The 115,343-nt window shown below is 42.3% G+C and carries 110 protein-coding genes and 2 tRNA genes (1 of these 112 only partly in view); 74 read left to right on the top strand and 38 right to left on the bottom strand.

What is annotated here, in order from left to right:
• The first annotated feature begins 580 nt into the window (after positions 1-580).
• Both FHS10_RS14375 and FHS10_RS14370 read left to right on the top strand, forming a co-directional pair.
• Positions 581-859, top strand: a complete 279-nt coding sequence (locus FHS10_RS14375; protein WP_259091663.1) for a DUF3892 domain-containing protein — start codon at positions 581-583, stop codon at positions 857-859.
• 1 nt (position 860) lies between these two features.
• The gene (locus FHS10_RS14370; RefSeq protein WP_259091662.1) at positions 861-1,031 is read left to right on the top strand and encodes a hypothetical protein; all 171 of its coding nucleotides are present in this window, start codon (positions 861-863) and stop codon (positions 1,029-1,031) included.
• Positions 1,032-1,084: 53 nt separating this feature from the next.
• On the opposite strand, the gene FHS10_RS14365 is transcribed toward FHS10_RS14370, so the two are convergent.
• Positions 1,085-1,573, bottom strand: a complete 489-nt coding sequence (locus tag FHS10_RS14365; protein WP_259091661.1) for a hypothetical protein — start codon at positions 1,571-1,573, stop codon at positions 1,085-1,087.
• 904 nt (positions 1,574-2,477) lie between these two features.
• Between FHS10_RS14365 and FHS10_RS14360 the strand changes: the two genes are divergently transcribed.
• The 5 genes from FHS10_RS14360 to FHS10_RS14340 all read left to right on the top strand — a co-directional run bounded on the left by FHS10_RS14360 (position 2,478) and on the right by FHS10_RS14340 (position 10,261).
• Positions 2,478-5,645 carry a SusC/RagA family TonB-linked outer membrane protein gene (locus FHS10_RS14360; RefSeq protein ID WP_259091660.1) on the top strand — a complete coding sequence of 1,056 codons (3,168 nt, stop codon included), beginning with the start codon at positions 2,478-2,480 and terminating at the stop codon, positions 5,643-5,645.
• A gap of 19 nt (positions 5,646-5,664) precedes the next feature.
• On the top strand, positions 5,665-7,167 hold the full coding sequence (locus FHS10_RS14355; protein WP_259091659.1) for a RagB/SusD family nutrient uptake outer membrane protein: 1,503 nt from the start codon (positions 5,665-5,667) through the stop codon (positions 7,165-7,167).
• Positions 7,168-7,187: 20 nt separating this feature from the next.
• Positions 7,188-7,880, top strand: a complete 693-nt coding sequence (locus FHS10_RS14350) for a hypothetical protein (RefSeq protein WP_259091658.1) — start codon at positions 7,188-7,190, stop codon at positions 7,878-7,880.
• Positions 7,881-7,887: 7 nt separating this feature from the next.
• Complete coding sequence (locus tag FHS10_RS14345) at positions 7,888-8,883, top strand: hypothetical protein (protein ID WP_259091657.1); 996 nt, start codon at positions 7,888-7,890, stop codon at positions 8,881-8,883.
• A gap of 256 nt (positions 8,884-9,139) precedes the next feature.
• On the top strand, positions 9,140-10,261 hold the full coding sequence (locus FHS10_RS14340) for a DUF3472 domain-containing protein (RefSeq protein ID WP_259091656.1): 1,122 nt from the start codon (positions 9,140-9,142) through the stop codon (positions 10,259-10,261).
• Positions 10,262-10,403: 142 nt separating this feature from the next.
• On the opposite strand, the gene FHS10_RS14335 is transcribed toward FHS10_RS14340, so the two are convergent.
• Together FHS10_RS14335 and FHS10_RS14330 are read right to left on the bottom strand one after the other, a co-directional pair.
• Positions 10,404-10,477, bottom strand: a tRNA-Pro gene (locus FHS10_RS14335).
• 523 nt (positions 10,478-11,000) lie between these two features.
• On the bottom strand, positions 11,001-12,998 hold the full coding sequence (locus tag FHS10_RS14330) for an ATP-binding protein (protein ID WP_259091655.1): 1,998 nt from the start codon (positions 12,996-12,998) through the stop codon (positions 11,001-11,003).
• A 293-nt stretch (positions 12,999-13,291) separates the two neighbouring features.
• Between FHS10_RS14330 and FHS10_RS14325 the strand changes: the two genes are divergently transcribed.
• From FHS10_RS14325 to FHS10_RS14265, 13 genes are all read left to right on the top strand, one after another.
• Entirely contained in the window at positions 13,292-16,633 is a 3,342-nt protein-coding gene (locus tag FHS10_RS14325; RefSeq protein WP_259091654.1) for a DUF4175 family protein, read from the top strand.
• A gap of 1 nt (position 16,634) precedes the next feature.
• Positions 16,635-17,057, top strand: coding sequence for an ATP-binding protein (locus FHS10_RS14320; RefSeq protein ID WP_259091653.1), 423 nt, complete (start codon positions 16,635-16,637; stop codon positions 17,055-17,057).
• On the top strand, positions 17,057-17,488 hold the full coding sequence (gene ybeY, locus FHS10_RS14315) for an rRNA maturation RNase YbeY (RefSeq protein ID WP_259091652.1): 432 nt from the start codon (positions 17,057-17,059) through the stop codon (positions 17,486-17,488). Before FHS10_RS14320 ends, ybeY begins: the two co-directional genes overlap by 1 nt.
• A gap of 41 nt (positions 17,489-17,529) precedes the next feature.
• Positions 17,530-18,042: a glutathione peroxidase gene (locus FHS10_RS14310; protein WP_259091651.1), complete on the top strand. Its 513-nt coding sequence runs from the start codon at positions 17,530-17,532 to the stop codon at positions 18,040-18,042.
• Between the two features lie 704 nt (positions 18,043-18,746).
• Entirely contained in the window at positions 18,747-19,181 is a 435-nt protein-coding gene (locus tag FHS10_RS14305; RefSeq protein WP_259091650.1) for a very short patch repair endonuclease, read from the top strand.
• Positions 19,182-19,281: 100 nt separating this feature from the next.
• Positions 19,282-20,520, top strand: coding sequence for a DNA cytosine methyltransferase (locus FHS10_RS14300; protein ID WP_259091649.1), 1,239 nt, complete (start codon positions 19,282-19,284; stop codon positions 20,518-20,520).
• Complete coding sequence (locus FHS10_RS14295) at positions 20,520-21,524, top strand: HNH endonuclease (protein WP_259091648.1); 1,005 nt, start codon at positions 20,520-20,522, stop codon at positions 21,522-21,524. Before FHS10_RS14300 ends, FHS10_RS14295 begins: the two co-directional genes overlap by 1 nt.
• A gap of 58 nt (positions 21,525-21,582) precedes the next feature.
• Positions 21,583-23,142: an AAA family ATPase gene (locus tag FHS10_RS14290; RefSeq protein WP_259091647.1), complete on the top strand. Its 1,560-nt coding sequence runs from the start codon at positions 21,583-21,585 to the stop codon at positions 23,140-23,142.
• On the top strand, positions 23,142-24,494 hold the full coding sequence (locus FHS10_RS14285; protein WP_259091646.1) for an LlaJI family restriction endonuclease: 1,353 nt from the start codon (positions 23,142-23,144) through the stop codon (positions 24,492-24,494). Before FHS10_RS14290 ends, FHS10_RS14285 begins: the two co-directional genes overlap by 1 nt.
• A gap of 86 nt (positions 24,495-24,580) precedes the next feature.
• The gene (locus FHS10_RS14280; protein ID WP_259091645.1) at positions 24,581-24,823 is read left to right on the top strand and encodes a hypothetical protein; all 243 of its coding nucleotides are present in this window, start codon (positions 24,581-24,583) and stop codon (positions 24,821-24,823) included.
• 66 nt (positions 24,824-24,889) lie between these two features.
• Positions 24,890-25,198: a hypothetical protein gene (locus FHS10_RS14275; protein WP_259091644.1), complete on the top strand. Its 309-nt coding sequence runs from the start codon at positions 24,890-24,892 to the stop codon at positions 25,196-25,198.
• Between the two features lie 38 nt (positions 25,199-25,236).
• Positions 25,237-26,082 (top strand): DNA damage-inducible protein D, encoded by an 846-nt coding sequence (dinD, locus tag FHS10_RS14270; protein WP_259091643.1) that lies wholly within the window; start codon positions 25,237-25,239, stop codon positions 26,080-26,082.
• 349 nt (positions 26,083-26,431) lie between these two features.
• The gene (locus FHS10_RS14265) at positions 26,432-27,268 is read left to right on the top strand and encodes an N-acetylmuramoyl-L-alanine amidase (RefSeq protein ID WP_259091642.1); all 837 of its coding nucleotides are present in this window, start codon (positions 26,432-26,434) and stop codon (positions 27,266-27,268) included.
• A gap of 88 nt (positions 27,269-27,356) precedes the next feature.
• On the opposite strand, the gene FHS10_RS14260 is transcribed toward FHS10_RS14265, so the two are convergent.
• Positions 27,357-29,024, bottom strand: a complete 1,668-nt coding sequence (locus FHS10_RS14260; RefSeq protein WP_259091641.1) for a glutamine--tRNA ligase/YqeY domain fusion protein — start codon at positions 29,022-29,024, stop codon at positions 27,357-27,359.
• Between the two features lie 200 nt (positions 29,025-29,224).
• Between FHS10_RS14260 and FHS10_RS14255 the strand changes: the two genes are divergently transcribed.
• Complete coding sequence (locus FHS10_RS14255; RefSeq protein WP_259091640.1) at positions 29,225-29,593, top strand: TM2 domain-containing protein; 369 nt, start codon at positions 29,225-29,227, stop codon at positions 29,591-29,593.
• Positions 29,594-29,595: 2 nt separating this feature from the next.
• Here the strand turns inward: FHS10_RS14255 and FHS10_RS14250 are convergent, their stop codons facing one another.
• Both FHS10_RS14250 and FHS10_RS14245 read right to left on the bottom strand, forming a co-directional pair.
• On the bottom strand, positions 29,596-29,859 hold the full coding sequence (locus FHS10_RS14250; protein ID WP_259091639.1) for a Txe/YoeB family addiction module toxin: 264 nt from the start codon (positions 29,857-29,859) through the stop codon (positions 29,596-29,598).
• The gene (locus FHS10_RS14245) at positions 29,850-30,047 is read right to left on the bottom strand and encodes a DUF2683 family protein (RefSeq protein WP_259091638.1); all 198 of its coding nucleotides are present in this window, start codon (positions 30,045-30,047) and stop codon (positions 29,850-29,852) included. Before FHS10_RS14245 ends, FHS10_RS14250 begins: the two co-directional genes overlap by 10 nt.
• Before the next feature lie 60 nt (positions 30,048-30,107).
• On the opposite strand from FHS10_RS14245, the gene FHS10_RS14240 reads away from it, so the two are divergent.
• The 3 genes from FHS10_RS14240 to FHS10_RS14230 all read left to right on the top strand — a co-directional run bounded on the left by FHS10_RS14240 (position 30,108) and on the right by FHS10_RS14230 (position 32,387).
• Complete coding sequence (locus FHS10_RS14240) at positions 30,108-31,205, top strand: Nif3-like dinuclear metal center hexameric protein (protein WP_259091637.1); 1,098 nt, start codon at positions 30,108-30,110, stop codon at positions 31,203-31,205.
• Positions 31,205-31,948, top strand: a complete 744-nt coding sequence (locus FHS10_RS14235; protein ID WP_259091636.1) for a zinc ribbon domain-containing protein — start codon at positions 31,205-31,207, stop codon at positions 31,946-31,948. Before FHS10_RS14240 ends, FHS10_RS14235 begins: the two co-directional genes overlap by 1 nt.
• Before the next feature lie 64 nt (positions 31,949-32,012).
• A complete protein-coding gene (locus tag FHS10_RS14230) occupies positions 32,013-32,387 on the top strand; it encodes a ribosomal maturation YjgA family protein (protein WP_259091635.1) in 375 nt (124 codons plus the stop codon).
• 5 nt (positions 32,388-32,392) lie between these two features.
• Here FHS10_RS14230 and FHS10_RS14225 read toward each other — a convergent pair whose 3' ends face one another.
• The 9 genes from FHS10_RS14225 to rsfS all read right to left on the bottom strand — a co-directional run bounded on the left by FHS10_RS14225 (position 32,393) and on the right by rsfS (position 40,000).
• Positions 32,393-32,572 (bottom strand): hypothetical protein, encoded by a 180-nt coding sequence (locus FHS10_RS14225; RefSeq protein WP_259091634.1) that lies wholly within the window; start codon positions 32,570-32,572, stop codon positions 32,393-32,395.
• A 37-nt stretch (positions 32,573-32,609) separates the two neighbouring features.
• Positions 32,610-33,680, bottom strand: a complete 1,071-nt coding sequence (locus tag FHS10_RS14220) for a PA0069 family radical SAM protein (protein ID WP_259091633.1) — start codon at positions 33,678-33,680, stop codon at positions 32,610-32,612.
• Positions 33,681-33,709: 29 nt separating this feature from the next.
• Entirely contained in the window at positions 33,710-34,354 is a 645-nt protein-coding gene (locus tag FHS10_RS14215; RefSeq protein ID WP_259091632.1) for a response regulator transcription factor, read from the bottom strand.
• Positions 34,320-35,150, bottom strand: a complete 831-nt coding sequence (locus tag FHS10_RS14210) for a sensor histidine kinase (protein WP_259091631.1) — start codon at positions 35,148-35,150, stop codon at positions 34,320-34,322. Before FHS10_RS14210 ends, FHS10_RS14215 begins: the two co-directional genes overlap by 35 nt.
• A 218-nt stretch (positions 35,151-35,368) precedes the next feature.
• Positions 35,369-36,028: a hypothetical protein gene (locus tag FHS10_RS14205; protein ID WP_259091630.1), complete on the bottom strand. Its 660-nt coding sequence runs from the start codon at positions 36,026-36,028 to the stop codon at positions 35,369-35,371.
• 85 nt (positions 36,029-36,113) lie between these two features.
• A complete protein-coding gene (locus FHS10_RS14200) occupies positions 36,114-36,491 on the bottom strand; it encodes a hypothetical protein (protein WP_259091629.1) in 378 nt (125 codons plus the stop codon).
• A 241-nt stretch (positions 36,492-36,732) separates the two neighbouring features.
• Positions 36,733-37,380: a LutC/YkgG family protein gene (locus FHS10_RS14195; protein WP_259091628.1), complete on the bottom strand. Its 648-nt coding sequence runs from the start codon at positions 37,378-37,380 to the stop codon at positions 36,733-36,735.
• A gap of 58 nt (positions 37,381-37,438) precedes the next feature.
• Entirely contained in the window at positions 37,439-39,535 is a 2,097-nt protein-coding gene (ftsH, locus tag FHS10_RS14190) for an ATP-dependent zinc metalloprotease FtsH (protein ID WP_259091627.1), read from the bottom strand.
• A 90-nt stretch (positions 39,536-39,625) separates the two neighbouring features.
• Entirely contained in the window at positions 39,626-40,000 is a 375-nt protein-coding gene (gene rsfS / locus FHS10_RS14185) for a ribosome silencing factor (RefSeq protein ID WP_259091626.1), read from the bottom strand.
• Positions 40,001-40,047: 47 nt separating this feature from the next.
• Between rsfS and FHS10_RS14180 the strand changes: the two genes are divergently transcribed.
• From FHS10_RS14180 to pfkA, 4 genes are all read left to right on the top strand, one after another.
• Positions 40,048-40,818 carry a biotin--[acetyl-CoA-carboxylase] ligase gene (locus tag FHS10_RS14180; RefSeq protein WP_259091625.1) on the top strand — a complete coding sequence of 257 codons (771 nt, stop codon included), beginning with the start codon at positions 40,048-40,050 and terminating at the stop codon, positions 40,816-40,818.
• Between the two features lie 3 nt (positions 40,819-40,821).
• The gene (locus FHS10_RS14175; protein ID WP_259091624.1) at positions 40,822-41,274 is read left to right on the top strand and encodes a protein-disulfide reductase DsbD domain-containing protein; all 453 of its coding nucleotides are present in this window, start codon (positions 40,822-40,824) and stop codon (positions 41,272-41,274) included.
• A gap of 19 nt (positions 41,275-41,293) precedes the next feature.
• A complete protein-coding gene (locus tag FHS10_RS14170; RefSeq protein WP_259091623.1) occupies positions 41,294-43,036 on the top strand; it encodes a protein-disulfide reductase DsbD family protein in 1,743 nt (580 codons plus the stop codon).
• 146 nt (positions 43,037-43,182) lie between these two features.
• Positions 43,183-44,160: a 6-phosphofructokinase gene (pfkA, locus tag FHS10_RS14165; RefSeq protein WP_259091622.1), complete on the top strand. Its 978-nt coding sequence runs from the start codon at positions 43,183-43,185 to the stop codon at positions 44,158-44,160.
• Between the two features lie 99 nt (positions 44,161-44,259).
• On the opposite strand, the gene FHS10_RS14160 is transcribed toward pfkA, so the two are convergent.
• Both FHS10_RS14160 and FHS10_RS14155 read right to left on the bottom strand, forming a co-directional pair.
• The gene (locus FHS10_RS14160) at positions 44,260-46,350 is read right to left on the bottom strand and encodes a PAS domain S-box protein (RefSeq protein WP_259091621.1); all 2,091 of its coding nucleotides are present in this window, start codon (positions 46,348-46,350) and stop codon (positions 44,260-44,262) included.
• Positions 46,351-46,411: 61 nt separating this feature from the next.
• Positions 46,412-46,954: a 5' nucleotidase, NT5C type gene (locus FHS10_RS14155; protein ID WP_259091620.1), complete on the bottom strand. Its 543-nt coding sequence runs from the start codon at positions 46,952-46,954 to the stop codon at positions 46,412-46,414.
• Between the two features lie 247 nt (positions 46,955-47,201).
• On the opposite strand from FHS10_RS14155, the gene FHS10_RS14150 reads away from it, so the two are divergent.
• From FHS10_RS14150 to rplS, 11 genes are all read left to right on the top strand, one after another.
• Positions 47,202-47,726, top strand: coding sequence for a 30S ribosomal protein S16 (locus FHS10_RS14150; RefSeq protein ID WP_259091619.1), 525 nt, complete (start codon positions 47,202-47,204; stop codon positions 47,724-47,726).
• 130 nt (positions 47,727-47,856) lie between these two features.
• Positions 47,857-48,384 (top strand): ribosome maturation factor RimM, encoded by a 528-nt coding sequence (rimM, locus tag FHS10_RS14145; protein WP_259091618.1) that lies wholly within the window; start codon positions 47,857-47,859, stop codon positions 48,382-48,384.
• A 152-nt stretch (positions 48,385-48,536) separates the two neighbouring features.
• A complete protein-coding gene (locus FHS10_RS14140; protein WP_259091617.1) occupies positions 48,537-48,974 on the top strand; it encodes a hypothetical protein in 438 nt (145 codons plus the stop codon).
• Positions 48,975-48,978: 4 nt separating this feature from the next.
• On the top strand, positions 48,979-49,407 hold the full coding sequence (locus FHS10_RS14135) for a hypothetical protein (RefSeq protein ID WP_259091616.1): 429 nt from the start codon (positions 48,979-48,981) through the stop codon (positions 49,405-49,407).
• A 2-nt stretch (positions 49,408-49,409) separates the two neighbouring features.
• On the top strand, positions 49,410-49,610 hold the full coding sequence (locus FHS10_RS14130; RefSeq protein ID WP_259091615.1) for a helix-turn-helix transcriptional regulator: 201 nt from the start codon (positions 49,410-49,412) through the stop codon (positions 49,608-49,610).
• A gap of 15 nt (positions 49,611-49,625) precedes the next feature.
• Positions 49,626-50,012, top strand: coding sequence for a VOC family protein (locus tag FHS10_RS14125; RefSeq protein ID WP_259091614.1), 387 nt, complete (start codon positions 49,626-49,628; stop codon positions 50,010-50,012).
• 77 nt (positions 50,013-50,089) lie between these two features.
• Complete coding sequence (locus tag FHS10_RS14120; protein ID WP_259091613.1) at positions 50,090-50,212, top strand: VOC family protein; 123 nt, start codon at positions 50,090-50,092, stop codon at positions 50,210-50,212.
• Positions 50,175-50,375 (top strand): VOC family protein, encoded by a 201-nt coding sequence (locus FHS10_RS14115; protein ID WP_259091612.1) that lies wholly within the window; start codon positions 50,175-50,177, stop codon positions 50,373-50,375. The genes FHS10_RS14120 and FHS10_RS14115 overlap by 38 nt, the downstream gene beginning before the upstream one ends.
• Before the next feature lie 113 nt (positions 50,376-50,488).
• On the top strand, positions 50,489-51,388 hold the full coding sequence (locus FHS10_RS14110) for a hypothetical protein (RefSeq protein ID WP_259091611.1): 900 nt from the start codon (positions 50,489-50,491) through the stop codon (positions 51,386-51,388).
• A 64-nt stretch (positions 51,389-51,452) separates the two neighbouring features.
• Complete coding sequence (trmD, locus tag FHS10_RS14105) at positions 51,453-52,130, top strand: tRNA (guanosine(37)-N1)-methyltransferase TrmD (protein WP_259091610.1); 678 nt, start codon at positions 51,453-51,455, stop codon at positions 52,128-52,130.
• A gap of 287 nt (positions 52,131-52,417) precedes the next feature.
• On the top strand, positions 52,418-52,765 hold the full coding sequence (rplS, locus tag FHS10_RS14100; RefSeq protein WP_259091609.1) for a 50S ribosomal protein L19: 348 nt from the start codon (positions 52,418-52,420) through the stop codon (positions 52,763-52,765).
• A gap of 134 nt (positions 52,766-52,899) precedes the next feature.
• Here the strand turns inward: rplS and ypfJ are convergent, their stop codons facing one another.
• Together ypfJ and FHS10_RS14090 are read right to left on the bottom strand one after the other, a co-directional pair.
• A complete protein-coding gene (gene ypfJ, locus FHS10_RS14095) occupies positions 52,900-53,760 on the bottom strand; it encodes a KPN_02809 family neutral zinc metallopeptidase (RefSeq protein ID WP_259091608.1) in 861 nt (286 codons plus the stop codon).
• 181 nt (positions 53,761-53,941) lie between these two features.
• Positions 53,942-54,634, bottom strand: coding sequence for an SIMPL domain-containing protein (locus FHS10_RS14090; protein WP_259091607.1), 693 nt, complete (start codon positions 54,632-54,634; stop codon positions 53,942-53,944).
• A 206-nt stretch (positions 54,635-54,840) separates the two neighbouring features.
• Here FHS10_RS14090 and ku point away from each other — a divergent pair, with 206 nt between their 5' ends.
• From ku to FHS10_RS14075, 3 genes are all read left to right on the top strand, one after another.
• Entirely contained in the window at positions 54,841-55,605 is a 765-nt protein-coding gene (gene ku, locus FHS10_RS14085; RefSeq protein WP_259091606.1) for a non-homologous end joining protein Ku, read from the top strand.
• Positions 55,606-55,834: 229 nt separating this feature from the next.
• Positions 55,835-56,380 (top strand): YciE/YciF ferroxidase family protein, encoded by a 546-nt coding sequence (locus tag FHS10_RS14080; RefSeq protein ID WP_259091605.1) that lies wholly within the window; start codon positions 55,835-55,837, stop codon positions 56,378-56,380.
• A gap of 154 nt (positions 56,381-56,534) precedes the next feature.
• Positions 56,535-56,690, top strand: coding sequence for a lmo0937 family membrane protein (locus tag FHS10_RS14075; protein ID WP_259091604.1), 156 nt, complete (start codon positions 56,535-56,537; stop codon positions 56,688-56,690).
• A 106-nt stretch (positions 56,691-56,796) separates the two neighbouring features.
• On the opposite strand, the gene FHS10_RS14070 is transcribed toward FHS10_RS14075, so the two are convergent.
• A complete protein-coding gene (locus FHS10_RS14070; RefSeq protein WP_259091603.1) occupies positions 56,797-57,843 on the bottom strand; it encodes a hypothetical protein in 1,047 nt (348 codons plus the stop codon).
• Positions 57,844-58,147: 304 nt separating this feature from the next.
• On the opposite strand from FHS10_RS14070, the gene FHS10_RS14065 reads away from it, so the two are divergent.
• The 8 genes from FHS10_RS14065 to FHS10_RS14030 all read left to right on the top strand — a co-directional run bounded on the left by FHS10_RS14065 (position 58,148) and on the right by FHS10_RS14030 (position 66,560).
• Complete coding sequence (locus FHS10_RS14065) at positions 58,148-59,203, top strand: AAA family ATPase (protein ID WP_259091602.1); 1,056 nt, start codon at positions 58,148-58,150, stop codon at positions 59,201-59,203.
• A gap of 111 nt (positions 59,204-59,314) precedes the next feature.
• Positions 59,315-60,196 (top strand): DUF58 domain-containing protein, encoded by an 882-nt coding sequence (locus FHS10_RS14060; RefSeq protein WP_259091601.1) that lies wholly within the window; start codon positions 59,315-59,317, stop codon positions 60,194-60,196.
• Positions 60,193-61,149, top strand: coding sequence for a hypothetical protein (locus tag FHS10_RS14055; protein WP_259091600.1), 957 nt, complete (start codon positions 60,193-60,195; stop codon positions 61,147-61,149). The genes FHS10_RS14060 and FHS10_RS14055 overlap by 4 nt, the downstream gene beginning before the upstream one ends.
• Positions 61,146-62,150, top strand: a complete 1,005-nt coding sequence (locus FHS10_RS14050) for a vWA domain-containing protein (RefSeq protein ID WP_259091599.1) — start codon at positions 61,146-61,148, stop codon at positions 62,148-62,150. Before FHS10_RS14055 ends, FHS10_RS14050 begins: the two co-directional genes overlap by 4 nt.
• Positions 62,151-62,153: 3 nt before the next feature.
• The gene (locus tag FHS10_RS14045) at positions 62,154-63,194 is read left to right on the top strand and encodes a vWA domain-containing protein (protein ID WP_259091598.1); all 1,041 of its coding nucleotides are present in this window, start codon (positions 62,154-62,156) and stop codon (positions 63,192-63,194) included.
• Positions 63,191-63,940 (top strand): tetratricopeptide repeat protein, encoded by a 750-nt coding sequence (locus FHS10_RS14040; RefSeq protein WP_259091597.1) that lies wholly within the window; start codon positions 63,191-63,193, stop codon positions 63,938-63,940. Before FHS10_RS14045 ends, FHS10_RS14040 begins: the two co-directional genes overlap by 4 nt.
• Positions 63,941-63,958: 18 nt before the next feature.
• Entirely contained in the window at positions 63,959-65,797 is a 1,839-nt protein-coding gene (locus tag FHS10_RS14035; RefSeq protein ID WP_259091596.1) for a BatD family protein, read from the top strand.
• Positions 65,775-66,560 carry a tetratricopeptide repeat protein gene (locus FHS10_RS14030; RefSeq protein WP_259091595.1) on the top strand — a complete coding sequence of 262 codons (786 nt, stop codon included), beginning with the start codon at positions 65,775-65,777 and terminating at the stop codon, positions 66,558-66,560. Before FHS10_RS14035 ends, FHS10_RS14030 begins: the two co-directional genes overlap by 23 nt.
• Positions 66,561-66,690: 130 nt before the next feature.
• Here FHS10_RS14030 and FHS10_RS14025 read toward each other — a convergent pair whose 3' ends face one another.
• From FHS10_RS14025 to FHS10_RS14005, 5 genes are all read right to left on the bottom strand, one after another.
• Entirely contained in the window at positions 66,691-67,578 is an 888-nt protein-coding gene (locus FHS10_RS14025) for a PfkB family carbohydrate kinase (RefSeq protein ID WP_259091594.1), read from the bottom strand.
• Positions 67,579-67,719: 141 nt separating this feature from the next.
• Complete coding sequence (locus tag FHS10_RS14020) at positions 67,720-68,808, bottom strand: PAS domain-containing sensor histidine kinase (RefSeq protein WP_259091593.1); 1,089 nt, start codon at positions 68,806-68,808, stop codon at positions 67,720-67,722.
• A 447-nt stretch (positions 68,809-69,255) separates the two neighbouring features.
• Positions 69,256-69,759, bottom strand: coding sequence for an anti-sigma factor (locus FHS10_RS14015; RefSeq protein WP_259091592.1), 504 nt, complete (start codon positions 69,757-69,759; stop codon positions 69,256-69,258).
• On the bottom strand, positions 69,756-70,337 hold the full coding sequence (locus tag FHS10_RS14010) for an RNA polymerase sigma factor (protein ID WP_259091591.1): 582 nt from the start codon (positions 70,335-70,337) through the stop codon (positions 69,756-69,758). Before FHS10_RS14010 ends, FHS10_RS14015 begins: the two co-directional genes overlap by 4 nt.
• Positions 70,338-70,505: 168 nt before the next feature.
• Positions 70,506-71,225, bottom strand: a complete 720-nt coding sequence (locus FHS10_RS14005; RefSeq protein WP_259091590.1) for a zinc metallopeptidase — start codon at positions 71,223-71,225, stop codon at positions 70,506-70,508.
• A 360-nt stretch (positions 71,226-71,585) separates the two neighbouring features.
• Between FHS10_RS14005 and FHS10_RS14000 the strand changes: the two genes are divergently transcribed.
• Positions 71,586-72,728: an NAD(P)/FAD-dependent oxidoreductase gene (locus tag FHS10_RS14000; RefSeq protein WP_259091589.1), complete on the top strand. Its 1,143-nt coding sequence runs from the start codon at positions 71,586-71,588 to the stop codon at positions 72,726-72,728.
• 231 nt (positions 72,729-72,959) lie between these two features.
• On the opposite strand, the gene FHS10_RS13995 is transcribed toward FHS10_RS14000, so the two are convergent.
• Both FHS10_RS13995 and recQ read right to left on the bottom strand, forming a co-directional pair.
• Positions 72,960-74,324: a UDP-N-acetylmuramoyl-tripeptide--D-alanyl-D-alanine ligase gene (locus tag FHS10_RS13995; RefSeq protein WP_259091588.1), complete on the bottom strand. Its 1,365-nt coding sequence runs from the start codon at positions 74,322-74,324 to the stop codon at positions 72,960-72,962.
• Positions 74,325-74,644: 320 nt separating this feature from the next.
• Positions 74,645-76,822, bottom strand: coding sequence for a DNA helicase RecQ (gene recQ / locus FHS10_RS13990; RefSeq protein ID WP_259091587.1), 2,178 nt, complete (start codon positions 76,820-76,822; stop codon positions 74,645-74,647).
• 526 nt (positions 76,823-77,348) lie between these two features.
• On the opposite strand from recQ, the gene FHS10_RS13985 reads away from it, so the two are divergent.
• The gene (locus FHS10_RS13985; RefSeq protein WP_259091586.1) at positions 77,349-79,844 is read left to right on the top strand and encodes a M14 family metallopeptidase; all 2,496 of its coding nucleotides are present in this window, start codon (positions 77,349-77,351) and stop codon (positions 79,842-79,844) included.
• Between the two features lie 151 nt (positions 79,845-79,995).
• On the opposite strand, the gene FHS10_RS13980 is transcribed toward FHS10_RS13985, so the two are convergent.
• The 3 genes from FHS10_RS13980 to FHS10_RS13970 form a co-directional block, all read right to left on the bottom strand.
• A complete protein-coding gene (locus FHS10_RS13980; RefSeq protein ID WP_259091585.1) occupies positions 79,996-82,446 on the bottom strand; it encodes a TonB-dependent receptor domain-containing protein in 2,451 nt (816 codons plus the stop codon).
• An 834-nt stretch (positions 82,447-83,280) separates the two neighbouring features.
• The gene (locus tag FHS10_RS13975) at positions 83,281-84,948 is read right to left on the bottom strand and encodes a PspC domain-containing protein (protein WP_259091584.1); all 1,668 of its coding nucleotides are present in this window, start codon (positions 84,946-84,948) and stop codon (positions 83,281-83,283) included.
• A 24-nt stretch (positions 84,949-84,972) separates the two neighbouring features.
• Positions 84,973-85,305 (bottom strand): PadR family transcriptional regulator, encoded by a 333-nt coding sequence (locus FHS10_RS13970; protein ID WP_184544065.1) that lies wholly within the window; start codon positions 85,303-85,305, stop codon positions 84,973-84,975.
• Positions 85,306-85,488: 183 nt separating this feature from the next.
• Here FHS10_RS13970 and FHS10_RS13965 point away from each other — a divergent pair, with 183 nt between their 5' ends.
• The 6 genes from FHS10_RS13965 (at position 85,489) to FHS10_RS13940 (ending at position 93,363) form a co-directional block, all read left to right on the top strand.
• Positions 85,489-88,722, top strand: a complete 3,234-nt coding sequence (locus tag FHS10_RS13965; protein ID WP_259091583.1) for a SusC/RagA family TonB-linked outer membrane protein — start codon at positions 85,489-85,491, stop codon at positions 88,720-88,722.
• A gap of 20 nt (positions 88,723-88,742) precedes the next feature.
• Complete coding sequence (locus tag FHS10_RS13960) at positions 88,743-90,353, top strand: SusD/RagB family nutrient-binding outer membrane lipoprotein (RefSeq protein ID WP_259091582.1); 1,611 nt, start codon at positions 88,743-88,745, stop codon at positions 90,351-90,353.
• Positions 90,354-90,393: 40 nt separating this feature from the next.
• Positions 90,394-91,311: a DUF1735 domain-containing protein gene (locus tag FHS10_RS13955; protein WP_259091581.1), complete on the top strand. Its 918-nt coding sequence runs from the start codon at positions 90,394-90,396 to the stop codon at positions 91,309-91,311.
• Between the two features lie 273 nt (positions 91,312-91,584).
• Complete coding sequence (locus FHS10_RS13950) at positions 91,585-92,574, top strand: hypothetical protein (RefSeq protein WP_259091580.1); 990 nt, start codon at positions 91,585-91,587, stop codon at positions 92,572-92,574.
• 94 nt (positions 92,575-92,668) lie between these two features.
• On the top strand, positions 92,669-93,235 hold the full coding sequence (locus FHS10_RS13945; protein WP_259091579.1) for a hypothetical protein: 567 nt from the start codon (positions 92,669-92,671) through the stop codon (positions 93,233-93,235).
• Positions 93,226-93,363, top strand: a complete 138-nt coding sequence (locus FHS10_RS13940) for a hypothetical protein (protein WP_259091578.1) — start codon at positions 93,226-93,228, stop codon at positions 93,361-93,363. The genes FHS10_RS13945 and FHS10_RS13940 overlap by 10 nt, the downstream gene beginning before the upstream one ends.
• A gap of 47 nt (positions 93,364-93,410) precedes the next feature.
• Here the strand turns inward: FHS10_RS13940 and FHS10_RS13935 are convergent, their stop codons facing one another.
• The 3 genes from FHS10_RS13935 to FHS10_RS13925 form a co-directional block, all read right to left on the bottom strand.
• Positions 93,411-94,304: a hypothetical protein gene (locus FHS10_RS13935; protein ID WP_259091577.1), complete on the bottom strand. Its 894-nt coding sequence runs from the start codon at positions 94,302-94,304 to the stop codon at positions 93,411-93,413.
• An 80-nt stretch (positions 94,305-94,384) separates the two neighbouring features.
• Positions 94,385-94,792: a DoxX family protein gene (locus FHS10_RS13930; RefSeq protein WP_259091576.1), complete on the bottom strand. Its 408-nt coding sequence runs from the start codon at positions 94,790-94,792 to the stop codon at positions 94,385-94,387.
• 55 nt (positions 94,793-94,847) lie between these two features.
• Positions 94,848-95,762: a S66 peptidase family protein gene (locus FHS10_RS13925; protein ID WP_259091766.1), complete on the bottom strand. Its 915-nt coding sequence runs from the start codon at positions 95,760-95,762 to the stop codon at positions 94,848-94,850.
• Positions 95,763-95,936: 174 nt separating this feature from the next.
• Here FHS10_RS13925 and metG point away from each other — a divergent pair, with 174 nt between their 5' ends.
• The 4 genes from metG to FHS10_RS13905 all read left to right on the top strand — a co-directional run bounded on the left by metG (position 95,937) and on the right by FHS10_RS13905 (position 99,461).
• The gene (gene metG / locus FHS10_RS13920) at positions 95,937-98,003 is read left to right on the top strand and encodes a methionine--tRNA ligase (RefSeq protein WP_259091575.1); all 2,067 of its coding nucleotides are present in this window, start codon (positions 95,937-95,939) and stop codon (positions 98,001-98,003) included.
• A gap of 149 nt (positions 98,004-98,152) precedes the next feature.
• Positions 98,153-98,224: transfer RNA gene (locus FHS10_RS13915), tRNA-Arg, on the top strand.
• Between the two features lie 356 nt (positions 98,225-98,580).
• Positions 98,581-98,829, top strand: a complete 249-nt coding sequence (locus FHS10_RS13910) for a hypothetical protein (RefSeq protein WP_259091574.1) — start codon at positions 98,581-98,583, stop codon at positions 98,827-98,829.
• Positions 98,829-99,461 carry an ATPase gene (locus FHS10_RS13905; RefSeq protein ID WP_259091573.1) on the top strand — a complete coding sequence of 211 codons (633 nt, stop codon included), beginning with the start codon at positions 98,829-98,831 and terminating at the stop codon, positions 99,459-99,461. The genes FHS10_RS13910 and FHS10_RS13905 overlap by 1 nt, the downstream gene beginning before the upstream one ends.
• 309 nt (positions 99,462-99,770) lie before the next feature.
• On the opposite strand, the gene FHS10_RS13900 is transcribed toward FHS10_RS13905, so the two are convergent.
• On the bottom strand, positions 99,771-100,124 hold the full coding sequence (locus FHS10_RS13900) for a winged helix-turn-helix transcriptional regulator (protein WP_259091572.1): 354 nt from the start codon (positions 100,122-100,124) through the stop codon (positions 99,771-99,773).
• A gap of 107 nt (positions 100,125-100,231) precedes the next feature.
• On the opposite strand from FHS10_RS13900, the gene FHS10_RS13895 reads away from it, so the two are divergent.
• From FHS10_RS13895 to FHS10_RS13880, 4 genes are all read left to right on the top strand, one after another.
• Positions 100,232-100,984 carry an SDR family NAD(P)-dependent oxidoreductase gene (locus FHS10_RS13895; RefSeq protein WP_259091571.1) on the top strand — a complete coding sequence of 251 codons (753 nt, stop codon included), beginning with the start codon at positions 100,232-100,234 and terminating at the stop codon, positions 100,982-100,984.
• 60 nt (positions 100,985-101,044) lie between these two features.
• A complete protein-coding gene (locus FHS10_RS13890) occupies positions 101,045-101,668 on the top strand; it encodes an NADPH-dependent F420 reductase (protein WP_259091570.1) in 624 nt (207 codons plus the stop codon).
• Positions 101,669-101,910: 242 nt separating this feature from the next.
• Positions 101,911-102,498, top strand: coding sequence for a Crp/Fnr family transcriptional regulator (locus FHS10_RS13885; protein WP_259091569.1), 588 nt, complete (start codon positions 101,911-101,913; stop codon positions 102,496-102,498).
• Positions 102,499-102,835: 337 nt separating this feature from the next.
• Complete coding sequence (locus FHS10_RS13880; protein ID WP_259091568.1) at positions 102,836-103,594, top strand: SDR family NAD(P)-dependent oxidoreductase; 759 nt, start codon at positions 102,836-102,838, stop codon at positions 103,592-103,594.
• A 171-nt stretch (positions 103,595-103,765) separates the two neighbouring features.
• Here the strand turns inward: FHS10_RS13880 and FHS10_RS13875 are convergent, their stop codons facing one another.
• Positions 103,766-104,641 (bottom strand): alpha/beta fold hydrolase, encoded by an 876-nt coding sequence (locus FHS10_RS13875; RefSeq protein ID WP_259091567.1) that lies wholly within the window; start codon positions 104,639-104,641, stop codon positions 103,766-103,768.
• A gap of 342 nt (positions 104,642-104,983) precedes the next feature.
• Here FHS10_RS13875 and FHS10_RS13870 point away from each other — a divergent pair, with 342 nt between their 5' ends.
• The 4 genes from FHS10_RS13870 to FHS10_RS13855 all read left to right on the top strand — a co-directional run bounded on the left by FHS10_RS13870 (position 104,984) and on the right by FHS10_RS13855 (position 109,609).
• The gene (locus FHS10_RS13870) at positions 104,984-105,910 is read left to right on the top strand and encodes a Dyp-type peroxidase (RefSeq protein WP_259091566.1); all 927 of its coding nucleotides are present in this window, start codon (positions 104,984-104,986) and stop codon (positions 105,908-105,910) included.
• A 115-nt stretch (positions 105,911-106,025) separates the two neighbouring features.
• The gene (locus tag FHS10_RS13865) at positions 106,026-106,403 is read left to right on the top strand and encodes a hypothetical protein (protein WP_259091565.1); all 378 of its coding nucleotides are present in this window, start codon (positions 106,026-106,028) and stop codon (positions 106,401-106,403) included.
• An 86-nt stretch (positions 106,404-106,489) separates the two neighbouring features.
• Positions 106,490-107,620, top strand: a complete 1,131-nt coding sequence (locus FHS10_RS13860; protein ID WP_259091564.1) for an acyltransferase family protein — start codon at positions 106,490-106,492, stop codon at positions 107,618-107,620.
• 264 nt (positions 107,621-107,884) lie between these two features.
• The gene (locus FHS10_RS13855; RefSeq protein ID WP_259091563.1) at positions 107,885-109,609 is read left to right on the top strand and encodes a M28 family peptidase; all 1,725 of its coding nucleotides are present in this window, start codon (positions 107,885-107,887) and stop codon (positions 109,607-109,609) included.
• 122 nt (positions 109,610-109,731) lie between these two features.
• On the opposite strand, the gene FHS10_RS13850 is transcribed toward FHS10_RS13855, so the two are convergent.
• Positions 109,732-109,875 (bottom strand): hypothetical protein, encoded by a 144-nt coding sequence (locus FHS10_RS13850; protein ID WP_259091562.1) that lies wholly within the window; start codon positions 109,873-109,875, stop codon positions 109,732-109,734.
• Between the two features lie 165 nt (positions 109,876-110,040).
• On the opposite strand from FHS10_RS13850, the gene FHS10_RS13845 reads away from it, so the two are divergent.
• Positions 110,041-110,682, top strand: coding sequence for a response regulator (locus FHS10_RS13845; RefSeq protein ID WP_259091561.1), 642 nt, complete (start codon positions 110,041-110,043; stop codon positions 110,680-110,682).
• Positions 110,683-110,915: 233 nt separating this feature from the next.
• On the opposite strand, the gene FHS10_RS13840 is transcribed toward FHS10_RS13845, so the two are convergent.
• Both FHS10_RS13840 and FHS10_RS13835 read right to left on the bottom strand, forming a co-directional pair.
• Positions 110,916-112,607 carry a tetratricopeptide repeat-containing sensor histidine kinase gene (locus FHS10_RS13840; RefSeq protein ID WP_259091560.1) on the bottom strand — a complete coding sequence of 564 codons (1,692 nt, stop codon included), beginning with the start codon at positions 112,605-112,607 and terminating at the stop codon, positions 110,916-110,918.
• Positions 112,608-112,744: 137 nt separating this feature from the next.
• Positions 112,745-112,948: a hypothetical protein gene (locus FHS10_RS13835; RefSeq protein WP_259091559.1), complete on the bottom strand. Its 204-nt coding sequence runs from the start codon at positions 112,946-112,948 to the stop codon at positions 112,745-112,747.
• 375 nt (positions 112,949-113,323) lie between these two features.
• On the opposite strand from FHS10_RS13835, the gene FHS10_RS13830 reads away from it, so the two are divergent.
• From FHS10_RS13830 to FHS10_RS13820, 3 genes are all read left to right on the top strand, one after another.
• Entirely contained in the window at positions 113,324-114,061 is a 738-nt protein-coding gene (locus tag FHS10_RS13830) for a hypothetical protein (protein WP_259091558.1), read from the top strand.
• A gap of 13 nt (positions 114,062-114,074) precedes the next feature.
• Positions 114,075-114,938 (top strand): hypothetical protein, encoded by an 864-nt coding sequence (locus FHS10_RS13825; RefSeq protein ID WP_259091557.1) that lies wholly within the window; start codon positions 114,075-114,077, stop codon positions 114,936-114,938.
• A 96-nt stretch (positions 114,939-115,034) separates the two neighbouring features.
• Positions 115,035-115,343 carry the 5' portion of a leucine-rich repeat-containing protein kinase family protein gene (locus FHS10_RS13820; RefSeq protein ID WP_259091556.1) on the top strand. 999 nt of this gene lie beyond the right edge of the window, so 309 of the gene's 1,308 nt are visible here — the first part of the coding sequence; its start codon is at positions 115,035-115,037; its stop codon lies beyond the right edge, outside the window.

The raw sequence follows: 115,343 nt of genomic DNA, 5'->3' as shown, positions 1-115,343 counted from the left end.
AACTATCAGCATGATTAATATGCTGTGTTTCCATATAACACAATAACGGTTACATACGTTTTTAATCAACAGGGGTTATACTTCAGGAAAGCGATCTGAAAAATTAGGCCATGCCCTTCTATTAATCTTCGTTATCCTTGTTGCGGGGTAGTAAACGTACAGCCGCCAGGCACAGCAGGCAGCTTACAAAGAAAACAATGGCGGCTATAATAAAAATCATCGGCTTAAAATATTGTTAAGGGGGTCAATAAAAAAGTCAAACAAAAATCATAGCGCTTCCCGGCGCATTACATTAATTATTATAAATAAAATTTAGCAATCGGTTTGTTTTATTTACGAAGCTAACTTACAATTGGTTGCGCTAAAATAACAGAATTATCGATAAAGAGCCATTTTTTATCGACGGAACAAAAAGCGGAGCTGGTTTTGAGAAAATATTTGGCAGCCAGCACCAAAACAATGCAACGGGAGCTTGGAGGTACAATGTTAAACACGTATTTCAAATACCGTTAAAACACCTATTGCCGTCGTACAGATAGCATGATAACTTTATCACTATTTAACACCAATTAAAAATCTGATGAGTTTCGAGGTAATTTGTATTGCAAAGCCCGATGTGGATAGTTCACACGAGCAGATCACGCATATAGGCTATTACGAATCAATAAACCAGCCAAAAGTGATCATTGCGGTTGAGGATGCGATAAAACGCATTGAATCATATGATAGGGCATTTCACGTATACGCCGGCCCCAAAATAGCACTGCTTAAGGTTGAGCGCCAAAATGGGAAAGCTTATATTAAAACGGTACCGGACGAAGCTCAAAAAGATAATTTGCTAAACCTGCCGAGATGCTAAAATGAAGTTAAAGCAAATTGTGCTGCTTGCGGTAGCTATGTTATACGTAATGCAATTGCTTGCCCAACCCCTTAGGCACCCGGTAAAACGCCGGCCCCAAAAGAAACATGCACCGCGGCATTACACCCGTGCAGGTAAAGTTTGTAACCCGTATGGGAAACATACCCTGTAACAATATCGGGAAATGGTGCCGAAATCAAAATCCGGATTGGGTTTGGCCTTTGTTTATTTTTCAATGCCTTTATAAAGACACCAGCTATAGCTTAAACCTTCGGCATAATCCTGTCGCGAGCCTTCGTGGGGCAGCACATCAACAATATGATGTACCGAGAGATCTTCGGGCGATGGTACAAAATCAACAGCATTGCCCGTGAGCACATCAAGGGTATCGCCGGTATCATACAACAACCTGAAAACACAATACCCCATGCCCGATTCGCCGGCATTGTAAAGCTTGTTAGCCAGCTTGGCCGGGAGCCGGTTGGGGCTGTCATGTATTACCATAACATCTTCTATAAATACCAGCTGATCATCGGCCGGCGCTATGCCGTAGCCGCTTATATAGCTGTCGTAATCAACAATGTAAACATTATCAAGCACGGTGCCGTCTTTTAATTCTACCTGGCATGGGTAGTATTTTAAAACGCTATCCTTTGATGGCGTAATATCTGCAAGCTGCTGCTGCTGCGACTTTGAAATAGGCCTGGTTTCCATGGTGCTATGCTAATATAGCATATACACAGTAAGTTGTATAGAAAAGTTTGAATTTTTTGTTTGGACAGGGTAGGTGGGTTTGAGAAAACATCAGGATCAATATTTAAATAAATATTTTAGATGAACGTTTGCAACGTATATCTGTAAATATTGTGGGCGAGTCGAAACGCATTCAATTCAAAACAGGTTAAGGTTCAATATGGAATTTTTATGAAGTTGATGTCAGACGGTGGGGTTGGTTTTACCTTTTGTACTTTAATTTCTATTAAATTGTCGTTTTTTATTACAGAAGCAGGTTTTGATAGTACAATAGGGTGGTAATTTAAGGTTCCTTCTGGGGTCTATAATTGTTCATCCGATAAAAAGCCACACAAACGTTTGATTTTAGCAAACAAGGCAATTTTTTGCCGATTAACTATTCGTTAAAAATGTTATATAGCGAAATTTTTCATGTAATGAGACTGAAATCTCCCCAAAGAAAACCGTAATTGCAAGCCTTTTTGCAAACCGCTCATAATAAGATGCTTTATCAACCCATCATCGCATAAAATGTTGTTTGGTGTTTTACAAATGCACGTTATCTCGTTGCAATTGTACTATTAAAAGTAGCAATCCCTTATTGCTTATCGGGATTTTGGTAACCGATCACCTTATATGCCACCTTCAAAAGATTCACTATAAAATTGGGCAAACAAACGTTTGTGTGGTATTTAATTCGGTTGCCGGAAAAAATATTCGATACGTTTGTTTTGGAGCCGATAGGTTACTTGCTTGAAAATCAGGCATTGATCGCCATCCAAAATGTACGTTCTGTTTTTGTAGGGCCGTAGTACTATAACGCATTCCTAAACCGGCAATACAATACAAAGTAGCACTCGAATTTTTTATTTAAACCCAATACACTATGATGAACAAGTACAAAAAAATCTTTATTGTTTGCTTGCTTTTACTCTTCTATGGAGCGGCCGGTGCGCAGGTTATGGTAACGGGCGTGGTTAAAGGTGCCGATGATGGCAAGGTGTTGCCCGGCGTTTCGGTGCTTGTAAAAAGCGGCAAAGGCGGGGTAAGTACCGATCCAGATGGAAGGTATAAAATCTCGGTGCCAGCCGATGCCGTACTGCGCTTTTCATTTATTGGGTACCAAACCAGGGAGGTAAATGTGGCTGGTAAAAACGAACTCAACGTTGCGCTTCAGCCTTCACAAAACTCGTTGAATGATGTGGTAGTGGTAGGTTACCATGATGTAAAACAAAAGCTAACTACGGCGGCCATTACTGTGGTATCGGGCAAAGAGATAGAGAATTTGCCGGCACCAAGCTTTGCTACTGCACTGCAGGGGCGCGTTAGTGGTGTTAACATCCAGAACTTTAGCGGAGCCCCCGGTGTGCGCAATACATTTGCTGTACGCGGTAATTCGGCGCTGTCTACAAGCCTGTCAGAGGCTAATGCGATAAGCACGCCTTTGTTTATCATTGACGGTGTGCCTACAAGTATTACCGACCTGGGTAGCTACGATAATACACAAACCGACGTGCTGGCAGGGATCAACATTAACGATATTGAAAGCATACAGGTAGCTAAGGATGCTGCCGCAACTGCTATATGGGGATCGCGCGGTGCAAACGGTGTTGTAACCATAAGAACCAAAAGAGCCAAAGTAGGTAAGCCCCAGGTAACGCTGAATATATACGGCGGGGTATCGGCACAGCCAAGCTTACAGGAAACGGCTACCGGTTCTTTTGAGCGGAATCAGAAGCTTAATTTTTTAACCCAGCAGGGTGGCTCATCGGCCTTATACTCATTGCCGCAAATGTTAACCGATAGTTTAAATCCATCGTTTAACAATGCCACCAACTGGCAAAACTTGTTTTACCGCAAAGCATATTTGCGCAACGTTGATCTGTCTATCGCCGGCGCTACCGAAGCTATCAATTACCGCTTCAGTCTTAACAATTATAAAGAAGACGGGGTTATTTACGGCACAGGTTTTCAACGATATGCATTTCGCTCCAACATCAGCTACCAGATAAGCCCTAAATTGAGTACCGAAGTAAATATCAGTATCGCGAGGGTGGATAGGGATCCTGGTTTAGGGAACGACCCGCATACCACCAATCCCTTATCGGGCTTTAACCAGCCCAGTTCATTTTATTACGTTAATGCCGATGATATTGCCCGTTATCGCGGCCAGTATACCCAATTACGTAACCTGGATAGGAACGATCTTTTTACCGGGTTTATCGGCCTTCATTACCAGATATTGCCGGGCTTGTTGTTTAAAACAGAAGGATCGGGCAGTACCAACAAAAACGAAAATCAATTCAGCTCGCCATCTACCTTATCGGCCCAGGGCGTGTCCACATCATATGATTATACCAGCGATTATGTATCACTTAACGTAAATAACGTATTATCCTACGGTAAAAAAATAGGGAATGATCACAACATCAACGTGTTGGTATTACAAAACTTTCAGCGCGATGTGGTAAACAGCACCAACATATATGGCGATAACATCCCCAACGATTATATCAAGGTGGTACAGGGGGCGCCGCAATCAAGCTTAACCGCATCAACAGATTACCAGGCATCATCGTTGTTATCATATGCCACACAGGTACATTACGATTTTAAGGAGAAATACCTGCTTGATGCCACCATGCGTGCCGATGCTTCATCGCGTTTTGGCGCTAATCATAAATGGGGTTATTTTCCTTCGGTGAGCGTGGGGTATATTTTATCTGAAGAGGCTTTTATGAAAAAGGTAAACTGGGTAAGCCTGTTGAAAATACGCGGCAGTTATGGTGTTAACGGCGATCAGCCTTCATCTTTTTACGCGCCTTACAACAGCTATAATTTAACACAAGGCTTTTATAACGGTGTTGCTATGGGCACGCCAAATTATAATACCGGTAGTGGTGTTACCGATAAAAACCTCACCTGGGAGCCAACCAAACAACTGGATATTGGTGTTGATGCTGGCCTGTTCAATGGTCGGCTTAATGTAACGGTCGATTATTATAACAAGGTTCAGGATAATAAATATTATACCTTCCCGCTGGCTTTTTACACAGGTTATACCCAGCAAACTTCTAACTCAGGCTTATCGGTAGGCAACAGGGGTTTTGAGGTAAATATAGATACGCATAACCTGCCATCGTCCAGTAAATTTCAATGGAACACCAATTTAAACTTTTCCTATAACCGCAATAAGATCCTGAGCCTGCCAAACGGCAACCGTACCATTTACGCTACCTATGTTGATCCTAACAGCGGCGCGGGTATTAATTACATTTTCCAGGTGGGGAAACCGCTGTATATCCTTAACCAGATGATTTACCAGGGAATTTATAACTCTGCATCGCAGGTGCCGGTAAATCCTTATACAGGGCAACCCTTAACCTATTTTAAAGGTTATTACCCGGTTAAGCCGGGCTATCCTAAATGGAAGGATGTAAATGGCGATTACGACGTATGGACCGATGAGGATAAGGGCAATGCCCAGGGCGATTTGCTGCCTACGGCCGATCCTAACCCGGCTATCACCGGCGGCTTTAATAACAACTTTGTATATGGCAATTGGTCCTTAGGTATTGGTACAACGTTTACCTTAAAACGGGATATTATTAACAGCCTGCAGGCCAACCAGTTTTCAAACTGGGCAAGTGGCGTTTATAATTTTACCAATTCGGGTATTCCAAACTTATCTAATGTAGGTTTCTGGGACCCGGCTGCGGCAGCTAAAGATCCGGCAGGCTACCGGGCTAAATTCCCGGCTTTAAACCCTAACGGCTCGTACTTCTACCAGTTTTCGCCATTCTCTACCGAGTACAATGAAAACGGCGCTTATTTTAAAATAACCAATATATCCCTTGGGTACAGGCTGCCCAAGCGCTACCTGGATGCTCTTAAAATAACCGGGTGTCGCTTTTTTGCAGTGTTGGAGAATGTGCACACCTTTCAAAAGGCTACAGTGCCCGATGCCGAGCAGGTTAATCCTTTTGGTATTTATGATGGGGCCACTTATCCCACCCCAAAAAAATTCACCCTTGGCGTAAATGTTCAGTTTTAATACCCAAACAAAAAATACGATGAAAAAATTATTAAACCGGTATATCACGTTTATATTTCTTTGCAGCGGCATTTTATTTGGCTCATGTAAAAAATACATCAATGAGGGGCCAATTGATACCCCTACAACAGACAATTTCTGGACATCGCAAAAGGCGGCCGAATCTGGCCTGGCAGGCGCTTACGGCCTGCTGCGTAGCGCGCTTGTTAACGGGCACTCTTATTACGTTTTTGGCGATGCAACGGCAAACGAGTTTTCAAACCTGAATGATAACACAGCATATGGCAGCTTAAAGCCTTCTAATCAGTGGAACTTTAATTATGTGCCTTACCAGGCGGGCTCATTACAAAACTGGACCATGTTTTACCAGGTAATAAGTCAGTGTAATTTGATCATTAGTAAAGTGCCCAACATTCCGGCCTCGACTTTTACCGGCGATGTTACCGCAATTAAAAATCAGATGCTGGGAGAGGCTTACTTTATAAGAGCCTACTGCTACTATTATATTACCCAGGTATGGGGCGAGCCGGTTATTGTTACCGAAGCTTATGCCGATCCGATTAACGCGAAACCCATCGCCCGCAGCACAGATGCCCAGGGTTTTGCACAGGCGGTTATCGACGCTAAAAAGGCGATAAGCCTGATGCAATATGGTTATGCCGATCTTTCAAAGGTGGCAGTGCAGGCAAACCGGGGTACCGCGTTTGCACTGTTGGCTAAAATTTACATGTGGCAAAAGCAATATCAGCCAGCGGCCGCCGCCGCTGATAGCGTGATACAACGCGGGGGCTATAACCTTGAATCGGGTGCTGCTTTTAGCAATATATTTAAAGGGCATAGCCAGGAAAGCATTTTTGAAATGAACATGCTTTACTCGCCCAATCAAAACGAGGCCCAAAGCGGTACCGATGGTATATTCGCTATCTTTTTGGCTAATCCCTTTGTTTTTGGTAAAACCACCAGCTGGAATGTAAATACCGAACTGGTGAACAATTTGTACGATACAACATCCACCTCAACCGATGTTAGGGTGAAAGCCACGTTTTATGGCCTGTTATCAAATGCGCTAATGGTTAAATATGCCAATGTGGTTTATCAGAACCCATCGCAACAAACCCTGCCTTTTGTAAGCAATAATATGGTGCTGATGCGCCTGGCAGATATTTACCTGTTAAAAGCCGAAGCCAATTATAACTTATCAAATTATGGTGCCGCGGTTCAAAACTTAAATATTGTACGTGCACGTGCCGGTATTGATCCTTATACCCTGGGCGACCCAACCGACCTGTTGTACACCATTATGGATGAACGGGGGCGGGAACTGTTTGGCGAAGGGCAGTGGTATTTTGACCTGGTGCGGTCGCGCCTGATAGACGACCCCAATTATCCAAACTTTGTAGAAGGATATTTAACCAACCGCATCAACAACCGGGGGTATTTATGGCCGCTTGATTTAAGAACGCTGCTGCCACAGGACCCATTGCTTACACAAAATGCCTGGTGGTCGCAAAATGGTTTGTAAACTATAAAATCTTAAAAAACATGAAAAACACAATCATAAAGCTATGGATAGTTTTGACGATGATAACCATTGTTATAGCATCGTGCAAAAAGGACAACTATATTGTTGGCGGCCAGCTGGAGAACACAACCACAACGTTAACCACCTACGATTATTTAAAAAGCAACAGGTACCAGTTATTTGATACGCTTTTAATGGTGATTGATAAAGCCGGCTTAAAGGATGCTATTAACAAGCAGGGGATCACTTTTTACGCCCCTACCGATTTTTCGATCAAAAATTACCTGCAGAAAAAAACACTCGAAGCACAAAAGGTTAACCCATTTGCCCAGTACAGCATAGATACGCTGATGAAATACGACCTTGGTAAATTTAAAGATTCGCTCAACGCCTATATAATACCCGCCGCTGTTAAGTACAGTTTGCTTACACAAAACGGGGTGATTTTTAATACTGCGAAAACAGGCTCAAAGGCGGTAATATCATACGAAGAAACGTTTGACCCTAACCTGGGGTATACATCGGCGGTAAGCACAGCACCGCGTATAGAGTATTACAACTTTATTAAAGGCCAGCTGCCTGCGGTGGTAGTGGCATCGGCTATACCAGATACCGTGGGCGTGCGGGTTTTGTGCCAAACAACCGGGCTTACTACCGCCACAGGGCAATTAAATGTGCTTAACAATACTCATGTTTTATACTTTAAACAATAACCGCGTCATGAAACATAAACCACTACTTTGTATCATTTTATTAGTTTGTTTAGGCGCAACCTATGCCTGTAAAAAATCGGCGGTCGGCTTTTTAAGCCCTTATATCCACTATGAGGTAAACCCGGTAATTATTCCAAAAGGGCGGGCCTTTTTAAGCGCAGGGCTTAACGGCGATGGAACTTCGCAACCTTTTTCGGTTAAAGTGCTGCATTATTACGATAAGGCAACCGGGAAGATAGTTGATTCACTTTTTAGCAAAACATACCCGGTACAAGTTTTTACAGGTGTTATAAACCCGCTTGTAGATACAAATTTTGCCCTTATAACCGCAAAACTTACCACCCAGAAAATAACACCGATATCTGTGATCCCGGCAAGTGGCCAGATAACCGCCAACTTTGGTGCCCTGAATGTGCCTGGCGGCGAGTATCAGTTTGATGTGCAGATCACCAACGAAACCGGCACCCGGGTTTATCCTAAACTGGGCGATTTTATACTGCGCGATACCACCACTTTTGACGCCGTGCCCGCCATTGGCGCAACCAGCGAAACCCGGATAATGGTGGGTAACGAGAGTAAATCGGTAGTTGGTAAACCGCCGCTTTTAACCATTACAAGGGTGGCCGATACTCCTAATATTATAACGGTTAAGTACATGGATAAAAACGGTGTGTTTTTTAATCCAAAAAACGGCGAGATCATTAGCCGTCCCGCCGCGGGTTTAAATCCTAACCCAGCATTTTTGCAATCGTTGCAGCAATACAGCCGGTCTTATTATTATACCGATAATGCATGTGTGTTCAGGTATCCGCTTACGCCTTTTCCTTTAACTTCACTGGGCAATGGCTTTAATATTTATCAGCGGATACCCTCAAAGTTTGTACATAACGATGGATTACCCGATGGGGCTTATAGCCTGAACCTTAGGTTTCCTATCCGCATTTACGTGCCCGGCTCATACCTGGTAATTGAGCAAACTGTAGATGCCACACGTGTAAACTGATGAACTATGACAATTAATTAACGCGGGTTCTCGTAAATAAGAAAAGTATGTCATTTCGATTGAGCAAGGGCGGGATTGAGCGGTTGAGCGAAAGAGAAACCTTATACGAGCGACGAGCAAACGTAGCCTGTCGCATAAGATTTCTCCTCACCCCCCACTATGCCCTCCGTCGTTCGTCGAAATGACATTTGGGAGTTCTTATATCGAACGCACTTTAATTTAATAAAAAACTTAAGCCGCAATTATAATAAAACATATGAAATTTAATTTGAAATACCTGGCATTGGCTTTGCCAATGCTCGCCTTCACCATAAACGGCAACGCACAACAAAGCTGCCCCAAATGGGGGCCTTATGTAAAAACGGTAGGCATGGGCAAAATAAAAGCCGAATTGATGATGGCCGATGTGATGTTTCCGTCAAAAGGCATAGCGCCCTTTACCTATGCCTGCAGCGTACAATTTGGCATAGGTAAAAGCGGTGGGTATTGCGGTATCCAACAAGCTGAGCTCAACCAACCGAGGCCCGGAAATAATATTTTCTCCGTTTGGGATTTCCCCAATAAAGTACAGATCCGGGCTCAGTATAAAGATCCAATCACTTTTGTAGGTGGCTTTGGCGGCGAGGGCACAGGGCTGCACTCTCACGCCGACTTTGGCTGGAAACCCGACCATTGGTATACCAATATTGTAAAACGGTGGACAAGTAATGATTCGACCACGTTTGTTGGCTATTGGATTTATGATAACACCGAAAAAACTTACCGGCACTATGTAACATTCGCCATTCCTGAAAAAGAAGCGATGTTGCATGGCGATATTGGGAGTTTCCTTGAAAACTTTGCCGATGAGCAAAAACGCTCCAGGACGGCGGTATATAAATCGTACTGGATGTTAACAGCTCAAAATAAATGGGCACATCCCGATTCGCTGGTAGCCGAGGCTGGTGATGGCTCATGGAAAGCAGAAAAGTTTGGCGATGACGGCGTGCGGGTTACTTCATGCGGTACATCGCCCTGGCAAAAGAAAACATTTTATCCAACCAGGCAAAAAGATAGGCCCGATCTGATACCTGCCAGCGTTTATGATATGGCATCGTACTATGATCATTCGCAAAAGAAAATATTTGTTAACTGGAGTGTATTGCCAACGGCAACACCACAATTAAGCTATACGGTTAATATTTATGACAACAGCGCTTATACAGGCAAGCCGCTGGCCACCATTACCGGCACCGACCCCGAACAGTACAGTGTTGGTACAACAGTAGCAGGAATGAACCTAAAAAAACAAAACTACTACATCGGCCTGCAGATAACGGACATTTTTGGCCAGCAATCGGAGGTTAAAAAGACGGTGTTGGAAGAGAAGACGCCATGAGGGCGGTAAATGAAGAAAAGCCTCGTTTCTGTTAAGGAAATGAGGCTTTTTGCTAAGAGTCGCAGTCCCCAATAAATGCCCAAGAGCATATCCAACCAGTTATAAAACCAGTCAAATATGCTCTCATTGTTTGTTTTCTTAGTCGGGATGAGAAGATTCGAACTTCCGACCTCCAGCACCCCATGCTGGCGCGATACCGGGCTACGCTACATCCCGAATGATGTATGGTTTGCAAATATATAATTTGTACTAATAATTCAAAAAGAACAATAGCATTGTGCTGGTTAATTGATCCAGGTATTGAAGCTACTGTGTGTACACATCTTTTGAAATCCTATCACCCAAAAAAACGTTGTCATTTCGAACCCTTGGAGGGTGGGATTTTGCAAGGCAAGGGTGAGAAATCTTATACTACAAGCTACGTTTGCTCGTAGCTTGTAGTATAAGATTTCTCTTTCGCACCCCGCTCATATCCCACCTCCGCTCTATCGAAAAGACATTTCTTTTAGTATGAAAGATGTGTACACACAGTAGGGTATCGAATGGGCTTGTATTGGCCGGCAACAGGCGCAATATTGGGGGCGCTATGCATCAATTTTATGTTAACCATGCAAAAATATAAAACATTGATTATTAGTTAATTAGGTTCATTTTCATCTGAAATATGTTAAGTTATGTTAACCCAATCAGATGCGTTTGCCCTGTAGTATTTCAGGCTTCAAACTTTATGGCAAGGGGGCTAATCATTTCCTGCCTGTTTCTCCTCTCCATCCAACTCCATATAAAAAACAGTACCCTTATCCGGTTCGCTCACAAACCATATTTTACCGCCATGTTTTTCCATGATCCTTTTGGTGATGGAGAGGCCCAGGCCAAAGGGTTGTTCGCCGGCAGTACCTTGCCTTTTGTTGGGGGTAAACATTTCAAAAATACCGTTGCCGTTTTTTTGGGGGATGCCAATACCGTTATCGGTTACATGAATTAAAATACTTTTACCTTGTTGCGTCATTCCAACCTTGATCACTCCCCCCTCAAAGCTAAACTTAATAGCGTTTACGATCACATTATTAAAAACCCGCCACATCTTTTCGCTGTTCACCTGGGCAATAACCGGGGTATCATCGGCTTCAAAAATGATCTCCTGGTTTTTGGCTTTAGCTTTAAAGCGCAACAGCTCTACAGAATCAAACAATAGTTTTTTAAGGTTTACTTTCTCGGTAGCCATGGGTTCGTTTTCATCATCGAGGCCCGATTTAAGCAGCTCGTTGATCATATCCATGGTGTTATTACCTGTTGATTCGATGAGTTTTAGAGCGTGCTTGCTATCGTCAGAAATGGTTTCAGCCTCCTCGTCCAGCATCATACTGGCCAGCCCTGTAATACCCCACAGCGGGTTTCTTAAATCGTGTGCCATTACGCGCATCATGCGGATGTAGTTTTGGTTAGCTACCTCCAGCTCAACAAGGGTGTTTTTTAACTGATCGTTTATTAAAACGGTATCGCTATGGCCTTTGCGCGCTCTTTTAAGGTTGCGGGCAATCAATACCATAATCACAATAAGCAATATCGCAACTATGGTAATGGCGGCCAGGTAAATCAGTTTGAGCTTATCCTGCTGTTTTAAACCGGTGATATCCTCCTGTTGATGCAGGGCGGTGAACTCCCGGTCAATATCCAGCCGGTATATTTTAGCCGCGCTTTTTTCAAAAGAATCGGTTACCCGTACATAATCGCCGAGGGCGTAGTAAGCCTTTTGGGGCTGTTTTATTTTAAACAGGTAGTCGGCGTATAGTTTATGCCACTTAATTATTGCTTCGGGATTATCCTGCCAGTACAGATCGAGCAACTTGCGTGCTTTTGCAAAAGCATCTGCCGCTTTGGCGAAATCGCCGGTGCGTGTATATACATTGGCCAGCTTGGTGTAGGGGGGGATACGCATGCCATCCATATCAACGGTTGGAATAGATATGCATTTTTCAAGATATTGTTTGGCCAGGGCGTAGTTACCCTTTTTTATGCTGATGCCACCCAGGTTATCATATATAACAATGCTTGATATATTGATATAATGTTTATCAAGAATATTAGCTTTGTCTGCCTGCTGTATTAAATCCAGGTCCCGCATATAATAAGTAGCCGCGCTATCAATTAACTCAGCCCGCTCATAGGCTACTCCTGTATTATTTAATGCCGACTGTTGCAAATAGAAAAGTTTTTGACGGGTAAGCGTGGTACAGGTGCCCAGCCGCTGGTAATCCATTTTCCAGTATTGTGCAGCAAGCAAATAGTTTTTTTGAGAGTAGTAAATCCCTGCTATTTTGGTATTCAGGATACCATCGTCGCAGCTGCCGCCTGTTATAAGCAGCTTCCCTTTATCATAATAGCGCAAAGCCAGGTTATATCTTTGGGAAAGCACCTCCGCGTCGCCTTTAATTAACAGGGCTTGCATATAAGTTTCCGGATATTTTTCGGCTTCACTATTATTATCAAAAAAAGCAATGGCGCTATCGGCGTAGCGGTTCATCAGGAGAAGGTTGTGATGGTAACCTTCGGCTTTCATCCTGTAGTAATCAACAATCAGCGGGTCGTCGTTTTTGAGTTTTGCCCTTAAGGTTGTGAGCATTTTTTTTGCGGTATCAGGCTTACCTGCAATCACCAGGCTATCTACAATTTGAAAGGTCTTTTTTAATTTTATGTTGATGTTCTGGTTGTTGTTTCTTTCGCAGGAAGAGAACATTAAAATAATATTAAAAAATAACAGGAGTATAAGGGCTAAATAAAACCTGGGGGAGTTTAAATACATTACGGAGCTATCCTGTTTTGGTTAAATACGGAATTTATTTTTTTAAATATAACTAAAACCTAAATACGCAGAAGCTTTTTTATGCAACTACCCTCATGAGGTATTTTGCCCCGGTATTGTTAAATATTATAGATTTGACTTTTAATGCTGCGGCAAATTTTTAACTTACACCTTATCTATATAATTTACTGTCATTTATCGTTTATTTGATAGTTTAGCATTTGAGTATGACATCGGCCGAAAATTATGAACTACTTATTGGGAAGATTAATATCTTCATTAAGAAGTATTACTTCAATAATTTTTTGCGTGGACTCATTTTTTTGGGTGCCGGCCTGTTTACCGCCTACGTAGTAATTACCCTTAGCGAGTACTTTGGCAACTTCAATACCGTATTTCGTACCATATTATTTTACTTTTTTATACTGCTTAATGTTGGATTGATTTGCTGGCTCATATTGCCGCCGCTGTTATCCTGGTTAAAATTGGGTAAAACGTTAACGCACGATGAAGCCGCCCAGATCATTGGTAAGCACTTTCAAGATGTAAACGATAAGCTGCTTAACACCCTGCAACTTAAAAAGCTGGCCTCCCAGGATGAAAACCACCGCGCCCTTATTGAAGCCAGCATCGACCAAAAGATAGAAACCCTTAAACCGGTAAGCTTTCCATCGGCCATTAACATTAAGGAGAATACCAAATATTTAAAATACATACTGGCACCGGCGGCGGTGATCATCGTGATCGCTTTCGCGGCACCCTCTATCCTTACCGAGAGCACCAAAAGGCTCATCAGGCATAACGAGTACTTTGTGCCTGCCGCGCCGTTTAAATTTATGGTGCTTAACAAAACCCTTTCGGTAGTGCAGGGCGAAGATCTGAAGCTTAACCTGAAACTTGATGGCGATAAACTCCCCGCCGATGTATACATCGAGACAGCCAACAACACTTTTAAGCTGGATAAGGAAAACATCAGCCGCTTTCATTACCAGTTTACCAATTTGCAGCAGGATACCCGTTTTAAACTCATTGGCAATGGTTTTGCATCGGCAGAGTACCTGGTGAAGGTTAACCAGAAACCGGCTTTACTCCATTTTGATGTGGAGCTGAACTACCCCGCCTATCTGCATAAAAAGAACGAGACGTTGGTTAACGCCGGCGATCTGGTGTTGCCTGCCGGTACCAATGTTAAATGGCAGCTGCATACCCAGCACGCTACCGGCCTGCAGTTTTTTATGAACGATGTGCAGCATGCGGCTACAGCAACCGCTGCCGATGTGTTTGAACACAGCGAAAAGGTATACAAAAACGCCATCTATAAGCTTAGCCCGGTAAATACCCAGGTAAGCCGAAGCGACTCGGCAACGTATCATATCAACGTAATATTAGATGAAGCGCCAACCATCAACGTAGAAGAAAAACCCGACTCGGTGAGTATGAAGTCGCTGTATTTCAATGGCAAGATCCAGGACGATCATGGTTTTTCGGCCCTTGATTTCCATTATACCGTACAATCCGCGGGTAATAAGGCCGCTTCAAAAACGTTTGTTAAGCGGGTTGAAGCAGATATGAAACAAACGCAGGCCGATTTCTTTTACTATTGGAATTTGAAGGAATTGGGCATAAACCCCGGTGACCAGGTAAGCTATTATTTTGAAGTTGCCGATAACGATGGCGTGAATGGTCCTAAAAAAGCACGTAGCCCCGAGCGTACCCTCAACGTGCCCGATACCAAAGAGGTTAACGAACAATTAAACGCAGGCACCCAGGCCATTAAACAAAAAATGGAGTCGGCTATTAAGCTGGCGGGGCAGGTGGAGCGCGAATCGCAGAAATTAAACCAACTATTGCTTGATAAAAATAGCCTCAGCTTTGACGAAAAGAAACAGGTAGAAGACCTGCTGCAAAAACGCAAGGACCTGGAAGATTTGGTGAAGGAGATTAAAGACGATAATAAAAAGAACCTCTACAATCGCCAGGAAAACCAGCAGCAAAACCAGGAGATCCTGGATAAGCAAAAGCAGATAGAGGATTTGTTTAATAACGTGCTCGATCAAAAAACTAAAGACCTGCTGCAAAACCTGCAACAGTTGCTAAACGAGCAGCAAAAGGATGCCACCCGCGATGAGCTATCTAAAATGCAGATGGATAATAAATCGCTTAAAAAGGAACTGGATAGGATGCTGGAGCTGTACAAAAAGCTGGAGTTTGATCAGAAGCTTAATCAACAGGTAGATCAGCTGAATAAACTGGCAGATCAGCAGCAAAAGCTTGCCGAAAAGACAGCACAAAAAGGCAGCGACCAGCAAAAATTACAGCAGGAGCAGCAGGGCTTGAAAAAGGATTTTGAGGATGTGAAGAAGGGGCTGGAAGATCTGCAAAAAACAAACGAGCAGGCCGAGCATAAAAGCGATTTCCAAAACCCCGAAAAAGAAACTCAAAGTATTGAGCAAAAGATGGATCAAAGTGCCGGCGATTTGCAAAAGAACGATAAAAGCAAAGCCAGCAAAAGCCAGCAGCAGGCCGCAAAGGAAATGAAGGACCTGGCCAACAAAACGCAGCAGCAGGATGCCGAGGGCGAAAGCAAGGATAACGCCGTAGATGCCCAGCAACTGCGCGAGCTGCTCAAAAACCTGGTGAACAGTTCCTTTAGCCAGGAAAAGCTGATGCAAACACTAAAAACAACCAGCCCTACAGATCCGCAGTATATCACCCTGTCCCAAAATCAAAAGGATATAAAGGATAACCTGAAAACGGCCGAGGATAGTTTGTATGCCCTAAGCAGGCGCATTCCGCAAATTCAATCGACGGTTAACCAGGAGATCACGAGCATTAACAACCATATCGACCAGGCCTTGGATAACCTTGGCGACAGGCGCACGGGCGAAGCCAACCGCAACCAGCAATACGCCATGACCAGCATGAACAACCTGGCCCTCATGCTGAGCGAAGCGCTTGATCAGCTGCAAAAGCAAATGAACAAGGGTAAAGGCGGCAAGGGCAAGCCGCAAAGCATGTCGCAACTGTCAAAAATGCAGGATCAGCTTAATAAAAACATGCAAAAGGCGCGCGAGCAGATGAAGCAGCAGGGTAATAATCCGGGTCAAGGGCAGCCAAAGCCGGGGCAGGGGCAACCCGGTATGAGCGAGCAACTTGCACGCATGGCGCGCCAGCAGCAATTGATAAGGCAACAATTACAACAAATAAACCGCGAACAAAATAAGGATGGAAAGCCGGGAATTGGTAATTTAGACAAAATTTCGCAAGAAATGGAACAAACCGAGCGCGATCTCGTAAACAGGAAGATTACAGACGAAGCGCTTAAACGACAACAACAAATACAGAGCCGGTTATTGGAAGCAGAGAAGGCACAACAGGAGCGGGAGCAAGACCAGCAGCGGGAAAGCAATGCAGGTAAAAACATTCCGCCGGGCTATATAAAGGCCCTGCAGGGATACCAGCAGCAACGTGCAAAACAAACAGAAGAGGTAAAAACCGTATCTCCGGCACTTAATTTGTATTACAAGCAAAAAATTAAATCATACTTTGATCAACTTAATGCCAAATAATATGGAACAGGCAAATGTTCAAACCGGCGAATTATTCACGCTGCAGCTCCCGTCGACGCCGGAGAGCATCACTCAGCTTGAGGCGCTGATAGAAGAGATTGCTGACAAATACCATGTGGCCGAGGATACCTTTGCCAACATGATGACCTGCCTAAACGAAGCCACTATCAACGCCATTATACATGGCAATAAATCCGATATATCTAAAAAGGTGATCATCAATGCCGATGTTGACCTTAAACGCATTATATGGACAGTGACCGACGAAGGCGATGGTTTTGACTATAACCACCTGGCCGATCCAACCGCACCAGAAAACCTGGAAAGCTTAACCGGCCGTGGCGTATTCATTATTAGACACCTTGCCGATCAGTGCATATTTAACACCAAAGGCAACGAATTGGAACTACATTTTAAAATCTGATGCCTGCTATACAGTTTTTTGAAGAAGGCATCAGCTATAAGCTAAAAAATAAAACCCTTGTGCGCCAGTGGATCAAAGATACCATCATCGCCGAGGGTTTTAAGTTGAAAGAACTTACCTACGTTTTTTGTTCAGACGCGTATCTGCTGCCCATGAACCAGCAATACCTTAACCACGATACCCTTACCGATATCATCACCTTTGATAACAGCGAAGTAGAAGGCCAAATTGTGGGCGATATATTTATATCTATAGACCGCATCCGCGAAAACGCTTCCAAATTTGGCGTAACCGAAACCCAGGAACTGCACCGCGTAATCATCCACGGTGCGCTGCACCTGTTGGGCTACACAGATAAAACTGTTGTTACAAAACAAAAAATGACACAAAAAGAAGACGAGTACTTAGCCCGTCGAAATTTTATTAGTTAATTTTACGTAATTATTATCAAAACCATCAATTATTACCAACCATGAAATTACTTACGTTAATATTAGCCTTCTTCCTGGTATCGGCACCAGCATCGGTTTATGAATTTAAACTAAAAACAATCGACGGCGAAAACTTTTCCCTGGCCAAATACAAAGGCAAAAAAGTGCTTATTGTAAACACAGCATCAAAATGCGGCTTTACCAAACAGTATAAAGATTTAGAAGCCCTTGCCGAAAAATACAAAGGCAAGCTGGTAGTAGTAGGTTTCCCGGCCAATAACTTTGGTGGCCAGGAGCCAGGCACCAACCAGGATATCAAAACCTTTTGTCACGATAACTTTAACGTAACTTTCCCTATGAGCGGTAAAGTAAGCGTGTTAGGTTTAGATATTGATCCATTGTTTCAATACCTCACCACCGCCCCAAACCCAGAGTTTACCGGCGACATCAAATGGAACTTCGAAAAATTCCTGATCGACGAAAACGGCAAACTAATCCACCGTTTCCGCTCACAAACCACCCCACTATCAGAAGATATTACCAAATACCTGTAAACGATAACGGTTACATAGCATACCAAAAGCCCCGGTTTACCGGGGCTTTTTTTGTGAACTTTTATGGCTATAGGACAGTGAGACATTGGGACTATAGGATTAGGCAAAAAAAGCAGGGGCCTCGTGCGATTCCTTCCCCGGGGAAGGCGGAGCAAGGGGTAAAAAGGATGTTCAAATTTGTAAAAAACACCCTCGCCAACCTCACACATACAACCTCCCGTTTAAAATCCGGCGGACTCTGAAGGTGAAAATGACGTAACAAACTATCCTCACCACCCTGTCATGCTGAGGAACGAAGCATCTATTCGCGAACAGGCAGAGCGAACAGGCAGAGCGTAGAATAGATGCTTCGTTCCTCAGCATGACAGACGGTTTTAAAAGACGTCATGGGTAGGAGGTACAACGAAGCAGTCCCCAACTATACAGAGCCACCCAAAAAGTTCCCCCGCGTTAACTCCCCAATTCATGCCGAACCTGTTTCAGTACCCCACAAGCAAAGCACCCACCCCGCAAGCAAATTTTTGACTTTTGACTTTTACCTTTTGAATTTAAAACGGGCGTTGCCTTTGGCCCGGGCTATCCGCTCATACTGCACAGGCCTTAAGCGCCGGGCCGGTATCCGCTGCTATCCCTAACGCGCCCACGCGCATTGCCACATGCAAAACGAAACCATTGTATAACCCCAATTGTAGTAATTTTACACTATGGCCGATGTACACTCCAAAGAAACCCGAAGCTACAACATGTCCCGGATTAAGGGAAAGAATACCAAGCCCGAACTTTTGGTGCGTAAGTTTCTGCACAAAAACGGTTTCCGCTACCGCCTGCACGTTAAGGATATGCACGGCAAGCCGGATATTGTACTACCCAAATACAAAACCGTAATTTTTATACATGGATGCTTTTGGCATGGGCATGAGGGGTGCCGGTATTATGTGGTGCCGAAAACAAGAACTGAATGGTGGTTGAATAAGATTAATACAAATATTAATAACGATTTACAATATGGAAAGGCATTGGAATTGAGGGGATGGAAAGTTCTCGTTGTTTGGGAGTGTGATTTAAAGGGCGTGGATAAGGCTGGTTTTCTAACTTCGATTATTGCGGCGCTGAAAAACAATGAAGAGAAACCAATTTAAATGTTGCACAGGGAGCTAAAAACCAGAATATTTAGCAAAAAAATACTAAATATTCTGGTTTTGAAGGAAAGTTTTTATATTTGAAAATATAGTTAGCCGCATGAGCATATCACAATTTTTAGTAGAGGAGCCATTGGTGTCATATCAAACATCTTTAGATGCAGAGTTGTATCATGGGAATTGGCAACAAAAGATATTTTCCAATCCAAAATCAACAATTCGGCTCGGCACGCTATTTAGCGGTATCGGAGCCGTGGAGCATGCTTTGCAACGGCTTAATCTCAATTCTTCAATCACGTTTGCAAGTGACATTGATCAGCATGTAAAAAAAAGCTATTTGGCTAATTACGAATTAGACGTAGCAGACTGGCATAATGACGTAACCCAATTTAATGCAAAAAAATATAAAAATAAAGTTGACTTACTTGTCGGCGGTAGCCCATGTCAGGCTTTTTCGATGGTTGGAAAAAGGCTTGGTTTAGATGATATTAGAGGTACATTGTTTTATGATTTTGCCCGAATTGTTAGTGAAACCCAGCCGAAAGTTTTTATCTACGAAAATGTTAAAGGCCTAACTAATCATGATGGTGGGAATACATGGAAAGTTGTTCAGGATGTTTTTAAAGATCTTGGGTATAAAATATATTCGAAGTTGCTTAATGGGAAAGATTTTGGTATACCACAACACAGAGAACGAATCGTTGTCGTTGGCTTTCTTGATCATGACATTGATTTCAGTTTTCCTGTAAAAGTCCCATTAGAACACACAATGCAGGACTTCTTAGAGGATTTTACCGAGACGAAATATTACCTGAAGGAAAAGGGAATAAAGTTTGTAACAAGTACTAAAAACAGAATGAAGCGATATACCCAAATTAATGGAGATATCGCTCTTTGCCAAAAGGCAAATCAACAATTTAATTGGCATGGTGATTTTGTTTTTGAACCCGAATATGATCAAACTGCATTCGATGAGTTTATTTTTGATGTAAGAGATGTAGAAGAAAAGTATTACTTGTCAGATAAGGTTAGGGATTACGTACTTGCAGGAGGAACAAAAAACTGGAAAACAAGTACCAAAACCGATCTTGAGATTGCTCGTCCACTTCTTCAGTCAATGCACAAAATGCATCGAGCTGGAGTAGACAATTATGTTACACATAAAGGACGTATTAGAAAACTTACACCGAGAGAGTGTTTGCGCTTAATGGGATTTCGTGATGATTTTAAGATTGAAGTAAGCGATACACAAGCTTACCGCCAGGCAGGTAACAGTATAATTGTAGATATGCTTATAGCCGTTCTAAAACAGATGGATATCACAAAATTTGCTTTATAATGAGTTATTTAATCAACGGCAAGCGATTTGAGATAATTGACACAATTGAAAAAATACCATCAAGGGATTCATTTACTGACGAAGAAAATAAGATTGGTAAATCTACTGGTGCTTGGGAATGGCATATAGGTAGCAAACGCGACGCTGCCAAATATGCTTTTTTTGGTGGATTAGGTTTTGATGCTTTGTGTTTTATAAAAAAAGATGACTTGATTTGGTTAATGGAGGAATTGCAACCGGAATATCAGGATCCTTCGCAGAATTATCGAGGAAAGCTTGATTTTCTTCGCGTTTATAAAAACAGAATGGATCAAATAAACTCTCTTGCATCATTTTCTTTTTTTCATTTCAGAGAGCATGATCAACGAGATTCTCTTGATAATAGATTATATGCAAAACGGCCAGGATCAAAAGCTGATGGAGATGACATTTATTCAATTTTAAGAGATGTAGCGCTACCCAACTTAACCTTTACTTCTATTTTAAAATTGCAATCGTCAGATGGGCAAATAATGTATTATTTTAAGGTTTTTCCCAATTTTAGCTCTTATGATTGGGGTAACAACTTTTCAATTGCACAGGAATCAGCAATATTGTCTTCTATAACAATTTCAACAACAGAAAAGGACCAATTAATTAAAGCGAGAGTTGGACAAGGTAAATTTAGAATGGGTATTTCTAAAGAATGTAAGATCTGCCCCATAACTCGTGTAGATGATACAAGATTGCTTGTGGCAAGTCATATTAAACCGTGGAGCCTTTCTTCAAACTTTGAGCGCCTTGATCCTAAAAATGGAGTCTTGTTTACTCCAACAATTGATAAATTATTTGATTCGGGTTTTATCTCCTTTACAGATCACAAAGAGCTTATCGTTTCTCCCTGGATATCCCAAAATACAACCAAAAAGTTAAATCTTCTAAATGGAACTAGATATACACATTTTCCTATTAAGGGTAGAGAAAAATATATAGAATATCATAGACATAATATTTTTAAATCATAGTATTTCTTTTTTTCGATTATATTAAGATAATTTTAAGATCTGAATTAATATCGAAACTATGTCTGATCCTATTTGCCGTTGGCGCAATCCCTATGTAGAAACAGTAAGGCAATTAATAGACGTTTTACCAAAGACGGTATTGCCTTCTTCAGAGGCAAGGGAAATTGTAATTGAAAATTTTGATAACACTTTTTTTACAACACCCTATCAGCTAGCGTGTCAACTTGGTCTTTATTATGAAAGCGAGGGAAACCTTTATCCCCGGTTTAGTTACACACCGAGTCTTGAAGAAGTTATAGATTATTTGCGGAAATGGATTGTCAAATATTATGTCCCTAATCCATATACAAGAGGCTTCTCTGAGCTAAGGCCCATTAGTATACATGCCAAGTTTTGCGAACAGCTTATGAAAAATGATGGTAATGTTGAATGGGATTTAGTTAAAACCGAAGTTTTTAAAGAATCTATTGGTAATGATGATATATTAAGAAATACGTTCAATTTGTATTCAGACGTTTTTTCTATAGAAAAAGGGCAACTAAAATTGAAAAACGGTGTACATACTGACGACCTTGGTAATTATTTAATTAATCCGGAAATTACGGATCGAAATGACAAAGCTGTTTTTTTTAATTATTTTGGACATACAAAGGGCGATTCATCATCCTTTGGTAAGGATTATCCATACAATCTGATAATTTATGGTGCTCCTGGAACAGGAAAGAGCAAGGAAGTCGAGAAGCGCTCGTCTATTTTCGGTAGCCGCAAAAAAAGGATTACTTTTTATCCTGATTATTCCTATGCGAAATTCGCTGGTAGTTACAAACCAGTAACATATTATAAAAAACCAAGTGGCGATGTTGAATTTTACAATTCTCGGGGTTCCGAATTTAAAAATCAATATATACTGAATGAACCAATAATAGATTATTCATTTACTCCGGGCCCCTTTTTACAAGCCCTGTCAGAAGCGTTTTTATCTGAGCTGCCTTACCTTCTAATCATAGAAGAAATCAATAGAGCAAATTCCGCTGCGGTTTTTGGTGAGATTTTTCAATTACTTGATCGTACTGAGGGTTCAAGTGACTACAGAGTAATGCTTTCGGAAGAGGCCATGTTACATTTAAAAGAGAAACTCGGTGAGAAATATAAACTTATTGAAAATGGAATTTACCTGCCATCAAACTTTTATATATGGGCTACCATGAATAGTGCTGACCAAGGTGTTTTCCATATGGATTCAGCCTTCAAACGTAGATGGAATTTCGAATATCTCCCTTTAAACAAAAACGAAGACGTTCGTCAAGGAAAGTCGATTTTCTTTGGTTCTAAGCAATATAACTGGAATAGTTTTAGACAAATAATTAATACATTTTTGAGCGCCGAGTGCAAGATTCCGGAAGATCGATTAATTGGGCCATTCTTTTTAAGTGAAGCCGAATTGATGGATCCTGAATCAATTAAGAATAAACTTCTTTTGTATTTAAGGGACGACGTATTGAGGCATAGTCATCGTAAACTATTTGAAGCAGATACTTTCAGTACTATCATAGATCTTTATGATAGTAATAAAAATGTATTTGTTCAGGTTATAATGGACAGGCTCGATACTGAATAATGCACCAAACAGACAACGGAATAACTTTTCTTTTTGAACAAGCTGAGCAATACAGCTTGGCCGCTATAAAGACTAGCCTGGGGATTCTTTATGATTTTTTTTTGGAAAACAATTATCTATCGGTTTCTTTTGAAACCGTCAGTTTTTCATATTGTGGGATAGCGGCAAATGCTACAACTTTGTTTTGCATTCTTCCTAAGTATTTAAAAAATCAACTTAATTTGGATAGGGAGTATATCGCTCAGGCAAAAAAGTTAATCAAAGTTCTGAAGATATATCAAAATAACATTAATTTAGATATTCCAGATTCAGATCTAATAAATTGTTCGTCACATGCATTTAGTAGCGAAATTTCACTTGCTGATCTTATTTTAAATGATTATCTCCAAAATGGTATATGGAGTTTGATCCAACAGAATATTGTACCTAATTCTGACAATGAAACATTATGGGATTATACAATTGAAAACACATATCCTGTTGTAACTAAATATCCATATTATTTTGAGTTATTTAGCTTTGAAAATCAATATGTGTCCAATAACATCATCGGTAAAATTCATAGATGGGCGATTAATTATTGTGCAGATAAGTATTCAGAACTGTTGGATATAAATGTGGATAATAGTGATGAACAATCGCTGTCGCTGGAAGATATTGGTGAAAAAAACTTTTTGCTGTATACAATTGAAAAAGAGCTCAGAATAACATTTAATGACAGAAATATACGTTTACTCAAAATGCTCGCTGAACTTATTAATTCAAATGGCGCTTATGGGGATAATGTGTATACGTTATATGGAAAAAATAAATTTGAACACGTATGGGAATCGGGTGTAAGCTTCTGTTTCCAAAATCAATATCAGGCTTACAAATCCTATTTATCTACCCCTAAGTGGATCAATAAAGATAAAACAATTATTTCCGAAAAGCACACCGTAAGGCCGGATGTTATAAGATGGGTAAAAGATGCGCAAAATTCCATCATGCTAATTATTGATGCGAAATACTATATGTTCAAGTTTGATGATATTAGCCAAAGGGCGGATAATAATCCTGGCGTCGGAGATATCATCAAACAATATTTTTATCAATTTATTTTAGGTAGAACCACTTCTGGTGCCGAATGGCTAAATTATCCAACCTCTTATTTAAACATATTAATTTTTCCTGGTTTAATAGGATCGTTTAAACTGATGGAATTTATCGGCTCTGTATCAATAGAAAACCAAGCAATAGATAAGCCTATTTACAATGTTTACTTGAATCCAGATATTCTTTTCAAACATTATATTGCTCAAATACCTTTTTCAGGAAATCAGATTACAGAATTTATCGGAGCATCAAAATAAATGTGTAACGAAAAATAAACCTTGTTTTAACGATATAATTTCCAGGAAAAGTTTGCTTTTTATATTCAATTAGAGTATTTTTAATTATGAGCTATTTAACAAACTTCGGTATTAATTATCAATCCTTAACAGATTTACCAAACGCAGAGTTAATCGCTTTGGTAAACAAAATGACTTGTGAAGATTTGATAGAATGGCTATCGTGGAATGATCCCAACGGCATTTACAACGACGAGCAATCTTTAAAAGAATTAGGCAACATAATGTCGCTTGAGGAAGGCAAAGAAATATTGCTTCGTCAGGTTGAGGAAAATAGGGTTGTAGCATAAGTCCATCAAGGTAAAAGGTCACTTATCTCCGATTGCTCACCCCAAACCATCCTGCTAAATTGCCGAATGGCAAACATTCAGTTCAACTACCTCTACCGCGATGGCGGTAATTACAAAAAATATGGTTCGGTGGTATTGGCAAACCCAACAGGTTTGGGTCTGGCAGAACTAACCGCGCTCATCCGATCCAACCTCATAGACCAAACCTGGTTTTACGTCGCCCATGCCGGCATCCCCGATTTAACCCCCAACACCTTTAACCCCGAAACCGACCCCACCTGGCACGAATTTGAAAGCATTGGACTCACTGCCGCCCCGGTGAGCATGAAAATGGATGTGCTGGGTTTTGTAGAGTTGTTGGAAATTGAGATATGACGGGGCAATACTAATTGACTATATTGCTTTTTTAATAGATGATGAAGAAGGAAGTTATATTAGAGCTATTTAGCAAGTTTGAACATGCCTGTTACGATTTTAATGGAATAGAATGTTGGAGCGCGAGAGATTTGCAGGAAATACTGGGTTACACGAAGTGGAATAACTTCCTGAATGTAATTGATAAAGCAAAGAAAGCATGTGAAAATGCCGATTCCAGTGTCTCTGATCATTTTGCCGACGTCGGCAAAATGATCGAGATTGCGAAAGGCGCAAAACGGGAGGTAGAGGACATCGCATTAACCCGCTATGCCTGTTACCTCATCGCGCAAAACGGCGATCCGGCAAAACAAGCAATCGCCTTCGCACAAACTTACTTTGCTGTGCAAACCCGCAAGCAGGAAATTATTGAACAACGGTTAATAGATGTTGAACGCGTTACAGCCCGCGAAAAACTTACAAAATCTGAAAAGAAATTATCGGGGATATTATATGAACGTGGTGTTGATAGCGCGGGGTTTGCGATCATCCGGTCGAAAGGCGATCAGGCCTTGTTTGGAGGATTCAGCACAAACGACATGAAAAAGAAGTTGGGAGTTCCCCCTGCCAAGCCTTTGGCAGATTTTCTGCCCACATTAACCATTAAAGCCAAAGATTTTGCCAACGAATTGACCAGTCACAATGTTATCGAAAAGGATTTGAACAATAACACGCAAATCTCAAAGGAACATATCGACAATAACAAGGCCGTAAGGGATATTTTACTGCAAAGAGGTGTAAGACCAGAATCGCTACCTGCCGCCGAAGATGTTAAAAAGCTGGAGCGCAGATTAGAGAGTGATGAAAAGAAAGTTTCTAAAACCGGCGGAAAACCGAAGAAGTAAATAATGATACCGCGGTTTTCTAATTTAGGCATACTGCCGGGAAATGAAGGGGCGGGGCTTTTGGACTGGCGGACGTTTGCATAGACTTCGGATTTCCACCCTCTAAAACACCGGTTTAAGTACCAGGCAGCAGGTAGTATTACCACTTGATTTCTTAAACTGTTTCGGTTTTGCAAAACATCAAAATTGCGAACACCTTGATTATTAATAGGATGTAATTTAATAACTCACATACCTGTTGCGCAACGCAACACTTTTGACTACGCCAATCCCCACCCTCAATATTTTGGTCGTCACATTTTGGGCTTCGGTGCGTTATTTGCTTACTTTAGCTTTAAGTACCGTGCTCATGAAAAATACCATCTATATTATATTACTGTTTGCTGTTGTTGCTGGTTTGGGGGCGTGTTCGCCAAAGGTACTGCCTTACGCGGCTACCAACAAAGTGTACAGCCATCAAACAGATTCGGTATTGGAGGTGCTTGGCCGTGAGCAGCCTGCTGTGCTGGTTGATAGCCTGGGTGCGCCCATCCCAAGCGAGTTTATAGGTACGGTTAATTTTAATGCCCGCAAGCCCAACTATGTAATTATCCACTACACAGCCCAGGATTCGCTGGCGCAAACCATAAAAACCTTTACGCTGGTTAAACCACAGGTGAGCGCCCATTACGTGGTGGGCAAGGATGGCAAAGTGGTGCACATGCTTAACGATTACCTGCGCGCCTGGCAGGCCGGCATTAGCAAATGGGGCAGCATTACCGATATGAACAGCTGCTCGATAGGTATTGAGATTGATAACAACGGCCACGAGCCTTTTACCGATGTACAGATAAAGAGTGTGCTGGCGCTGCTTACCCAGCTTAAAAAGGCTTATAATATACCTACGGCCAATTTTATTGGTCACCAGGATATTGCCCCCGCCCGCAAGCCCGATCCGGGACCGCTGTTCCCCTGGAAACTGCTTGCCGCCAAAGGCTTCGGCTACTGGCCCGACGAACTGCTGGAACTACCACCCGACAACTTCGACTATGCCACCGCCCTGCGCCTGATAGGCTACGATACCAGCAACCTACCCGCCGCCATAACCGCCTTTAAACGCCACTTTGTACAAATTGAAGACAGCCCCGTAATGGGTCAGCTGGATTTGAATGTGCTGTATAATGTGTATAGGAAGTATGCCCCCTAACCCCCTAAAGGGGGAACTTTTTGATTTGCGTGGCGCACAAAAAAGCCCGGCACTTTGTGCCAGGCAAATATGTTTTTTTGCTCCCCCTTTAGGGGGCTGGGGGGCTCTTCCACCCATCCTTCAAAGTCACCGTTCTGTTAAAGATCAGCTTTTCATTGGTTGAGTATTTATCTAAAGTAAAGTATCCTTTGCGCATGAACTGTACGGCGGTGCCGGGTGTGGCGTTGGCCAGGTCGGGTTCGATGTACGCGGTTGGGATAATATGCAGACTGTTTGGGTTGATGTAATCTTTAAAGTCGCCCTCCTCGCTTTGTGGGTTCTCTACCTGGAAAAGGCGGTCGTACAGACGCACTTCGGCGGTTTTGGCGTGTGGTACGCTCACCCAGTGGATGGTGCCCTTTACGTTGATACCGCTGGTATCATTGCCCGATTTTGATTCGGGCAGGTAGGTACAATGAATTTCGGTTACGTTGCCATCGGCATCTTTCACAAAGCTATCGCACTTAATGATATAAGCGCTCTTTAGCCTCACCATCAGCCCAACACCCAGTCGGAAGAATTTCTTGGGCGGTACTTCCATAAAGTCTTCCCGCTCAATCCATAGTTCGCGGCTAAACGGAAACTCGCGGCTGCCGTCGCCATCCTCGGCTTCGGGATTGTTCTCGCCGTGGAAGATCTCAGTTTCACCTTCGGGATAGTTGGTGAGGATACATTTAATAGGGTCTAACACAGCCATCCGTCGCCACGCGGTTTTGTTCAAATCCTCGCGTATGCAAAACTCCAGCAAGCCAACATCTATCATGTTTTCGCGTTTGGCCACGCCAATACGTTCGCAAAACTCGCGGATACTGGCAGGCGTATAACCACGACGACGTAAGCCGCTAATGGTAGGCATGCGCGGATCATCCCAGCCATCAACATGACCTTCAACCACTAATTGCAGCAACTTGCGCTTGCTCATTACCGTATAGTTGAGGTTAAGGCGGGCAAACTCGTATTGTTTAGACGGGAAGATGCTGAGGCGCTCAATAAACCAATCATACAGCGCACGGTGGGGGATAAACTCCAGCGTACAAACCGAGTGGGTTATTTGCTCGATAGCATCAGATTGCCCGTGGGCAAAATCATACATGGGGTATATGCACCAGGCATCGCCGGTACGGTGGTGATGGGCGTGCTTAATGCGGTACATCAAAGGATCGCGCAGGTGCATATTGGGTGCGGTAAGGTCGACCTTGGCACGCAGTACTTTAGCGCCATCGGGGTATTTGCCGGCTTTCATATCGGCAAACAGCTGCAGGTTTTCTTCTACCGAACGGCTGCGGTACTGGTTGGGTACGCCGGGTTCGGTAGGGGTGCCTTTTTGATGGGCAATTTCTTCGGCGGTGCTGTCATCCACATAAGCCAGGTCGGCTTTAATAAGCGCTACTGCGAAATCATAAAGCTGGTCGAAATAATCAGAGGCGTAAAGTTCTTCGGCCCAGGTAAAGCCCAGCCATTTAACGTCTTCTTTAATGCTATCTACGTATTCAACATCCTCTTTAACAGGATTTGTATCATCAAAACGGAGGTTGGTTTTGCCATTGTATTTTTGTGCCAGTCCAAAGTTTAAGCAGATGGATTTAGCGTGCCCAATGTGCAGGTAACCATTAGGCTCGGGCGGGAAACGGGTTAATACCCGGCCGTTATGCTTGCCGGCAGCTATATCTTCTTCAACAATTTCTTCTATAAAGTTCAGTGATCTTTCTTCGCTCATAGGGCAAAAATAATAAAAAAAAGCCCCCTAACCCCCTGAAGGGGGAACTTTTGATTAGTATACGGCTTTACGGGTGTTAATAACAATGTGCGAATCAAAAGTCTCCCCTTCAGGGGAGATTTAGAGGGGCCTCTTCTATTGTTTTTATAGGAAAAGTATTAAATTTGGAAAAACGCATAAATCTTAACCCGCACACCTATATGAACATGTACCCAGATCCATATATGAATTTTCAGGATATGACCGCCGAGGAGATGGCCTTTTTACAGCAAGCCACCGCCGCTTTGGATGACAGCCAGAAAAAGTATTTTTATATGGTTTACAGCAGCAAACGTAAAAACTCGCAGGAGATTTTGATTTTTACGCTGCTCGGTTTTGTGGGCTTTGCCGGCATACACCGTTTTGTTTTAGGGCAGATAGGAATGGGGCTGGTTTACTTTTTCACCATCGGCTTTTGCTGGATAGGTACTATTATTGACCTGGTGAACAATAAATCCCTTACCCTGGAGTATAATAAAAATATGGCTTACGAAAGCCATAGGATGGCAGCTATGAGTAAGCAGGGATAGCGTTAATAATGACCTCTTAAAGCATGGATCTTGATGGTTTGGGTATCCTCCAATATCTCATAAACAAGTCTGTGTTCCTGATTTATTCGCCTTGACCAAAGTCCGGTTAAGTTATGCCTGAGCATTTCTGGCTTACCTATGCCTTCAAACGGGCTTTGTTCTATGGCACTTAGTAGTTGTTGGATTTTCTTTTGGATAACCTTATTGCCTGATTTTTTCCAATATGCAATATCCTCCTGCGCCTCGTCAGAATAGATTATTTCCATAAATCATCGGTTTTAATAGCCTTAAACTTTCCGGCTTTAAAATCTTCTTTACTACGTTTTATCTTTTCTACAAATTCTGGGTCATAAGGAGATTCGCCTTCTTCAAAGCGGATTTTTAAAGCTTTCATAAAGGCTTTAAGAGCGGCTAATTTTTCTTTGTTCTCTGGATGTGCTATTAATATTCCCATAATCAAATTTACTATTTTATTTTAAGAATGAATATTTGATATATTAGCATATCAATATATATGAAATTATCCGCCCTAACCGCCTACCTTGAAAGCCTTGCGCCACTGGTTTACCAGGAAGATTATGATAACGCCGGCCTCATAGTTGGTAATCCCGACCAGGAAATCAGCCAGGCTCTGCTATCTTTAGATTGTACCGAGGCCGTTGTAGACGAGGCTATTGCCACCGGCTGCCAGGTGATCATCTCCCATCATCCCATTGTTTTCCGTGGATTAAAGAAGTTTAACGGTAAAACTTACGTGGAGCGCGTGGTGGAAAAGGCGATCCGTAAGGGAATTGCGTTGTACGCCATCCACACTAATCTGGATAATGTAATGCAGGGCGTAAACACCCGCATTGCCGATACCCTGGGTTTAAAAAACTGCCGCATATTAGCTCCCAAACATAACCTGCTTAAAAAGCTCATCACCTTTGTACCCCAGAGCCATGCCGATGAAGTGCGCAACGCCTTATTTGCGGCAGGTGCCGGTAATATTGGCAACTATAGCGAAGTAAGCTTTAATGCCGAAGGTGTAGGCACTTTTAAGGGGAATGAGTTTACCGACCCACATGTGGGTGAGCAAGGCAAGAGGCACAGGGAAAATGAGATTTGTATCCAAACCATTTACCCGGCTAACCTGGAGAGTAAGATCATCATGGCCTTGATATTAGCCCACCCTTACGAGGAGGTGGCCTATGACTTGGTACCCCTAACCAATCAGCACCAGCAGGTAGGCGCGGGCATGATTGGCGAATTGGAAGTACCCACTAACCAGGAATCATTCCTGTTTCATGTAAAGGATAAGATGCGTACGCACGTGATAAGGCATACCGCTTTTACCCATAAGCCCATAAAAAAAGTGGCTGTTTGTGGCGGAGCCGGAGGCTTTTTGCTGAAGCATGCCATAGCCGCCGGAGCTGACATTTTTATCACTGCCGACTACAAGTATCACGAGTTTTTTGATGCCGAAGGAAAGATAGTGATAGCAGATATCGGACACTTTGAGAGTGAACAATTTACGGTGCAATTATTGTATGAAATAATACGGAAAAAATTTCCTATCTTTGCCGTCCGTTTAACAGAAGTAAATACAAACCCCGTCAAATATTTTATTTAATGGAACAAACCGTAGAACAAAAGCTTAAAGCTTTATACGAACTACAAACCATCCACACCAAAATTGACAGAATCCGCCAGGTACGCGGCGAGCTGCCAATGGAAGTTGCTGATTTGGAAGATGATGTTGCAGGTCTTGAAACCCGCATTCAGAAAATCAAATATGAGCTTGACGATGTAGAGGATGAGATTGTAACCCGCAAAAACCTGATCAAAGATGCTCAGGCTAATATCAAAAAATACGAAACTCAGCTTAACGAAGTTAAGAACAACCGTGAGTACGATGCTATATCAAAAGAAATTGAGATACAAGGCTTAGATATTCAGGTGAGCGAGAAAAAGATAAGGGAATATGGTTTTGAGATCACTTCAAAAACCCAGGTTTACGAAAAAGCCCTTGCCGATCTGGAATCCCGTAAAAGCGACCTTAACGCTAAAAAAGATGAGTTAGGCACCATTACCGCCGAAACTGAAAAAGAAGAGAACGAATTGAATGCCCAGGCAGAAAAAGCGATCCCTAACATCGAAGAGCGTTTATTAACTGCTTACAACCGTTTGCGTCAAAATGCAAAAAATGGTTTAGCGGTAGTAACCATTCAGCGCGATTCATGCTCTGGTTGTTTTAACCAGATCCCGCCTCAGCGCCAGTCTGATATCCGTCAGCGCAAAAAGATCATCGTTTGCGAGCATTGCGGTCGTATCCTGGTTGATGAGCAAATGGCTTTAGAAGCAGAAACAGTATAAGTATTCACTTACCAAATTATATAAAAGGCATCTTCATGATGCCTTTTTTTATGAGCTGAGTTTTATGCAAAGATCAAGGTTAACCTATTTTATCCTCGCCACAGCCACCATTATCATCGGCCTGCTTTCCCGCCATTTTAAAAACATTCCGCTGTTTATTGGCGATATCCTTTGGGCTACAATGGTCTACTTTATCATGTGCTTCCTGTTTATCAATAAACCTGTAAAATTCGCAATCACAGCCGGTTTGTTGTTTTGCTTCGCGATAGAGTTTAGCCAGCTTTACAAAGCGCCCTGGATAAATGAGTTAAGGCATACGCTTTTTGGCAGGTTGGTTTTAGGTGAGGGCTTTTTGTGGAGCGATCTGTTGTGTTATGTGGTTGGGATAGGAGTTGGTGTAATGATCGAGCGGTTGATTAATAAGCGAAGTTTGTTTTGAGTCTGTCAGTCTCTTTCCCATTCAGTTCGTAACTTGCCTTGGGTAATTATTGGATCTTCTTTCATGCGAATCCTACCATTGTACTTTTTTGCATCAAAGCCAATGTTAACGGTTTCTGGGAATAGTTTTTTTTCAATAGCTTCAATTTCCTTAGTTGTAGCCCCGTCTTTCAATATTAATATCATAGTTATTTCTTCATAACAAATTTAAAGATATCTGGCTTCAAAACAAACTCGTTTGTTTCCCTTTCTTCGGCACAAATAAACTGTAATCATATTCGGGCATCTCGCGACCGGCCATAAAGCGCTTACAAGCCATTTTAAACATCTGGTGGATAGATTCTGCCACTTTACCTTCGCCGCTCATACGGCGGCCAAAATCGCTGTCGTTAAGGTTGCCGTCGTGGCAGGATTTAATCAGGTTTAAAACCTTCTCGGCTCGATCTGGAAATGCTTTATAGATCCAGTCAGAAAAGATCTCTGCAATGCTGCCATTCAGGCGTACCATGGTAAAGCCGGCAGCCAATGCGCCACGGTCGGCAGCGGCCTTGATAATGTTGGGCACTTCGTTGCTGTTTAAACCGGGAATAATGGGTGCCGCCATCACCCGCACCGGGATGCCCTTTTCTGATAACTTTTGCACTACCGATAACCTGCCCGTCGCGGTTACCGTGCGAGGTTCCAGCTTTTGTCTTAACTGTTCATTAAGTGAAGTTATGGAAACATTAACGTGCACCAGGTTCATGGCGGCAAGTTCGGTAAGGATATCCATATCGCGTAGGATCACATTATTTTTGGTGATGATGCTTACCGGGTTTTTATACTGCAAAAAAACCTCCAGCAGGCGGCGGGTAATCTGTAAACGGCGCTCTACCGGCTGGTAGCAATCTGTATTGCCCGATAGCATAATGCAAACCGGCTTGTAATTCTTTTTATTAAAATATTGTTCCAGCAGTTCGGGGGCGTTTGGCTTGATGATGATTTTTCGCTCAAAGTCGAGCCCGGCGCTAAAGCCATAATATTCGTGGCTGTTGCGGGCATAGCAATAAATGCACCCATGTTCGCAACCCTGGTATGGGTTAATGGAGTACATATGACTCAGGTCGGGGCTGTGTGATTCGCTTACTATCTTTTTTGGTGTTTCTTCAAAAAGCTGGGTGGCGCTATTTTCAAGTAAGGGCTCATCAAGGCCTTCAATATGCTCGGCTACATATTTGTTTTTCAGAAACTTGTTGTGGGTATTAAGCTGCGCACCTCGTCCCTTAAAAAAGTCGGGAGTATCCTCATTTGCCATAAAGCAAATTTGCTAATATATTTAGCAAATTACAACTCTATCAGCTTGTTTTTTATGCTGTATAAAACAAGGCCAACACGACTTTTTATCTGGAGCTTTTCAAATAGCTGGTCGCGGTAGCTATCAACCGTGCGCACGCTTATGCACATGGTATCGGCAATTTCTTTGTAAGTAAGTTCGGTACTGGTGAGGCGTAAAAACTCAATTTCGCGCGGGTTTAGTTTTACCTGCGCGGCTTTGTCGGCGTTAAAATTATTCAGCAGATGGCGGGTAACAAAATCTGGATAATACAAATCGCCCTCCACTACTTTAATTAATGCTTTTTCAAATTCATGAGGTTCGGCATCTTTTAACAGATAGCCTTTTACCCCGGCCTTAACCATAGATAATACTTTTTCGGCATCCTCAAACATCGATAAAATGATAACCTTTATTGATGGATGAAATTTACGAAGCCATTGAGCTGTTGATATGCCATCCATTACCGGCATATTGATATCGAGTAAAATAATATCGGGGATATGGCCGGTAGTAATATTATCAATCAGTTCTTTGCCGTGGGCGGCTTCAAACAGTATGTTATAGTTGCCAAAGCTTTCTATCAGCGCGGACATACCGCTTCTGAAAAGGCGATGATCATCAACCAGGGCTATTTGAATGGGTTCCGTTAGCATAAATTTCTTGTACCAGGGGGTTAAGGGATAGCTTTATAGTACAGCCTTGTTTGGGTGAGCTGCTTATAACGGCCTCTGCACCAATCAATCCTGCCCTGTTTGTCATGTTACGCAACCCAGATCCGCTCTTGTCATTAAGCAATTCGGGCTGAAAACCAACGCCATCGTCTTGAATGGTTAAATTAAACATTTGTGTATTATAATACAAACCAATTTTTAGGTTTGCGGCGTCGGCATGTTTTAAGGCGTTGTTTAATGCTTCCTGGAATATCCTGAACAGCACCAGCTCGCGTTGCTCGCCCAGGCTATAGGCTTCACCATCAACCGAAAGCTCCATATTGATGAGGCCGCTTTTGTTGATCCTGATGGCTTCTAACTCTAACGTTTTCACCAAACCTAAAGCGCTGATATGCTCAAAACTTAAACTTTTTGATAGATTGCGTAAGTCGGTAATGGTTTGTGCAACCAGTTCGCGGTTGTCATTTAGTTTTGTTTTTTCGGGGTCTGGCAGTTTATTGCCCAGTAAGCCCAGGTTGAGTTTTATAAATGATAATACCTGGGTAATATTGTCATGCAACTCCCGGCTTACATAGTTAAGCGTTTCTTCCTGTATCTCAATGCGGGTTTTCAGCAGCTCCTGTTTAAAAGACGCCTGTAGTTCTACTTTTTCTATCCGGTTTTTATTTTGCTTTTTTTGAAATAGCAACAGAAAACCCACCATAAAAAAACCAAGCAACAGCAGTAAGGCTGTGCCGGTAACTATGATAAGAATAATTTGATCGTCTTTATAAGGCATAAACGGATGCGTGAAATCAAAAGTAAATTAAGTAATAGATTTTAAATTACTGAAATGGTAATTGTAACAATTAAAAATCGCTTATTGCCGTAAAGCTAAAATAAGGATGGCAAAAATGTTTTATAATGAGAAACACTCTTCGGATACGATCTAACTCCATAGAGGCATTTATGTATGGTGCTTATTTGTTTTAGAGCTTAGCATTGTACCAATCCGCATTATAATCCGTTAATTGACTGCTTTTTTTTTCTAAAAAAACATAAAAGAGCAAGCGTTATTAATAAAACGAAAATGAGGTTTGCCAGGTTTGGAATAGTGCGTGCCACAATAAGAAATGTGGGGTTATTTTTATAGGCCATATAACTAAAGCAGGCATAAAAGAAGGTGGTTCCCAGCAAATATAACGATAAGCCGGATGCCATTAAAAAATCCGGGGTGTAAAGTAGTTTTTGATCCTCGGTGGCTTCTGTGAGTAGTAAATAATAATAAGCAAATACCAATATCAGCAGGAATATACCCATTACAACTGTGGCAATCGTATCAAATTTAAAAAAGCCTTGGATAAAAGCGATGTCGACAAAAGTGAAAATCAATACCAGTCCCTCAACTAAATATATCGCTTTTTTATAAGGCTTCAGTTCATTAAAGGATGCAAGCAGATAGGTAAACAACAGCAGTTCAATTACTCCCTCCAGGTTATTACACCATGAATTGGTATGATGCCATATAAGCAGTTTATTAGCAATAGCCAGTTCATAGCAAAATGCAAACAGCTGATAGATGGTAAGCCATTTGTATGCTTTGGGCAGCCGGTTGTAATTTAGTAGCCCGCATGCAAAGGAAAATAGAAGCGAGACAAGGTATATGCTATTTAACATCCAATATTCTTAATGATGGTTTATAATGCAAAAGTAACCATCATATGCATTTATAAACCATCATTAAGAACATGGATATCATTATTTATTCACAGGGCGGACAGGTAGGGCAGTCTGGAGGGCAGTTAGTTGCTCTGTTTACCGGGCCCAATCCTACTTCATTTTCCAGTGGTTCATAACCATTTATAACGTCGTTATCACAACCATCGTCGCTTACAGTTCCAGCCAGTATAATGGTTGTCTGGCTTGGATAGGTGGTTTCGGTTTCATCATATGCTGCAAGGTAAACGCGTACCCCCGTTGCTGTTTCGGGCAGGTTATTAACGTAATCTTTCAAATCATCAATTGGGATCCACGATGATAAGGTGTCATTAATGGTATACGTTGAATCGATAAGACTTTTACGCGTAGAAGCGTAACGCGCTGTCATTTGTTTTGCAATTGCTAAATCAATTATTTCCATACTTAATCGGGGTTAGTTTGCCACCAATTTAGTATTCTTATACGGAATGTTGCAACCCGTATTTTAACTGATTTTCCACACCGTTAATTCACCGAAAACGAGTGTTTTATAGCGTGTTTTGACACAAAGCAGGTGAAAGTGCAATAAAAACAAATGTGAAGTTAAACCCGAAATCGGCTTAAATATGCGCAAACGGCCGGGTAATTTGAATGGATTGATTGGAAAGTGACAAGAGGATACCTCAATTTAATGAGTCGTCCAGCAAAAACACGAACAGTTCTTTTGGTCCATGAGCCCCAAGTACCAGCGTTTTTTCAATATCCGCAGTGCGGCTTGGCCCGGTTACATTGCTGATCATGGATGGCAGCTTGTTGCCGTATTTTCCTTTCAGAAGTTTAAAGCCGTCTTTTAGGTCCATTACCATTTGCGAGGTATAGGCCAGCACAATATGCACCGGTGGATAAATGCTTAAACGCCTGCCGGCCATGTTACCGTTTGATAGCAGAATGCTGCCATTACGGGCTATTAAAGCTTCGCAAAAAGTAAAGCCAACCTCGGCCTGTTCAAAATCTTTATCGGTTTCGTAAAAGGGGTATTCAAAGCGGCTGAGTATTTCCTGCAAGCCAGGCTCCCAGCAATATATTTTATGCCAGTTGCGCTCTTCGGCAAGGGAAAGCAAGGTTTCTATGAATTGAATTTCATCTTCGCAAAAAATAAACTGGCCGTTAACGGCTGTAAATTGCTCAGCGAAAACAACTTCGGGTATTTCTTCATCACTTGCATAAAGCGGCAGGTCTTCCAGCTGCGGATAGGGGTTATCCCTTTTCTCCAGCAAGGCCTTGCGGATCTTTTTTAACAGCTTTTCTTTTGATGTGGTGATATCCCTCATAGTTTAAAAAGGAAAGCCACCAGCTTTGGCTGATGGCTTTGTATAATGTTATTAATTATTAAAGCTTTGGTGCTTCCCCATCAATCGACGATAATTCGGGATTGATAATGCTATCAGGGATAGCGTTATTATCGGGGATCAAAGCTGGCTCGCCGTTAACAAACTTATCATAAGCGGTGCGGTGCTCAAATGGCCTTTTTCCTAAAATATCTTCCAGGTCGGCCTGGAACAATACTTCTTTCTCCAATAACTTTTTAGCTACCTTTTCTAATCCATCGCGATGTTTAATTAAAAGTGTTTTGGTATTGGCATAAACTTCCTCAACCAGGTTACGCACTTCGGAGTCAATTAGTTCGGCAGTCGCGTCTGAGTAAGGCTTGCTGAATTGATTTTCGCCCTGCGGATCATAAAAAGACAGGTTACCAACTTTGGCATTCATACCATAAATTTTAACCATGCCATAAGCCAAACGGGTAATGCGTTCCAGATCGCTTAACGCACCGGTGGTAATTTTGCCAAAGGTGATATCTTCTGCAACGCGGCCACCCATTGATAATATCATATCATCCATTAACTCTTCCTTAGATACCAGGAAGCGCTCATTTGGCAAGTATTGTGCATAACCTAAGGCCGCAACACCACGCGGTACAATAGATACTTTAACCAACGGGTCGGTATGCTCCAGGAACCAGCCAGCAATAGCGTGCCCGGCTTCGTGATAAGCGACAACGTTTTTTTCTTCTGGCGATATCAGGGTGTTCTTTTTCTCCAAACCACCAATTACGCGGTCAATCGCATCCTGAAAATCAGACATGTCAACAGCTTCTTTGTTTTTACGTGCAGCAATCAAAGCGGCCTCGTTACAAACGTTGGCAATTTCTGCACCGGCAAAGCCTGGTGTTTGTGCCGATAATTTTTTGGCGTCAACATCATCAGATAACTTGATAGGCTTTAAGTGAACTTTAAAGATCTGCTCACGGCCATTCAAATCCGGTTTATCGATAGATACCTGCCTGTCAAAACGTCCCGGACGCAATAAGGCAGAATCCAGCACATCCGGGCGGTTGGTAGCTGCCAGTATGATGATACCAGAATCGGTACCAAAACCATCCATCTCAACCAATAACTGGTTCAGTGTGTTTTCGCGCTCATCATTACCGCCAACAATATTGTTTTTACCACGGGCGCGGCCAATGGCGTCAATCTCGTCAATAAATATGATACAAGGGGCTTTGTCTTTCGCCTGGCGGAACAAATCACGTACACGTGATGCACCCACACCCACAAACATCTCCACAAAATCAGAACCGGATAGTGAGAAGAATGGTACATGTGCTTCGCCGGCAACAGCTTTAGCTAATAAGGTTTTACCTGTACCCGGCGAGCCTACAAGCAGCGCTCCTTTAGGAATTTTACCGCCCAGGTTGGTGTATTTTTTAGGATTTTTAAGGAAATCTACAATTTCCATAACCTCTTGTTTGGCTTCTTCCAAACCGGCAACGTCATTAAAGGTAACAGTTACCTGTGCTTCTTTATCAAATAAAGTAGCTTTTGATTTGCCGATGTTAAAGATCTGGCCACCGGGGCCGCCGCCCGAGCCGCCACTCATGCGGCGCATAATGAAGATCCATACGGCAGCAAACAAGATCACCATAATTACACCTTGTACCAGCCAGTTTGATAAAAAGCTTTCGCGGCCTTGTTGTAATTCAAGTGATATATCGCCTATTGTAGGGTCAGATGCTTCTGCTGCCGCTATTGATTTCTTTAAACTTTCGTAAGAGTCATCAGTAAATGTGTACTGCGGGCCGTTGCCGGTTGCAAACATATGCTGGTCTTTACTAAGCTCGCTGTATTGTGGCTTGTTTAAACTCTCTTTTTTAATGTATACCTCGGCAATAATCAAATCGCCGCTTTTATAAGCAATAAGCTTATCTACATCATGCTGTTTCAGCATTTTTGTTTCAAAGTCCTGGTAGGTTATGCGTTTACCGGCATCGCCGCTCAGTAAGGTTGACGCAAGCAGGAATGCCAAAACGATGATACCATAAATCCACATAATGTTAAACTTAGGTGGTTTTGGCGGTGTTTTTTTATTGAGGATTTTCCTTATCGGTTTCGGACTTTCTGATTTATTATCTTTATTATCTTTCATTTCTGTTGTTACGTGCTCAAACTTACAATCTATAATTTAAAATACAAGGTATTAACATGACGCTGTCATGAGTCATTACGTGACTACCAATTAAGCGCTTTTGTAACTTTTAATTTCGGCATCGCCCCATAATTCTTCCACGCCGTAAAACTCGCGCTTGTCTGTCCGGAAAACGTGAATCACAACGTCCACATAATCAAGCAGTATCCATTCGCCATACTCCAAACCCTCTTTGCGCCATGGTTCTGTTTGGGTTGCTTTAAAAATTTCATCTTCAATGCTGTTGGCTATGGCTTTTACTTGTGTAGATGAATCGGCGTGGCAAATCACAAAGTAATCTGTTACCGAACTATTTAAGTTACGAAGGTCTAACCTTACTATATCGTTTCCCTTTTTTTCCTGGATACCATGTATTGCCAGTTCAGAAATATAGGTTGACTGACCTACCTTTTTACTTTTTACCATCAAAAAGAATTAGTTTTGAACGTTTTTTGGTTAAAAATTATTACACTTTGCAAAATAACATATTTTCGGGATTATTTGTTGGTCAAAATTTAGTAACAATTAAAGAAGTTGACTCAACCAATACTTTCCTTAAAACATTACTGTCAAATTCCAAGCCAGTGCCAGAGGGTACGGTCATTATGGCAGAAAGCCAATATGCCGGCCGGGGCCAGCAACAAAACAAATGGCATAGTGAACCGGGCAAAAACCTTACTTTTAGCATATTGCTAACACCTTCGTTTTTGCCTGTTTTACAGCAGTTTGACTTAACAAGGGTGGTTAGTTTAGGTGTTTACGAAGCGCTTAAACCCTTGCTTGGCGACCATTTAAAAATTAAATGGCCAAACGATATTTATTATGACAACCACAAGCTTGGCGGTATTTTAATAGAAACGCACTTGCAGGGTGATAAGATCAAAAATGGCGTAATTGGCATAGGGCTTAACATAAACCAGGAGCGCTTTGAACCGGGGGCTGGCAACGCCATTTCTGTAAAGCAGATATTACATAAGGATTATGATTTACGAGCATTATTATTAGAAATTTGCGGGTATATAGAAGGATACTATCTTAATTTAAAGGCGGGTAATTTTTCTTTTGTAAGGAATGTTTATTTAAGCCGACTATATTGGCTAAACGAGGCAAAGCAATTCCAGTCGAATGGAGAGGTTTTTACCGGAACCATTATCAATGTAAAAGACGAGGGTTTGCTGGTAGTTGAAAATAAAAACGAATTGCAGGAGTTTAGCTTGAAACAAATTGAATTTTTAAACAAATAACTAATGAAAAAACTATTGTTGATGATGGTGGCGCTACTAATTTGCGCGGGGGCTTACGCGCAAATTGAAACACCGGTAAGGTGGTCATACGCGGCTAAAAAGGTAAATGCCAAAGAAGCTATTGTGTTTTTAAAAGCAACCATACAGCCGGGCTGGCATATTTACTCGCTTAATGTTGGCGATGGAGGCCCTATAAAAACATCATTTGAGTTTAACAAATCAAAAGACTATGCGCCGGTAGGTAAAACTACCGAGCCATCTCCGATGTCGAAATTTGAAAAATCATTCAATATGAATGTTACTTATTTTGAAAAGGAAGTTATTTTTCAGCAAAAGATAAGCCTTAAGTCAGCATCGGCAGCCAGCGTAACTGGTAAACTTACTTACATGACCTGTAACGATAAAAAATGCCTGCCACCAGAAGATGTTGACTTTACCATTCCTTTAGGCAAATAATCAACAGCTGAAAAAATCAATGAAACTATTTAGCAAGATTAACTGGTTGCCAACGTCAATTGCTGTGGTAACCTTACTTATTGTGTTTGGCCTTAACGCCCCAAAGCCTGTTTACGCCGCACAAAAGCAAAGTAAGGATACAACAGTATCTGCCAATGACGTGCAGTTTACCGATATCCCGACCGCCGCCGATAGTATCGCTATAAGGAAAAAGGCATTGGAAGCAAAGCAGGCTGCAGCTTCGGCCGCCGCGGCAACCGAGCAGGCTGCAAAAATTGCCAATCATGCTTCAAAATCAACTTTAAAGGGAAATCCAGAATCAATCTGGGCTATTTTTATAGCGGGTTTTCTGCAAGGCTTACTGGCAGTACTTATGCCTTGTATTTATCCGCTACTTCCTTTAACGGTAAGCTTTTTTACCAAAAAAAGTGGCAGCCGCAGAAAAGGGATAACCCAATCGTTTATTTACGGACTATCTATTATTGTTATTTACGTTACCCTTGGTGTGCTTATCTCTATCATATTTGGGCCCGAAGCACTTAATAATTTAGCTACCAATGGGATATTCAACCTGTTTTTCTTCTTGTTATTGGTAGTGTTCGGCGCTTCATTCCTTGGTGCTTTTGAAATAACCCTGCCAAGTTCGCTGGCTAATAAATTAGATGCCAATTCAGACAAAGGAGGCTTATCCGGCATATTTTTTATGGCCGCAACTTTAGTGGTTGTGTCATTTTCCTGCACCGGGCCGCTTATTGGTAATTTGCTGGTAATATCTGCCACAAGTGGCGATAGGGTAGCTCCGGCTATGGGCATGTTTGGTTTTTCTTTAGCGCTTGCTTTGCCGTTTACCATATTCGCGTTGTTTCCGTCGGCACTCAAGAGCTTGCCAAAATCGGGCGGCTGGCTTAACAGTATAAAAGTTGTGCTTGGGCTTTTAGAATTGGGCTTCGCGCTCAAGTTTTTATCTAATGTAGATTTGGCTTACCACTGGAACTGGTTTGATAGGGAGGTGTTTTTATCAATCTGGATAACTTTGGGAATAATCGGCTTTTTGTACCTGATCGGAAAAATTAAGTTTTCTCATGACAGCGATTTGCCTTACCTATCTGTGCCGCGTACTTTTATCGCCATTATAGTTTTTGCATTTACGGTTTATATGATTCCTGGCCTTTGGGGGGCACCACTTAAAGTAATAAGTGGATTTTTACCGCCGCCTGCTACACAGGATTTTGACCTTACCCGGTCTATGGGCAGCGGCCCATCGGCACCCGAACAAAAAACATCGATCAAAGAAAAAAAATATGAAAGCATTTTTGCACGCGGGAAACACCAGGGTTTAAATGAATGGTATGATTATGACCAGGCTTTACAGGTATCAAAAGAGCTTAAAAAGCCTATATTAATAGATTTTACTGGCTGGAATTGCGCCAACTGCCGTAAAATGGAAAACGAAGTGTGGCCCGATCCCGAGGTTCGTAAACGGATGCAGAACGATTTTGTGCTGTTGGAACTGTATGTTGATGAGAAAACAGATCTTCCTGCATCTGAAGTTTATACTTCATCTTTTAGCTTTAAAAAGATAACGGGTATTGGGGCTAAAAACTCCGATTACGAAACCACAAAGTTTAACACCAATTCACAGCCATATTACGTTATTTTAGATAGTAATGGTAATGTGCTGGTACCGCCTAAGGGAGCCGATTTTAACATTCAGGCTTATATCAAATTTTTAGATAGCGGCATAGCGGCTTATAAAAAGTAGTACGCGTTTAAAAATTAAACGTAAATTCGCGGCAACTTTTAAAAGTTTGCCGCGTTTTTTGGTTACGGGGTGTTTTTTTAAGCCACTAATAATTAAATTATTCAATTTTTTAAGGTAGGGTTAAGCCAGCCATATCAGCATAAAAAATGACGCAGATTAAAAAAATAGGACTTTATACTTCAGGTGGCGACTCGCCGGGCATGAATGCTGCCATTAGGGCGGTTGTACGTACAGCTATATATTATGGTATTGAGGTAGTAGGTATTCGCCGCGGTTATGAAGGCATGACCAAGGGCGATTTTATACCCATGAACCGCAAATCTGTATCAAACATCATACAGCGTGGAGGTACTATTTTAAAAACGGCCCGCTGCGATAATTTTCGCACGCCGGAAGGGCGCCAACAAGCATACGATCAGCTTAAAAAACATAACATTGATGCGCTTGTGGGTATTGGCGGCGATGGTACATTTACCGGAGCAAAAATATTTGGTGCCGAATTTGATATGCCAATTATTGGCTTACCGGGTACCATTGATAACGATTTAATGGGTACCGATTTCACCATTGGTTACGATACTGCCATTAATACCGTTGTTGAAGCTGTTGATAAAATACGTGACACCGCAGAATCGCATGACCGGCTTTTTATTGTAGAAGTAATGGGCCGCGACTCTGGGCTGATCGCCCTGCGTACCGGTATAGCGGCAGGTGCAGAAGCGATCCTGATACCGGAAAGTAAAGGCGGGATGGATGGCTTGTTTAACCGCCTTGAAAATGGCCGTAAAGATAAAACCTCAAGAATAGTGATTGTTGCCGAAGGTGAAGAAGCCGGCGGCGCGTTTGAAGTTGGTCGCCTGGTTCAGGAGCGCTTTCCGCATTATGATACCCGTATTTCGATATTAGGTCACATTCAGCGCGGTGGCGCGCCAAGCTGTATGGATAGGGTGCTGGCAAGCCGTGTAGGCGCTGCCGCGGTAGAAGCCCTGCGCGATGGTCACCGCAACGAAATGATAGGCATTATTCATAACGAAATTGCTTATACCCCGTTTGAACATGCCATTAAACATCATGTAGAAATCAACCCTAACTTGTTAAAGCTGGTTGAGATCTTATCGATGTAAAAAATATGAAAGTTCAGACTTACGAAGTTTTTAAAACTTCGTAAGTCTTTCGGAGATGCATCTTCCAAAACCTGTAGTCTTTTCTCCTTTGTCCAAATCCTACACCTGCCCGGTAAAGGTATTATCAACAATAAGCCTTATTACATCATCAATTTCGGTGCTTACCGTAAGTATGTGCTCAATGATCTGTTCGTTGTCGGGATTGTAAAAGTTATTGCGGTCCATAATGCTTATTAGCCCCATCATGCTGGCCACCGGTCGTCTTATTTCATGTGAGCTAAGTGAGGCAATATTACGCAGGCGTTCATTTTGATCTATCAGTTCCTGTTCAATTTTAAGTCGCTGGGTAATATCGCGGGCAAAACAGCCAACGCCAATAATTTCGCCTTGTTGGGTATATATCGGGTTAAAACTTACTTCAAAATACAGGGGTGTGTTCTTTTCCCTGTCAATACTTTCATTAATAATGGTGTATTGCTCGCCATCAAGCGCTTGTTGATAATAAATTTTCCACTCCTGGTGTATTTGGGGTGTGTAGCCTTTATGCATGTAGGAGTATGCCCCTTCTTTGGGTTCAACGCCTGTTAAATGTGTTGTTTCGGTAATGTAGGCGTTGTTCATATAAACGTAACGCATCTCTTTATCAACAGACCAAATATGATCATGTGTATTATTAATGAGCGCCTCAAGACTGTTTTTTGCCCAGTTTGCCTCTTCCTGGGCGCGACGCTCGTGAGTGATATCTTTAACATACATGGTAATACCCTCGGCCGATGGGTATACCGATGTGCTAAACCATTTATCTATCAATTCAAAATATTCGGTAAACTTTACGCTTTGCCGTTTTTCAATTATTTCATAATAGGCCCGGCCAAAGCCCGAATCCATAATCTCGGGGAAAACCTCCCATAATACATTGCCCAGCATTTCTTCCCTCGGCGTGTTGGTCATTTGTTCAAAAGCCGAGTTTACGGTTACAAATTTCCAGTCGTTATCAACAATGAAAAATGAATCGGTTATACTTTCAATAAATACATTCAGCTTTTCTGATGCAGCTTTAACCTCTTTTTCAATCTTTAGCTTATTGGTAATGTCCTGGCCGATGCCTTGTATTTCGCATACCGTACCGCAATCGTCAATAATGGAGATAAACTCCCAGTCGGTATCATGAATTCCGCCATTAATGTCGGGCTTTTTATGCACCAGTCTAACAATTTTGCCGGGGTTGCTAAGGCATTGTTCAAAAGCCTCGTTGCAAAGATGCAGCTCTTGTGGTATAGTGCATATTGAAAAATGCTGCCCAATAAGTTCGGTTGCCGTATAACCAAAGATTCTTAAAAACTGCTTGTTGGCAAAACTAAAATGGCCATTTATATCAATCCTTATTAAAAAATTAGTTTGTGAATCAATTAATGAGCTTAAAAACTGTTCTCTTAGTTTAACCTCTTCCTGGTAACCAAGCTGGGTGGTTACATCAACCGCTTCTACAAGTACGCAGGCACGATTGTTATATTTTACCGGGTACCAGTTGATCTCGGCAAAAATAGTATGGCCGTTTTTACTGAGATGTTTCCACGTGCCGGCTTTACTGAAATCGCCTTTGGGTAATAAAAACCTACCCCGCTCCTGTAAAAAGCTGCCCAGTTTTTCCGCTTCCAGCGGCGATCTGATATCGTTAAGTGTCATCAGCAAAAACTCCTGCTCTGTATAGCCGTAGTTGGTAATAGCCGTATGGTTAACCTTTACAAAGCGCAGTGTTTCTATATCTGTGATCCAAACCGGGTTTGCATTTTTATAAAACAGATCGCTAAAAACACTGCTTTCTTCAATGTTTTCCTGGGTTTCCTGCCTATCTTCGGTAATGGTGCTCTGTAATATCTTATTGCCCGAGAGGCCATCAATAACCAGGCTTTTTTTATCAATGATATTTTTGGCTGTTTGCCCGGGGATATGAATTTTATAGCTTAACTCAACCGACTCATTTACCTGCAGGTTTTTAATAGTTGCACCTATTTCTTCGCGCCATTCGCTACCAATAAGCGCAAGCCAAAGGGAATGATCCTGTCTTAGCTGGCTGGCGGTAATACCCAGTATATTGACAATAGCGGGGCTGATGAACAGGAACTTTTGTTCATCGGTATCAAAAATAGTTATGCAATCATTTACAGCGGCGTACGTATGGTTAGGCATACTTTAAATAGGATCTCGGCTTATAGTATAAAGTTAACGTATTTATATTAAAGTATTTAAACTATGTGGTTAATAATTTGGCGGCTACATCATGCCAGTTATTTACCCTTTCAAAATCATTAATGAGCAGATTATGCGGCGATGTATATAACAGCTTACGCCCGCCAAAGGTTACAAAGTTTTTGATACGATCATCAATCATAATGTCGACATCTAATATTTTATGGCCACAAAATATAATGTTAGTCCACGAGATAAAAGGGAAGTGTTCTTCAAGCCAGGCCTGTTTATCCTCCAAAGAGTATTTAAACTCCATGGCAGCGGATGCAATGTACACATCATAATTTTCCATAAGCGCTTTTACCACCTCCTGGCTTCCGGGCATTACTTTAAGATCCCTGAAAAAGCCACGCTCATTAATATAGGGTCTTACCGAGCCTGACAAATGGAGTGGCAGGGTTTCGCGAAACTCCTTGCCGTGCATATCGGTTAATAGTACTTCGTGCTGATGGCGTTCTTTATATAACTCAATGAGTTTATCAATTGTATCGGCCAATACCTCATCCATATCAATAGCGATACGCGGTTTTCTGTAAATGCTCATGGTGGCTTAAGTTGCAACTTTTTAAGGAGATAGACAATTGGCTTATAGAAATAATTGTATTGATAATAATGAATTGATTTTTTGAGTTAATTCACATGTCAATTCGTGTAATGCGATGAAATTTGCGGCCATTTGTGTTGGCTTCAAATAATTAATTACAAGGCTTTTAAATTGTTAATAATAATTTATACCTTTGCATCCCCGCAGAAAGGACTCCGGGGACATGTTGAATACATAAAATAAACAAATGGCAACTAAAATTAGACTGCAAAGACACGGTAAAAAAGGTAAGCCTTTTTACTATATCGTAGTAGCTGACGCCCGCGCTCCACGCGACGGTCGTTTTATTGAGCGTTTAGGTTCATACAACCCAAACACCAATCCTGCAACTATCGACATTAATTTCGACAAAACTTTAGAGTGGGTTAACACAGGTGCCCAGCCTACCGATACTTGTCGCGCTATCCTTTCATACAAAGGTGTGCTTTACAAAAAACACTTAGAAGGTGGCGTAAAAAAAGGTGCTTTAACTGAAGAACAAGCTGCAGAGAAATTTGCTGCATGGACTGATTTAAAAGACGGAAAAATCACCGGCAAAAAAACCAGCTTATTATCTGCAAAAGACGAAGCGCGTAAAGCTGCTTTGGCTGCTGAAGCTAAAAAGAAGGAAGAAAAAGCTGCTGCAATTGCTGCTAAAAATGCTCCCGTTGCCGAAGAAGTTGAAGTTGAAGAAGCTCCGGCTGCTGAAGCTGACGCTGATAGCGCAGAATAATTCTTTAAAAGAATCAAGAATTAAGAGTCAGGAATCAAGAAAGCTGCAATACAGGGTAATTGATTTTCACTCGATGATCTTCAATGGCGAAGCTACCGGCTTCGCCATTGTTGTTTAATAACTATTTTTTATGAAAACCGAAGATTGCTTTAGGGTTGGCAGTATTTTGAAAACCAAGGGACTTAAAGGCGAAATGCAGATCTATGTAGATTTTGATAACCTGGATGCCATTAAGTTTGACGCGCTGTTTGTTGATATGGCCGGCAAAATGATCCCTTATTTTGTGCAATCCATTAAATACCTGCAAAAAAGCAATGCTTATTTGTTTTTGGAGGATGTTGATACCATTGAAAAGGCTGCTTTATTGGTGCGCAAGGATATATACCTGCCCAATAAACTAAAGCCCAAAAAGAAAAAAGAAGAATTTACCCTGGCAGATGTTGAAGGTTTTATCGCCATCGACGAAACTCATGGCGAGCTTGGCGAAATACTGGAAGTGCAGGAATACCCACAACAGCTGATCGCTACTGTAAAATATCAGAATAAGGATGTGCTGTTCCCGTTAAACATCGAGATCATCAAAGGAATTGATATTGAGGCGGGAGAAATTTATGTTGATTTACCCGAGGGGTTGCTGGATGTTTATTTGTCTGAATAGATCTTGATGAGTAAGGATTATTAGAATAAGGAATAAATACTTTTAAAACTAAGCCGGCTGAAATGCTGGCTTTTTTTGTTGTGAATAAAATGTCAAATATATTTGACATTTGTAAAGTTTGTTTTACATTTGGTAAATTAAACTTTACAATTATGAAATCACGATTCTTATTCCCAACTAAATTTAGGTCGATAGGTTACATGCTTTTTGGTATAGATATCCTTTATGCCATCATCATGAAAATTGTACACCCACATGGCTTTGCCAAAGAATTGCAGGAAGTACAACCCTTAGGTATGGCCATAGGTAACGATATTAATATCCTTACAATAGTAGTAGGCCTGTTTTTGATAGCATTCTCTAAGGAAAAAGATGAAGACGAGCTGATAACGCAACTCCGTTTAGATTCATTACATTGGGCCATCTACTTCAATTTCGGCATTTTTATTGTATCGGTGCTTTTTCTTCATGGTCTTCAATTTTTAGAGGTTGTTGCCTATAATGTTATTACGCCATTCATCTTTTTTATAACACGATTTAGGTGGAGGATATGGCGATTAAACCGTTCGTTGAACTCCGAAACCGTATAAACTCATGAAATCACGATTCTTATTTCCTTACTGGTTCAGGTATTTGGGTTTAGTGCTCATTTTATTTCACGTGCCCGTGGTGTTGTTTAAAAAAGAGCTGGGTTTTGATCATCCAGGGGCAGATAGTTCTGATCTTTTTAACAGTCATCATGTTTTTTTTATGACCACAACCTTGCTTATGGCCGTGGGGCTGTTTTTTGCAGCTTTTGCAAAAGAGAAAATTGAGGATGAGCAGATCTCTCAGCTTCGCCTCGATTCATTGCAGTGGGCCATCTATGTTAATTATGTACTTTTGGTGGTTAGCTTAATTTTAAGCAGCGATACAGAGCATATTTTGTTTTTAAATTTATTGGTGCCATTGGTGTTTTTTATAGTTCGTTTCAGGTGGAAGATCTTCCAGAATAACCGTTTACTCAGGAAGGAAGAAGCATAGCTATGAAAAATAACATCCGCGTGGAGCGCGCCATCAAAAACATAACCCAGGCCGATTTGGCCGAAGCTATAGGTGTATCGCGCCAAACAATAAATACTATCGAGAGCAACCGATACGTACCATCAACCGTGCTGGCCTTAAAAATAGCCCGCGTTTTTGGTAAGCCGGTTGAAGAGATCTTTACATTAGATGATGAAGATTAATTAAAAGCTATACTTATGAAAGATAAACCTGTTTTTGCCCCCGAGCTGGCTATCCCCAACGGAATAACAGATATCAGTTTTTATATTGACGCTTTTGGAGCCGAAGAGCTGCGCCGTTTTAGTAACGATGACGGAACGGTGCATGTTTCTGAATTGGCTATTAATGGCGCCGTGTTCCATTTGCACGAGGAAACACCGCACACTGGCCTCCGCAGTCCGCAACGAAATGGCCCATCAGTAATTATCGGCTTATTTGTAGCCGATGTGCATGCCGTTTTTGAGCAGGCCGTTGCCGCAGGCGCAAAAATTACCTCGCCCGTGCAGGATTACGATTATGGCTACAGGCAAGGCACTATTGAGGACACATTCGGCCATCGATGGCAGATACAGTGTGCGATTTAGGGAGCAAGGATTGATGGACAAAGGAATAAGGACTTTGAATAGTATTCAAAACGTTTAACAATTAAATCAACGCAATCATGGCAAACGAACCAATTTTTGGTAACGGTAAAATCTGTTACATCGAAATTCCGGCGGATGATATCCAGGTATCGGCAGCATTTTTTGAAAAAAACATTTGGCTGGCATATCCGGCAGGATAACCATGGTAATGCATCGTTTGATGATGGCGAAGCTACAGTGAAAGCTATAGCAGCCAATGGCGGCACTATTGTACAACCTATCGGTAAAGATTTTCCGGAAATAACCGCGACCTTTACCGACCCGGCCGGGAATTTATGGAGCATTTACCAACATAGGGAATAATTGAGAGCAAAGATGGAAGGAGTAAGGGCAATGGGCCCAACCTGCACATCTGAAATTTACTTATCCACGATTTCTGCACATCTTTGTTTACTTTTAACTTCAACCCAATCACAATGAAACCCACGTTGCTGTTACCGCGCTATTTTAAAATAATTGGATGTTTGCTGGTCATTCCCGGCGTTATCATGGGGTTAATTTTTCAGCACAAAAACAACCATTTTCCATATTACGATGATAGTTTGGTAAAGAGCATCAATATTTTTCCAAGTGCCGGCTTAAATACTTTTAATGACGAAATAATAATTACATTATTAGTAGTGGGGCTTTTTTTTATTGGTTTTTCTAAAGTGAAAAATGAAAGTGATTCAACCATTCAGCTTCGATTAAGTGCATTGAATTGGTCTATTTTAGCTTATTCAGTGGCTCTTTCGGTTTTTCTCATCGTTTATTATGCCGCCATTTTATTTAAAATCCAAATACCCATCTGGAACGATCCTATGTTGGATATCAATTCCTATAATTTGTTTATGCCGCTATTGGTTTTTACCATGAGATTTTATTACATGGTAGCCATTCGCAAAAACAAGGACTTAGTACAAGGCGATCTCTTGCTTCCATTTAGGCCCTTCAAGTTAATTGGCAAAATAACAACAACGCTATTATTGATCCTTATATCATTTGCGTTTGTAAATAAATGGGTAGAAAACTTTGCGTTTTCGGGCGTATTATGTTTATTACCAACTGCATTGTTCCTTTGGGTCGCATCTAAACAAAAGGATAGTAATAAAACAACTCAGGTTGTTCGATTAAAAGCTATGCAAATAGCTTGTTATGTTAATTATATGTTATTAATTGCCTTAACCTGGCTTGTGTATAGTTTCGGTTTTTTAGCGGTTTTATATGTAGACTTGGTTTCATTGTCTTTCATTTTTCTCGCGGTGTTTTATTGGATGTTGGCCAGGGAGAAAAGAAAAATCTTGCCTATAAATTTAAACGCCAATCCGATATCATAATTTACTTCCTCTGTTGCCCAACTGAAATTGGCCCAACTGAAATCTAAAATCTGCATATTTGCACATGCGTTTTGATATCATATCTGTTTTGCCGGGGTTGTTGGAAAGCCCTTTTGCACATTCTATTTTACAGCGCGCCCAAAAAAAGGGCATAGCCGAAATTCATGTGCATAACCTGCGCGATTACTCAACCCAAAAGCAAAAAAGTGTTGATGATTATCCGTACGGCGGCGGCAGCGGTATGGTAATGACTATCCCTCCATTCGCGGCCTGTATCGAAAAGCTAAAAGCCGAAAGAGAATACGATGAGATAATCTTTATGTCGCCCGATGGTGAGCGCCTTAACCAGGCCATTGCCAATCAATTATCCATAAAGGACAACATTATTATTTTGTGCGGGCATTATAAAGGCATCGATCAACGAATCCGGGATATTTATGTTACCCGCGAGATTTCGATAGGCGATTATGTACTATCCGGCGGTGAGCTGCCTGCAGCCGTTTTGGTTGACGCGGTGGTGCGCTTAATCCCGGGCGTGCTGAGTGATGAAACATCGGCCCTGAGCGACTCTTTCCAGGACGATATGCTGGACGCCCCTGTATACACCCGCCCGGCCGATTGGAATGGCTACAAGGTGCCCGATATCCTGTTAAGCGGCAATACCCCCGAAATTGAAAAATGGCGCTTTGAGCAGGCCTTAGAGCGCACGAGGCAAAGAAGGCCGGATTTGTTGGGGGAATAGGTTGATTAAGTTAGGACAAGTTGATTGAGTTGGATTAGGTTAGAATAAGTTGATTGGGTTGGATTAGGTTGGCTTAGTTAATCAGGGCAGATCAATTCTTGTTCTTCTGTTTTTTGGCATTTTGAACCACTCTCTTAATCAACTTAATAAACTCAATCAACCAACCACATTGTTAACAAAATACAAAATGTGGAAATTTTTAAAATAGACTTTTTATTATCAAAAAAAAGCCCTATAATTGCAATCCGATTTTTACGGGCTAAAAATCGCTTTAAGAGCTAAAAATCATGGATTTAGTAAAATTTGTTGAAGAGCAATCAATAGAAAAAAGACAGTTTCCTTCCTTCAAGGCCGGTGATACTGTAAGTGTGCATTATAAAATCAGAGAGGGAAACAAAGAACGTGTTCAGCTTTACCAAGGTGTTGTTATTCAACGCAACAGTACTGGTAACTCTGAAACTTTTACCGTTCGTAAAGTTTCTAATGGTATAGGTGTTGAGCGTATCTTCCCTATAAACTCTCCAAACATTGATAAAATTGAAGTGAACAGCATTGGTAAAGTGCGTCGCTCTAAATTGTACTATCTGCGTGCCCTTACCGGTAAAGCAGCTCGTATCAAATCAAAAAGAGTTTAATTACCTGCCCTCTTACTTTTTAAAGAGACATACAAAGAATTTAAAAAGGCCTTTTCTGGTTTTCACCGGGAAAGGCCTTTTTTATCTTGAAAATTCAATTTGAGGTTTTAACCTGTGTTGGGTTGCTTTGTAAGTTAATTTAAGTCGGCGTTGCCAAAAGTATCTCCCTGGTTAATATCGCCGGTTTCATAGCCTTTTTTAAACCAGTACACGCGTTGCGCGCTTGTGCCGTGGGTAAAGCTATCGGGTTCCACACGTCCCTGCGTTTCCTGCTGCAGGCGGTCGTCGCCAATGGCATTGGCTGCATTTAACGCGTCTTTGATGTCTTTTTCGTCAATCACCTTTTTTAAACTTTGCTCATAATGGGCCCATACACCGGCGTAAAAATCGGCCTGTAATTCCAGCTTTACAGATAATTTGTTGTAGGCCTTCCGGCTCATGCGGCTGCGGGCCTGGTCCATTTTGGCGCTTATGCCCAATAGGTTTTGCACGTGGTGGCCAACCTCATGCGCTATTACATAGGCATTGGCAAAATCGCCGGCGGCACCAAAGCGGTTTTTAAGCTCATCATAAAAAGAAAGATCGATATAAACTTTTCTGTCGCCCGGGCAATAAAATGGTCCCGTTGCCGAACTCGCGCTGCCACAAGCCGATTCCACACCATCGGTAAACAAAACCAGGTGCGGGTCCTGGTAGGTTTTGCCCATATCCCTGAAAAGCTTGCCCCAGATATCTTCGGTATCTTTAAGTACCACGCGTACAAATTTTTTGCCGTTATCTTCGGGCGCATTAGGGTCCTGTGCCTGTTGCTGGGTTTGCGGGTTGCCGCTGCTTACCTGGTTAAGTAATTGCGAAGGGTTGATACCCGTAAAAATATAAATGGCGGCTCCTATAAGCCCCAATATGCCGCCACCTAAAAAAAGTCCCCTGCCGCCGCCTCCGCTGCCGCGTTCGTCTTCTACATTATCGCTTTCGCCTCTGCCAAACCATTGCATAGTGTGTATGATTAAGATTTAAAACGTAACAGGAAATGGAAGAGAAATGTTTGGCTCCCCGCCCCCCTAAAGGGGGAGTAAAAAAATAAAAGGCGTTCACCACCAGGTAAACGCCTTTGTATAATAATATGCAAATCAAAAGCTCGCCCTTTAGGGGGGCTGGGCGGCTTGGCTTGGGACTCTACTTTATCTCAAACACCGCTTGAATATTAAAGCTCAGTTTTATCTTTTTAAAGTCGATGTCAGAATCGGCTGCCGGGGCTGCTGCAACATTTGATTTAAACATCATGGTGTTGTACACGCGGGGCTGCGGGAAACTGCTGTTATCACTTTCCGTAATGTTAAGCACATCGCCTAATTTGTTGCCCAGGCCGGCTAATAAAAACGATGCTTTATCGCGGGCGCTGATCAGGGCTTTTAATTTCAGCTCATTTTTCAGGGCGTCCATCTTTGAATAGTCGTAGCTGTCAATATTGGTGCTCTGGATGCCTTTGGGATCAATTTTAGACATGATCTGGTTAAACTTGTTTAAATCTTTAACCCGCAGGCCATATTGTTTGCTGGCTAAAAAATCTGGTGCTTTTTTCTTTTGATAAGTATTGTTCCAGGCCGATACATTGTTCACGGTAAAATCGGTCATTGGGATGCCGGCGTCTTTAACCGCTTTTTCCAGTTGGTTTTCCAGGTCATCTATCTGGATGTGTTTTTTGCCATCCATATATTCCTGCAGGGAAATGGATACATTGATAATATCAGGAGTAACCTCCTGCTCGGCAATGCCGGTAACTTCTATTTTACGACGTAGGTCGACAGCCTGTGCAAAGGCCGAATAAGTAAATGTAATAAGTGCAGACAGGATAAGTAGCTTTTTCATAATAGTAATTTGTACGTGTATTTATGTGTATGACTATGGTAACGTGTGTATGGTTTAATATGTAACAGGCAAAGCCGACTTTGTTTTGTGTTTGTACAATCATCCCTGTAAATCAACAATATAAAAACCGTTTACTTTTTTGATAGTTGTAGCATTGGGCTGGGTTTTGTTTACATAAAGCAATATCGGCATTAAAAAGATTAATTATGAGATCTATCTGGAAAGGCTCCATTGGCTTTGGGTTGGTAAGCATCCCGGTAAAATTGTATTCGGCTGTGCAAACGTCGTCGTTAGATTTGGATATGCTGGATAGTCGCGATCATTCGCGTATCCGCTACCAGCGGGTGAACGAGAAAACGCATAAAGAGGTTCCGTATGATAAGATCGTAAAAGGCTACAAGCTCAACGAGGACTACGTAATTGTAGAAGACCAGGATTTTGAAGATGCCGCGCCGGAAAAAAGCAAGGTAATTGAAATTGAAAGCTTTGTGGATATTGGCGATGTAAACCCCATGTTTTATGAAACATCCTATTATACCGAGCCGGATACTAAAAATAACAAGGCCTATGCTTTGCTGCTGAAAGCGCTGGTACAATCCAAAAAAGCCGGCCTGGCCCGTTTTGTTTTACGCAGTACCGAAAGCCTGTGCATTGTGCACCCAGTTGAGCACGTACTGGTAATAACCCGCATCCGCTTTGGACAGGAAATTCGGGGTACCGAAGATTTGAACGTGGCCGATGATGTAGCAGTAAGCAAAAAGGAACTTAATGTGGGTCTTGCTCTCATTAATCAATACGCAGAAGATTTTGATGTATCTAAGTTTAAGGATGAGTACAACGATGAGTTACTCAGGATCATCAAAGCCAAAGCAAAAGGAAAACGCGCTACTGTTAAAAAACTAAAGCCCCATAAAACAGGCAGCGATGATTTGTATGACCAACTAATGAATAGTTTGAAAAAGAAAGCGTAGAGGGATAAATTCTAAATAACAGGCTCTAAACCCTAAAGGAAGAAGTGTTAATGGAAATGAACTTCCTCCTTTTTTTAATACAACCTATAGTTTTATTGATACACATTGTTTTTTACAAAGGGAATAATTATATGCATAAACTATCGTAGTAATTAATATTATTTAAAAATAGGATATTTTGGCACTGCCTTTGCCATGAAGTAATCACAAAACTTAAAAAACATTTACCATGGCAACTACCAAAACAAAAGCTCCCGAACTAACAGAAGATGTTCAGGAATCGGCATTGAATGAACTATTTTTAGATGAATTGAAAGACATTTATTGGGCCGAAAAACACCTTGCTAAGGCTTTGCCTAAAATGGCTAAAGCGGCAACATCAGATAAGCTGCGGTCGGCTATTGAAAACCACCTGGGTGAAACAGAAAACCAGATTACCCGGCTTGAAGATGCATTTGCATCCATCGGCGAAAAAGCGGTTGCTGTAAAATGCGAAGCGATGGCGGGCTTATTAAAAGAAGGTGACGAAATTGTTGCCGAAACTGAAAAGGGTAGCCTTACCCGCGATGCAGGTATTATTTCGGCTGCGCAAAAAATTGAGCATTATGAAATTGCTTCCTATGGTACGCTTAAAACATTGGCAATGGTTTTAGGCTATAGTGAAGCCGCCGAGTTATTGGACTCAACCTTACAGGAAGAAAAAACCTGCGATGGCCTGCTTACCCAAATAGCAGAAGCCGGAATTAACCAACAGTCAAAATCTGAAAAGGCTTAATACGTTATCTGTTGATATTCACCAAACGCCATTGTACATGAAGTGCAATGGCGTTTGGTGTTTAGATATGAACAGCATTAACTTTTTAAAACATTTTACAGGTATCGGCGATTATACAGTTATCTATGAAATTATTAACTAAAATCACACTGTCATGAACTCATTATTGTATATTATTGCCGTTATTCTTGTAATCGGCTGGGCTATAGGTGTATTTTTTACCACTGTAGGTAGCTTAATTCACGTATTGTTAGTGATTGCCATTATAGCCGTATTGTTGGGTGTTATCAGAAGACCGACCGCTATATAAAAGGAGAGCCTCACCCAACCCTCTCCTTTGGAGAGGGCTTTTTATTAGCAGCTTTTTGGCCCTGTTTTTAAAGTCCTCTTCTTTGGAGAGGATTTAGGTGAGGCTCTTAAAATTCCACATAAGCCAGTACGGTGTTCTGCTTCTTGCTTCCGTTGGCATCAGTAACAACCAGCGCGCCCTTACGGAACAGGGTTAAACCTTCCCAGTTGTTTCTATTACCGGGGAAGGTTGTTACTTCCTGCCAATCAGCACCCTTGTGGTTTTTGAGCTTTACAATACGGGCATAGGTAGTTTTAGTCGATTTTAAGTAAGCCGAATCTTTATTGAGGCTATCCCGCAGATCGGGAATAATGGTTTTGATGTTGTTCTCCTGGTTGTGAAGTTTATCGTTGCCCAGGTAATATTTATAATCGCCGTTCCAGAAATAATTAATGCCGTATACCTCGTCTTTGTTAGTGGCGGTAATATCTGTAATTCTGAAATATAATTGAGGTGTTTTAATGGCCTCCGGCGCTTTACTAAATGAAGTGTCTATCAAATAGCCTTGTCCGCCATTTGGCTCGCCGTTATATTCGTAATAAGCCAATAGTTTTTTCTCCTTAGGTAACCATGTAACGGACTCAAAGCCTGCATTATAAATAAGTTCCGGGCGTTTAAGCTTCAGAATATGATCTGCATCTACCACTATATGGTTGTTTGGCAAATCCAGTTTGGCTTTAAGCAGGTAGCAGTTTTCCAGCTTATCATCAGTTTCTATAGATAGATATACTGTATTATTTACAATGCTGATCGCTTCAAAACCCTCATATCCCTCAGCAACATCATCGGGCAGTTTGTCAAGGTTGATCACTTTAAGCGCCTTGTAGGTAGATAGTGCTGTGTCTTTGCCATCTACAACCTGACCAATGCTATCGGTAAGCAGGCTGTAAATTAAAAACTCGCCCTTTAGGTTGTCTTTTTTTACCGGTGTTTTATGATCGCCGTACTGGGGCACCAGGTATATACGGTTACCGTAGGTACACATGCCCGAATATTCTTCGGCCACACCTGCAATTGCCCCGGGGAGGGGAATGGTTTTGTATTTACTTTGACTATGCGCCAGTGTTGAAAAGCATAGTACAGTCACCGACAATAAAAAAGATCTTTTAAACATACAAACAGTGTTATCAACGTAAAACTAAACATACGTTTTATTTTGAAGATGAAGGAAACGTTAAGACTTCAACCCCATCGCTCCCCGCACCTCTTTTGATTGCCAGGAAATTACCTACCCGCACCTCTTCTGATTGTTAGGGAATTACGCACCCGAGCCCCGCAACCCGCTCCCCGCGCCTAAATAATCCTATATTTACAGCTAACACGTAAACATTTAACAAATTTTAACAATTAAACGTGGAATTTTTTTAGCAGAAAAAAGTTTGTGTGTTTAAGTTTGCTACTCGAAATAAAAAAGCTTCATGGACGAATTTAAAAGTAATAACGAAAACGTTTCTGCAGGTGCTGTTACCGGCAGTACATCGTATTCAACCGATATCAGGGCGCTTAATGAAATGATACAACGCGAAAGCGCTTTTATCGATCTGCTTAAAATGGAGATGGATAAAGTGATCATCGGTCAAAAATATATGGTTGAACGTTTGCTGATCGGTTTACTGGCCGATGGGCACATCCTTTTGGAAGGCGTACCGGGTTTGGCAAAAACGCTGGCCATCAACACGCTTTCAAAAGCTATCCAGGTTGATTACAGCCGTATCCAGTTCACCCCCGATCTGTTGCCGGCCGATTTGCTGGGTACCATGATCTATAATCAAAAAAAGGAAGAGTTTATTGTTCGTAAAGGTCCGTTGTTCTCTAACTTCATCCTTGCCGATGAGATTAACCGTGCTCCTGCCAAAGTGCAGAGCGCGCTGTTAGAGGCCATGCAGGAGCGCCAGGTAACCATTGGCGATAATACCTTCCCGCTGCCAAATCCGTTCCTGGTACTGGCAACCCAAAACCCTATTGAGCAGGAGGGTACTTATCCGCTGCCTGAAGCACAGATGGACCGTTTTATGCTTAAAGTGGTAATTACTTATCCCGAAAAGGAAGAAGAGAAAAGGATCATCCGCTCCAACATATTACCGGGCGGCATGCCAAAACCATCGCCTATTGTTAAGCCCGAGGAGATCATCCGTGCCCGTAAAGTTGTACGCGAGGTTTATATGGATGAAAAGATTGAGCAATACATTATCGATATTGTTTTTGCAACCCGTTTCCCCGATCAGTATAAACTCGCGCACTATAAAAATCTGATGACCTACGGCGCATCGCCCAGGGCAAGCATTAACCTGGCCCTGGCTGCCAAGGCTTATGCCTTCATCAAACGCCGTGGTTATGTGATCCCCGAAGATGTTCGCGCTATTTGCCACGACGTGTTACGCCACCGTATTGGCTTAAGCTACGAAGCTGAAGCAGAAAACATAACCACAGAACACATTATTACGGGCATATTAAACGCGGTAGAGGTACCGTAAGCCTCACCCCGGCCCTCTCCAAAGGAGAGGGAGGCAAAAGGAAAGCGCATAAAATTCTAAAAAAGATTATCAAAAGTCCTCTCCTTTGGAGAGGATTTAGGTGAGGCTCATATGGCAAAGGATACCAAGGATCTGTTAAAAAAGGTTAGGAAGATTGAGATAAAAACCCGTGGCTTAAGTAACCACTTATTCTCGGGCGAATATCATTCGGCTTTCAAGGGGCGGGGTATGGCCTTTAGCGAGGTACGCGAGTACCAGATTGGCGACGAGATCCGCACCATTGACTGGAACGTTACCGCACGTTTTAACCACCCCTACGTAAAAGTGTTTGAAGAGGAGCGCGAGCTTACCGTAATGCTGCTGATGGATGTGAGCGGGTCTGAAAACTTTGGTACCCAAAGCCAGCAAAAGCAGGATGTAGCTGCCGAACTTTGCGCGGTGCTGGCCTTTTCGGCCATCCAAAACAATGATAAGGTAGGGGTGATATTTTTTAGCGATAAGATAGAGAAGTTTATCCCGCCAAAAAAAGGCCGCAGCCATATCCTGATGATCATTCGCGAGCTGATAGATTTTAAGCCCGATAACAAAGGCACTAACGTGGGCATAGCGCTTAAGTATTTTACCAGCGTTATCAAAAAGCGTTGCACGGCCTTCATCCTGTCAGATTTTATCAGTCCGGCTTTTGATGATGAGTTGAAGATAGCCAACAAAAAGCACGATATTATAGCCTTGAGGCTGTATGATAAGCACGAGGAAGTTTTCCCTAACCTGGGCCTCATCCCGGTAAGGGACGAGGAAACCGGCGAACTGATGTGGGTAAACACGGCCGACGAAAAAGTACGCCAGGCTTTTGGCGTGGTAGCCCGTGAGCGGAACGCTAAACTTGCCGATACTTTTAAAAGATCGGGTGTTGATTTTACCAGCATTGGTACGCATGAATCATACGTAAAACCATTAATGACATTATTTAAAAAACGGGAAGGCCGGAGATGATCAAGCATTTAAAATATTTCCTGGTATTGCTGCTTACAGGTACTTTTTATACCGCTTTTGCCCAGGCCCCGCAGGCTGGCGCAAAGCTGGATAGAACATCCATCCGCCTGGGCGAACAAACCTTGCTGCACCTGAGTATCAAACTCAATAAAAAAGATAAAGCAGAGTTTCCGGTGGTGCCCGATTCCATTGCCGGAAAGATTGTGGTTGTTGGTGTAAAAACCGATACCATAGCCGATAAAAGCGATGCCACCCTCGAAACCATACATAAAGCCTACACAGTAACCGGCTTTGATAGCGGGCAGTATGTAATACCATCATACGCCTTTAAAACCGGCAGCGGTGTGGTTAATTCGCCATCGGTAACCTTGCAGGTTACTACGCTTAAGGTTGATACAACCAAGGCTTTTTATGATATTAAACAGCCGCTTGCCATTGAATATACTTTTTGGGATTGGCTGCGCGATAACTGGCAATGGGTTGTAGGTATTTTGCTGGTGCTGTTAATTATTGCAGGCCTTATTTACTACCTAAAAACACGCCCTAAAAAGGTGGTTATTGTTGAGCCACCGGTACCAATACTGCCGCCGCACATCATAGCGCTGCAAAAACTGGCCGAACTGCGCGACAAGAAATTATACCAACAGGAAGTTAAAACCTACCATATTGAACTGAGCGAGGTAATGCGCGAGTACCTGGAGAAACGCTATGCCATCAAAGCACATGAGCAAACCACCGATGAGATCTTTGATAGTTTACGCTCGCTGCAAATTACTGAAGATAACAAGAATACTTTAAGGCAGGTATTGGTATTAGCCGATTTGGTGAAGTTTGCCAAAGAGAAACCGCTGCCTTTTGAAAACGAGCAAAGTATGGATAAGGCTATCGGCTTTGTAAATAATACCAAACCGGCCTTTATACCGCAGGCAGATAAAGAAGAGGGGATAAAATGAGCTGGTTTAAAGGAATAGAATTTGCACATCCCGCGTTTTTCTGGCTGTTCCTCAGCATCCCGTTGATGGTTGGCTGGTACATCTGGAAACAACAACAATTACAGGGTAATTTAAATGTACCTACTATAAGAGGGTTCGCGGTAGCAAAAAAAAGCATGCTGCCCAAATTCAGGCATTTCGCTATTGTAATGCGTTCGTTGGCTGTTGCTGCTTTGGTGGTAGCCTTGGCCAGGCCGCAATCGTCATTAAGCTGGCAGGATAGCACCACCGAGGGCATCGATATTATTATCGCATCAGATATTTCGGGCAGTATGCTGGCCGAAGATTTTAAGCCTAACCGCCTGGAAGCGGGTAAAAACATCGCTATTGATTTTATTAAAGGCCGCCCGGATGACCGTATTGGCCTGGTGATCTTCAGCGGCGAAAGCTTTACCCAATGCCCGCTTACCATTGACCACAGCGTGCTCATCAACCTGTTTGCCGATATCCGCAATGGTATGATCACCGATGGCACCGCTATAGGCATGGGCCTTGCTACGGCGGTTAATCGCCTAAAGGGTAGCCCGGTAAAAAGTAAGGTGGTGATATTATTAACGGATGGTTCAAACAATGCAGGTTCTATACCGCCGCTAACCGCTGCAGAAATTGCCAAACAGTTTGGTGTAAGGGTTTATACCGTAGGCTTGGGTACAAAAGGCTTTGCACCATACCCGGTACAAACACCTATGGGCGTACAATACCAGCGTATGCCGGTAGATATTGATGAAGGCACGCTATCAAAAATTGCCAGCATTACCGGCGGCCAATATTTTAGGGCAACCAATAACGAAACCCTTAAAAATATTTATACGCAAATTGATAAGTTAGAAAAAGCCAAAATTGATGTTACCCAATATCGCCGTAAAACAGAAATGTTTATGCCCTGGGCCATTTTAGCGCTGGCTTTATTATCACTTGAATTTTTATTAAGAAACACCCTGTTTAAAGGGGCTTTAACATAACAGATGCTACGTTTTGCACATACACAGTTTTTATGGGCGCTGTTGATCATCCCGGTATTCTTCATCGCTTTTTGGGCAGTGAGCTATTGGAAACGCAAAGCCATCGCGTCGCTGGGCGATAAGGAGGTGGTTAAACTGATGATGCCGCAGGTTTCAACAACCCGGCCATGGTGGAAATTTTCTTTTTTCGCCCTGGCTTGCGCTATGCTCATCATCGGCATTGCCGATCCGCAGATTGGTTCAAAAACCGAAGATATAAAGCGCCAGGGTGCCGATCTGATGATCCTGCTGGATGTATCAAACAGTATGCTGGCACAGGATCTGGCACCAAGCAGGCTGGAAAACGCCAAGCGCGCCATTGCCCAGTTGATTGATAGACTGCATAGCGACCGTATTGGTATTGTTGTATTTGCCGGCGAAGCCTATGTGCAGCTGCCTATCACTACCGATTATTCGGCCGCTAAATTATTTTTAAATACCATTAGTACCGATATGGTACCTACACAAGGTACCGCTATTGGTGCCGCTATAGACCTGGGCATGCAATCGTTCGATTTTAAGAACGGTACAGGCAAAGCCATGATTATCATCACCGATGGCGAAAACCACGAGGATAACGCCGTTGATGCCGCCAAAAATGCCAGGAGCAGGGATGTATCGGTACACGTGGTGGGTGTAGGCTCAGAAGCCGGCGCGCCGATCCCGGTTATTGAAAATGGCAGGCAGGTTGGTTTCCATACCGATAGTACCGGCCAGCAGGTGATCAGTAAATTAAGCGAGGATATGTGTAAGGATATATCATCGGCAGGTGGCGGCGTTTATGTAAGGGCCAACAATGCCAACAGCGGGTTGGGGATAGTGATGGATCAGATCAATAAAATGCAGCGCAAAACTTTAGACACCAAATCATTCAAAGATTTTGAAGATCGTTTCCAGTTTTTCCTGGGTATCGCTTTCGTGCTGCTGCTTGTTGAGTTTTTTATATCGGGCCGCAAAAATATGCGCTTGAGTGCTATAAAGTTATTTGAGGTAAAAAAGTCATGAAGCAATTAATCATCATCGCATTATTAGTACTGCAGGCTTCATTCCTTTTTGCCCAGCAGGAAAAAAAGTATATCAAAAAGGGTAATGAGGCTTACCAGGCAAAAAACTATAAAGAGGCCGAAGCCAATTACCGTGCATCGGTAGGCAAGGCTGCTAAAACCGTTCAGGGTAACTTTAACCTTGGCGATGCGTTGTACAAACAAAAAAAATATGATGAGGCCAACGCGCAGTTTGCTAAAATAGCGGCCACATCAAAAGATAAACAAATTCAGGCCAATGCCTTCCATAATATAGGGAACTCATTTTTAACAAACAGGAAGCTGGAAGAAAGTATTGCCGCCTACAAAAAATCGTTATTGAAAAATCCTAAAGACGAGCAAACCCGTTATAACTTAGCCTACGCCCAAAAGCTGCTTCAAAAACAAAAGGACGACAAGAAGAAGAATAAGGACAAAAATAAAGACAAGGATAAAAACAAAGACGACAAAAATAAGGGCGATAAGAATAAAGACAACAAGGATAAGAAAGACGACAAGGACAAAAAAGACCAGGATAAAAAGAACCCGGATAACAAAAACGGGGATAATAAAGATCAGCAACAACAGCAGCCGCAACCCAACAGCGTATCAAAAGATGATGCCCAGCGGATGCTCGACGCGCTGAACAATGATGAAAAAGCGACACAGGACAAGCTAAAAAACAAAAAGGTAAAAGGCGAGAGAAGAAAGATCGCCAAAGACTGGTAAGCCTTATATTGATAACACATGAAGTTGAAGTTTTATATATTGCTATTTCTGTTTTTAGGTACCGCTCTGTTGGCTGTTGCCCAGGTAAAATTCACGGCATCGGTTGATAAAAGCGAGGTGGGTACTACCGAGCGCTTTGAGATCACTTTTACGGTAAACAGCAGTGCCGAGAAGTTTGTACCACCCAATTTTGATGGCTTTTTGGTTGAGGCTGGTCCCAACGTATCGCAAAGTATGACGGTTATCAACGGCGTATCGTCGGGAGCCATTGCTTACAGTTATGATTTGGTTGCCATTAAAGCGGGCATATTTACCATCGGCCCGGCATCTATCGCGGTAGCCGGTAAAACCTTAAAAACCCAGCCGATAAAAATCAAGGTGGTAAAAGGAACCTCGACTGCACAAGCCAATGCAGCCGCCCAGCAGCAGGCTTTACAAGCGCAGGCCCGTGGTGGCGATGTTATATCGGGCACATCAAGAAATATCAATAAAGACCTTTATATCCGCGCCGAGGTTAATAAAACCAACGTTTACATTGGCGAGCAGTTAACATTAAGCTACCGCATTTATACCCGCGTTGGCCTGGCGGGTAGTCAATTAGAAAAAATGTCTGATCTGAATGGTTTTTATAGCCAGGAAATTAAAAGCATGAGCCAAACGGCTACCTGGCGCGTACAGGTAATTAACGGCGTGCGGTTTAATGTAACCGAGATCAAGCAAAACGTATTGTTCCCCGAGCACGCCGGTAACATCACCATCGACCCCATGATCATGGACTTTATTGTGCGCGAAACCGTAGCATCAAAAGATCCCTTTGATAGCTTTTTTGGCGGGGTGAGCTATAACGATGTAAAGTATAAAATTAAAAGTCCGCCGGTGGTTATCCACGTAAAACCATTGCCAGAGGCGGGTAAGCCTGCCAGTTTTGGTGGTGCGGTTGGTAAATTCCAGATCAGCTCGACGCTTGATAAAACACATGTAAAATCAAACGAGCCTATCAATTATAAGATAGTAGTATCGGGCAAAGGAAACCTGAAACTGCTGAAGCCTGTAGCCCCTGAGTTCCCGGCCGATTTTGAAAAATACGATCCAAAAGTAACCGACACCATTGCCGATGCCGAAAGCGGCGAAACCGGTACCCGTACTTATACCTACCTGCTGATCCCAAGGCACGGTGGCAACTTTACCATCGATCCGGTTAAGTTTGCTTATTACGATCTGTCGGCAGGCAGATATGTAAGCACCCAAACCAAGGGCTTTGACATTAAGGTTGATAAAAGCGCTACCGAAAATAACGTAGTATCGTTAGGTGCCGCCGATAAACAGGACGTAAAACTGCTTAATAAAGACATCCGCTACATTAAAACCGGCGATGAGGCAGATAGCCTCACCAAAAACGGCGACGGCTTTTACGGCTCGCCTACTTATTATTTACTGTTGGCTTTAGGTCCGCTGTTGTTTGCCGGAGCCTGGGTTTACGGTAAATGGTATGAAGCCAGTAACAGCGATGTTGTGAAGGTGAAAAGCCGAAAGGCGGGTAAAATTGCCGCCAAACACCTGGCCAGCGCTAAAAAACAGTTACAGGCCAACAACAGGACCGCGTTTTACGAGGATGTGTTTAAAGGCTTGTATGGCTATTTAAGCGATAAGCTGAACATTGCAGCGGCAGATTTGAACCGTGAAAAAATAGCGTCGGAACTAAAAGTCCGTACTCTTGACGAACCACTGATCAACGAACTGCTGGAAACCCTGGACCTGTGCGATATGGCCCGCTACGCGCCGGTATCGGGTGTATCAGAACAGCAAATGTTTGATAAGGCAAAAAACATGATCAATGACATTGAAGATAAAATATAACATGCTAAAGCGTTGGATCTATATATTGCTGCTCATTGCATCGCCATTACTTGCTTTTAGTAATGATGGCACCAACGCGTTGTTTAAAAAAGGCAACGATCAGTACCAGAAAGGGAAATACAAAGATGCCCAGGTAACCTATCAGAAACTGGTTGACGATGGTAACTTATCCATCGCCCTGTATTATAACTTAGGGAATGCCTACTACAAAACCGGCGACATTGCCCCCGCGCTGTTATATTACGAAAAGGCCCACAAGTTATCGCCCGGCGATGAAGATATCAATGCCAACATCAGGTTGGCCAACACTAAAACCGCCGATAAGATAGAAGCGCCGCAGGAGTTTTTTATTACCAAATGGTGGCATGGCTTTATCCTGGCTTTGCCTGCAGATACCTGGGCAATTGGTGGAGTATTGCTGATACTGGCAGGTTTTGGATTGTTGATCCTGTATCGATTTAGCAATTCTGTCGGCATAAAAAAGACAGCTTTCTTCTCGGCCATAGCGGCTTTGATCATAGGGGTTTGTGCTACATTTTTAGCAGGGCGGCAAACCCATTATTTCGACTCGCATCATGACGCAATCATATTCAGCAGTACGGTAACCGCTAAAAACGCGCCTTCGGCCACAGGCAAAAATGCTTTTGTATTACATGAAGGTACCAAAGTAGAGATCCTTGACAACACCGGCACCTGGATCAGGATTCGCTTAGTGAATGGGAGTGAAGGATGGGTTACGGTTGGGGATGCGAAGGAGATATAGAAGGTAATCTATACCATGTCATTGCGAGGAACGAAGCAATCTCATGCTATACAGGGCGGGCATGCATAGTTCGCGATTGCTTCGTTCCTCGCAATGACATGGTTGAAAGAGGTTTGCGCCTTACTGAAAACTAATAACTATACACTTTCTCCCCGCTATTCAACAACGCTAACACATCTTCTTCAGTCCCGGTAAACGGGCCGTATGAGGCGATGTTGTAGCTGGCCATAGCGGCTGCAAATTCGCCGGCTTGCTGAAAAGACGCGCCTTTTATGCGTTGGTATAAATAACCGGCCATATAGGTATCGCCGCAACCGGTGGCATCAACCACGGCGGTAGGGGTATAAGCCGGGATGTTGTAAAAAACACCATCAGTATAAATTACAGAACCCATGCTGCCCAGGGTAATCACTACTTCTTTAACGCCCCAGCCGGCCAGGATGCGGGCACCTTCAAAAATATCGGTGCTGCCGGTAAGTACTTCTGTTTCGTGTTCGTTGGCTTTCAGGATATCAATATGTTGTAAAGCTTCGCATTTATCGGCCCAGTCAATAGCTACCACGTTTTCGTTAACTACCTCACGTAAATAACCCTGCACATCTAAAGAAACCCGACCACGACCGTGCAGTTCCCTAATCAACGATACATCAATATCATCGGCCAGGAGTGGTCCTAAATGAAAGATCTTTGCTTCGGTTTGCTGTAATTGCTCAATGGTAAAAGGATTGGCTTTTTGCAATACGCGCTGCGTACGGTGGTTTTGATTTTCGGAGTAAATGTTCTCGAAATAAACCGATTGCCCGCAGGCTAAAGCATCTACATGGATGCCTTTGGCGCACAGTTTTTCGACTACTACCATTTCGCTTTGTGCAAGGGTGGTTACCAGGGTATAGCTCACATCCATATTGCGAATGGCATTTGAAAAATAAAAGGACGTACCCCCCGCCATGTGTTTTACCGCTTGCGGAGTTACCACTTTATCTAATGTTATATGCCCAACGCAACAAATATCGTACATGCTTTTTTATCTATTTTAAACCAGCGCCTTACCAATAAGCAGCAAACTGCAAATGTATATAATATCAATGTTTAATTAATGTAAGGTTTTTAATACATACTGGTTGTAAATAAGAATGATGGGCAAATGCCGTTGCAGGCCTTAATCTTTAAACGAGATGGTAAACCTGGCGCCTTCGTTGGGCTTGCTTTTAAGCACTATTTGCCCACCCAGGCTGGTAATATGGTTATACACCAGGTAAAGTCCAATACCCTTGCTGTCATGGTGATGATGGAATTTTTGATGGAAGCCAAATACTTTGCCCCTGGCGGTTTCCATATCAAACCCCAGTCCGTTATCAGCAAAAATGAGCTGCTTAATTCCATTGTGGGTCTTTGAACTGATGTTGATAACCGGGCTAACATCCGGTCGCGCGTATTTGATAGCATTGGTGATCAGGTTTAGGAAAATACTTTCAAGGTAAGCTCTATTGAACCTGATGCGGCTGTTATCGGTAAAGTTAATATTGATAACGGTATTTGAATCCTGGATCAGTGAGCTTAAAGAATGTAATACCGCAGTTAGCGATTCGTTAAGGTCTACCTCTTCAATCTGCACATGCAGGCTATCCTTCTGGCTTAAAACATCAACATAATTATTCAATGTTTCTTTAAGGCTTTCGGTGGCCGATTTAAGCATATTGATAAACTCCAGTGTTTCTTCATCCTGGATGCGGGTAGTATCCATCAAACCAAAAACCGACAGTAAATTACTCACCGGCGACCGCAGATCATGCGATGTAGTATAGGTTAGCTGCTTAAGATCGTCATTTATTTTGGTAAGGCTGGTGATTAGCGCGTTACGCTCCTGCTCCTGTTTCTTTTTATGGGTGATGTTTTTGGCGATGGCGAAAACCAGCTGTTCGTTTTCTATCGGCATCGATGTCCAGGCCAGCCAAACAATGTCGCCGCTTTTGGTTACATAGCGGTTCTCGAAGTTTAAAAGAGGGATATCATGGGTAAGATTAGTACGGCCTTGTGAAGTGATATCGCGGTCATCGGGGTGTACAAAATCGTTGATAGGGCGGGAAAAAAGCTCTTCGTTGCTATAACCTAAAACTTTAGAAACCGTAGGATTTATTTTCCTGAAATAGCCATCGAACCCGGCGATGCAAAAAAGATCGGCAGATAACTCAAAAAAGAGTTCGAAATTGAAACCGGTATAGGTGCTTGCACCAAAAGTTTTTAGCATGGGGGGATAACTTAAAATAGCTACCAGGGGATATAGCTATTCATTGTTATGGTTATACGACAGTTAAATAAATTTGTTGCATGGGTTATAGATGTGCAGATTTCAAATGTGCAGATTTCAAATAGAAAACATATAGGTAAATCTGCACATTTGAAATCTGCATATCTGCACATCAAAACAAATCCCTTTAAAAAAATAAAAGCCCCCTGGACTTGCTCCGGGGGACTTTCAACCTAAACCTTATCACAATTAAACCGGTAGGATTACCAGTTCATGTATACCTACGCAATTACTGTACCAAACGGATTGACTTCGTAAATTTTTTTATAAAGGCCCTTGATTTTACTGTTTTAGCTATAAAAAATTACAGATTGTGTTTGCCCAATTAGATTAATGGTTACAAAGTTTAAGCATTTGTTAATTTTTGCGTACAGGATTTGGAACACTTTACAACTGTTTTGCAGTTTTTTTTCTACGCAGATAGCTGTCGGCCAAAAACAAAGCCAGTATTACGTCAAACACCAGGAACCATTTAAATACCTGGCTACTAAATATATTGCTCATTTTGGGCAGCTTAAAACCAGCCGGCATATTGATCTTTACATCAACCGCCGAAAGCCCGATGTGAATGTTTGCAATAGTGAACACTAACAAAGTCACAATAGTAATAGCAAAGAAAACAGAAACCCCCCAGATAACGCGTGGATTAATCGCCGCCTTTAAGGGCTGGCGCGCATTTTCGGTACGGATGGTTTCCATCACTTTATAGGTAAAGCCCATGGGCGGCTCGTCCAGCTCCATGCCTGCAATCTCTTGGTTTAACTGCAAAAACTCCTGGTATTTGGTACGGTAAACCTCATCCTGCTCAATAAGCAGGGCAATGGCTTCCTGCTCGGCCGGGGTACAGGTGCCATCAATATAGTTCCAGATTTTTTCTTCTATCGGGTTCATATCAATTCTTTAACCTCGTGTTTTAAATTACGCTCCAGCTTGTCTTTCAAACGCTGGCGCGCCCTAAATAGTTTAACCTTAACCGTGTTTGTTTCCATCCCTAAAGTTTGCGCAATCTCCTCTAAAGATTGTTCGCCCTTGTAAAACAAGGTTATAATGGTAGCATCATCGGGTAACAGTTGCTCAATTGCCTGGTTAAGGTAAAATGACCGGGACTTGTTTTCCACATTATCGGCATCATAAGCCGACTCGCGATTTTCTATCTGTATAAAAGTACCTTCCTCGTCAATTGAATCGGTGGCAATACGCTTTTTTCGTAAAAACGTCATGGCGGTATTATACACAATAGTGTACAGCCAGGTACTGAATTTTGCCTGCGCGTTGTACGACGCCAACGACCGGTAGGCTTTGATAAAGCAATCCTGGGCAATCTCCTCGGCGTCCTCGCGGCTTTTTGAAAATCGCATAGCCAGCGTAAACACAAAACGCTGGTGCCGTTTAACCAAATCGGCATAAGCCGACTGGTTACCAGCCAACGTTTGTTCAATGAGTTCGATATCTGAAAGCTTGCTCTGCATCTGTTACAACCTCTCTGACAACACTGCTTTTACTTTGGTTACACTAAAGGTAAGAAAAAGTCGAGCCCCCTGGCCCCCTAAAGGGGGAATTTGAAAAAGAAAAGTAGTCGTCTTAGCTGTTTCAACATGCTATTCAAAAAACTCCCCCTTCAGGGGGCTGGGGGGCTTTTAATTCCGCCTATTAAACAAAAACGAAGCATAATATAGCAAGGTAGCCAATGCGCTGATGGCTGCAACCACATAGGTCATGGCAGCCCACCACAGGGCGTCTTTGGCTTGCTCGTGCTCTTCGTTGGTTTGCACAATACTGTAATTATTATTTAACCAGGCCAATGCGCGCCTGCTGGCATCAAACTCAACCGGGAGGGTAATAAAGCTGAAAAAGGTAACCAGCGCAAGCGCGGCAACACCAACAGCCAACACCAATGGGTTATGGGTAAAAACCAACAGTAAAATGCCGATCATTAAAGTCCACTGGGTTAGGGTTGAGGCGATGTTTACCGCCGGCACAATTGCCGAGCGGAACGTTAACCATGCGTAAGATTTTGCATGTTGTACAGCATGGCCGCACTCATGGGCAGCTACAGCCGCGGCTGCAATACTGCGGCTGTAAAAAACATCCTGACTCAAATTAACGGTTCTTGTTTCGGGGTTGTAATGGTCCGTAAGCTGACCTTCAACGCTTACCACCTGTACGTTATAAATACCATGATCGCGCAGCATCCGCATGGCTACCTCCTGGCCCGAAAGCCCGGATAGCAAACCAACTTCCGAGTAATGTTTAAACTTGCTTTTAAACCGCCATTGTATAGCAAAGCTGATGAGCGCGATAATGATCATCAGGAACCACGCGGAGTTGTAGCCTATAATTATTGATAATGTATTCATTCTATTAAAGTCAAAATTAAAAAGTCAAAATTCAAAAAAGGAAAGCTTATGGTTGCTGCCCATGACAAACCTTCCATGTCATTGCGAGGTACGAAGCAATCTCATGCTCTACAGGGCGGATCTGCACAGTTCGCGATTGCTTCGTACCTCGCAATGACATAGCTTTATATTGTCATTTATACCTTCACAGTCCCCGAATTTTACCACTTGCAATGACGATATATATGCATTACGAAGCTTTAACCGTATTTATAACTAAGCTTTCAAAAATTGTTCCGCTTCAGTAAACGCTGTCAAAGTAATTGTCAAATCCGATCTTCAAAAGCGATGTTTTGAATTTTGAATTTTTACTTTTGACTTATGTGGTCTTACTGGGAGCGGACTTCTTTTATCGATAATGCCGATGTGATCATCATCGGTAGCGGCCTTGTTGGCTTAAGTGCCGCGCTGCATTTAAAAAAGCAACAGCCCGCTTTAAAGGTGCTGGTGCTTGAGCGGGGCTTTTTACCAAGTGGTGCCAGTACTAAAAACGCTGGTTTTGCCTGTTTTGGTACAGTTAGCGAGCAAATTGAAGTAATAAACCGCTCGTCAGAAGCTGAAGCCATGCACCTGGTAAATTATAAATGGCGTGGCCTGCAACGCCTGCGGCAAAACCTGGGCGATGAAAATATCGGCTATCACCAATATGGCGGCCATGAATTGTTTATGGCTGATGAAAGGGAGCCGGCTAAAAACGCTTTCGATCAAATAGATCATCTCAATAAATTATTACAGCAAGCTATTGGCGAGCCTGACATTTATGCAGTAGCCGATGAAAGAATTGCAGGTTTTGGCTTAAATAAAGTGAGCCATATCATCTACAACCCCTTTGAGGGGCAGATAGATACCGGCAAAATGATGCGGGCTTTATTGTATAAGGTATATGAATTGGGCGTGCTGGTGCTAAATAATATCCACATCGATGCAATTGAGCAGGGCGATAACTTCATCAACCTGCTAACAACTCAAGGCCGTTTTAAAGCCGGCAAAGTTATCCTTGCCACCAACGCTTTTGCAAGTCAGCTTTTTCCGGATTTGGATGTGGTGCCTGGCAGGGGGCAGGTGTTGATAACCAAACCGGTGCCGGGCTTAAAACTTAAAGGCACTTACCATTTTAACGAAGGCTATTATTACTTCCGCAATATTGATAACCGCGTGTTATTTGGCGGCGGCCGCAACCTGGATTATCAGGCCGAAGAAACTTTCGACTTTGGCCATACCGATACCGTAAAAGAAAAGCTGGTAAGCTACCTGCATGAGGTGATTCTACCGGGCCAAAATGTAGATATAGACCACTGGTGGAGCGGCATCATGGGCTTTGGCCAGGATTTAAGCCCTATAGTAAAACAGGTACAGCCCAATGTCTTTTGCGCCGTGAGATGCAATGGTATGGGTGTAGCTATGGGAAGTTTGGTAGGGGAGGAAGTGGCGAATTTGGTGTTGACCGACGGTTCGCATATTTAGTCGGTTTTAGGAGGCTCCGCTGGAGCCAATTATTAAGACATAACTTTGAAAGCTATAAACACGGGGCTGCGCTGCAGCCTGAGCTCCAAATACAAAGCCGTCGATATGATTGTTTTTACACTCCGTTAGGAGTATCGTGTTTATAGCAAATAAAAAAACGTTTTGGCTCCGTAGGAGCCTCCTTGTAATACAGTAAGCCTACTGCTTTGTTCTTCTGATTCTCTATGCCGCCTAAAACAACTCTACCAACCGCTCCAAAGCCATTCCCCTCGATCCTTTGATCAGGATAGTTGATCCGGTTATCGGGAGTGCCTTCAGTCCCGCAATAGCATCCTCTGCGGTAATATAAAAATGGTTTTTGTCCTTCGTCTTTTGTCCTTGATCTATAATCCCGGCTACTGCCGAAAAGTCTTTCCCAATAAAAATCCTTTCATCCACCTCTGTATCCAAAGCTTTTTGAATAACGGAGGCGTGCTCAACGGCCGATTCTGGTCCCATTTCAAACATATCGCCCAAAATCAACACTTTGCGTTTGGCTTCCAGCTTTCCAATGTTTTCAATGGCCACAAACATGCTGCTCGGGTTGGCATTGTAATAATCGCAAATAAGAGTATTGGTAGCCGTTTGTACAATTTGCGACCGGTTGTTTTTAGGCTGATAGCCTTCGATGCCCGCATTGATCTCGGCCGCGGGTATATTAAAATAAGTACCGATGGCGATAGCCGCTAATATATTATGCAGGTTGTAAGCCCCGGTAAGCTGGGTTTTTACTTTATATTCTTCCCCTGTTTTATTGTTGGTCCATTCCAATCCCAGCAATGGCGAATTTTCAACCAGCGCGCCGCTCACCAAATCATCAATAGTATTGGTGCCGTAATAAACAACATGGCTTAACTTTCGCGCCCCTGCCATTTCAAGCAGGGTATTATCGTCACTGTTAATAAAAACGGATGAAGGACTTTCGGACTTTCGGACTTTCGGACTTTCAGACTTTAAAAAATAATCATACAATTCACCCTTACCTTTCTTCACACCTTCAACTCCACCAAAGCCCTCCAAATGCGCTTTACCCACATTGGTAATTAAGCCGTGCGATGGCTGGGCAATGCTGCAAAGTAGTTCAATTTCTTTTTGGTGATTGGCCCCCATTTCAATAACAGCCATTTGGTGCGATGCATCGATAGTTAAAATGGTAAGCGGCACGCCGATATGATTGTTGAGGTTACCTTGTGTAGCCTGCGTTTTAAAATGCTGAGAAAGCACCGAGTTGATCAGTTCCTTGGTAGTTGTTTTGCCGTTGGTACCAGTCAGCCCGATAACAGGGATACTCAGCTGGCGGCGATGGTGCCGGGCCAGATCTTGCAAAGAAGTTAAAACATCATCAACCAACAGGTATTTTTCATTCAGTTGATACACCGGGTTGTCAATAACCGCGTAGGCGGCACCGGCTTCTATGGCCTTTTCTGCAAAGGTATTGGCATCAAATTTATCGCCTTTAAGCGCAAAAAACAGGCTGCCTGCACCTATTTTACGGGTATCGGTGCTGATAACAGGATGTTGAAGAAACAGTTGATATAGTTGTTGGGTAGTTGTCATGTTTAATATAACCGCGTTATATGGCAATTGTATAACAAAGTAACCTTTTCAAAATTACTTACGCAAGTGGTGAGGGAATATTGAGGGGCTGTATATCGCAGACGACTCACCCCGACGAGGCTCCGCCCGTCTTCCCCTCTCTCCAACTTCGTTGCATAGAGGGGTGGCAAGGTTATTCATTGATTTTTTTAGCCCTCTATGCGGCTTTAGCCGGAGAGAGGGCAGGTCCAGCGAAGCGTAGACCGGGTGAGTCGTCCCTTGGTTAGTTGACGCCTTATTTATACGTTAATAAAAGCAAACCCATCGCTACGTTGTAGATGTTAAGAAAACCGCCCGCCCTTATTCATCCAGCTAATCACCGCTTTAATTTCGCCATAACTATAATCATCGCCCAAAATTTGCTTTAGGGGTGATAGCATTTCGCTGCCATAACTTTCCACAGCATCTTTAATAACAGGTACTTTCGCCGCCGGTACTATCTCCAATACATCAATTTCGCCAGATTCAATGAAATGACTTAAATGACTTTCAATAGTCATCGGCGATAGGCCTCGTTCGGCTGCTATTTCGGCAACGCCTTTGCCATGGCGGTACATGGTAAAGGTTTCCATTTTGGTATCGTTGGTTTTGCGTGTTTTAGGTGCCCGCTCCGCACGCTCAGTTTTTGCTTTACGCTCCCGTTTGGGCGATTTATAAGCAATCTTGGATTCCAGTCCTTTTTCCTTGCAATAATCTTTAACTGGTTGCAACAACTCACGGCCATATCGTGCCAGTTTTACATCGCCAAAACCCGAAATTAGTCGAAGCTCATCCAAATTTTGCGGTAAAAAGGTAGCCATCTCTAACAGGGTAGCATCTGATACAATGACATAAGCCGGTACATTTTCATTGTGGGCAATATCATTGCGTACCCGTTTCAGACGACTCAGCAATTCGGCCTCATGTGGTGGTGCCTCGTGGTGGGTGTGGGTTTCTTCGGTTGTTTCGCTTTCAATAAACTCTACCTTTTGAAGGCCTTTTAATACAGCCTGGCTTTGCGGGGTTAAATTTAAAATGGGATATTCCTGCCCGCCCATTTGTAAATAGCCGGTGGTGATGAGCTCACGGATGTAGCGTTGCCAGTCGGGCTTGCTGATATCGGCACCAATGCCATAGGTTTTTAGTTGTTTATGTTCCTCGCGGATCTTTTCTGATTTTGATCCGCGTAAAAAATCGATCACATAATTAACGCCGAAACGCTCATTTAAACGGGCCACTGCCGAGAGTGCTTTTTGAGCGATAAGCGTACCGTCAAAACGTTTAAACTCGGTGAGGCAAACATCGCATGAACCACAATTGGGTGGAAAAGCCTCGTCGAAATATTTCATGAGGTATTGCCTGCGGCAGCTTTGGAGCTGGCAGTACATCACCATATCATTAAGCTTGTTAAGCATAATGCGGCTTTGTTCCTCGTTCCCTTCAATCCGCGCAAAATGCTGCAATTTACCTGCATCGCCCGGCGAATACAATAGCATCACTTCGGAAGGCAAGCCATCACGACCAGCCCTGCCGGTTTCCTGGTAATAGCCCTCAATATTTTTAGGCAGGTCCATATGCACTACGTAGCGCACATTTGATTTATTGATACCCATACCAAAGGCGATAGTTGCCACAATGATCTTTACATCATCGCGCAAAAAAGCCTCCTGGTTTTTGGCTTTTACATCGTTGCTAAGGCCGGCGTTGTAAGGTTCGGCACTAAAACCGGCGCTTTTCAAATCGTCGGCCAGCTCTTCTGTCGATTTACGTGAAAGGCAATAAATAATCCCCGATTCATCTTTTCGCTCGTTCAAAAAATCGGTAAGCTGCTTAAAACTGTTCCTTTTAGGTGTAACGCGGTAGGTAATGTTTTCCCGGTTAAAAGAGGATACAAATACAGCCGGATTGTGCAGGTTTAATTTTTCAAGGATATCTTTTTGGGTAAGCTTATCGGCAGTGGCGGTAAGCGCGATAACCGGAACTTTTGGGAATTCGGTTTTTAACTGTGCCAACATCAGGTATTCGGGCCTGAAATCGTGCCCCCATGATGATATACAGTGTGCTTCATCAATGGCTATCTGTACCACGTTAAGCGTTTTCAAAAAGGGGACAAGCTTGTTTTCGGCACCAAACAAGCGCTCGGGTGCAAGGTAAAGCAGCCTGATCTGGTTGTTTTTTAACTTTTCGGCCAGCTGGCGCTGCTCATCGGGGTTTTGCGACGAGTTTAAAAATGCCGCCGGGATGCCGCTTACATTCAGGCTGTCAACCTGGTCTTTCATGAGCGCTATCAACGGCGATATCACAATGGTTAAACCATTTAATAATACCGCGGGCAACTGGTAACATAATGATTTGCCGCCGCCGGTGGGCATCAGCGCCATTACATCCTGTTTATTTAAAACATGCTGAATGATGGCTTCCTGCTGATGCCTGAACGCGCTATAACCAAAATACTTTTGCAGTGCCGATAATGGGGTCATGATAGATGTGCAAATGTGCAGATTTCAGATGTGCCGATTAATTTGTACACACCCAACCTTTCGATGTGCAAATTACGAATTATCAATATGGATTGCTAAAATTTTTAGATTTTTTGATGGTTTATAATTATGGTTTTTGTAAATTTGTGTATAACGGATAATTTCTTTTAATCTGAAAGGGATTATGCCCATCGTTTAAAAACAAACAAAGCCCCCAATTATAAATATATAACATAAGTATTTGTTTATTAATGTGTTGTGGTTTCATTCTGAGTTGCTAAAGGTATTCAAAAGGAACGAGAAAGGTGCGCGGGAGGATATCAAGAGGTGAGCGAAAGGTGTGAGAAAGGTGCTTGAACGGATGCGGTAAGATTGATGGCAATTTATTGTAGATATAGTAGTTCTAAAATCAGCCGGGCAGATGATCTGCATCTCTCCGTAACATTTCCACATCTAAAATGTGCACATTTGAAATCTGCACATTTTTTCACCATATTTAGCTTTTACTACACCCTATATCAATTTTATGATAAAAAGACTACTCCTTGTTTTAGTAGCTGTTGTTTCCGTATCAGCTTCCTTCGCACAAAAAATACAATCGCCCGAGGAATTCCTGGGCTATAAACTGGGGGAACATTTTACCCCGCATTATCGCATTGTAGACTACTTTAAATACGTTGCCCAGGCATCAAAAAATGTAAAGCTGCAGCAATTTGGCACTACTAACGAGGGCAGGCCTTTGCTGGCTATGTTTATCGCATCTGACGAAAATATTGGCCGGTTAGAAGAAATTCGGCACAACAACTTACGCGTTGCCGGTATAGAGAGCGGTCCGCTGATTGCTAATGTGCCGGTAATTACCTGGTTAAGCTATAATGTGCATGGCAATGAGCCTGCCTCAAGCGAAGCCGCCATGTGGACTTTGTACGATTTGGTCGATCCATCAAATACCCAAACCCAAGCATGGTTGAAAAATACTTTAGTGGTTATTGACCCTTGCTTAAACCCGGATGGCCGCGACCGTTATGTACATTTCTATAATTCGGTAGTTGGTGCTACACCAGATGCCAGTCCAACATCGCGCGAACATGCCGAGCCATGGCCGGGAGGCAGGGTGAATCATTATTATTTCGATTTAAACCGCGATTGGGCCTGGCAACAGCAAAAAGAAACCCAGGCCCGTGTAGGCCTGTTTAACCAATGGTTGCCGCAAGTGCATGTAGATTATCATGAACAAGGTTACAATGCCCCATACTATTTTGCGCCGGCTGCCGAGCCATACCATAAAGATATTACCCCATGGCAGCGCGAGGCCCAGGTATTGATTGGTAAAAACAATGCTAAGTATTTCGACCAGAATGGCTGGATGTATTTTACCAAGTACGAATTTGATTTGCTGTATCCATCTTATGGCGATACCTATCCTTTATATAATGGCTCTATCGGTATGACGTATGAGCAGGGTGGCATTAGCGCCGGCCTGGCTGTTGTTACCCGCAGTGGCGATACCTTAACACTGGTTCAGCGTGTGGCGCACCATCACTCAACCAGCTTAAGCACTATCGAAACCGCATCGGCCAATGCTCAAAAGCTAAAAGACGAGTTTAAAAAGTTTTATGATAACAGCCGTGCTAATCCGCCGGGCGAGTATAAAACCTATGTAATCAAAAACGATAATAACAATAAAATAAATGCCCTGGCCAAATTGCTGAGCCGTAATGGTATTCAATACGGGTTTGGGTTGAGTAATAAATCGGCTACCGGTTATAATTATATCAATGGCAAAACTGAACAATTTAATGTGGGTGCTAATGACCTGGTGGTAAATGCTTATCAGCCAAAAGCCGTATTGCTGCATGTATTGCTGGAGCCAAAAACATTTATTCCCGATTCTAATACATATGATATCACCGCATGGTCATTACCTTATGCCTTTGGTTTAAAAGCTTACGGTGTTAAAGAATCATTTAAACCGGCCAATGCCGATTGGGGTATTATAGCGCCAAAAGCTTTGATAAATACCCATGCTTACGCTTACGTATCAGCCTGGCAATCTGTGGGCGATGTTAAGTTTTTATCGGCCCTGCTAAAAAAGAAAATAAAAGTACGGTACTCCGAAAAAGCATTTGAATCGGCGGGTAAACAGTTTGCTCCCGGATCATTATTAATAACTCGTGCCGGGAACGACCGTGCTGATTTTGACCAGGTAGTTACCCAGACTGCTGCCGAACTTAATCAGGAACTCACACCCCTTGCATCCGGTTTTGTTGATAAGGGGTCTGATATTGGTTCTGATGCCGTGAGGTACATTCGCCAGCCCAAAGTAATGGTTGTTGCCGGCGATGGCGTAAATTCTGAGGCTATGGGCGAGGTATGGCATCTGTTTGAAGCGCAATTAGGTTATCCTATTTCGTTGATCAGGTACCAGGATCTGGGTCGCACCCGTTTGGCCGATTATGATGTGGCCATTTTTCCCGATGGCAGGTATGATGATCTTCCATCAGATAAACTGGTTAGCTGGGTACGCGACGGTGGTAAGCTGATAGCCATTGATAATGCTGTTGCTTCCCTTGCCGATAAGAAAGGTTTCCTGATTAAAAAGAAAGAGGATAAAAAAGACGATAAGGACAAAGATAAAACCGTTAAAGTTTACGGAGATCGTGATCGCGACGCCATCCGTGAGCAAATCCCGGGCGCTATCTTTAAATTAAACCTTGATAACACACATCCCCTTGGTTTTGGCTTGCCAGAATACTATTACTCGCTTAAACTGAACGATGATATCTATGAGCTTTTTGCCGATAACGACGGCTGGAATGTAGGCACTATTAAAAAGGATAGTTATGTATCGGGTTTTGCCGGGGCCAAAGCCAAACAAAAAATTAATAACGGCCTGTTGCTTGGTGTGCAATCACTTGGCCGTGGTTCGGTAGTTTACATGGTAGATGATCCGCTGTTCCGTAGTTTCTGGGAAAATGGTAAACTGTTGTTTAGCAACGCGGTATTTATGGTAGGGCAGTAAGGAGCCCCCCAGCCCCCTAAAGGGGGAGCTTGAAAATCAAACGGCCTTGCTTTATTAAAAGCAAGGCCGTTTGATTTTGTAAATATCTACTTTGCTAACATGCAAATCAAAAAGCTCCCCCTTTAGGGGGCTGGGGGGCTTCGCTTTGCCTCTAATTATTCCCTTTCACCCTTCCTTTTTCGTCATCGGCACCGCTGCGGTGTTCGCGTACTTGGATGGAGTTGTTGCCAAAGTTGTAGGTTAGTGTTAAACGGCCAACCCTGGTATCGTTATGCTGCCTTATGGTAAAGCTGTTGTTAAGGGCGTTACTGCTCAGGTTATTGCGGCGAATGTTGAAAATGTCGTCGCAGGCAAGTTTCACGTTGAACTTTTTATCCATAAATGATTTGCTGATGCCCATATCAACTGAGTAGCGCGGCCTTATTTTATAGATACCATATGTTAATGCCGATTGATAATCGCCCATGACCTCTAAACGGGCACCGGCAAATTTAAAGGTTTGGGTGGTGCGGGCCTGGTAAGCCCATTGACCATCGCGAAAGTTATAACCCGCTAATGAATCGGATTTAAAGCCAAGGTAAAATGCGGTTACGTTAACATTACCTTCCCACCATTTGGTAATGGTGAATGGGGTATTGATATTGGCATTGTAACCGGTTTGCGTTTGTAAGTTGGCATTGGTTTGAAACGTTTTTTTGCCTTCGGTTAATATCAGTTCGGTAATAGCGTTTGTAGTGCGGTTATACCCCAGGCTTACGTTAACCGTTTTATTATAGGTATAGTTAAATTCAAAGTTTTGGGTGTATTGCGGATTAAGGAACGCGTTACCTTTATTAAAGGTATATGGATCAAGGTAATAAATGAACGGATTCAGGTCATCGTATCCCGGCCTGTCTATGCGGCGACTGTATGATAAGCTTACCTCGTTTTTATCATTAATAGTATGGTTAATAAACGCGCTTGGGAAAAAATTAAGATAGCTGCGCTTTACCGGCGTACTGCCCACCAGGTTTCCATTTGATTGTGTATTTTCTGCACGAACGCCAACTTGTATTGATGTTTTTTTGAATTGCTTGTTCAGGTTAATGTAACCGGCCTGAATGTTTTCCTGGTAAATGAACCGGTTTGATCGGCCTACATCATTAACAACGCTGCCGTTGGTATCAATCTGCGCCCGTAAATCGTTGTCGGTTTTAACACTGCTAAATTTAGCGCCTACTTCAAGCTTTATGGTTTTGGTAAGTGGCTTGGCATAGTCAAACTTGCCGGTATATATGGTAATGTTTGATGGCGTTTGGTTAAACAAGGTTTGTGGATTACGCACCAGGCTGCCATTGGGGTAAAAGTAATCGGTTTTGTAATAGGCGTTAGTATAGTTCCTGAATTTTGAATAATCAAGATCGATGCTTAGCTCCTGGCCGCTGGTGTCAATTTTGTAGCGGTCGTTAAGGTTCAAAGCAAAGTTTTTATAGGTTTGGTGAATAGTTGATGCCGTGTGCAATAAAGTATCGGCTACGTTAGGCTGCCTGCCGATGAGCGTATGGGTATCATTATCGCTTGTGCCGCTGTTTGAGTACCCGCTTACCACGAAGCCAATGGTGTGTTTTGGCGTAAGGTCATAATCGGCACCCAGGCGGTAATTGTTGTAGTGGTTGCTTTCGGGCATCATTGATTGCTGGTTAAAATATGTTTTATGCCCGGCGCTATCAGTGATCCTGTCTAACAGAAGATCATGCCCGCGCCTGTTATCACCGCGACTAAGCGTACCAAAAACATTCAAATTACCATCTTTATGGTTTAGGTTTAAGCTGGTGTTATCCCTCCAGTACTGGCCTTTCGCGGTACCTGCTGTTAAGCTGCCGTTGGTGCCCGATTGGGTATTCTTTTTTAGTTTAATGTTGATGATGCCCGAGTTGCCTGCCGCGTCGTATTTAGCAGATGGGTTGGTAATGATCTCGATTGATTTAATGGTATTGCCATCGGTTGAACGTAATAAGGTAGCTAACTGCGCTGCTGATAAATAGGTAAGCTTATCATTGATCATTACTGTTACGCCCTGTTTACCTTTAAGGCTGATGTTGTCATCCTTATCAACCGTAACGCCCGGTGCTTTGGCTAATATTTCCATAGCTGTATTGCCGGCTGCAAGCACGCTGTTCTCTACATTCATTACTGTGCGATCTATCTTGCGTTCAATTAGGGGTTTGGTAGCGGTAATAGTTACTGTTTTTAAAGCAGTGTTGGTGCCTGGCTGCAGGTTTAATACAGGTACTTCAATAGTAGCCGAATTTTCGGTAACGGTAAATGGTTGGCTTATGGCTTTGGCGTAGCCAACAACAGAGGCTTTGATGAGGTATTTGCCAGCCGGGATCTTTTCAAAAGAGTAAACGCCGTTATCGTTACTTAAAGCCCCTTTAACAACGGTCGAGTCGGTGGCTTTGATGATGCTTACGCTGGCATAGTCAAGCGGCTTGCCCTGGTCATTTACCAACGAGCCGGATACTTTGGTGCTGCCCGCTTTGACGGCCTGGCCAAAGGATACACCCCAGCTGATAACTACAAGCAGGAGTGTATATATTATATAGTTGATTTTAGTTTTCATTATCATGGTTTTTAAAAAATTGGGCAATAAAAAGCCGTTAAGGAAAATGCTCCCTTTTAAATTTTAGTAAATAAGTTTTTTTGTTTTTGGCCCCTGGCCTTAGGTGTGTTTAGTAGTTATTTAATATAAGCGGTTGTTTTCATAGTGTATCAGTTTTAGGGGGCGGTGGATACGCGTATCCTGTTAAAAGCCCCGGCCGGTAATTGTGTGCATTTTGATATAAGATGCACAAAGGGGGTGTTTGGTTACAGCTATTTTAAACTTTTTAATGTCGGGAAGATGGTTTTGGCAGTAACCCTTCCCCAAATCAAACGCCAAAAGGATAGTTGATGTTGGTATACTCATGATAGTGTTCCACCGGAACGGGTGGAACGCATGGAACACCATGGACACCTACTGGGTTGATTACCAATCAATTAAGTATTGTTGAAAAAACAACAATGTGGAACAGTTTAACGCCTGTATACCAGTTAATTACAATAAAAAACGTTATTTCTTAGTTCCAAATATGTCATTTACTGACAAAATGGTGTCACCACCCGAATAGGTTTGTCGTCCTATAAAAAGTTTACAGTTGGTTGGCTTAAGGTATAGCAGCACGAAACATTTCTTAATTACAGCAAAAAACATGCGTTATTGTATAAATATAGGGCTGATGATGAGGCTTTATATAAGCTTTTACGCTAACAATATTGTATAAAGGCTTGCTTGCTTTAATTAACCGGTTAACATCAACCTTAATTGTAAAAGCATAAAAAGGAATAATAAGCCCGCTAAATAATAGCAGGCTTATATATTTTACAAAAGATCTCATTATATATAATGATGATAAGGTTATTGTGCCGCGTTTTTGATCGAGTCGGCAACTTCCTGCCTGCGCAGGCTATCTATAGTAGCTTGTGGTACCGGCGGTATTTTACACTCCAGGCCGTTAGCGGCCATCACAAACACAGATCCGTTTGGATTGGTAGGCTGGTTGCTTTGGCCACAATCGTATAGGTTAAAGCCCATGTTGCGGTCGAGTTTTTGATCAATAACCAGTGTTGAGTTCAACGGAACCTTTATGGTGATGTATAGCTTTTGGCCCCTCCATTTGGCCCCTGCAAGGCGCTCAATCCTGCGGTCGAATTTTAAAACAGAATCTTTTTGCGTAAAACGGTAGCTGATATTGCGGGTGTTCATCAACGCGTCTTCATAGTCACGGCCGCGGGCGGTAAATGACTCAATCAATACCGGTTGTGGCACATCGCTTTTTTCTACGTTGATGCTAACGGGATCTGATGCGCCAAAATTGTCATCGCCGTTAAAGTCGTCATCTAAAATAACCATGCCGTTAAAGCGCTCCTTGATGCGCAGGCGGGTGCTATCCTCATTGCTCAGGTATTTGGCATCGTTAAGCTGCAGGTAGTAGGTGCTGTTGGCTGTTGGTTTAATATTAACTGTATTGCTAAGCCGGGCACCTTCCCTAAAATCGGCAGTTGCTTTTACGCCGTAGTAAACAACAGCACCAAGTGCGGCCAGCCATACACATAATAAGGTGGTACCAATGGTGCGGTTAAATGTGGCATTTTTAAACAAGAAACCTATAATTAACAGGATGATAGTTAATAAAGGGATAGCCAGCAATAAAAAGCCACCGGCCAAAAATACCATACTGGTTTCCTGGTTAACAAAGTTAAAAGGAGGTATGTGGTAAATATCCTGTTTGCCAAAAGCTAAAAAGGCAACCAGGGTAACAATAAGCGCGATAGCTAAACCAAAACAACCTAATAATATAGCGCCGCCTATGAGCTTACCCAGCAAGCCGCCTGCTCCGCGTAAGAACACACCCAGGTGGTCAAAAAAATCGCCAATGAAATCGCGTGTTTTATATACAAAGGGTTTTGCTTCATGCTGAAAGTTATGAAGATGGTCTTTTACGGTGCTCAGCTCTTCTTCAAAATTCTTTTTAAAGCCTTTAAGGTCTTGTTTTTCACCTTTCATGGCCATCCTATCGGCACGGGAAACGGCTTTAGGGACTACTATCCATAGTATTACATATAAAAAGAAGCCGCTTCCTGCTGCGCAAAAAGATACGGCGAAAGCTAAGCGTACCCAAACAGCCTGAATATCGAAGTAATTGGCAATGCCCGCTGCAACCCCGCTCACCAAATGATCGTCCGGATCGCGGAAAAGCCGGCGGCGTTCTGTATTATAAGCATAGTTACCGGCGCCTGGTGCTTTTGCATCGTCCTCGGCAAACTCAAAATCCTCAACAGTGCCCATTTGCTCAACAACCAGTTTAACATCCTGCTCAACAATTACCTGCTTGCTTTGGCTTGCTAAAATTTCATTAAACATTTCGGCAATGCGGTTTTCAATGTCGGTAGTGATCTCCAGGCTGTCGGCCGAGGTCGAAAAATGACGTTTTACATCAGTCATGTAAAGTTTAAGTACGTCGTAAGCATCCTCTTCGATGTGAAAAACGGTGCCGTTTATATTTATGATGATAGTTTTATTCATGATGGGTAATAATTTCAGGTTCTTTTATTTTCTTTCTCCAATGGCTGTTGTAACAGCATAAACTAATTCCTGCCAGGTTTTATCCAGCTGTTCAAGCACATTCCGGCCTTCGTCGGATAGTACATAGTACTTTCGTGGCGGGCCTGAAATTGACTCAACCCAGTTGTAAGTGAGGAGGCCATTGTTTTTTAAACGGGTTAACAGGGGGTACAGAGTACCCTCAACTACAAGCAGTTGGGCTTTCTTAAGCTCAGCAATTATGTCTGATGCATATGTTTCGCCCTTAGCTATGATGGATAGGATGCAGTACTCCAGTATGCCCTTCCTCATTTGGGTTTGTGTGTTTTCAACGATCATAATACAAAGATATATGTTTAAGATTGTATTATGCAATACATAGTACTAAAATTATTAACTTTTATTATTAAAGATGCTTTTTTTAAAAAAAAGTCATCTTTTTTAAGATTTAACTTGACTTTTTGATAATGTAACATTACTTTTATGATTAATTAACTATTAACTGATCTTATTATTAACGAAATGAAAAAACTTCTACTAGCAAGTTTGTGCATTCTGTTGTTATGCCTAACACAGGTGCACGCACAAAACCGTACAGTTACTGGTACGGTTACGGCCAAAGACGACGGCCTACCCATTCCGGGGGTCTCAGTAAAGATCAAGGGAACTTCAAGCGGTACGCAAACCAACGCTGCCGGTAAATTCTCTTTAAGCGTGCCGTCCGGCGCGGTGCTTACTTTCTCTTTCATCGGTTATAATACCTATGAAGTTACAGTTGGTACAAAAAGTAATATTGATGTTGTATTGCAAAGCGCCAACAGCCAGTTAAATGAGGTTGTTGTTACCGCGTTGGGTATCCAAAGACAAGCGATATCTTTAGGCTACTCAACCGCCAAGGTATCTGGTAAAGATGTTACCCAGGCAAAACCAATCAGCGTAGTAAACGGCTTAACCGGTAAAGTATCGGGTTTGCAGGTGACCACTGTTAACAACGGTTTATTTGCCCCAACCCGTGTTACTTTACGTGGTAACAGGTCATTAACCGGTAACAACCAGCCATTATACGTTGTTGATGGTGCTATCTTCTATAGCGATATCAGCACGCTTAACCCCGAGGATATTGCCGAAACCAACGTGTTGAAAGGTTCAAGCGCATCTGCCGTTTACGGTTCTGATGCATCAAACGGGGTAATTATCATTACTACCAAACACGGTATCAAAGGTTCATCTTCTTTAACGGTATCATCAACTATACAGGTTGAAAACGTATCTTACATACCAAAATATTCTGATCGTTTTGGTTCTAATGGTGGTGAAAAAGAAGTTTTTGACTTCACTGATATCGGTTATTATATCCCTTACGAAAACCAAAGCTACGGCCCTGAATTTAATGGCCAATTGGTACCGCTTGGTCGTCCGTTGCCAGATGGTTCTGTTGAAATGGTACCATACCGTGCAGTTAAAAACCAAAAGAAAGACTTTTTTGACACTGGTATTACCACACAGCACAATTTCTCTTTTAACTCTGGCGATGAAAACGGAAGTTTTTATATGTCAGGTCAGGACATTCACAGCAAGGCTATCATGCCTAAAGACGAAGGTCGCAGGGATGTTTTCCGTGTAGGTGGCGATAAAAAATATGGTATTTTTTCAACTACTTATTCAGTAGCTTATACCTATAAAACTACAAACACTACAAATACAGGGACTGTTTATAACGATTTATTAGAGTCGCCGCTATTTGTACCGATTAAAGATTTGAAGGATCCTACCAGCAAGTACGGCACTCCTGATACGTATTATAATGATTATTACATTAGCCCGGGAGAAATAATCCAGGATCAAAGAAACCTGCTTACAGAAAATCATATCCAGGCCAATTTGCAGTTAAATTTAAAAGTTGCTAAATGGCTTAACTTATCATACCGTACCGCTGTTGATAATACCAGCACAAGGGGCGAGTATCATGATACAGGTATAACTTTCAGCGATTATACCCGTAACGTAGGAGAGAATATTTACTACCCTAACAAAAACGGTGGAATTGATACTGTTGCGGATGCCGGGCATAAAGCAAGTGCTACCAATACCCTTCCTCAATTTGGAACATATAATCTGAACAACATATTATATAGTTCAGATTTCCTGGTAGCGTTTAATACCAAGCTTCCGAAAGATTTTAAATTGAATGGAACTGTAGGTGTAGCTTACCTGGATAACAGGATCACTTATACCCCTATCAATAATGGCCCGTTAAACTTTTTACCTTATAATACTTCAAACTTTGCTTCAGTGCCAAGTGTTACAGGCCAGGCTACTGCCGAGGCTCGTAAATTAGGTTACTTTGGTGAGGCCACTTTAGGTTATAAAAGCTACGCGTTTATCCACGGCTCATACAGAACGGATTTGGATACACGTTTATCAAAAGCAAACAAATATATTCCTTACTATGATATCGATGGATCGGTTGTATTGAGTGAAGTATTTAAAAGCCTTGCCGAAAATGATTACTTCAATTTCGCGAAAGTACGTTTTGCGCATTCATTAACAGGTAACGCGTCGCCGCTTGCAGGTGGTTCTCAGTACATAGCCTACGGTGCTTATGCTACTTTACCAACCATTTCATTGGCAGGCGGTTTTCCTTATAGCGCCACCGGTATTTCTGGTTATTCATTAAACACCAGGATTGCTAACCCTAACATCAAACCAGAAAAAGTTACAGAGAACGAAATTGGTTTAGATCTTGGATTTTTGAAAGACAGATTAACCTTAACCGCTTCTGCTTACAAGTCACACACAACTGACGGTATCGTAGTAGCACAAATTTCACGTGCATCTGGATTTGCTTCAGCATTATTAAATGCTGCCAACTCAGAGAACAAAGGTCTTGAATTGGACCTGCACGGGACAGTGATCAAAACACAGGATGTAACCTGGAATTTGGGTGTTAACTACACTAAACAAAAAAGCAAGGTTAACAGCATAGCCGGCGGTGCCAAAGAATTACAAATTGGCCAGTCAATTAATCCAAACGGTGTATTGGTAAATTCATCAAACCAAAGCTCATATGCTATAGTTGACCAACCTTACCCTACTATTAAAGGTTATGACTGGAACCGCGACCCGGCAACAGGTAAAGTAATTGTTGATGCCAATACAGGCTTGCCAACAAGGGCGGCTTCAACCAGCATTTTGGGTAACGCGAATCCTACAGATCTGTTAGGTATCACATCGACCGTAAGCTACAAAGGCTTTACTTTAAACGTGGTTATCGATTACAGGGGCGGTTATAAAATATTCAATCAAATTTCAAATACATTGGATCATAGCGGTGTTGGTATTACTACTACGCTTACAGGCCGTCAACGTTTTGTATTCCCTAACTCGGTTTATAAAGATGCAAATGGAAATTATGTTAATAACACTAACATCCTAACGCAAGATGGTAACTTTAACTTCTTCCCCACTACTTATTTAGGTGTTGATGCTAATTATGTTACCAGTGCCGCTGCCTGGAAACTACGTGAGGCTTCTTTGGGCTATTCTTTTCCAAAGGCTTGGTTAAGAGATCTTAAATTCATTAAAAATGTGAATGTATCGGTATCTGGCCGTAACTTATTAATGTTCCGTCCATCTACCAACAAGTTTACAGATCCTGAGTTTAGCGAAGATACCAGCAACGCGGTTGGTAGAAACTCGGTGAACGAAGTACCTCCAACAAGAATAATCAGCGGTACCTTAGCCGTAACTTTTTAACAAAGAAATTGATAGAAAAAATGAAAACGAAAACAATATTTAAGCGAAAAGTTAGCTTTGGCCTGCTTTTCTCAGCTGTGATATTAACGGGCATTGTGGGATGTAAAAAAGGAACGTTTGATATCAATGATGTCAACCCTAATAACGCCGCTGCAGCGCCAACCAAATATACATTAAGCTCGGCACTGGTAGGTACCGCCAACCTGGTACAGGCTGGTAACGCCGATGTGTTTGAAAACTGGATGGGTTATTGGACACAAAGCGGTGGCTACACTGCAAGTACAACTTATGTACTTTACCAGCTAACCAGCAGTAACTTTACAGGTAACTTTGATAATGCTTACTTAAACTTATCAAACTATAACCTGTTAATAAAAACAGCAGGTAACGATCCTTCCCAGGCTTATTTTAAAGCTATTGGAAACATTATGCAAGCTTATGTTTTTCAGCGTTTGGTTGATATGTATAACAGCGTTCCATACTCATCTGCGCTTATTGTTAATAACGCATTTTCGTACAAGTATGATGATCCGCAAGTTATCTATAACAGCATTACTGCTAAATTGGATTCGGCTGCAACGCTTATACAAAGCAATCTTGATGATGATAAATCAACCGCCATATATCCTCTAAATTATGATGTATTGTTTGGTAAAGGATATTCAGCTACGGATTCAAAAGGAAAAGCTGAAATGCAGAATTGGATAAGATTTGCCCATACTTTGAAGTTGAAGATTTACATGCGTCAAACAGAAAAAGGTACTCCTACTGTTGCGGCTACTACAGCATTTGCCGGTTATACTGCAGATAGCTTTTTAGGTGCCGGTACAGATGCATCGGTTAACCCGGGTTATTCAAACGCGGCAGACAATCAATTGAATCCATATTACCTGGATGTAATTGGTAACGCGCAAGCTTCAAACGGTACCAATACTGTTTACTGGCGTGCAAATTCATATGGTGTTAATTTTTATAAAAATAACAACGATCCAAGGCTTGGTTATATCTATATCCCTGTTAAGGGTAATGGCGGTGTCGCAACAGATCCTGCCAATGTTCAGGGTCGTGCTTATGGTAGCACAAGTGGTACCGAATCAAATACTGTAATCTCTGCGGTTTTGGGTACTGGTTATAAGCCAGGTGGCACCAGTCCAAAAGGGCCATCTCAGGATGCTGTATTATTGCCGGCGTTTGAAAGCTTATTTTTACAAGCTGAAGCTGCTCAAAGGGGTTATATTTCATACGCTTCTGCAACATCATTATATAATGCAGCTGTTACCGAATCATTTAATTTCCTTGGCGTAGCTAATTATGCTGCGGCTGCAACTACTTATGTTGGTCAATCAAATAATTTAACAAATTATGCGAATTCACCTGATAAGATAACCACGCTTATCACTCAAAAATGGGCAGCTATGAACTCGGTCGATCCACTGGAGTCATATAGCGACTGGAGAAGATTAGGCATTCCAAGAGATTTGCCGGTATCTATATATCCAGGTAATACCGCACCGCACATCCCGTACCGTTTGCCTTACCCTGTTAACGAAACCTCACTTAATGGTGCAAATGTGCCTGCAGGCGGCACTGGTAATGATGTATTGACTTCCAAAATATTTTGGATGAAATAGGCATGCCGATATTAATAGTTAAAAAATTAAAATAAAAGAGATGAAAAAATTAATCATATTATTAGGAATCCTTACCGTCTCGCTTACGTCTTGCTTAAAAGACAAGCCAAACGTGGATTTTTCAAATATCCAGGCATTTGCGGAGATTGTACACAGCGGCTTGCCTTATTTCGGCGAAGCATCTATAACCGATCCTCAAGATACAATAAGCAGAACGCTTCAATTAAACGTAACCGGCGAATATCCACCTACAGCGGATGTAAAAGTTACTGTTGAGTTGGATAATTCACTTATTGCAGCTTATGAGGCCATAAATTCAACAGTTCCATATTTGGCAATGCCAACAAATTCATTTGTGTTTGCCAATACAACTGTTACAATTAAAGCAGGTACCCGTTTAGCTAACATTCCGGTTACTTTTTATAGAAGCAAGCTTGACCCAACAAAAAGCTATATGCTTCCGCTTAAGATCACTACTGTAACGGGGGCTTCTAAAAGTGCAAATTATAGCATAAAATATTATCACTTTATTGGTAATGATTTTGCTGGCGTATACAAATGGCAATTTACAAGAACTCCTTCAGGCGGGACCAACTTTACCTATGCGGCCGGGAATACAAATACATTTTTGCCAAATTCCGGCACCGAATTTGAAGTTTCGGGAGGATACTATACCCAAAATATCAGGTACAAAGTTGATTTTCAACAGGTGGGCTTATACCCTAATGCTACTTATTCGCACTTTACAATTGTGATTGATCCAGACGATGTATCCAAAATATTGAATGGAAATAACATAAATGTATTAACAGCAGCTTCTATTGTAAATTATGTAGAAAAAAACTATACCTATGCAGAGGCACTGGCTATGTTTGATCAGCAAGGATTTACTTACGATGTGTTGGGAACTGCTCCCGGTGCTGTTGCGAGACATAACGTTGATCAATACAAAAAATAATAAAGGTAAACCCTTTAGCATACTAATTTTTTGTGCTGAATTTTAATCAATGACTAACCCTGAAAGGGGTTAGTCATTTTTTGTAATAGCGCTTATTGTCAACTAGTTGTTTATTGTAGGTATTAATTCGATAATTCAATTCATAAGATTGGCGTGTAAATATTTGCACGATAGCTATCAGATCATATTAAAAAAAACAATTTATTTTAATTAAACTAATCATTTGGCTTTTAGGTGGTTTATGATTAATTTTAATACTTAAATATTAAGACAATGAAAAAATACATCCTTACCTTACTCTTACCATATGTCGCCGTTCAAGCTACCATTGCACAATCAATAACCGCATCCGGTACTGTAAAAAACGAACAGGGAAATGCAATAGCATCAGCATTGGTGCAGGTTGCTGATGCCAAAGAAGCTACCTATACAGATTCACTTGGTTTTTTTAGTTTACCAGTAAAAAATAATAACTCGCTTTTGGTAGTTGCAAAAGGCTATAAAGACGAAAAGGTAAATCCTAAAGAAAACCTGGTAGTAGTACTTAAAGCCGGTCAGTCTACTTTTAAAGGCAATAACCTGTCAGATCCTGATAAAATAACAACAACGGCTAATGGGCAGCAAAATCAAACGCACGGTTTCACCTATTTTAACATGGCAGGTACCGGCGGAGCGCTATATAACATAGCGCGTAAAGAAGATACCAAAGGCAGCCGTTATTTAGTTGATGAAGGCTGGGCTAAAGGCTTTGTAGTTGATAAAAGCGGTGCTGCCATTAAAAACGATAACTATAGCTACAATTATGATAAAATTAACGGCTCGTTATTGTTAACCCAGGATAAACGCGCGGCCATTGATGTGAGCAGGGACCAGATCAAAAGTTTTACCATATATGATAAAACAGATCAACCCCAAACGTTTGAACTGATAACCGCTATAAACCCTACTCATTACAGCCAGGTATTAGCCGATGGCGCTAAATACAAAGTATATAAATACACTACAACCACTTTTGTAAAGGCAAACTACCAAACAGATGGCATGACATCAACCGGTAACCGTTATGATGAGTATGTTGATGAGCCGGTTTACTATGTATACAATGTTAAAACATCGGCATTGCAGCCAATAGCCATTAAAAGCAAAGCCATTAAACAGGCCTTTGCCGCGGATGCTGATAAGGTAAAGGCTTATTACAGTGAACATGCGGATGATGATATTAACGAAACGTTCCTGAAAAACCTGGCAGATTCATTGAATTAGCAAAAAGAAACGCTTTACAATAAAAAAGACCGTTAGATTTTTCTAACGGTCTTTTTTATTGTACTTTAAGTGAAAATATCAGCGCTTAAAAAATATGAACAAAATACACATAGCTACAATAGCATTCTGTATTGTAGCAACTAACGCTTTAAAGGCTCAAACCGGCATTTCGGCTTCGGGTATTACATCTGGTACTGGGATGGTTTATAATTTAGCCAGTAAAGAGAATACAAAGGGCAGCCGCTATTTATTTGATACCTGGGCAAAGGGCTATGTTGTTGATAAAACCGGAAATACTGTTAAAAACGACAACTATAGTTTTAACTATGATAAAATAAATGGCTCGCTGCTGTTATCGCAGGATAAGCAAACGGCCATTGATGTTAGTAAAGACCAGGTAAAAACCTTTACGGTATATGACAAGGCAGACCAGCCCCTGAACTTTGAATACGTACCCGCTATTGATGCTACACACTTTGTGCAGGCGCTATCAACCGGGAGCAAATACAAGGTTTATAAACTCACCAAAACAACACTGGTAAAAGCCGATTTTAAATCGGACGGGATGACATCGAGCGGCAACAAATTCGATGAGTATGTGGATGAGCCGGGTTATTACGTAATTGACGTGAAAACCAACGGAGTTCAAAGGTGGCATTAAAAATCAAGGCTATAAAGCAGGCATTTGCGGCTGATGCAGATAAGGTGAAGGTATATTTTAGCCAACATGCCGACGATGATGTTAATGAAGCCTTTTTGGTTGGTTTGGGTGATTCGTTGAATGAGTAGAGTAATGAAAAGCCCGAGGAAGTTCCTGCGGGCTTTTGTTAAAATAATTAATTGGTATTAGCTGTTTGATCAAATCGGAATATCGTTTTATCGGGTCTTACAATAGAACCCATAGAATGATAGTTTCCAGAACCAGGTGTGACTTGAAAATATAAGCCAGAAACATCAACTGCCGCCCCTGTTGACCAGCTACCACTTGCGTTCCGTGTTGCTATGTTTCCTTGCGAAATCGCACCTTTAACGCCTTGTAAAAAGTAATGTATAGCCGAATTAACAGGATCTGCAACATCGATAAAAGTAGAAGGTGTAGCAACAGGCAATGCTGAAGGTAAAGGGTATTCAAGTTCTGCAACTGCCCAATGCGATCCAGTAGTGACTCTAATTAGCTTACCAACATATAAATATGGGGACAATGAAGAGCCTGATGATGATTTGTAGTTATCTTTTACGTATGTAAAAATGCTTGGCTCAACACCAGTTGCACCATTTTTTATATAAGTATTCTCAGCCTTAAAATAGTTGTCAAAATCTGTAACCATTTGGGTATAATCCGTGTATACCCAATGTCCCTGCGATATCTGAAAAACATTGCCATCGGTACCGGTGTTAAAGAAATCTATAGCACCCTCGTTATCTGAGTACATTGACTCGGCATAGCAAGGTTGACCGTTTACGAGAGTGGGGTATTTGTCCTGATCGTATAGCGCATTGCCCGTTACATACACATTAGACCCGTGAAAGGTTGTGTAATAAGTATCGTAGTTTTCACCCGCTTTCCTTGGAATAAGCGTCAACTCGTTATACGTTTGTGCGGGTAACGTATTCACACTTAGCTTCGAATCCTTTTTTGTAACATCGGCAGTTTTGGCCAGTTCTTTTTTGCAGGATGTTAAACCTAAAAACAGCGCGATTGCGCCCAATAGTAATAATTGTTTTTTCATAATAGATGATATTTATTTTTCTTATAAATATCATCTATTATAACTATGAAAACAATAGGTGAAAACACCTATTACAAATATTACTTTTTATCCACACTATATTTCCCAGGCCCGATAAATATTAACCCGGCAAATACTACGGCATCCTCAATGGCGTGCGCTGCATCGCCTAAACTGCCGCCACTGCCTAAATGGGTTAAGGCAGCTACAATAAGATTAATTAAAAGCAAAATACATACGGGCCGGAAAGCAAGGCCTATGATTAACAGAAAACCGCCTAAAAGCTCTGTAGCGGCTGCCAGGAAACCCCATACCGCGGGTAAAAAGTGAATGCCAACGTATTTCATAGAGCCGCCAAGCTCTCTCCATTCTTTTGGTCCGCCCATGAGCTTGGGGTAGCCATGATAAATAAACATAATGCCCAGGCCTACGCGGATAATTAATAAACCCAGATTTTTGTAATTGCTTAAATTGCTGAATAATGCCATGTATCAAATATTAAAGGTAGATAGTATGTTAAAAAATATAATGTGAATTGTTTACTCAAATAAAACGGAGGCTGGCCTGGTGTTCCTGAACGGCTAAGGTCACCTTTCGGCCAAATATTAAACTGCAATTATCGGGGATATGCCCTGCCGGGAAATCAAAACATACCGGGAAATCATAATCCTTCACAATATCCATAATAATATCGGGTACGGTTTGGCCAAAGGGAATGTCGTTATCCTTAGCATCGGTAAAGCCGCCGACAATAAGGCCGGCCAGGTTTTTGAGTTTGCCGGCGCGGTCAAGGCAGCGCAGCATCCGATCGATACTGTAGAGGTATTCGCCTACGTCCTCAATAAACAGGATCTTGCCTATATAATGGGGGTCGGATACCGAACCGGATACCGCAACCAGCAATGATAAATTACCGCCAATAAGGATGCCGGCGGCATCGCCCGCCCGGTTTTGAGTATGGGCTGTAACCTCATATTGTAACTCTTCGCCAAACAAGGCCCTGCGCAGGGTTTCCAATGACCGGGATGATGCATCGGGAATATTAACCGGCATTTGCCCGTGTATGGTTTGCGCCCCGTAATTAGCAAAAAGGTGTGTATGCAGCACCGTAATATCGCTAAAGCCAATAAGCCATTTGGGGTTTTGCGCAAAGCGACTGAAATCAACCTTGTCTATCATCCTAACGGTTCCATACCCACCGCGGGCGGCTATGATGGCCTTTATACTATCGTCGTCAATAAAACGCTGCAGGTCTTTCGCCCTTAAATCGTCGTCGCCGGCAAACTGGTGGTACGATGCATTCAGGGTATCGCCCAAAACAACTTCCAGCCCCCACAATTGTAAAAGTTCAATGGCATCCGTCATTGGGTTAGGTGGCTTTTTGGCTGGGCAGGTTATGGCTATCTTATCCCCTTTTTTTAAATAGGGGGGGAGGAGTCCAGGAGTCGGAAAGTCCAAAAGTCGGGAAGTCCGGAAGTCGGAATGTCCGGAAGTAGCACGAGATTCACTCATATTCATATCATAAAACTTTTTGTCTTTCGGACTTTGGCGGACTTACGGACTTTCCGGCTCTTCCCCCGACTTTCAGACTAAAAAGTTATCTTTGCAAATTATTTATAACGCCGCGATTTAATGTCACAACTCAACAAATATAAACGATATACTGTAACATCGGCACTGCCTTATGCCAACGGGCCGCTGCATATTGGTCACCTTGCCGGTGCGTATTTGCCAGCCGATATCTTCGTTCGTCATTTAAGACTCAAAAAAAAGGATGTGGTTTACATCTGTGGCTCTGATGAGCATGGCGCAGCTATTACCATCAAAGCAAAAAAAGAAAACACCACGCCGCAGGCCATTATTGATAAATACCACGCCCAGATCAAACAAAGCTTTGAAGAGTTCGGGATAGCTTTTGACATTTACCACCGTACATCATCGGCTATACATCATGATCTTTCGCAGGAGTTTTTTCTGAACCTGTATGAAAAGGACGAGTTTATTGAAAAGCTGAGCGAGCAATATTATGATGAGGACTATCAGCAGTTTTTAGCCGATAGGTACATTACCGGCACCTGCCCCAATTGCCACAATGAGAATGCCTATGGCGATCAGTGTGAACGTTGCGGTACTTCTTTAAACCCAACCGATCTGATTAACCCGGTATCGACCCTGAGCGGTAAAACACCCGTATTAAAGCTTACCAAGCACTGGTACCTGCCGCTTGATAAATACCAGCCATGGCTGGAGCAATGGATAGATACCAAGGAAGGCAGCTGGAAAACAAACGTATTTGGTCAGTGCAAATCATGGCTGAAATCGGGTCTGCAGCCACGCTCCATGACCCGCGATTTGGATTGGGGCATAGATGTACCGCTTGAAGAAGCCAAAGGCAAAAAACTTTACGTTTGGATGGATGCGCCGATAGGCTATATCTCGGCCACTAAACAGTGGGCTATAGACAATGATAAGGATTGGAAGCTATACTGGAAAAAACAGGCCGAAGAGCAGGAAGATGCCTGCCTGCTGCATTTTATTGGTAAGGATAATATCGTTTTCCATTGTATCATTTTCCCATCTATACTACACGCTCATGGCGAATATATTTTGCCGCAAAATGTACCGGCAAACGAGTTTTTAAATTTAGAAGGCGATAAGCTATCTACATCCCGCAACCACGCGGTTTGGCTGCATGAATATTTGGAAGAGCTACCTGGCAAGCAGGATGAACTACGCTATGTGCTTACATCGATATTGCCCGAAACCAGCGACAGTGAATTTACCTGGAAAGATTACCAGGCCCGTGTTAACAACGAACTGGTTGCTATTTTAGGCAACTTTGTGAACCGTGTAATGATACTGATGCACAAATTTTACGATGGTAAGGTTGAAGTAACCACCGATAAAATTGAGCTGCATGACGAATACCTGAGCACCGAGATTGGTGTTTGCTACGATGAGATAGAAAAGAACCTGGAGGCCTACCGCTATCGCCAGGCGTTGCAGGCTGTGATGGATATTGCCCGCCTTGGTAACCGCTATCTTACCGAGAAAGAGCCCTGGAAGGCTATTAAAACCAATCCTGAGGGCGCTAAAGAGGCGTTGCATAACTGTTTGCTTATTATTGGTCACCTGGCTACTGCCGCGCAGCCATTTTTGCCGGTAACCGCCAAAAAGATACTGGGTATGCTGAACTGGCCTGAAGAAACTATTGCTTACGACCAGGAGATCCACTTTAACAACGGCCACCAGTTAAGCCCGGCATCGCTGTTGTTTGAAAAGATAGAAGATGAGGTAATAGAGTTTCAGCTGCAAAAACTGCAGGCTAAAAAAGCGGCACCGGTAGCTACTATCGATGTACAAGCCGCCAAAGAAAATATCAACTATGAAAGCTTTGCTACCATGGATATCCGTACAGGAACCATCCTTGCGGCCGAGAAAGTAACTAAAACCAAAAAGCTGTTAAAGCTGACTATTGATACGGGAATCGATGAGCGCACTGTTGTATCGGGCATAGCCGAATATTACGAGCCTGAAGCTATCATTGGCCAAAAGGTAAGCATATTGGTAAACCTGGAGCCGCGCGAGATCAAAGGCATCCTATCGCAAGGAATGATCCTTATGGCCGAGAACAGCGAAGGCAAACTAAGCTTTGTTGCCCCGGTAGAAGATTTTCATAATGGGTCGGTGATAAGATAGATTTTAGATGTGCAAATTTCAGATTTCAGATGTGCAGATGGGGGCAATGTTTACCTGTGTAAAAATTTGCAGCCGAGGCATGTGATTTTTCAGGGATAATTTGCACCTTTGCAAGCTGAATGAGGGTTTACCCGCAATCAGCTATAACCGGTCCCGTAGTTCAACGGATAGAATAGGAGTTTCCTAAACTCTAGATATGAGTTCGATTCTCGTCGGGATCACTTTTAAACCCATTCATGGGAACAGCATGGGAAAGATTGTTGAAAGCCATCAGATGAAAATTTGGTGGCTTTTTTTATCCAGAGTGTGCGGTGATAACATCGACCACAAGTTAAAACTGACTATTTGATAATCAAAGGTGTATCTGGAGGGCTTAATAAGCAGTATCCCAATTTTTTTGACTGTTTAGGTAGAATGAAGAGACGAGGATAAGTAAAAGAACATTAAAGGTAAAGCAGGAAGTTGCTGAACAGTACATAGAGAAAAGATAGCAAGATGACTATAAATAGAACAAAATTTGTTATATTTGAGTTATAAGAAGAAGTACTATAACTACTGTAGTAAGAAGGACAACAACATGAGTGAAATAGAAGTACTGGAAAACATAGCTACTAAAGCTGTTCATCGTTTAAGGACGGAAACGCTTACTTCAGGGCAGCCGTTCATGATCAATGTAAACAGTCTTCCCGCAGGTCAATGTTATCTGGAATTTCCTGATAAGACCATTCAACTGGTAACTTTTGTGCAAGGAAAAAATGATTTTGTTCCTGTCCGTAACCTGCGGGCGAGAGATCGTGAACGTTTAAGAAAACGTTTGGGTTTGTAATGCCGACCTTGTACTTGATCACCGGCTCTAACGGTGCAGGTAAATCAACGGTTGGCCCGGATTATCTGCCCCAGCATATTGGGGCTAATCATGTAGTTTTTGACGGGGATAAATTATATACGGGTAAAGTGTCTGAACTTTGGCCGGTACAAATGAGATCGCTAAAAGAAGCCAAGAAAATTGCTGCTGAATTCATCATAACTACATTGGAAAGCTTATTGGATAATGCTCTCCAAAATAACGAGGACTTTGTTTATGAAGGCCACTTTCCGAGTTACGCGACTTGGGATTTCCCCAAACGGTTTAAGGATAATGGGTATCAGCTTCAAATGCTGTTTTTAGGTTTGAAGGACGCCGACCTGTCAGAAATGCGGGTAGGCTTGCGAGCAAAAAAGGGCGGACACAATGTCCCTCGTTACGATATAGAAAATAATTTTTATGGTAATCTTGAAATGCTTAATGAGCATTTCCATCTGTTAGATCACCTGCAAATCGTTGATACGTCGGTGTTTTTGCCTAAGCCTTTGGCTGCATTCAGAGGCACAGAATTAATTTCCAGCATTCGTAAAAAAGAATTGCCGGAATGGTTTACGCAGCATTTGCCCCGACTTGCTGAAAGAATTTCAAAATAAGCGGCCAATACTAATTTTAACCGCTTATTTAATTCACAAATTGCACGAATCGTCCTCAAAACCCACCGCACAATGCAAATCACCCATAAAAGAGTTCGGGTTTTGTAGTCTAAGGACCACTTCACGGGAAAGGAGCGATAACTTTGCATCTTTTCCGTTTGTGTTTTTATGTAACCCATTGTTAATGTGATATATTGAACGCGCAGCTTCGTTCAATCTTGTAGTTCGATAGTTTTTATTGGGCAACTTAATGACTGATACAAGGTTGTTGGCAGTAATGGTAGGACGGTACCCAACAAAGAACGAAGATTATTTCCCTACAATTTTTTTTCGGTGTACTATTCCCCAATCCGAGAGTTCGCTGATGATGGTTTGCAGCGTATTGCCGTGCTCCGTCAGTTCATATTCAACCGTTATGGGTTGGGTAGCTAAGACGGTACGTGTGATCAACTGGTTTATTTCCAGTTCCTTTAATTCTTTGCTCAGCATCCTGTTGGAAACTCCTTCAACATCATTCAGAATATCAGAAAATCTTCTTTTGCCGTAACAGCAAATCGACGAAATAATAGCGATCTTCCATTTCCCGTTCAGCGCGTCCATGGCATCCTGTACAGACCGCATCCTTTTCTTTTGTTCCTGCTGGAACTCTGTTATTTTACACACTGTCATGTTACTCGGTTACACCAATGTTACTGTTATTAATCAATACAAAGTTACTAAAAATAACTTTAGTGATCTACCTTTGTCGCTCAATCTTAAAAAAAGAAATAATGGGTAGATTAAAAAATAAAGTAGCAGTTATTACAGGTGGTAATAGCGGCATCGGGTTTGGCATTGCCCAGGAATTTAAAAATGAAGGTGCTAAAGGAGTTATTGTAGGCAGAAATCAGGAAACTTTAGATAGTGCTGCAGCTCAGCTTGGCGATAATTTTATAGCCATAAATGCCGATGTAACTAACCTTGCCGACCTGGAAAGGGTTTTTAAAGAAACAGCTGAAAAGTTTGGTAAAATAGACGTGATCGTGGCCAATGCGGGTGCCGGAGCTGTAGGAACTGTGGCAACTTTTGACGAAGCCGACTTTGACAAGGCAATTGATCTGAACCTGAAAAGCGTTTACTTCACAGTTCAAAAAGCATTGCCTTATATGAATGATGGTGGTTCTATTATTTTAATCGGGTCAAATGCTGCACATCGGGCATATGCCAATTTTACGCTTTATGGCGCTGCAAAAGCAGCTGTTATCTATTTAGCCAAAGGATTTTCAAGCGACCTTTTAGATAGAAAGATCAGGGCAAATGTGATCACACCAGGCACAACAGACACACCCGCATTTGACAAGTTTGTTCCGGCAGAACAAATGGAAGCGGTTAAAAAGCACTTTGCAGATCAAATGCCGATAGGCAGGATCGGGCAACCAGCCGACATTGGTAAAACAGCGGTTTTCCTGGCATCCGATGATTCTTCGTTTATGCTGGGTGCCGAACTCCTCGTTGATGGTGGTATGACCTATTTAGCTAAATAATTGACCCCACACTGGCGCGGGTTTGTAACCCGTGCCATTAAATAATTAAAAATTTTCAAAATGAGTAAATCAGAAAAGAAAGTAGCGAGCTACGCAATTATCGGCTTCGGTAAGATAGGTCAGGCTATAGCTAAGGCGTTTGCCCGCAACGGCATCAAAGTATCCGTTGCAACCACGCGCGACCCGGAAAGCTTTGCATCCGATGCGGCCGCCATCGGACCCGAGATCATTCCCAAAACACTGGCGGAAGCCGTTAAGGCGGACATCGTCTTTTTGGCTGTGCGATTTGAATCGCACACGGATGTCGCGAAGGCCCTCCCCAACTGGCAGGGAAAGACCATCGTGGATGTGACCAATGCCTATGGCGTGCCCATTGAGCAGATGGGAGGACAGCCTTCTGCCAGGTTCGTTGCGCAGGCCTTCAATGGCGGGAAACTGGTTAAGGGCTTCAACCATTTAGGCGCTGCCATTCTTGGCGAGGATCCGGCGGTACATGGTGGCAGGAGAGTTGTATTCCTGGCGGGCGACGATGACGGCGCAGTAGCGGAGATTGCTGCGCTTGCGGAAAATCTCGGTTTCGCGCCAGTCAAACTTGGCGGCCTTTCGGAAGGCGGACTGCTTGTGCAGGCGCACGGAAATACCTGGGGTAAACTCATCTTTCAGGACTTAGTCAAGTTCAACTAATGAATCGTGATCGCAAATTTCAATGCGATTATGCCCCGTAAACAAAGGGAAACAAAATTTGATTATAAGTTTCCTTTAAATCCCTGTTTTTTCATAAAGCAGGGATTTTTTGTTGCTTTAATTAACTTTGGCAAAAGAAATTTCAGCAGCCCCGTTAAGCGTGCTGAGTGATTCACGGTGTTTGTTTTTTTGTCATTTATCAGGCAGCTTAAGTAAATTGCGAATAATTATATATTTGAACGATGTCCAATTTTGAAGCGTTTTTCGATTACATTCAGGAAATATCAGGCAAACTGCTTTCGGAGGATGATAAGCAGTTGTTGATGGCGCATTTCAAACCCAAAAAACTCAGAAAGCGGCAATACTTTTTACAGGAAGGAGACGTATGTAAATATATCGGGTTTATTGTAAAAGGATCCGCAAGGACCTTTACGGTAGATGACAAAGGGCATGAACATATACTGAAATTATCTTTGGAAAACTGGTGGCTGGCCGATTTTGAAAGCTTTTACCTGTTAACGCCAAGCCGCTTTAATATTGAAGCATTGGAGAATCTGGAGGTTCTGCAATCAACCAACGCTCAAATTGAGGAGTACCTTAAGCAAATACCCGCATTTTCGGCGATGGCGAACGTAATCAGTCAAAATTACACCATTGCAAACCAGAAAAGAATGCAGGCCGCTATGAGCTACACGGCCGAAGAGCGTTACGAGGATTTGATCAGCAATTATCCGCATTTTCTACAGCGGTTTCCGCAAAACATGATCGCTTCTTACCTGGGTTTATCCCCGGAAACGTTGAGCAGGATAAGGAAAAACTCTTTTAAATAGCTTTTTCCACAAAGCGGCCGGTTTTTCAATTGCCGCTTCAAAATCCCGGTTGAAATATCTTCCTGAAAGCAATAATAAAAGTGCTCAACCACGCAAAATATGTCGTTGCAATCGCTCCGGCTTTCCGCTTCCCTGATTTTCCATGCTATCTTAAGTTGTTTTTTTTACAACAAGTTACCCAATTAACTTGATTTAGATCAATACCACGAGTTAACCTAAATCACAGGTACTTCATGATTCAAGTCAATAAACGCCACGTCAGGGGGCTGTACCTTTGGACATCCTTCAGAACGGCAAATTCATCTGAAGGATATGAATAAATTAACTTAAAAAAATCATGAGTAACTTAAAAAACAAAGTAGCGGTAGTTACCGGTGCTTCAAAAGGAATAGGCGCATCTATCGCGAAGCACTTCGCGGCAGCAGGCGCAAAGGTAGTTGTCAATTATGCCTCAAGTAAAGAAGGCGCAGATAAAGTGGTGAAATCCATAACCGACAATGGAGGGATAGCTATTGCTGTACAGGCCGATGTATCGAAAGAAGCTGATGTAACCAGGCTGTTCGACGAAACAAAAAGAGCTTTCGGAAGTCTGGACATTTTAGTTAACAATGCGGTTTCCCAGGGATACGCACCTATCGAACAAATATCAGTAGCAGATTTTCATCAGAGTTTCAACGTCAATGTGTTAGGATCTATACTCACTATACAGGCAGCTTTGAAATTATTTGGCGGTAAGGGCGGCAATATCATCAATATCAGTTCGGGTGCAAGTAAATACCCACTTCCTAATGCCTCATTGTATTCGGCTACTAAGGCTGCGTTAGATGCCTTTACCATCGCGTTATCAAAAGAACTGGGTTCAAAAAACATCCGTATCAATTCTATTTTGCCGGGCGCTACAGAAACAGAAGGCGCAGCCAGCGCGGGTGTAACTGCCGGCAGCGAGTATGAAAAAATGTTTGTTGAAAAAACACCGCTTGGTCGCAGAGGGCAGCCCGAAGATATTGCGAAAGCTGCTGTATTTCTTGCTTCCGACGATGCAGCCTGGATTACGGGTGAGCAAATTTCCGTTTCGGGTGGTATGTATGGTTTTTAAATTCATAAACTCAAAAAGCTTAAAGACGATGTCAGGCATTTGAATAAATGTAAAAAGCCTTTGGATTTCCATCTAAAGGCTTTTTTAAATCTTTTTTGGGTCCGCAGATGCCCCGATTATACCCAAATCATCCCTATTGTAAACGAAATACCCAAGCCAATACCGTTCCCGCTATTTTAAAAATCCATCCAGGTAACCTAATATTGTGTTCGTCTGCATCATTAAACTAACGTGACTCTGTGAAGGAACAATGGCCAAATGTGATTTTGGCATCGGTGCCATATCGGCAGCCACGCCACCGCCCAATAGTTGATACGTTTTCATCAACTCAATTTTATCCAGGCCGTCATTATCGCCAGAGATGATCAATACAGGTGCCGTAATTTTCGCGATATTGCTGTCGCCCATGTCAAATGAGGTCCCGATAAAAACAAGCATTTGTTCTATGAACTTTGTCCATTTTGTTTTGTCGGGCGCTATAGCATCATATGCCGTTTTCATAGGACTATTCGCAAATAATTCAGGCTTCATGTTTTTAAATGCGTTGGCTATTTCGGGCCGCCAACCGGTACTTTTATAAGTAGAAGAAATGATCACCAATTTTTTAACCCGTTTAGGGCTTTGTATGGTTAACTGGTAAGCCACAGAACCGCCCATGCTATATCCCACAACATCGGCACTGTCAACTTTTAAGTAATTCATTACGCCGTCCACATCACTTGCCAGGGTAGCAAGGTCTAATTTTCTGTCCGAAAACGGAGTGTGTCCATGTCCCTGCATTTCAATGGCTATTACTTTTCTTGTTTTTGACAATTCAGGTATTAATTGCCCCCAGTTGCCTTCAATGGTCATAAAAGCCCCATGCAGCAAAACGATAGGCTTACCCTCGCCATATACTTCGTAATAAACTTTAATACCATTAACCGGTGCAAAACCACTGTTGGCAGGTTTAAGCTGTTGCCCTTTGCACTGAAGTACTGTAAAAAAAAGCATAGCAATAAATAATAGCGGTTTGAGAACATTAGGCCCTTTAAATACTCTTTTCATAAAACGTTATTTAAATTATTTTGATTTTATTGACAATATAAAGATCGAAAGTATTTCGGGAATTTAGGCTGTGTAAAAACGACAACTTGAGGGGGGCATCACGACAAAATATTTCTGTGATACAGGAAAAAAGAGTACTATGTGCTCCACCGTGGCTCCCTTTTGGCCTGCTTAGAGGGCTAAGTCAAGTTACTGAAAAATTACATAAAGCGGCAATTCTTCTAATAAAGCGTTCGGGTGTTGTAGTCTAAGAACTTTTTTATGACCATAATTAGCAATGTATATTAATACAGCTAAGATTATTTATTTTCGTAACTCCTAACAGCTATATTTTAAGTACCTATGAAGCCGGATTCGCAGAATGTAACAGACTACACCAATGACAACACCATATTTATGGTTTGGAACTTTAAAGACAACCTGGAGGTTAGTGCTGTTTTTAGCAAGCTTTGCAAACTGTTAATCAACCTTAATAATTCCGCCAATGTTCGGTTCCCGGTTTCCAGGGCAAGCTGTGTAATGGGCATTGGCTATGAAGCATGGCTCCGGCTTCAGCTCCTGGTTCCGATGCCTAAAGAATTGGTGAATTTTGAGCCTATTGCTGGCGGTAAACATACCGCGGTTTCGTCAAAAGGAGACTTGCATTTTCATATTCGGGCGGATACTACCAGCATTTGTTATGATATGGCATCGGCAATAACCGATGTTTTAAGCCCGGTGGCTGTTAGTGCAGAAGAAATTCATGGTTTTAGGTATTGGGATAGCCGCTCGATATTGGGTTTTGTGGACGGTACAGAAAACCCACAAGGGCAGGATAGGGAACTATTCAGCATGGTGGGCAAAGAAGACCCCGATTACAAAGGAGGAAGCTATCTTTTTGTGCAAAAATACATCCACAACTTAACCGGGTGGAAAGAGCTATCTACCGAGCAACAGGAAAAAGTGATAGGGAGATCTAAATCGAATGATATAGAAATGGCCGACGATGTAAAACCATCAAACTCACATATCGCTTTGGCTAATGTAGGCGATGAGCTTAAAATTGTTCGGGATAATATGCCTTTCGGCAATATGTCTACCAATGAAATGGGCACTTATTTTATTGCCTATGCAAGCACATTTACAACGGTAAAAAAAATGTTGAATAATATGTTTGTTGGCTCTCCCGTTGGTAATTACGATAGGATATTAGATTTCAGCACAGCCAAAACGGGCAGCTTGTTTTTTGTACCCACGTTTAACATGATTGATGACTTTTCCGGAGAATGAAGCTTTCCGAAGATTAAATTTATATCGTAACTAATTCCTGATGAGTCACCGTTTAGTTTTTATAGCCAGCTTTTTTGCAGTTGTAATTATATATGCTGTGTTTCACTTTTTTTACTTGCTGTTTAAAGGCCATAAGAAATGGAAAGAAGGAATAAAAAATAATCCGGCGGATAGAATGTCTAAAAGCAACAGGGACTTCATCCACTTTTACTTGAACCGGGGTTATAAAGAAGATAGCATTGGTTTTGTTTACAGCCGTACACAAAGCTTTTTAAGGGCAAAAGATCTGACGCTCCTGCATCCCGACGATATCGTAAAACTGTATGAAAGAGGTGAGGGCGAATGGTTTGGGGTTTTGAATAAATGGCTTAAAGAACTTGGCTGTGAACAACTTTCGGAAGTTGATTTTAAAGAAAAGTCTTCTGGTTCTTTAGACTTTGAATTTTTAATTAAAGTGGTGCAGGCAGGTCAAGCTGATCAAAGCGAGCGCTAAAATTCTAAAGCCATTTGACTTATTGTGCTAAAACGTTAAATTTAGCAACCAATTTAAACTATTAAGTCAATAACCCTGTTCACCCAATGGCTCAAACTCCTGCTTATCTCGAATCAAAAAACCATTATCAAATTTTAGACGGTCTGCGTGGTGTCGCTGCACTTCTTGTGGTCGCTTTTCACGTTCTGGAAACCTTTGCCGGCGGCAATCGGTTTAATCAGATCCTCAACCACGGTTACCTGGCGGTCGATTTCTTTTTCCTGCTTTCGGGCTTTGTTGTAGCTTATGCCTATGATGATCGCTGGGTAAAAATGACGGAGTGGGAGTTTTATAAACGCCGCCTCATCCGGCTGCAGCCTATGGTTATTATGGGTTCAATTATAGGTGCTATATTCTTCTACTTTCAAGGTGGCGCGTTGTTTCCGCTCATTAACCAAACCCCGGTTTGGAAAATGTTACTGGTAATGGTAGTTGGTTTTACATTAATCCCTTTAACACCCGGCATGGATATCAGGGGCTGGCAGGAAATGCATCCGCTGAACGGACCGGCATGGTCGTTGTTTTTTGAATACATTGCCAACATCCTGTACGCCGTAGTTTTTCGCCGGTTTTCTAAAACCCTGCTTGCCGTATTTGTATTCGCGTTTGCCTGTTTGCTTATTCACTATACGGTAATGGGGACGCAGGGCGATGTAATTGGCGGATGGTCGGTTGATAAAACGCAGCTCAACATTGGTTTTACCCGTTTGCTTTATCCTTTTTTTGCGGGCATGCTGCTTTCAAGGGTAGGAAAGCTCATTCACGTTAAAGGTGCATTCTGGATTTGTAGTTTAATGATCATTGCTATCCTTTGTATCCCCCGCATAGGTGATGAGCATCAACTGTGGATGAACGGCTTGTATGAATCCGTTTGTATCATTATTCTTTTCCCGCTAATTGTTGCTATTGGCGCGGGTGGTAATATTGTAAATAAAACATCTGCCCGTATCTGTAAACTACTGGGCGATATTTCGTATCCAATTTATATTACCCACTACGCGTTAATATATACTTACACTGCCTGGGTGGTTGATAACAAGATATCGCTTCGTTCTGGTATTGGTATGGGTGTAGTGTTATTTATATCGGCCATAGCCATAGCCTATGCCTGCCTTAAACTTTATGATGAGCCGGTTAGGCAATGGCTGCAAAAGCGGTTTTTGGCAAAGCGGGCATAGTTTATTCCGACACGAATGTCCGCCGCCTCGGTTACAATTTAATCGAATTTCACGGATTTTGGAATTGATCGATAGTACAAATTAAAATATTGAGTCAAAAAAATTCGTGAAATTCGCTATAATCTGTCCTGTGGGCAGTTAAATTCGTGTTCATTTAAATCTTGGCTTGTGAGAAAATAATGTTAAAAGCGATTTCCCTGGGCGGCAGGGTACCCATTTTGCTTTAATGCTATTAATGGGTATTTTGCCAGCCTATATTACAGAATGAAGAAGATCTTTTTATTAAGTCTGTTTGCATTATCTGCAGGTGTTGTATCTGCGCAGAAGAAGTTAAGCACTGTTGATAGTTATTATCCCGTTTTACGGAGCACTTTTATTGAAGCCAACGCTTATAAAACCGTAGCTTTTGTTGAAAGTCGCTGGCGTGTACCCGGGAATTCTGGTTTTAACCAGAGTATTTTTGAGGTAGAAAAAACGCTGCAACAAGCAGGTTATAAAAAAGAAGTAAAAGGGGAGGCTGATGGCCCGCTAACCTATCGTATTGAAACACGCGAAATGAAAAGGCTTACCTGGGAGCCTGTAAACGCGATTGTAACCATAGCCGGAGATCAGGAGCCATTATTAAAGTTTGCCACTAACCGCAACATGTTGGCCATGTACTCTGGCACTACGCCAGTCGGGGGCATTACTGCCGAAGTGGTTTTTATAGACCGGGCCGATATTAAAAGCATCGATAGCGCGAAAGTAAAAGGGAAGATTGTTTTTGGCGAGGGCAACATCGGTCAATTTTACCAGGCCGCCATAAAAAATGGTGCGCTTGGTGCTATGAGCTATAACCTGCCGGCTTATACCCAACCCGGGAAAAATGTAAACTCGATACAGTTTGGCGGCATTTCAAACCAGGATTCATTGAGCCAGAAATTTGGGATCTTACTATCCTACGCTGCTAACGAACGATTGAAAGCCGCTCTGCAAAAAGGTATAGTTAAAGTACATGTAGAGGTAGCTTCAAAAATATACCAATCAAAAGAGTTAACCGTGGTGGCTAATGCCCGCGGTACCACTTTGCCCGATGAACGTTTTGTTTTTAGCGCCCACGTGCAGGAGCCAGGTGCTAATGATAATGCCACAGGTGTAGGCACCCTGGCCGAAATGGCAAGAGTGACGGCCGAGCTGATCAGGCAAAAAAAGTTTGAGCCAAAGCGTACCATTACATTTTTATGGGGCGATGAAATTGTATCAACAGGCAGATACGTAAGCGAAGATACCGTACGGGCCAAAGGAATTAAATGGGGGCTAAGCCTTGATATGGTCGGCGAGGATGTAAGCAAAACGGGAGGTACGTTCCTGGTAGAAAAAATGCCCGATCCTTCAGCAATATGGACACGTGGTGAAGATAAGCATACCGAATGGGGGGGCAGGCCGTTGCAAGAGTCAGATATGTTTCCGCATTATTTTAACGACCTGGTATTAAATCGCTGTAGGCAACAGGCAAAGGAAAATGGCTGGGTAGTGATGAGCAATCCATTTGAAGGCGGCAGCGACCACACGCCATTTTTGCAGGCTAAAATCCCGGGTTTGCTGATGTGGCATTTTACGGATGTGTATTACCACACCGATGCCGATAGGTTAAACATGGTATCGGCCCAGGAAATGAAAAATGTTGGCGTGAGCGCCCTGGCTACAGCTTTTGCGTTAACCGCGGCAAATGAATCAACAACAATAAGCCTGGTTGACGAACTTCAAAAAAATGCCACCGACAGGCTACAAACCGAATCCACGCTTGGGCTACAGGCCATAAAAGATGGATCGGCGGCAGATGCCGAAAAGCATAAAATTGATGTGTGGGCTAAATGGTATATTGATGCTATTGGAAAAATGACAGATATCAATACAGTGGGTATAAGTACTGCTATAAGCAGCAAAATAGCATCGGCACAAAAAGCAGTGAACGATTTAAACCAGAAAATAAACATCGACCTAAAATAAATTGAGGTTTTATAAAAAAAGGAAACCCCGCGGTATTGCTACCGACAGGGCTCCATCCCCCAATTATTTATAGAACAATTTTTAGCGTGTTTTCCTGGTTTAGGTGGTATAATAGATTTTAATTAATTTGTCAAACCATCGCTCCTGTCGGGCTTTATTGGTTTGGGTTTAGGTCTTGACGGTAATGCCCTATCCGGATGTTTGTTACGGGAAAGGGCAGTTATGCAAAATAGCATGATCAGTAAAGTGCCTATTATATCTTTCATCGCCTTTAGATTAATGGTTTTTTATAAAATGGTTAAGCTGGATAAACTCTTTTTCGTTCCGTTTCAATAACACAATTTTATGGAGTACCGGTAGGGTACACAATACAAAGCAGTTGGTATTTTTTGAAGTGATGATAAAGTTTAGATTTACTGATAATTAGTACGATGGAAACAACAGCTGAAAAATTATCGGTTATTATAGCAGATGACCACACCTTGTTTATAAACGGACTTAGCATGTTATTGCAAACCGAGCCCGATATAGAGATCCTCAATATTGCTGCAAATGGTAAGGAATTGCTGGGTTTATTGCATACGCATACGCCAAAACTCATCCTGCTTGATATCAACATGCCTGGGATGAACGGTTTTGATGTGCTAAAAAGGGTAAAGGACTATCACCCCAAAATAAAGGTGATCATGCTATCTACCTATAACGAAGAACACCTGATTGAAAAAGCCAGGGCCGGCGGTGCCGATGGCTATCTTTTTAAAAATGCCGAGAAAAGCGAACTGTTAAGAGTGATGCGCCTGGTAAGTGAAGGTACACCATGTTTCCCGGCCAAACTACCCGTGGTAAATTCAAACTTTGATGAGCCGGATGTTTTTTTAAAGCAATTTCAGCTTACCAAGCGGGAGCTCGAACTACTGCAATTTATTAAACAGGATTTTACCAACCAGCAAATGGCCAATCACCTGCACCTGAGCATTTACACGGTTGAAACCCACCGTAAAAACATTATGCAAAAGCTAAACCTCAAAAATCCGGTTGAGCTTACCAAGTTTATATTGCAGTATAATTTGTAAACGGGAAAATGATATTTTAAATATAGAGAACTGATTTTGGCTAAAGCCATTTTGTAGGTTGTTGTCTTTCCGCCCCATAAATGGGACGGCAATGAATTTTCAATTTTCTTTGAAGCCAATTTCTTTTATTCATTGCCGTTTGGCTTTAGCCAACGGTCTATAGAGGGCAGCCGAAAAGATGGCTTTAGCCAAAGTTTTGCGGGCTTGCAATCCAAAAAACACTTTCCCTAATCCTATAAAGCTTTCTTAGTAATCGGAACATAAACCGATACCAGCGTTCCCTTGCCCACCTGCGAATCCAGTTCGACCTTGCCCTTTAAAAAATTGATCCTCGATTTTAGGTTGCTCAGCCCCATGCCTTTGTAAATATCGGGGTTGGTGGCATCAAATCCTTTACCGTTATCTTCAATAGTAAGGCTGATGTTCTCCTCGTCTTTAATCAGCGAAATGTCAAGCCTGTCGGCATAGGCGTGTTTCATCACATTGTGCACGCTCTCCTGCAATACCCGGTATAAAATAATTTCGGTGGTATCATCAAAGGGCGCATCAAAACCCTTGCTAAAAAAGTTTATGGCCATGGCATCAGTCTCAATATTGCTCAAAAACTGTTTAACCACTTGTGCCAGCCCCGTTTCATTAAGCGCCCAGGGCATCATGTTGTGTGATATCGTCCGTACCTCTTTAAATCCGTCATCAACCATATTAATGGCTTTCTCAAATCGCTTTTTTTGATCGTCATTCACAAAAGGCAATTCGGCACCTATAATGGCAAGGTTAATTTTAGCTGCCGACATGGTTTGGCTTACACTATCATGCAAATCCTGGGCAATCCTTCGGCGTTCGCTTTCTTCGGTTTCAATAATGGCCTTCATGGCAATATTGCGTTGCCTTAGCTGTGTTTGCTTATAATATATAATACCGATAAGCAGCATCAGCAATACAATAATAAAAGTGCCGGTTACCCAGTAGTTGCGTTTGGTTATTTCAAACTGTTGTTGTAACAGTTGGTCTTCCCGCTGGGTGATCTCGTACCTGGTTTGTAGCTCGTCGATGGTTTTTGAGTTTTGGGTTTTACTCAAAGCATTTATGGCGCTGTGTTTTTTTAGGTAGATGAGCGCTTGCCTGTAATCGCCGGTTCGCTCATATAAGTCGGCAATTTCATTTACTACGCTGCTTTGCATATCGGTATAGTGTATTTGCGCGGCAAAATTTAAACAGGTTTCCAAAGCATCCAGCGCCTGTGGGTACATTTTTTGGCTTTTGTATAATAGCCCCAGGTTAAAGTAGTTGATGGTAATCGCCAATGTGTCGTTCAGTGATCTTTTGGTATCAATTGTTTTCAGGATCTCTTGTTCAGATTCGGTCTTGTGTTTGATATTCCCCATCACATCGGTCATAAATGCATGGCTGTATGTTTCGGATGTGTTTTCTTTCGTTTTTTGAACAAAATCTAAAGAGTCGTTAATATCAAATGACTGCCTGTAATAATCTAATGCTTCGCGGTAGTTATGTTTGGTTTCGTATAACAAACCAAGCTGTTTTAACGCGTTCATCAACGCCCGTCGCGACCCGGTTTTTGGGGCACATTCAACCACCTTATTATATAATTCAAGGGCCTTATCGTAATTTTTCAGCTTGATATAGATGTTGGCTAATTGGGTATAGTCGTTTGTGAGCGTATCTTGTTTGCCAATTGGTGTTAATGCTATTGCGGCCTTATCAAGGTAATAAGATGCAGAATCGTAGCCACCCTTTACAAGGTAAGCTTTGCCTATGTCTCTCCATATAAAGCCGGTAGTTTTTGAAGCGTTTAGGCGATTGTGCGCCGAAGCTTTGCTGAGAGCTGTCTTTTTTAAACTATCAATGTTTTGCCCGGAGCAGGGGACTACCATCCAAATGCAGAAATAAAGGAAAAGGTATTTCATAACCGGCTCATGTCCCCATTTAAAGGTAGTACTTTAAACCCTACCTGCAAAATGGCGGTGTTTGTCTATTTTGCAAACAGGCCGGTAATTGATAAATAAGATGTAGAATGTAGGTAATGAGCACAATTATACCGGTGTTAAAACTGGGTAATAACTATCACAATCAACACAGACGATACCACTGCTAAAAAAAGAAAGAAGTTTTGGCGGCGCTTAGCTACAACAATATCGGGAATTTTACCCGTGCCATTCAATTTTTTGAATTTGCGCATATATACAAGTGATAAATACACAAAGATAATGGGCAAACAGCCAGCCAACAGGTATGTTAAAGTTTTCATAAATTATTATTTTAAGTAAAATAATGGCGATAGCAGCAATACCGATGTTATGTATTTGCTGGTTTTGACATTACAATTTTATGGAGTATCCGGGCGGCACACAATACAAAGCAGTTTGTATTTTTTACGCATTACATAAAGCGTAGCTTTACTGGTATCGAGCTTTGTTGAAATACCAGGCGAAACACGGGAACGGTTTTATGTTATTGATAAAAAAGAATAACTTTAATACAGAATATTAAGGTGTGAGTTTGAATGGCGGGATTTATAACTGTAAAAAAGTTTGGTCTTGATGCCATATGCTAAAGTTTACATGGTATTTTGATTGCAACAATAACTATGTGTAGCACCTACCCTTATAAAATATAAAATTGGATGAAAATATTGTATTTTCTTAAAAAGGGCGAACACGCCCTGCCCCGCTACAAGATACTGCCAATCTTAATTTTGACGGTATTTATTGTTGCAGGTTGTTTAAACCGGGCGGCTGCTCAAAAGAACAACCTGTCGGATTGGAATGTTCCGCCGCCATTACCGCCTGTACCACCTGGCAGCCAGTTAAAAGGAAACGCCGGAAGCAAGGCTGAATCGGGGAAGCTTATTGTATTAACTCTTGTTGATGTACCTGCGCCATCATTGCCGCCTGCGCCGCCGGTACAAATACCGGTTTTGGCATCCATTGCTGCAACTTCGCCATTGGTAGATGTACCAAACCAGCCAACAATATCCGGCGTTGGTGCGGGATTGCCCGATGTGCCGTCACCCGATGCACCAGAAGCGCCTGCATTACCAAAGCAAGTTCCCGCCGATGCTGCCATTATAGTAAATACAGAAATCCCGGTCCCCGAGGCTCCTGAAATGCCGCCTTTTCCAAAAGAGCCATTACCTTCGGGACTAACAAATGGATCCCATGGTGCTATCCCGGTAATGCCAAATGTGATTAGTCCACCTGGTTTTTCAATCCCTGTTGGCGGCGACCAAAATATCTGGTCGACGCCTGGTGTTCAGCAAAACGAAAGTTTTAAGCTGATAAAACCAACCGGATCAAAATCAATTAAGCCAAATGATAAAGGCGCTAAAAAGGCAAATCACAACAAGGCAAAAACTAATTAAACCGGCTTAATATATGAGCTTTAGTAGTAATAATGCCACTATCCTCCCGAAGGGCATTATAACCGATAATATAAAAATGGATACCGCCCATAACTGCTTTAAATATATATGCACGCTGCTATTAGTATGTGTGAGCAGTGTAGTATGCGCGCAGGCAGCGTTTAAAAAAGGCGATGAGTTTCAAAGACAAGTACTAACCAAATCAAACTGCGTATTGCAGCGTGGTAGTCAAACCTTACATGTTAGCTCTTTTTCAACCATGGTTAAAACATATAAGGTGACCGATGTTTCTGATAAAGGGGCATCGTTTGTTATTATTACAGATAAGCTTACAGATACCGTAAACGCCATGGATCAAAACCTGGTATATAATTCGGGCAAACCTGCCGATCCTAATTCTTTTATCCAGGTTGGTTTGCAAAAAATTGCGAATGCGCAGGTTGCAGTTACCGTAAACAAAAAAGGAGAGATAATGAATGTGAGGCGCCCAGCAGCTGTAAATGATACGCTGCTGTCATTCACCGGGATCCAGCCCGAAAATCTATCACCCGGCACCACCCTGCAATTTATGGTGAACTTTCCGCTAAGTCAATCGCTTAAAAAAGGATATTCATGGACTAACGCGGCAAATTCTGCAGAAACCGTTTATACCATTTATGCGGTAAACGCGCTAACCACCACTATAACTTATAAAACAGCTGTTTTGGGCGATAATTTAAACAGCAGGGTTAACGGATCAATACTGATCAATAATAATACCGGGGTTGTTTTAAAACGGAGCTCGCAAAGTGTATCTACCGGGTACGAAATGGTAAACGGCATAGTATACACCGCAACCCGCAGAACCGCCACCACTGAAGTAAGCATTAAAAAGTAAAGGAGGTTACTGTATTTTTTAAAGCCCTGTGAAAAACAAGGCCGGTTAATAAAAAACATTTCGGTACTTTGATTTTTCGACGCGGGAGAATCAAATATGCAAACGTTACTACAATTAAAGCGGGGAGAGCTTAAAGGAGCGGCTTACCTGGAGTTATCCGAGGGGCTTGATCACTTCCCCGAAGAGATCTTCGGATTGTCAGAAACATTGGAAACCCTCGATCTTTCGTTCAATAAATTGACTGCTTTACCTGCGGATTTTGGGAGGTTAAAAAAATTAAAGTTTTTTTTCTGTTCAGGAAACCTGTTTTCCACTTTACCCGAGGTATTGGCCGATTGCCCCCTGTTGGATATTGCCGGCTTTAAATCAAACAGGATTGAAACCGTTCCCGAACGATCTCTTAAT

Source organism: Mucilaginibacter dorajii (assembly GCF_024808255.1).
GTDB classification, from domain to species: domain Bacteria; phylum Bacteroidota; class Bacteroidia; order Sphingobacteriales; family Sphingobacteriaceae; genus Mucilaginibacter; species Mucilaginibacter dorajii.
Note: the sequence above shows the minus strand (reverse complement) of the source record. Positions and strands in the feature narration are given on the sequence as shown.

Bases quoted from the DNA above. Each gene is read 5' to 3' on its own strand.
- FHS10_RS14075 (WP_259091604.1), top strand. From the start codon at position 56,535: ATGAACTCATTATTGTATATTATTGCCGTTATTCTTGTAATCGGCTGG.
- FHS10_RS14135 (WP_259091616.1), top strand. From the start codon at position 48,979: ATGAAATCACGATTCTTATTTCCTTACTGGTTCAGGTATTTGGGTTTA.
- FHS10_RS13825 (WP_259091557.1), top strand. From the start codon at position 114,075: ATGAGCTTTAGTAGTAATAATGCCACTATCCTCCCGAAGGGCATTATA.
- FHS10_RS14060 (WP_259091601.1), top strand. From the start codon at position 59,315: ATGGCAAAGGATACCAAGGATCTGTTAAAAAAGGTTAGGAAGATTGAG.
- FHS10_RS14170 (WP_259091623.1), top strand. From the start codon at position 41,294: ATGAAACTATTTAGCAAGATTAACTGGTTGCCAACGTCAATTGCTGTG.
- FHS10_RS14010 (WP_259091591.1), bottom strand. From the start codon at position 70,337: ATGCAGAGCAAGCTTTCAGATATCGAACTCATTGAACAAACGTTGGCT.
- FHS10_RS14005 (WP_259091590.1), bottom strand. From the start codon at position 71,225: ATGAATACATTATCAATAATTATAGGCTACAACTCCGCGTGGTTCCTG.
- FHS10_RS14370 (WP_259091662.1), top strand. From the start codon at position 861: ATGAAGTTAAAGCAAATTGTGCTGCTTGCGGTAGCTATGTTATACGTA.
- ypfJ (WP_259091608.1), bottom strand. From the start codon at position 53,760: ATGCAATGGTTTGGCAGAGGCGAAAGCGATAATGTAGAAGACGAACGC.
- FHS10_RS14360 (WP_259091660.1), top strand. From the start codon at position 2,478: ATGATGAACAAGTACAAAAAAATCTTTATTGTTTGCTTGCTTTTACTC.
- FHS10_RS14275 (WP_259091644.1), top strand. From the start codon at position 24,890: ATGGCAAACATTCAGTTCAACTACCTCTACCGCGATGGCGGTAATTAC.
- FHS10_RS14355 (WP_259091659.1), top strand. From the start codon at position 5,665: ATGAAAAAATTATTAAACCGGTATATCACGTTTATATTTCTTTGCAGC.
- rplS (WP_259091609.1), top strand. From the start codon at position 52,418: ATGGATTTAGTAAAATTTGTTGAAGAGCAATCAATAGAAAAAAGACAG.
- FHS10_RS13895 (WP_259091571.1), top strand. From the start codon at position 100,232: ATGGGTAGATTAAAAAATAAAGTAGCAGTTATTACAGGTGGTAATAGC.
- FHS10_RS14035 (WP_259091596.1), top strand. From the start codon at position 63,959: ATGAAGTTGAAGTTTTATATATTGCTATTTCTGTTTTTAGGTACCGCT.
- FHS10_RS14280 (WP_259091645.1), top strand. From the start codon at position 24,581: ATGAGCTATTTAACAAACTTCGGTATTAATTATCAATCCTTAACAGAT.
- FHS10_RS14080 (WP_259091605.1), top strand. From the start codon at position 55,835: ATGGCAACTACCAAAACAAAAGCTCCCGAACTAACAGAAGATGTTCAG.
- FHS10_RS14200 (WP_259091629.1), bottom strand. From the start codon at position 36,491: ATGGAAATAATTGATTTAGCAATTGCAAAACAAATGACAGCGCGTTAC.
- FHS10_RS13930 (WP_259091576.1), bottom strand. From the start codon at position 94,792: ATGGCATTATTCAGCAATTTAAGCAATTACAAAAATCTGGGTTTATTA.
- FHS10_RS14160 (WP_259091621.1), bottom strand. From the start codon at position 46,350: ATGCCTAACCATACGTACGCCGCTGTAAATGATTGCATAACTATTTTT.
- FHS10_RS13980 (WP_259091585.1), bottom strand. From the start codon at position 82,446: ATGAAAACTAAAATCAACTATATAATATATACACTCCTGCTTGTAGTT.
- FHS10_RS13960 (WP_259091582.1), top strand. From the start codon at position 88,743: ATGAAAACGAAAACAATATTTAAGCGAAAAGTTAGCTTTGGCCTGCTT.
- FHS10_RS13905 (WP_259091573.1), top strand. From the start codon at position 98,829: ATGCCGACCTTGTACTTGATCACCGGCTCTAACGGTGCAGGTAAATCA.
- FHS10_RS14320 (WP_259091653.1), top strand. From the start codon at position 16,635: ATGGAACAGGCAAATGTTCAAACCGGCGAATTATTCACGCTGCAGCTC.
- FHS10_RS14250 (WP_259091639.1), bottom strand. From the start codon at position 29,859: ATGGAAATAATCTATTCTGACGAGGCGCAGGAGGATATTGCATATTGG.
- rsfS (WP_259091626.1), bottom strand. From the start codon at position 40,000: ATGGTAAAAAGTAAAAAGGTAGGTCAGTCAACCTATATTTCTGAACTG.
- FHS10_RS14290 (WP_259091647.1), top strand. From the start codon at position 21,583: ATGTCTGATCCTATTTGCCGTTGGCGCAATCCCTATGTAGAAACAGTA.
- FHS10_RS14300 (WP_259091649.1), top strand. From the start codon at position 19,282: ATGAGCATATCACAATTTTTAGTAGAGGAGCCATTGGTGTCATATCAA.
- FHS10_RS13850 (WP_259091562.1), bottom strand. From the start codon at position 109,875: ATGAAAGATATAATAGGCACTTTACTGATCATGCTATTTTGCATAACT.
- FHS10_RS14230 (WP_259091635.1), top strand. From the start codon at position 32,013: ATGCAAAGATCAAGGTTAACCTATTTTATCCTCGCCACAGCCACCATT.
- ftsH (WP_259091627.1), bottom strand. From the start codon at position 39,535: ATGAAAGATAATAAAGATAATAAATCAGAAAGTCCGAAACCGATAAGG.
- FHS10_RS14255 (WP_259091640.1), top strand. From the start codon at position 29,225: ATGAACATGTACCCAGATCCATATATGAATTTTCAGGATATGACCGCC.
- ybeY (WP_259091652.1), top strand. From the start codon at position 17,057: ATGCCTGCTATACAGTTTTTTGAAGAAGGCATCAGCTATAAGCTAAAA.
- FHS10_RS14235 (WP_259091636.1), top strand. From the start codon at position 31,205: ATGGAACAAACCGTAGAACAAAAGCTTAAAGCTTTATACGAACTACAA.
- FHS10_RS14295 (WP_259091648.1), top strand. From the start codon at position 20,520: ATGAGTTATTTAATCAACGGCAAGCGATTTGAGATAATTGACACAATT.
- FHS10_RS14310 (WP_259091651.1), top strand. From the start codon at position 17,530: ATGAAATTACTTACGTTAATATTAGCCTTCTTCCTGGTATCGGCACCA.
- FHS10_RS14120 (WP_259091613.1), top strand. From the start codon at position 50,090: ATGGCAAACGAACCAATTTTTGGTAACGGTAAAATCTGTTACATCGAA.
- FHS10_RS13890 (WP_259091570.1), top strand. From the start codon at position 101,045: ATGAGTAAATCAGAAAAGAAAGTAGCGAGCTACGCAATTATCGGCTTC.
- FHS10_RS14195 (WP_259091628.1), bottom strand. From the start codon at position 37,380: ATGAGGGATATCACCACATCAAAAGAAAAGCTGTTAAAAAAGATCCGC.
- FHS10_RS14065 (WP_259091602.1), top strand. From the start codon at position 58,148: ATGGACGAATTTAAAAGTAATAACGAAAACGTTTCTGCAGGTGCTGTT.
- FHS10_RS13910 (WP_259091574.1), top strand. From the start codon at position 98,581: ATGAGTGAAATAGAAGTACTGGAAAACATAGCTACTAAAGCTGTTCAT.
- FHS10_RS13885 (WP_259091569.1), top strand. From the start codon at position 101,911: ATGTCCAATTTTGAAGCGTTTTTCGATTACATTCAGGAAATATCAGGC.
- FHS10_RS14225 (WP_259091634.1), bottom strand. From the start codon at position 32,572: ATGATATTAATATTGAAAGACGGGGCTACAACTAAGGAAATTGAAGCT.
- FHS10_RS14210 (WP_259091631.1), bottom strand. From the start codon at position 35,150: ATGCCTTATAAAGACGATCAAATTATTCTTATCATAGTTACCGGCACA.
- FHS10_RS14020 (WP_259091593.1), bottom strand. From the start codon at position 68,808: ATGCTAAAAACTTTTGGTGCAAGCACCTATACCGGTTTCAATTTCGAA.
- pfkA (WP_259091622.1), top strand. From the start codon at position 43,183: ATGACGCAGATTAAAAAAATAGGACTTTATACTTCAGGTGGCGACTCG.
- FHS10_RS13875 (WP_259091567.1), bottom strand. From the start codon at position 104,641: ATGAAAAGAGTATTTAAAGGGCCTAATGTTCTCAAACCGCTATTATTT.
- FHS10_RS14240 (WP_259091637.1), top strand. From the start codon at position 30,108: ATGAAATTATCCGCCCTAACCGCCTACCTTGAAAGCCTTGCGCCACTG.
- FHS10_RS13835 (WP_259091559.1), bottom strand. From the start codon at position 112,948: ATGAAAACTTTAACATACCTGTTGGCTGGCTGTTTGCCCATTATCTTT.
- FHS10_RS13855 (WP_259091563.1), top strand. From the start codon at position 107,885: ATGAAGAAGATCTTTTTATTAAGTCTGTTTGCATTATCTGCAGGTGTT.
- FHS10_RS13955 (WP_259091581.1), top strand. From the start codon at position 90,394: ATGAAAAAATTAATCATATTATTAGGAATCCTTACCGTCTCGCTTACG.
- FHS10_RS14330 (WP_259091655.1), bottom strand. From the start codon at position 12,998: ATGTTCTCTTCCTGCGAAAGAAACAACAACCAGAACATCAACATAAAA.
- FHS10_RS14260 (WP_259091641.1), bottom strand. From the start codon at position 29,024: ATGAGCGAAGAAAGATCACTGAACTTTATAGAAGAAATTGTTGAAGAA.
- FHS10_RS14305 (WP_259091650.1), top strand. From the start codon at position 18,747: ATGGCCGATGTACACTCCAAAGAAACCCGAAGCTACAACATGTCCCGG.
- FHS10_RS14030 (WP_259091595.1), top strand. From the start codon at position 65,775: ATGACATTGAAGATAAAATATAACATGCTAAAGCGTTGGATCTATATA.
- FHS10_RS14150 (WP_259091619.1), top strand. From the start codon at position 47,202: ATGGCAACTAAAATTAGACTGCAAAGACACGGTAAAAAAGGTAAGCCT.
- FHS10_RS13830 (WP_259091558.1), top strand. From the start codon at position 113,324: ATGAAAATATTGTATTTTCTTAAAAAGGGCGAACACGCCCTGCCCCGC.
- FHS10_RS14375 (WP_259091663.1), top strand. From the start codon at position 581: ATGAGTTTCGAGGTAATTTGTATTGCAAAGCCCGATGTGGATAGTTCA.
- FHS10_RS13995 (WP_259091588.1), bottom strand. From the start codon at position 74,324: ATGACAACTACCCAACAACTATATCAACTGTTTCTTCAACATCCTGTT.
- FHS10_RS13840 (WP_259091560.1), bottom strand. From the start codon at position 112,607: ATGAAATACCTTTTCCTTTATTTCTGCATTTGGATGGTAGTCCCCTGC.
- FHS10_RS14245 (WP_259091638.1), bottom strand. From the start codon at position 30,047: ATGGGAATATTAATAGCACATCCAGAGAACAAAGAAAAATTAGCCGCT.
- FHS10_RS13935 (WP_259091577.1), bottom strand. From the start codon at position 94,304: ATGAAAAAACAATTATTACTATTGGGCGCAATCGCGCTGTTTTTAGGT.
- FHS10_RS14000 (WP_259091589.1), top strand. From the start codon at position 71,586: ATGTGGTCTTACTGGGAGCGGACTTCTTTTATCGATAATGCCGATGTG.
- FHS10_RS14155 (WP_259091620.1), bottom strand. From the start codon at position 46,954: ATGAGCATTTACAGAAAACCGCGTATCGCTATTGATATGGATGAGGTA.
- FHS10_RS14055 (WP_259091600.1), top strand. From the start codon at position 60,193: ATGATCAAGCATTTAAAATATTTCCTGGTATTGCTGCTTACAGGTACT.
- FHS10_RS14025 (WP_259091594.1), bottom strand. From the start codon at position 67,578: ATGTACGATATTTGTTGCGTTGGGCATATAACATTAGATAAAGTGGTA.
- FHS10_RS13950 (WP_259091580.1), top strand. From the start codon at position 91,585: ATGAAAAAATACATCCTTACCTTACTCTTACCATATGTCGCCGTTCAA.
- recQ (WP_259091587.1), bottom strand. From the start codon at position 76,822: ATGACCCCATTATCGGCACTGCAAAAGTATTTTGGTTATAGCGCGTTC.
- FHS10_RS14215 (WP_259091632.1), bottom strand. From the start codon at position 34,354: ATGCTAACGGAACCCATTCAAATAGCCCTGGTTGATGATCATCGCCTT.
- rimM (WP_259091618.1), top strand. From the start codon at position 47,857: ATGAAAACCGAAGATTGCTTTAGGGTTGGCAGTATTTTGAAAACCAAG.
- FHS10_RS13945 (WP_259091579.1), top strand. From the start codon at position 92,669: ATGAACAAAATACACATAGCTACAATAGCATTCTGTATTGTAGCAACT.
- trmD (WP_259091610.1), top strand. From the start codon at position 51,453: ATGCGTTTTGATATCATATCTGTTTTGCCGGGGTTGTTGGAAAGCCCT.
- FHS10_RS14350 (WP_259091658.1), top strand. From the start codon at position 7,188: ATGAAAAACACAATCATAAAGCTATGGATAGTTTTGACGATGATAACC.
- FHS10_RS14325 (WP_259091654.1), top strand. From the start codon at position 13,292: ATGACATCGGCCGAAAATTATGAACTACTTATTGGGAAGATTAATATC.
- FHS10_RS13965 (WP_259091583.1), top strand. From the start codon at position 85,489: ATGAAAAAACTTCTACTAGCAAGTTTGTGCATTCTGTTGTTATGCCTA.
- metG (WP_259091575.1), top strand. From the start codon at position 95,937: ATGTCACAACTCAACAAATATAAACGATATACTGTAACATCGGCACTG.
- FHS10_RS14045 (WP_259091598.1), top strand. From the start codon at position 62,154: ATGCTACGTTTTGCACATACACAGTTTTTATGGGCGCTGTTGATCATC.
- FHS10_RS14130 (WP_259091615.1), top strand. From the start codon at position 49,410: ATGAAAAATAACATCCGCGTGGAGCGCGCCATCAAAAACATAACCCAG.
- FHS10_RS13970 (WP_184544065.1), bottom strand. From the start codon at position 85,305: ATGATCGTTGAAAACACACAAACCCAAATGAGGAAGGGCATACTGGAG.
- FHS10_RS13870 (WP_259091566.1), top strand. From the start codon at position 104,984: ATGAAGCCGGATTCGCAGAATGTAACAGACTACACCAATGACAACACC.
- FHS10_RS14340 (WP_259091656.1), top strand. From the start codon at position 9,140: ATGAAATTTAATTTGAAATACCTGGCATTGGCTTTGCCAATGCTCGCC.
- dinD (WP_259091643.1), top strand. From the start codon at position 25,237: ATGATGAAGAAGGAAGTTATATTAGAGCTATTTAGCAAGTTTGAACAT.
- FHS10_RS14365 (WP_259091661.1), bottom strand. From the start codon at position 1,573: ATGGAAACCAGGCCTATTTCAAAGTCGCAGCAGCAGCAGCTTGCAGAT.
- FHS10_RS14205 (WP_259091630.1), bottom strand. From the start codon at position 36,028: ATGTTAAATAGCATATACCTTGTCTCGCTTCTATTTTCCTTTGCATGC.
- FHS10_RS14220 (WP_259091633.1), bottom strand. From the start codon at position 33,680: ATGGCAAATGAGGATACTCCCGACTTTTTTAAGGGACGAGGTGCGCAG.
- FHS10_RS13845 (WP_259091561.1), top strand. From the start codon at position 110,041: ATGGAAACAACAGCTGAAAAATTATCGGTTATTATAGCAGATGACCAC.
- FHS10_RS14040 (WP_259091597.1), top strand. From the start codon at position 63,191: ATGAAGCAATTAATCATCATCGCATTATTAGTACTGCAGGCTTCATTC.
- FHS10_RS14285 (WP_259091646.1), top strand. From the start codon at position 23,142: ATGCACCAAACAGACAACGGAATAACTTTTCTTTTTGAACAAGCTGAG.
- FHS10_RS13975 (WP_259091584.1), bottom strand. From the start codon at position 84,948: ATGAATAAAACTATCATCATAAATATAAACGGCACCGTTTTTCACATC.
- FHS10_RS13985 (WP_259091586.1), top strand. From the start codon at position 77,349: ATGATAAAAAGACTACTCCTTGTTTTAGTAGCTGTTGTTTCCGTATCA.
- FHS10_RS14125 (WP_259091614.1), top strand. From the start codon at position 49,626: ATGAAAGATAAACCTGTTTTTGCCCCCGAGCTGGCTATCCCCAACGGA.
- FHS10_RS14050 (WP_259091599.1), top strand. From the start codon at position 61,146: ATGAGCTGGTTTAAAGGAATAGAATTTGCACATCCCGCGTTTTTCTGG.
- FHS10_RS14090 (WP_259091607.1), bottom strand. From the start codon at position 54,634: ATGAAAAAGCTACTTATCCTGTCTGCACTTATTACATTTACTTATTCG.
- FHS10_RS14265 (WP_259091642.1), top strand. From the start codon at position 26,432: ATGAAAAATACCATCTATATTATATTACTGTTTGCTGTTGTTGCTGGT.
- FHS10_RS14175 (WP_259091624.1), top strand. From the start codon at position 40,822: ATGAAAAAACTATTGTTGATGATGGTGGCGCTACTAATTTGCGCGGGG.
- FHS10_RS13860 (WP_259091564.1), top strand. From the start codon at position 106,490: ATGGCTCAAACTCCTGCTTATCTCGAATCAAAAAACCATTATCAAATT.
- FHS10_RS14110 (WP_259091611.1), top strand. From the start codon at position 50,489: ATGAAACCCACGTTGCTGTTACCGCGCTATTTTAAAATAATTGGATGT.
- ku (WP_259091606.1), top strand. From the start codon at position 54,841: ATGAGATCTATCTGGAAAGGCTCCATTGGCTTTGGGTTGGTAAGCATC.
- FHS10_RS13880 (WP_259091568.1), top strand. From the start codon at position 102,836: ATGAGTAACTTAAAAAACAAAGTAGCGGTAGTTACCGGTGCTTCAAAA.
- FHS10_RS14140 (WP_259091617.1), top strand. From the start codon at position 48,537: ATGAAATCACGATTCTTATTCCCAACTAAATTTAGGTCGATAGGTTAC.
- FHS10_RS14015 (WP_259091592.1), bottom strand. From the start codon at position 69,759: ATGAACCCGATAGAAGAAAAAATCTGGAACTATATTGATGGCACCTGT.
- FHS10_RS14345 (WP_259091657.1), top strand. From the start codon at position 7,888: ATGAAACATAAACCACTACTTTGTATCATTTTATTAGTTTGTTTAGGC.
- FHS10_RS14070 (WP_259091603.1), bottom strand. From the start codon at position 57,843: ATGTTTAAAAGATCTTTTTTATTGTCGGTGACTGTACTATGCTTTTCA.